The 115343-nt window shown below is 39.5% G+C and carries 108 protein-coding genes and 1 pseudogene (2 of these 109 only partly in view); 68 read left to right on the top strand and 41 right to left on the bottom strand.

Features of this window, described 5'->3' with window-relative positions; translation table 11 throughout:
• The 3 genes from mfd to ACVWYN_RS01860 form a co-directional block, all read left to right on the top strand.
• A protein-coding gene (gene mfd, locus ACVWYN_RS01870; protein ID WP_457287118.1) for a transcription-repair coupling factor crosses the window boundary here: on the top strand, positions 1-2953 show its 3' portion. Its footprint begins 389 nt before the window's first position; 2953 of the gene's 3342 nt are visible here — the last part of the coding sequence; the start codon falls outside the window, past its left edge; it ends in the stop codon at positions 2951-2953.
• A 5-nt stretch (positions 2954-2958) separates the two neighbouring features.
• Entirely contained in the window at positions 2959-3165 is a 207-nt protein-coding gene (locus tag ACVWYN_RS01865; protein ID WP_457287117.1) for a DUF3820 family protein, read from the top strand.
• 71 nt (positions 3166-3236) lie between these two features.
• Entirely contained in the window at positions 3237-3473 is a 237-nt protein-coding gene (locus tag ACVWYN_RS01860; protein WP_457287116.1) for an RNA recognition motif domain-containing protein, read from the top strand.
• 74 nt (positions 3474-3547) lie between these two features.
• On the opposite strand, the gene ACVWYN_RS01855 is transcribed toward ACVWYN_RS01860, so the two are convergent.
• Both ACVWYN_RS01855 and ACVWYN_RS01850 read right to left on the bottom strand, forming a co-directional pair.
• Positions 3548-4354, bottom strand: a complete 807-nt coding sequence (locus ACVWYN_RS01855; RefSeq protein ID WP_457287115.1) for a phosphatidate cytidylyltransferase — start codon at positions 4352-4354, stop codon at positions 3548-3550.
• 25 nt (positions 4355-4379) lie between these two features.
• Positions 4380-5321: a CPBP family intramembrane glutamic endopeptidase gene (locus ACVWYN_RS01850; RefSeq protein WP_457287114.1), complete on the bottom strand. Its 942-nt coding sequence runs from the start codon at positions 5319-5321 to the stop codon at positions 4380-4382.
• Positions 5322-5374: 53 nt separating this feature from the next.
• Between ACVWYN_RS01850 and dusB the strand changes: the two genes are divergently transcribed.
• Together dusB and apaG are read left to right on the top strand one after the other, a co-directional pair.
• On the top strand, positions 5375-6373 hold the full coding sequence (gene dusB / locus ACVWYN_RS01845; protein WP_457287652.1) for a tRNA dihydrouridine synthase DusB: 999 nt from the start codon (positions 5375-5377) through the stop codon (positions 6371-6373).
• Positions 6358-6744: a Co2+/Mg2+ efflux protein ApaG gene (gene apaG / locus ACVWYN_RS01840; protein WP_457287113.1), complete on the top strand. Its 387-nt coding sequence runs from the start codon at positions 6358-6360 to the stop codon at positions 6742-6744. Before dusB ends, apaG begins: the two co-directional genes overlap by 16 nt.
• On the opposite strand, the gene ACVWYN_RS01835 is transcribed toward apaG, so the two are convergent.
• Entirely contained in the window at positions 6741-7436 is a 696-nt protein-coding gene (locus ACVWYN_RS01835; RefSeq protein WP_457287112.1) for a zinc metallopeptidase, read from the bottom strand. The two genes, apaG and ACVWYN_RS01835, sit on opposite strands and share 4 nt — an antisense overlap.
• Positions 7437-7577: 141 nt before the next feature.
• On the opposite strand from ACVWYN_RS01835, the gene ACVWYN_RS01830 reads away from it, so the two are divergent.
• Entirely contained in the window at positions 7578-8804 is a 1227-nt protein-coding gene (locus ACVWYN_RS01830; protein WP_457287111.1) for a DNA recombination protein RmuC, read from the top strand.
• Here the strand turns inward: ACVWYN_RS01830 and thiL are convergent.
• Positions 8801-9835: a thiamine-phosphate kinase gene (thiL, locus tag ACVWYN_RS01825; protein WP_457287110.1), complete on the bottom strand. Its 1035-nt coding sequence runs from the start codon at positions 9833-9835 to the stop codon at positions 8801-8803. The genes ACVWYN_RS01830 and thiL overlap by 4 nt on opposite strands.
• On the bottom strand, positions 9835-10833 hold the full coding sequence (gene nadA, locus ACVWYN_RS01820) for a quinolinate synthase NadA (protein ID WP_457287109.1): 999 nt from the start codon (positions 10831-10833) through the stop codon (positions 9835-9837). The genes thiL and nadA overlap by 1 nt, the downstream gene beginning before the upstream one ends.
• 450 nt (positions 10834-11283) lie before the next feature.
• On the opposite strand from nadA, the gene nadB reads away from it, so the two are divergent.
• Both nadB and ACVWYN_RS01810 read left to right on the top strand, forming a co-directional pair.
• Complete coding sequence (nadB, locus tag ACVWYN_RS01815) at positions 11284-12870, top strand: L-aspartate oxidase (RefSeq protein WP_457287108.1); 1587 nt, start codon at positions 11284-11286, stop codon at positions 12868-12870.
• 3 nt (positions 12871-12873) lie between these two features.
• Complete coding sequence (locus ACVWYN_RS01810) at positions 12874-13383, top strand: gamma carbonic anhydrase family protein (RefSeq protein ID WP_457287107.1); 510 nt, start codon at positions 12874-12876, stop codon at positions 13381-13383.
• 13 nt (positions 13384-13396) lie between these two features.
• Here the strand turns inward: ACVWYN_RS01810 and ACVWYN_RS01805 are convergent, their stop codons facing one another.
• The 9 genes from ACVWYN_RS01805 to ACVWYN_RS01765 all read right to left on the bottom strand — a co-directional run bounded on the left by ACVWYN_RS01805 (position 13397) and on the right by ACVWYN_RS01765 (position 25987).
• The gene (locus tag ACVWYN_RS01805) at positions 13397-15028 is read right to left on the bottom strand and encodes an Ig-like domain-containing protein (protein ID WP_457287106.1); all 1632 of its coding nucleotides are present in this window, start codon (positions 15026-15028) and stop codon (positions 13397-13399) included.
• Between the two features lie 143 nt (positions 15029-15171).
• A complete protein-coding gene (mnmG, locus tag ACVWYN_RS01800) occupies positions 15172-17034 on the bottom strand; it encodes a tRNA uridine-5-carboxymethylaminomethyl(34) synthesis enzyme MnmG (RefSeq protein WP_457287105.1) in 1863 nt (620 codons plus the stop codon).
• 73 nt (positions 17035-17107) lie between these two features.
• The gene (locus ACVWYN_RS01795; RefSeq protein ID WP_457287104.1) at positions 17108-18964 is read right to left on the bottom strand and encodes an ABC-F family ATP-binding cassette domain-containing protein; all 1857 of its coding nucleotides are present in this window, start codon (positions 18962-18964) and stop codon (positions 17108-17110) included.
• Positions 18965-19034: 70 nt separating this feature from the next.
• A complete protein-coding gene (gene ybeY / locus ACVWYN_RS01790) occupies positions 19035-19481 on the bottom strand; it encodes an rRNA maturation RNase YbeY (RefSeq protein WP_457287103.1) in 447 nt (148 codons plus the stop codon).
• A 5-nt stretch (positions 19482-19486) separates the two neighbouring features.
• The gene (locus tag ACVWYN_RS01785; RefSeq protein WP_457287102.1) at positions 19487-22798 is read right to left on the bottom strand and encodes a DUF4175 family protein; all 3312 of its coding nucleotides are present in this window, start codon (positions 22796-22798) and stop codon (positions 19487-19489) included.
• A gap of 358 nt (positions 22799-23156) precedes the next feature.
• Positions 23157-23348 carry a cold-shock protein gene (locus ACVWYN_RS01780; protein WP_410882657.1) on the bottom strand — a complete coding sequence of 64 codons (192 nt, stop codon included), beginning with the start codon at positions 23346-23348 and terminating at the stop codon, positions 23157-23159.
• A gap of 105 nt (positions 23349-23453) precedes the next feature.
• The gene (locus ACVWYN_RS01775; protein ID WP_457287101.1) at positions 23454-24383 is read right to left on the bottom strand and encodes a hypothetical protein; all 930 of its coding nucleotides are present in this window, start codon (positions 24381-24383) and stop codon (positions 23454-23456) included.
• 20 nt (positions 24384-24403) lie between these two features.
• On the bottom strand, positions 24404-24631 hold the full coding sequence (locus ACVWYN_RS01770; RefSeq protein ID WP_457287100.1) for a hypothetical protein: 228 nt from the start codon (positions 24629-24631) through the stop codon (positions 24404-24406).
• A gap of 105 nt (positions 24632-24736) precedes the next feature.
• Positions 24737-25987, bottom strand: coding sequence for an aspartyl protease family protein (locus ACVWYN_RS01765; protein WP_457287099.1), 1251 nt, complete (start codon positions 25985-25987; stop codon positions 24737-24739).
• 122 nt (positions 25988-26109) lie between these two features.
• On the opposite strand from ACVWYN_RS01765, the gene ACVWYN_RS01760 reads away from it, so the two are divergent.
• Positions 26110-27348, top strand: coding sequence for a D-alanyl-D-alanine carboxypeptidase/D-alanyl-D-alanine-endopeptidase (locus ACVWYN_RS01760; protein ID WP_457287098.1), 1239 nt, complete (start codon positions 26110-26112; stop codon positions 27346-27348).
• A 15-nt stretch (positions 27349-27363) separates the two neighbouring features.
• Here ACVWYN_RS01760 and ACVWYN_RS01755 read toward each other — a convergent pair whose 3' ends face one another.
• The 3 genes from ACVWYN_RS01755 to porX are packed head-to-tail and all read right to left on the bottom strand — an operon-like array spanning position 27364 to position 30622.
• Entirely contained in the window at positions 27364-28590 is a 1227-nt protein-coding gene (locus ACVWYN_RS01755; RefSeq protein ID WP_457287097.1) for an alanine dehydrogenase, read from the bottom strand.
• A gap of 56 nt (positions 28591-28646) precedes the next feature.
• Positions 28647-29066 (bottom strand): tRNA (adenosine(37)-N6)-threonylcarbamoyltransferase complex ATPase subunit type 1 TsaE, encoded by a 420-nt coding sequence (tsaE, locus tag ACVWYN_RS01750; RefSeq protein ID WP_457287096.1) that lies wholly within the window; start codon positions 29064-29066, stop codon positions 28647-28649.
• A 2-nt stretch (positions 29067-29068) separates the two neighbouring features.
• Positions 29069-30622, bottom strand: coding sequence for a T9SS response regulator signal transducer PorX (gene porX / locus ACVWYN_RS01745; protein ID WP_457287095.1), 1554 nt, complete (start codon positions 30620-30622; stop codon positions 29069-29071).
• A 103-nt stretch (positions 30623-30725) separates the two neighbouring features.
• Here porX and ACVWYN_RS01740 point away from each other — a divergent pair, with 103 nt between their 5' ends.
• From ACVWYN_RS01740 to ACVWYN_RS01710, 7 genes and pseudogenes are all read left to right on the top strand, one after another.
• On the top strand, positions 30726-31949 hold the full coding sequence (locus tag ACVWYN_RS01740; protein ID WP_457287094.1) for an HD domain-containing protein: 1224 nt from the start codon (positions 30726-30728) through the stop codon (positions 31947-31949).
• A 119-nt stretch (positions 31950-32068) separates the two neighbouring features.
• Entirely contained in the window at positions 32069-33145 is a 1077-nt protein-coding gene (gene lpxD / locus ACVWYN_RS01735) for a UDP-3-O-(3-hydroxymyristoyl)glucosamine N-acyltransferase (RefSeq protein WP_457287093.1), read from the top strand.
• Positions 33145-34557 carry a bifunctional UDP-3-O-[3-hydroxymyristoyl] N-acetylglucosamine deacetylase/3-hydroxyacyl-ACP dehydratase gene (locus tag ACVWYN_RS01730; protein WP_457287092.1) on the top strand — a complete coding sequence of 471 codons (1413 nt, stop codon included), beginning with the start codon at positions 33145-33147 and terminating at the stop codon, positions 34555-34557. The genes lpxD and ACVWYN_RS01730 overlap by 1 nt, the downstream gene beginning before the upstream one ends.
• Positions 34554-35339: an acyl-ACP--UDP-N-acetylglucosamine O-acyltransferase gene (gene lpxA / locus ACVWYN_RS01725; RefSeq protein ID WP_457287091.1), complete on the top strand. Its 786-nt coding sequence runs from the start codon at positions 34554-34556 to the stop codon at positions 35337-35339. The genes ACVWYN_RS01730 and lpxA overlap by 4 nt, the downstream gene beginning before the upstream one ends.
• An 8-nt stretch (positions 35340-35347) precedes the next feature.
• Entirely contained in the window at positions 35348-35962 is a 615-nt protein-coding gene (locus tag ACVWYN_RS01720; protein WP_457287090.1) for an ABC transporter ATP-binding protein, read from the top strand.
• A gap of 201 nt (positions 35963-36163) precedes the next feature.
• Positions 36164-36241, top strand: a pseudogene (locus ACVWYN_RS01715) (elongation factor P); the annotation flags it as partial.
• A gap of 139 nt (positions 36242-36380) precedes the next feature.
• Entirely contained in the window at positions 36381-36947 is a 567-nt protein-coding gene (locus tag ACVWYN_RS01710; RefSeq protein WP_457287089.1) for a 5-formyltetrahydrofolate cyclo-ligase, read from the top strand.
• Here the strand turns inward: ACVWYN_RS01710 and ACVWYN_RS01705 are convergent.
• Positions 36937-37707 (bottom strand): exodeoxyribonuclease III, encoded by a 771-nt coding sequence (locus ACVWYN_RS01705; RefSeq protein WP_457287088.1) that lies wholly within the window; start codon positions 37705-37707, stop codon positions 36937-36939. The two genes, ACVWYN_RS01710 and ACVWYN_RS01705, sit on opposite strands and share 11 nt — an antisense overlap.
• Positions 37704-38399 carry a peptidylprolyl isomerase gene (locus tag ACVWYN_RS01700; RefSeq protein ID WP_457287087.1) on the bottom strand — a complete coding sequence of 232 codons (696 nt, stop codon included), beginning with the start codon at positions 38397-38399 and terminating at the stop codon, positions 37704-37706. The genes ACVWYN_RS01705 and ACVWYN_RS01700 overlap by 4 nt, the downstream gene beginning before the upstream one ends.
• A gap of 148 nt (positions 38400-38547) precedes the next feature.
• Here ACVWYN_RS01700 and ACVWYN_RS01695 point away from each other — a divergent pair, with 148 nt between their 5' ends.
• The 9 genes from ACVWYN_RS01695 (at position 38548) to ACVWYN_RS01655 (ending at position 44597) form a co-directional block, all read left to right on the top strand.
• A complete protein-coding gene (locus tag ACVWYN_RS01695) occupies positions 38548-38946 on the top strand; it encodes an HYC_CC_PP family protein (RefSeq protein WP_457287086.1) in 399 nt (132 codons plus the stop codon).
• Positions 38947-39022: 76 nt separating this feature from the next.
• Entirely contained in the window at positions 39023-39559 is a 537-nt protein-coding gene (locus tag ACVWYN_RS01690; RefSeq protein ID WP_457287085.1) for a heavy-metal-associated domain-containing protein, read from the top strand.
• 9 nt (positions 39560-39568) lie between these two features.
• Positions 39569-40375 (top strand): hypothetical protein, encoded by an 807-nt coding sequence (locus tag ACVWYN_RS01685; RefSeq protein WP_457287084.1) that lies wholly within the window; start codon positions 39569-39571, stop codon positions 40373-40375.
• A gap of 76 nt (positions 40376-40451) precedes the next feature.
• Positions 40452-41027 (top strand): YceI family protein, encoded by a 576-nt coding sequence (locus ACVWYN_RS01680; protein ID WP_457287083.1) that lies wholly within the window; start codon positions 40452-40454, stop codon positions 41025-41027.
• A 53-nt stretch (positions 41028-41080) separates the two neighbouring features.
• Entirely contained in the window at positions 41081-41908 is an 828-nt protein-coding gene (ygiD, locus tag ACVWYN_RS01675) for a 4,5-DOPA-extradiol-dioxygenase (protein WP_457287082.1), read from the top strand.
• A 152-nt stretch (positions 41909-42060) separates the two neighbouring features.
• On the top strand, positions 42061-43230 hold the full coding sequence (locus ACVWYN_RS01670) for a hypothetical protein (protein WP_457287081.1): 1170 nt from the start codon (positions 42061-42063) through the stop codon (positions 43228-43230).
• 165 nt (positions 43231-43395) lie between these two features.
• Positions 43396-44028, top strand: a complete 633-nt coding sequence (locus tag ACVWYN_RS01665) for a redoxin domain-containing protein (RefSeq protein WP_457287080.1) — start codon at positions 43396-43398, stop codon at positions 44026-44028.
• 12 nt (positions 44029-44040) lie between these two features.
• Entirely contained in the window at positions 44041-44349 is a 309-nt protein-coding gene (locus ACVWYN_RS01660) for a thioredoxin family protein (RefSeq protein ID WP_457287079.1), read from the top strand.
• A complete protein-coding gene (locus tag ACVWYN_RS01655) occupies positions 44349-44597 on the top strand; it encodes a DUF6952 family protein (RefSeq protein ID WP_457287078.1) in 249 nt (82 codons plus the stop codon). Before ACVWYN_RS01660 ends, ACVWYN_RS01655 begins: the two co-directional genes overlap by 1 nt.
• A gap of 47 nt (positions 44598-44644) precedes the next feature.
• On the opposite strand, the gene ACVWYN_RS01650 is transcribed toward ACVWYN_RS01655, so the two are convergent.
• From ACVWYN_RS01650 to ACVWYN_RS01630, 5 genes are all read right to left on the bottom strand, one after another.
• A complete protein-coding gene (locus tag ACVWYN_RS01650) occupies positions 44645-47233 on the bottom strand; it encodes a phosphoenolpyruvate carboxylase (RefSeq protein WP_457287077.1) in 2589 nt (862 codons plus the stop codon).
• 241 nt (positions 47234-47474) lie between these two features.
• On the bottom strand, positions 47475-49022 hold the full coding sequence (locus ACVWYN_RS01645; protein ID WP_457287076.1) for a DHA2 family efflux MFS transporter permease subunit: 1548 nt from the start codon (positions 49020-49022) through the stop codon (positions 47475-47477).
• Between the two features lie 3 nt (positions 49023-49025).
• Positions 49026-50069 carry an HlyD family secretion protein gene (locus ACVWYN_RS01640; protein ID WP_457287075.1) on the bottom strand — a complete coding sequence of 348 codons (1044 nt, stop codon included), beginning with the start codon at positions 50067-50069 and terminating at the stop codon, positions 49026-49028.
• Between the two features lie 19 nt (positions 50070-50088).
• The gene (locus ACVWYN_RS01635; protein ID WP_457287074.1) at positions 50089-51405 is read right to left on the bottom strand and encodes a TolC family protein; all 1317 of its coding nucleotides are present in this window, start codon (positions 51403-51405) and stop codon (positions 50089-50091) included.
• Positions 51402-52028: a TetR/AcrR family transcriptional regulator gene (locus ACVWYN_RS01630; RefSeq protein WP_457287073.1), complete on the bottom strand. Its 627-nt coding sequence runs from the start codon at positions 52026-52028 to the stop codon at positions 51402-51404. The genes ACVWYN_RS01635 and ACVWYN_RS01630 overlap by 4 nt, the downstream gene beginning before the upstream one ends.
• Positions 52029-52212: 184 nt before the next feature.
• Between ACVWYN_RS01630 and ACVWYN_RS01625 the strand changes: the two genes are divergently transcribed.
• Positions 52213-52536 (top strand): DMT family transporter, encoded by a 324-nt coding sequence (locus ACVWYN_RS01625; RefSeq protein WP_457287072.1) that lies wholly within the window; start codon positions 52213-52215, stop codon positions 52534-52536.
• 71 nt (positions 52537-52607) lie between these two features.
• Here ACVWYN_RS01625 and ACVWYN_RS01620 read toward each other — a convergent pair whose 3' ends face one another.
• On the bottom strand, positions 52608-53156 hold the full coding sequence (locus ACVWYN_RS01620) for a DUF2911 domain-containing protein (RefSeq protein WP_457287071.1): 549 nt from the start codon (positions 53154-53156) through the stop codon (positions 52608-52610).
• 22 nt (positions 53157-53178) lie between these two features.
• A complete protein-coding gene (locus ACVWYN_RS01615; RefSeq protein ID WP_457287070.1) occupies positions 53179-53361 on the bottom strand; it encodes a hypothetical protein in 183 nt (60 codons plus the stop codon).
• Between the two features lie 123 nt (positions 53362-53484).
• Between ACVWYN_RS01615 and ACVWYN_RS01610 the strand changes: the two genes are divergently transcribed.
• Entirely contained in the window at positions 53485-55641 is a 2157-nt protein-coding gene (locus ACVWYN_RS01610) for a TIM-barrel domain-containing protein (RefSeq protein WP_457287069.1), read from the top strand.
• A 255-nt stretch (positions 55642-55896) separates the two neighbouring features.
• Entirely contained in the window at positions 55897-56292 is a 396-nt protein-coding gene (locus ACVWYN_RS01605) for a VOC family protein (RefSeq protein ID WP_457287068.1), read from the top strand.
• Positions 56293-56296: 4 nt separating this feature from the next.
• On the opposite strand, the gene ACVWYN_RS01600 is transcribed toward ACVWYN_RS01605, so the two are convergent.
• Positions 56297-56803, bottom strand: a complete 507-nt coding sequence (locus tag ACVWYN_RS01600; RefSeq protein ID WP_457287067.1) for a DinB family protein — start codon at positions 56801-56803, stop codon at positions 56297-56299.
• Positions 56784-58004, bottom strand: a complete 1221-nt coding sequence (locus ACVWYN_RS01595; protein ID WP_457287066.1) for a sensor histidine kinase — start codon at positions 58002-58004, stop codon at positions 56784-56786. The genes ACVWYN_RS01600 and ACVWYN_RS01595 overlap by 20 nt, the downstream gene beginning before the upstream one ends.
• A gap of 46 nt (positions 58005-58050) precedes the next feature.
• Between ACVWYN_RS01595 and gltX the strand changes: the two genes are divergently transcribed.
• The 8 genes from gltX (at position 58051) to ACVWYN_RS01555 (ending at position 67440) form a co-directional block, all read left to right on the top strand.
• The gene (gltX, locus tag ACVWYN_RS01590) at positions 58051-59562 is read left to right on the top strand and encodes a glutamate--tRNA ligase (protein ID WP_457287065.1); all 1512 of its coding nucleotides are present in this window, start codon (positions 58051-58053) and stop codon (positions 59560-59562) included.
• A 67-nt stretch (positions 59563-59629) separates the two neighbouring features.
• Positions 59630-60469 carry a KPN_02809 family neutral zinc metallopeptidase gene (gene ypfJ / locus ACVWYN_RS01585; RefSeq protein WP_457287064.1) on the top strand — a complete coding sequence of 280 codons (840 nt, stop codon included), beginning with the start codon at positions 59630-59632 and terminating at the stop codon, positions 60467-60469.
• A gap of 95 nt (positions 60470-60564) precedes the next feature.
• Positions 60565-61689 carry a hybrid sensor histidine kinase/response regulator gene (locus ACVWYN_RS01580; RefSeq protein WP_457287063.1) on the top strand — a complete coding sequence of 375 codons (1125 nt, stop codon included), beginning with the start codon at positions 60565-60567 and terminating at the stop codon, positions 61687-61689.
• Positions 61690-61701: 12 nt separating this feature from the next.
• A complete protein-coding gene (locus ACVWYN_RS01575) occupies positions 61702-65286 on the top strand; it encodes a response regulator (protein ID WP_457287062.1) in 3585 nt (1194 codons plus the stop codon).
• A 1-nt stretch (position 65287) separates the two neighbouring features.
• Positions 65288-65656, top strand: a complete 369-nt coding sequence (locus tag ACVWYN_RS01570) for a response regulator (RefSeq protein WP_457287061.1) — start codon at positions 65288-65290, stop codon at positions 65654-65656.
• On the top strand, positions 65656-66480 hold the full coding sequence (locus ACVWYN_RS01565) for a CheR family methyltransferase (protein WP_457287651.1): 825 nt from the start codon (positions 65656-65658) through the stop codon (positions 66478-66480). The genes ACVWYN_RS01570 and ACVWYN_RS01565 overlap by 1 nt, the downstream gene beginning before the upstream one ends.
• Entirely contained in the window at positions 66477-67043 is a 567-nt protein-coding gene (locus ACVWYN_RS01560) for a chemotaxis protein CheB (RefSeq protein ID WP_457287060.1), read from the top strand. Before ACVWYN_RS01565 ends, ACVWYN_RS01560 begins: the two co-directional genes overlap by 4 nt.
• A gap of 34 nt (positions 67044-67077) precedes the next feature.
• Positions 67078-67440: a response regulator gene (locus ACVWYN_RS01555; protein ID WP_457287059.1), complete on the top strand. Its 363-nt coding sequence runs from the start codon at positions 67078-67080 to the stop codon at positions 67438-67440.
• A 5-nt stretch (positions 67441-67445) separates the two neighbouring features.
• Here ACVWYN_RS01555 and ACVWYN_RS01550 read toward each other — a convergent pair whose 3' ends face one another.
• Positions 67446-69128: a dipeptidyl-peptidase 3 family protein gene (locus ACVWYN_RS01550; protein WP_457287058.1), complete on the bottom strand. Its 1683-nt coding sequence runs from the start codon at positions 69126-69128 to the stop codon at positions 67446-67448.
• Between the two features lie 104 nt (positions 69129-69232).
• On the opposite strand from ACVWYN_RS01550, the gene ACVWYN_RS01545 reads away from it, so the two are divergent.
• Complete coding sequence (locus ACVWYN_RS01545; protein WP_457287057.1) at positions 69233-70066, top strand: N-acetylmuramoyl-L-alanine amidase; 834 nt, start codon at positions 69233-69235, stop codon at positions 70064-70066.
• 8 nt (positions 70067-70074) lie between these two features.
• Here ACVWYN_RS01545 and ACVWYN_RS01540 read toward each other — a convergent pair whose 3' ends face one another.
• Positions 70075-71736, bottom strand: coding sequence for a glutamine--tRNA ligase/YqeY domain fusion protein (locus tag ACVWYN_RS01540; protein ID WP_457287056.1), 1662 nt, complete (start codon positions 71734-71736; stop codon positions 70075-70077).
• A 186-nt stretch (positions 71737-71922) separates the two neighbouring features.
• On the opposite strand from ACVWYN_RS01540, the gene ACVWYN_RS01535 reads away from it, so the two are divergent.
• The 6 genes from ACVWYN_RS01535 (at position 71923) to ACVWYN_RS01510 (ending at position 76620) form a co-directional block, all read left to right on the top strand.
• A complete protein-coding gene (locus ACVWYN_RS01535) occupies positions 71923-72702 on the top strand; it encodes an enoyl-CoA hydratase/isomerase family protein (RefSeq protein WP_457287055.1) in 780 nt (259 codons plus the stop codon).
• Positions 72703-72847: 145 nt separating this feature from the next.
• The gene (locus ACVWYN_RS01530; protein ID WP_457287054.1) at positions 72848-74248 is read left to right on the top strand and encodes a sigma-54-dependent transcriptional regulator; all 1401 of its coding nucleotides are present in this window, start codon (positions 72848-72850) and stop codon (positions 74246-74248) included.
• 162 nt (positions 74249-74410) lie between these two features.
• On the top strand, positions 74411-75466 hold the full coding sequence (locus ACVWYN_RS01525; RefSeq protein WP_457287053.1) for an AI-2E family transporter: 1056 nt from the start codon (positions 74411-74413) through the stop codon (positions 75464-75466).
• Between the two features lie 51 nt (positions 75467-75517).
• On the top strand, positions 75518-75784 hold the full coding sequence (locus tag ACVWYN_RS01520; protein ID WP_457287052.1) for a YtxH domain-containing protein: 267 nt from the start codon (positions 75518-75520) through the stop codon (positions 75782-75784).
• Positions 75785-75806: 22 nt separating this feature from the next.
• Entirely contained in the window at positions 75807-76190 is a 384-nt protein-coding gene (locus ACVWYN_RS01515) for a phage holin family protein (RefSeq protein WP_457287051.1), read from the top strand.
• Positions 76165-76620 carry a hypothetical protein gene (locus ACVWYN_RS01510; protein WP_457287050.1) on the top strand — a complete coding sequence of 152 codons (456 nt, stop codon included), beginning with the start codon at positions 76165-76167 and terminating at the stop codon, positions 76618-76620. The genes ACVWYN_RS01515 and ACVWYN_RS01510 overlap by 26 nt, the downstream gene beginning before the upstream one ends.
• A gap of 39 nt (positions 76621-76659) precedes the next feature.
• Here the strand turns inward: ACVWYN_RS01510 and aspS are convergent, their stop codons facing one another.
• Positions 76660-78405 (bottom strand): aspartate--tRNA ligase, encoded by a 1746-nt coding sequence (aspS, locus tag ACVWYN_RS01505; protein ID WP_457287049.1) that lies wholly within the window; start codon positions 78403-78405, stop codon positions 76660-76662.
• 236 nt (positions 78406-78641) lie between these two features.
• On the opposite strand from aspS, the gene ACVWYN_RS01500 reads away from it, so the two are divergent.
• Genes ACVWYN_RS01500 through ACVWYN_RS01485 form a run of 4 tightly spaced genes read left to right on the top strand, consistent with a single transcriptional unit; the run spans position 78642 to position 82334 of the window.
• The gene (locus ACVWYN_RS01500; protein ID WP_457287048.1) at positions 78642-79430 is read left to right on the top strand and encodes a TerC family protein; all 789 of its coding nucleotides are present in this window, start codon (positions 78642-78644) and stop codon (positions 79428-79430) included.
• A gap of 8 nt (positions 79431-79438) precedes the next feature.
• Positions 79439-80494, top strand: a complete 1056-nt coding sequence (locus tag ACVWYN_RS01495) for a nucleoid-associated protein (RefSeq protein ID WP_457287047.1) — start codon at positions 79439-79441, stop codon at positions 80492-80494.
• A 52-nt stretch (positions 80495-80546) separates the two neighbouring features.
• Positions 80547-82082 (top strand): MFS transporter, encoded by a 1536-nt coding sequence (locus ACVWYN_RS01490; protein WP_457287046.1) that lies wholly within the window; start codon positions 80547-80549, stop codon positions 82080-82082.
• 12 nt (positions 82083-82094) lie between these two features.
• Complete coding sequence (locus ACVWYN_RS01485; RefSeq protein ID WP_457287045.1) at positions 82095-82334, top strand: DUF6814 family protein; 240 nt, start codon at positions 82095-82097, stop codon at positions 82332-82334.
• Between the two features lie 2 nt (positions 82335-82336).
• Here the strand turns inward: ACVWYN_RS01485 and ACVWYN_RS01480 are convergent, their stop codons facing one another.
• Positions 82337-83521 (bottom strand): class I SAM-dependent rRNA methyltransferase, encoded by a 1185-nt coding sequence (locus tag ACVWYN_RS01480; protein WP_457287044.1) that lies wholly within the window; start codon positions 83519-83521, stop codon positions 82337-82339.
• Between the two features lie 241 nt (positions 83522-83762).
• On the opposite strand from ACVWYN_RS01480, the gene ACVWYN_RS01475 reads away from it, so the two are divergent.
• The 3 genes from ACVWYN_RS01475 (at position 83763) to ACVWYN_RS01465 (ending at position 85314) form a co-directional block, all read left to right on the top strand.
• On the top strand, positions 83763-84098 hold the full coding sequence (locus ACVWYN_RS01475) for a tRNA-binding protein (protein ID WP_457287043.1): 336 nt from the start codon (positions 83763-83765) through the stop codon (positions 84096-84098).
• Positions 84099-84113: 15 nt separating this feature from the next.
• A complete protein-coding gene (locus ACVWYN_RS01470; protein WP_457287042.1) occupies positions 84114-84593 on the top strand; it encodes a nucleoside deaminase in 480 nt (159 codons plus the stop codon).
• Positions 84594-84705: 112 nt separating this feature from the next.
• On the top strand, positions 84706-85314 hold the full coding sequence (locus ACVWYN_RS01465) for a superoxide dismutase (protein WP_457287041.1): 609 nt from the start codon (positions 84706-84708) through the stop codon (positions 85312-85314).
• A gap of 83 nt (positions 85315-85397) precedes the next feature.
• Here the strand turns inward: ACVWYN_RS01465 and ACVWYN_RS01460 are convergent, their stop codons facing one another.
• Positions 85398-87083 (bottom strand): arylsulfatase, encoded by a 1686-nt coding sequence (locus ACVWYN_RS01460; protein ID WP_457287040.1) that lies wholly within the window; start codon positions 87081-87083, stop codon positions 85398-85400.
• Between the two features lie 138 nt (positions 87084-87221).
• Positions 87222-88154 (bottom strand): LysR substrate-binding domain-containing protein, encoded by a 933-nt coding sequence (locus ACVWYN_RS01455; RefSeq protein ID WP_457287039.1) that lies wholly within the window; start codon positions 88152-88154, stop codon positions 87222-87224.
• 147 nt (positions 88155-88301) lie between these two features.
• On the opposite strand from ACVWYN_RS01455, the gene trmB reads away from it, so the two are divergent.
• From trmB to ACVWYN_RS01440, 3 genes are read left to right on the top strand one after another with little or no spacing between them, the layout of a single operon-like run.
• Complete coding sequence (gene trmB, locus ACVWYN_RS01450) at positions 88302-88958, top strand: tRNA (guanosine(46)-N7)-methyltransferase TrmB (protein WP_457287038.1); 657 nt, start codon at positions 88302-88304, stop codon at positions 88956-88958.
• Between the two features lie 6 nt (positions 88959-88964).
• Positions 88965-89291 (top strand): MGMT family protein, encoded by a 327-nt coding sequence (locus ACVWYN_RS01445; RefSeq protein ID WP_457287037.1) that lies wholly within the window; start codon positions 88965-88967, stop codon positions 89289-89291.
• A gap of 12 nt (positions 89292-89303) precedes the next feature.
• The gene (locus ACVWYN_RS01440; RefSeq protein WP_457287036.1) at positions 89304-89864 is read left to right on the top strand and encodes a DNA-3-methyladenine glycosylase I; all 561 of its coding nucleotides are present in this window, start codon (positions 89304-89306) and stop codon (positions 89862-89864) included.
• Here ACVWYN_RS01440 and ACVWYN_RS01435 read toward each other — a convergent pair whose 3' ends face one another.
• Positions 89865-90545 (bottom strand): hypothetical protein, encoded by a 681-nt coding sequence (locus tag ACVWYN_RS01435; protein ID WP_457287035.1) that lies wholly within the window; start codon positions 90543-90545, stop codon positions 89865-89867.
• Positions 90546-90610: 65 nt separating this feature from the next.
• On the opposite strand from ACVWYN_RS01435, the gene polA reads away from it, so the two are divergent.
• Positions 90611-93424 (top strand): DNA polymerase I, encoded by a 2814-nt coding sequence (gene polA, locus ACVWYN_RS01430; RefSeq protein WP_457287034.1) that lies wholly within the window; start codon positions 90611-90613, stop codon positions 93422-93424.
• On the opposite strand, the gene ACVWYN_RS01425 is transcribed toward polA, so the two are convergent.
• The gene (locus tag ACVWYN_RS01425) at positions 93421-93726 is read right to left on the bottom strand and encodes a YbaB/EbfC family nucleoid-associated protein (RefSeq protein WP_457287033.1); all 306 of its coding nucleotides are present in this window, start codon (positions 93724-93726) and stop codon (positions 93421-93423) included. The genes polA and ACVWYN_RS01425 overlap by 4 nt on opposite strands.
• Positions 93727-94189: 463 nt before the next feature.
• Here ACVWYN_RS01425 and ACVWYN_RS01420 point away from each other — a divergent pair, with 463 nt between their 5' ends.
• Together ACVWYN_RS01420 and ACVWYN_RS01415 are read left to right on the top strand one after the other, a co-directional pair.
• On the top strand, positions 94190-94438 hold the full coding sequence (locus tag ACVWYN_RS01420) for a hypothetical protein (protein ID WP_457287032.1): 249 nt from the start codon (positions 94190-94192) through the stop codon (positions 94436-94438).
• Position 94439: 1 nt separating this feature from the next.
• Positions 94440-94736 carry a type II toxin-antitoxin system RelE/ParE family toxin gene (locus ACVWYN_RS01415; RefSeq protein WP_457287031.1) on the top strand — a complete coding sequence of 99 codons (297 nt, stop codon included), beginning with the start codon at positions 94440-94442 and terminating at the stop codon, positions 94734-94736.
• 189 nt (positions 94737-94925) lie between these two features.
• On the opposite strand, the gene ACVWYN_RS01410 is transcribed toward ACVWYN_RS01415, so the two are convergent.
• Positions 94926-95675 carry a cupin domain-containing protein gene (locus tag ACVWYN_RS01410; protein WP_457287030.1) on the bottom strand — a complete coding sequence of 250 codons (750 nt, stop codon included), beginning with the start codon at positions 95673-95675 and terminating at the stop codon, positions 94926-94928.
• 210 nt (positions 95676-95885) lie between these two features.
• Here ACVWYN_RS01410 and ACVWYN_RS01405 point away from each other — a divergent pair, with 210 nt between their 5' ends.
• Positions 95886-99446 (top strand): glycoside hydrolase family 2 TIM barrel-domain containing protein, encoded by a 3561-nt coding sequence (locus tag ACVWYN_RS01405; RefSeq protein ID WP_457287029.1) that lies wholly within the window; start codon positions 95886-95888, stop codon positions 99444-99446.
• Positions 99447-99449: 3 nt separating this feature from the next.
• Here ACVWYN_RS01405 and ACVWYN_RS01400 read toward each other — a convergent pair whose 3' ends face one another.
• On the bottom strand, positions 99450-99995 hold the full coding sequence (locus ACVWYN_RS01400; protein ID WP_457287028.1) for a hypothetical protein: 546 nt from the start codon (positions 99993-99995) through the stop codon (positions 99450-99452).
• Positions 99996-100295: 300 nt separating this feature from the next.
• Positions 100296-101369 (bottom strand): NADPH dehydrogenase NamA, encoded by a 1074-nt coding sequence (gene namA, locus ACVWYN_RS01395; RefSeq protein WP_457287027.1) that lies wholly within the window; start codon positions 101367-101369, stop codon positions 100296-100298.
• A 435-nt stretch (positions 101370-101804) separates the two neighbouring features.
• Between namA and ACVWYN_RS01390 the strand changes: the two genes are divergently transcribed.
• The 11 genes from ACVWYN_RS01390 to ACVWYN_RS01340 all read left to right on the top strand — a co-directional run bounded on the left by ACVWYN_RS01390 (position 101805) and on the right by ACVWYN_RS01340 (position 112986).
• A complete protein-coding gene (locus ACVWYN_RS01390) occupies positions 101805-102506 on the top strand; it encodes a GNAT family N-acetyltransferase (RefSeq protein ID WP_457287026.1) in 702 nt (233 codons plus the stop codon).
• A 13-nt stretch (positions 102507-102519) separates the two neighbouring features.
• A complete protein-coding gene (gene argG, locus ACVWYN_RS01385; protein WP_457287025.1) occupies positions 102520-103713 on the top strand; it encodes an argininosuccinate synthase in 1194 nt (397 codons plus the stop codon).
• Positions 103703-104674: an N-acetyl-gamma-glutamyl-phosphate reductase gene (gene argC, locus ACVWYN_RS01380; protein ID WP_457287024.1), complete on the top strand. Its 972-nt coding sequence runs from the start codon at positions 103703-103705 to the stop codon at positions 104672-104674. The genes argG and argC overlap by 11 nt, the downstream gene beginning before the upstream one ends.
• Before the next feature lie 71 nt (positions 104675-104745).
• Positions 104746-105879: an aspartate aminotransferase family protein gene (locus tag ACVWYN_RS01375; RefSeq protein WP_457287023.1), complete on the top strand. Its 1134-nt coding sequence runs from the start codon at positions 104746-104748 to the stop codon at positions 105877-105879.
• A complete protein-coding gene (locus ACVWYN_RS01370; RefSeq protein ID WP_457287022.1) occupies positions 105876-106841 on the top strand; it encodes an acetylornithine carbamoyltransferase in 966 nt (321 codons plus the stop codon). The genes ACVWYN_RS01375 and ACVWYN_RS01370 overlap by 4 nt, the downstream gene beginning before the upstream one ends.
• A gap of 16 nt (positions 106842-106857) precedes the next feature.
• Entirely contained in the window at positions 106858-107571 is a 714-nt protein-coding gene (locus ACVWYN_RS01365; protein WP_457287021.1) for a hypothetical protein, read from the top strand.
• Between the two features lie 8 nt (positions 107572-107579).
• A complete protein-coding gene (argB, locus tag ACVWYN_RS01360) occupies positions 107580-108374 on the top strand; it encodes an acetylglutamate kinase (protein WP_457287020.1) in 795 nt (264 codons plus the stop codon).
• A gap of 2 nt (positions 108375-108376) precedes the next feature.
• Positions 108377-109195, top strand: coding sequence for a pyrroline-5-carboxylate reductase (gene proC / locus ACVWYN_RS01355; protein WP_457287019.1), 819 nt, complete (start codon positions 108377-108379; stop codon positions 109193-109195).
• A gap of 20 nt (positions 109196-109215) precedes the next feature.
• Complete coding sequence (locus ACVWYN_RS01350; RefSeq protein WP_457287018.1) at positions 109216-110283, top strand: M20 family metallo-hydrolase; 1068 nt, start codon at positions 109216-109218, stop codon at positions 110281-110283.
• A gap of 86 nt (positions 110284-110369) precedes the next feature.
• Positions 110370-111701 (top strand): argininosuccinate lyase, encoded by a 1332-nt coding sequence (gene argH / locus ACVWYN_RS01345; protein WP_457287017.1) that lies wholly within the window; start codon positions 110370-110372, stop codon positions 111699-111701.
• 31 nt (positions 111702-111732) lie between these two features.
• Positions 111733-112986, top strand: coding sequence for a pyridoxal phosphate-dependent aminotransferase (locus ACVWYN_RS01340; RefSeq protein WP_457287016.1), 1254 nt, complete (start codon positions 111733-111735; stop codon positions 112984-112986).
• A gap of 46 nt (positions 112987-113032) precedes the next feature.
• Here ACVWYN_RS01340 and ACVWYN_RS01335 read toward each other — a convergent pair whose 3' ends face one another.
• Together ACVWYN_RS01335 and ACVWYN_RS01330 are read right to left on the bottom strand one after the other, a co-directional pair.
• Positions 113033-114613, bottom strand: coding sequence for a peptide chain release factor 3 (locus ACVWYN_RS01335; RefSeq protein WP_457287015.1), 1581 nt, complete (start codon positions 114611-114613; stop codon positions 113033-113035).
• An 87-nt stretch (positions 114614-114700) separates the two neighbouring features.
• A protein-coding gene (locus ACVWYN_RS01330; protein ID WP_457287014.1) for a DUF6600 domain-containing protein crosses the window boundary here: on the bottom strand, positions 114701-115343 show its 3' end. 650 nt of this gene lie beyond the right edge of the window; 643 of the gene's 1293 nt are visible here — the last part of the coding sequence; its start codon lies off the right edge, out of view; it ends in the stop codon at positions 114701-114703.

Genomic DNA, 115343 nt, shown 5'->3' with positions numbered 1-115343 from the left:
CGAAAAAGTGATAGACCGTACTGTTCTTGAAAAAAACACACTGGAAATTCGCCTCAATATGAAGTTGAGTATTGATTTTATCAACGAGTTCCTGATAGACTACGATTTTAACCGTACTGATTTTGTGTACGAACCGGGACAGTTTTCTATCCGCGGGGGTATTGTTGATATCTTTTCTTTCTCCCACGATCTCCCTTACCGGGTAGAATTCTTTGGAGATATCGTCGAAAGCATCCGTACATTTGAAATTGAAAGCCAGCTTTCTGTAGAAGATGTAAAAACGCTTGTCGTGATCCCCAACGTTCAATCAAAATACCTCACGGAAAACAACATCAGCATCCTCGATTATATTGACAACGACACCCAACTCTGGTTTAAAGATGTAGAGTTTACCTTAGATATTGTTAAAACAGGTTATAAAAAAGCGGTTGAATTGTGGAAAGCCCTATCGGCAAAAGAAAAGCAGGAAAATCAGGATTGGATAGATCCTAAATTTGCTTTTACAGATGAGAAAATGATGGCAGATATGTTTCAGGAGTTTGTCGTTACCGAATTCGGAAAGCAATTTTTTTATAAAACAGACCACGTTTTTCATTTTGATACAAAGCCACAGCCTTCCTTCAATAAGGACTTTAGCCTGCTTATTCATAACCTCAAAGAAAACGAAAAAGAAAGAACACACAATTTCATATTCAGCTCTTCTCCAAAGCAAACAGAACGCCTTTATGCAATTCTGGACGATATCGACAAAACTGCAAAGTTTACGCCAATCAATATCCCGCTAAGGGAAGGCTTTATCGATCGTCAGCAACACGTTGCTTTTTATACAGATCACCAAATTTTTGACCGTTTCTACAAGTACAAGCTCAAAAGAGGTTATCAGCGTAGCCAAGCCATTACTCTAAAAGAACTTCGTGATTTAAAACCAGGAGATTTTGTAACCCATATAGACCATGGTATTGGTAAATATGCCGGCCTTGAAAAAGTTGAGGTTAATGGAAAAACTCAGGAAATGATCCGCCTTGTATACGCGGATAATGATTTGCTATATGTCAACATCAATTCTTTAAATAGAATTGCCAAGTACAGCGGCAAAGACGGCACTCCACCAAAAATGAATAAACTGGGCACCGAGGCTTGGGACAAACTCAAGAAAACAACAAAAAAAAAAGTTAAAGACATTGCCCGCGATTTAATCAAGCTTTACGCATTGCGAAAAGCGCAGGTAGGAACAGCGTTTGACCCTGATGGTTATCTGGAAACAGAACTCGAAGCTTCGTTTATTTATGAGGATACCCCAGACCAGGTAAAAGCTACCAACGACGTTAAAAGGGACATGGAAGCACCCCACCCAATGGACAGGCTAGTATGTGGTGATGTGGGCTTTGGCAAAACAGAGATCGCTATCCGCGCCGCATTCAAAGCAGTAGCAAACGGTAAACAGGCCGCGATTCTTGTACCCACTACAATTCTAGCGCTTCAGCATTTCAAAACCTTTACAGGCCGCTTGAAAGATTTTCCCTGCACGGTAGATTATATCAACAGGTTTAAAACTGCAAAGCAAATAAAAGAAACCCTGGGTAAGGTGGCCGAAGGAAAAGTAGACATCATCATTGGAACTCACCGATTGTTAAGTAAAGATGTTAAGTTCAAGGACCTTGGCATCATGATTATAGACGAGGAGCAAAAATTTGGCGTAACTTCAAAAGAAAAATTGAGGGCACTTCGGGTAAATGTAGATACCCTTACCTTAACTGCAACGCCAATTCCACGTACACTGCATTTTTCTTTGATGGGCGCTAGAGATCTTTCCATCATGAGCACTCCACCTCCAAACAGGCAGGCAGTAAACACAGAACTGCATGTTTTTAATGATAAACTGATACAAGAATCTGTGCAGTTTGAACTGGATAGAGGAGGCCAGGTATTCTTCATTCACAATCGTGTAAGCGATCTTCCTCAACTAGGTGGATTGATCCAAACCCTGGTGCCACGGGCGAGGATTGGGATCGCTCACGGACAACTTGATGGCGACCAGCTAGAAGATGTCATGCTAGACTTCATTAATGGCGAGAAGGATGTTTTAGTGGCTACTACAATTATTGAGGCCGGTCTAGATATTCCAAATGCCAATACCATCATCATTAACCATGCACATATGTTTGGGTTGAGCGATCTACACCAAATGAGGGGTAGGGTAGGTCGCTCCAATAAAAAAGCATTCTGTTACCTGCTTAGTCCGCCATTGTCAACACTCACATCAGAAGCCAGGAAGCGATTAAGCGCCATTGAAGAGTTTTCAGATCTTGGCAGTGGTTTTAATATTGCCATGAGAGATCTGGATATCCGCGGCAGCGGTAACTTACTGGGGGCTGAACAAAGTGGTTTTATTGCAGAAATAGGCTTTGAAATGTACCACAAAATCTTAGATGAGGCTATACAGGAACTAAAATCAGACGAGTTTAAAGAGCTGTTTAAGGATGAGAAAGAGCGCCCCTTTGTTGCCTTTACCCAAGTAGATACTGATCTTGAATTATATATCCCTGATGATTATGTGACGAATATTACAGAACGCTATAACCTGTATACTGAAGTCTCAAAAATAGAGAATGAGCTCCAGCTAAAAGCTTTTGAAATAAGTTTAAAAGACCGCTTCGGGCCAATACCAGACCCAATTAAAACCATGTTAAATGTCCTGCGTTTGCAATGGGTAGCTAAACAATTGGCCTTTGAAAAGCTAAGCTTTAAAAAAGGAGTGCTTAGGGGCTATTTCATTACAGATAAGCAATCTCCCTTTTTTGATTCCACCATGTTTAATAAAATATTACTGTTTGCTCAAATACATCCTCGTCTTTGCAATTTGAAAGAAGTTAAAGATAGCTTACGGATTGCATTTGACAACCTAAACTCGGTAGATGAAGCCGTTGAAATGCTCGAAATGGTTATTAAATAAGTAAGATGAATCCACAAATTTTAAAAGACCTGGTAACTATAAAAATGCCTTTTGGCAAATATAAGGGGCGTATCATGTGCGATCTCCCTGAACCATACCTGGTGTGGTTTCATCAGGAAGGATTCCCGCCGGGGAAACTGGGCGAAATGATTGCTACCCTCTATGAGATCAAACTAAATGGTCTTGAATACCTTTTAAAACCATTACGATAGAAATCATCACTAAGACAATATTTCCAAACAACAACCGTTACTAAAGCAGGCTCTAATCTGCCCACCACCAAATGACTAAAATTTTCGTCGGAGGATTAAGCTCCGAAATCTCTGAACTTGAGCTAGTTGGCTTTATAAGCGCTTACGCTTCCGTTAGCACAATAAAAGTAGTACGTGATCGAGTCACAAAAAAGTGCAAAGGTTATGCTTTTCTGGAAATGGAGAGTAAATCTGAGGCAGAAAAGGCCATTGAACTTGTAGACGGGCTTCAATATAAAGGAAATCGCCTTACGGTAAAAGTAGCATAGCGTTATACAATCTAAAACGATTGTAAAACACATCTGCAACAGCTAATTTGTGATAAATCCTGCTTCTTAAAGAATTAATTTAATATGAGGTAGATATAAGCGTATACCACTGGAGCGGCTAGTAGTAAGCCATCAAAACGATCCAGAAAACCCCCATGTCCAGGCAATATATTTCCGGAGTCTTTAGCATTCAGACTACGCTTCAACATAGATTCAACCAAGTCGCCAAGTGTGCCGAAAGAAGCAATCAAGATAGCCATTCCAGCCCATAGCAGCGACCCCATATCCTTAAAGAAATAGGAGAGGATATACGACACAAGTACGCTGGTGAGCATGCCGCCAAAAAAGCCTTCCCAGGATTTCTTTGGAGAATGGCGCTCAAATAGCCTGGTTTTACCCCACTTTGATCCAAATAAATAAGCGCCCGTATCATTAGCCCATAACATGAGTAAGAAAGACAATGGAAGGTGAAAATTATAAGTCTCGTTTACCATGAACCCCAAAGAATAAAAGAAACAGAATGGTGCTGTTACATAAATAAACCCTACAAAAGTGTAGGATATATTAGCAAAAGGAATTTTCTCTTTCTTATACAATTCGCTAATAAATACTGAAAATATTAAGGGAACGAGTAATAGAAGATACTTACTTTCCAATTTTAAATAATGGAATCCTGCCGTCACTAGAAATATAAGTGCTGCTGCTGCAATTGCTATATTTCTGTGTGGTCTGATGCCAGCAGTCTTTATCAGGGTAAAAAACTCATAAAGGGTGGCCAAACTTAAAATGAGATAAAAAACAGAATAGGTATAACTCCCCAAAAAGATGGAGCCAAGCATGACTATCGTAAAAAAGAATGCGGTTATGGCGCGTGTTTTCATCTCGTTTTATTTAAGCTTATTTGTATTATAAAAGGGTAGTAGTAGGTTGTTTTACGGTAGGCTTACTCTGATTCTTAAATAGTTGAAATAGTGCAATCGTTATCATAAAACTAATCAGGTAACCATACCAATGGAAATGTGCGGTGTTGTCCACCTCATCTAACGGCATATTATGTTTTTGCATGTAATAGGCCTGGCAAACCGCAATCGCATTGTTTAAAAAGTGCGCCAGAATGCTGCACCATAAACTTCCGCTCCAAACATACAAGTAACCGAAACCTGCTCCCAGTAAAAATCTAGGCAGAAAGCCATAGAACTGCAAATGTATAGCACTGAAAATAAACGCTGAAACCCAAATTGCAATGTGAGTATTATTAAACATCCTAATTAACGTGCGTTGAACGGCGCCCCTAAACATAAATTCTTCCGAAATTGCAGCTACAAACGCCACTAAAAATATATTGATCAGGAAATCTTTTAAACTGTCCATTTTAAGCAGGAGTAGGGTGGTTTGCTTCAATGATTCCTCACTTTGTTTCATCCAGTTCTCCAGTCCGCTTAAATAGCCGGGTAAACTCATTTGCTGGTTTATTAATGCAGTCCACTCCATTACCGGCATGCTTACTAACATGATCAATAAAACAAGACCTCCTAGCTTTACGCCTGGTTGTTTTATATTGTAAAATACACTCAATTTCTGTCCCTCCGTTAGCGAAAGCAGAAAGGGGGGAATTAAAAATAGTCCTGCCGATTGTGCAAATAACAATATTTGTAATGCGGGTCTGTACTTGATATCTCCACCTGTTAATATCAATGGATTTCTAAACAGCTCCATTCCGTAAATCGCAAAAAGAACCCCAAAAGCCAATATAATGCATATTACCATCCCCAATATAGCATAAGCTACCAGCATTAGTAACTGCAAATAAGGACTATTTTCTTGTCTTGACTTTTGTATGGAATTCATTATTTTTAAAGTTTGTACCTTTGTACCTTGAAATTTGGTTTGAAGATAGAGAAATGTCTGTAAAGATAGGAAATATTGATCTTGGTGAGTTCCCTTTGTTGCTTGCTCCTATGGAAGATGTAAGCGACCCGCCATTCCGTTTTGTTTGTAAGCAAAACGGGGTAGATATGATGTATACTGAATTTATTTCATCTGAAGGGCTAATTAGAGATGCCGCTAAGAGTAGGGCTAAACTTGATATTTTTGAATATGAACGCCCGATAGGTATTCAGATTTTTGGTAGTGAGATTGATCATATGCGCGAAGCTACAGAAATAGCAACAGCCGCTGGTCCTGATTTGATGGACATCAATTACGGCTGCCCTGTAAAACAAGTGGCTTGCCGCGGTGCGGGGTCTGCTTTGTTGCAAGACGTCGATAAAATGGTTAAAATGACCGAAGCTGTAGTTAAAGCAACACATCTTCCTGTCACAGTAAAAACCAGACTTGGCTGGGATGATACAACAAAAAATGTAGAAGAGGTTGCAGAAAGACTTCAGGATATCGGGATTCAAGCGCTCACCATACATGGCAGAACAAGGGCACAACTTTATAAAGGAGAGGCAGATTGGTCATTGATCAGGCAGATAAAGCGTAATCCAAGAGTTAAAATCCCTATTTTTGGAAATGGTGATGTAACCAGTATACAGAAAGCAGCCGATTGGCGATTGGAGTTTGAAGTAGACGGAATCATGATTGGTAGGGCAGCAATAGGCTACCCATGGATATTCAGAGAAATTAAACACTTCTTTAAAACAGGTGAGCTGTTGCCGGGCCCAACAATTGAAGAGCGCGTATCTGTTTGCCGAACACACTTTGAAAGATCAATTGACTGGAAGGGTCCAAGGGTTGGAATATTTGAAATGAGACGTCATTACGCCAATTATTTTAAAGGAATACCTGATTTTAAAAACTACCGGATGAAACTGGTAAAAGAAGAAAATATTGAAATAATTCATAGTATATTGGACGAAATAGCAGACAAATATCAAGAACTATGGTTACAGCTATAACTCAAGGAGTAAAGATTTCCGTGGAAACAAGTTATCAGGAAGATCAATCCAATCCGGCAAACGATTATTTTATGTTTGCCTATCGCATAACAATTGAAAATTTAACAGATTATGCTATACAGCTCAAAAGAAGACAATGGTTTATCTTTGATTCTAGTGGCGCACAGCGCGAAGTAGAAGGAGAGGGGGTAGTTGGTTTACAGCCAATACTAAATCCTGGAGAAACCCATTCTTACGTATCAGGTTGTCAGCTATCTACCGAAATGGGAACCATGAGTGGTAATTATTTGATGCAACGACTGGCAGATAATGATACTTTTACTGTTAATATTCCTGAATTTGAACTGATTGTTCCATATCGTTTAAACTAGTTTTTGTTCTTTCCAAACAATATAGATAGGTAGTATATCAGGTTGGTCATTGCTCCTAATGTCGAAATAACATAAGTCATAGCAGCCCACCATAATGCGTCCTTAGCTTGCTCATGTTCTTCTGCAGTATATAAAACTACGCTATTATTCTTTAGCCATATTAATGCCCTTCTGCTTGCGTCAAATTCTACAGGAAGGGTAATCACACTGAACAAAGTAATCAATGCTAGTCCCGCAACTCCAATAGTCAAAACAAACGGATTAAAAGTAAAGGCAATAATTAACAAGCCTATAATCAATACCCATTGTAATAGGTTAGAGGTAAGGCTTACCAAGGGTACCATATTTGTCCGTAAATTCAACCAGCTATAAGATTTAGTCTGTTGCACGGCATGGCCACACTCATGTGCAGCAACTGCTGCTGCCGCAACACTTCGTCCATAATAAACGTCAGTACTTAAATTAATCGTTTTCTCTTCCGGGTTATAATGATCAGACAACTGGCCTTCTGTACTCATCACCTTAACGTCGAATATGCCGTAATCATGCAACATTTTTTCTGCAACTTCTTTTCCTGAAAATCCTGAGTTTAATTGCATTTCTGCATACTTTGAAAATTTACTTCTAAATCGCCATTGCACAAACATGCTTAAAATCAGAACTGGAATTATTAACAGCAAATAAATTCCCATTATCGTAAGTGTATGTTTTTCAGATGGAGTAAATCAAAAAGTGTTCCCTTTTCTCAACATAAAGAAAAATCTTTGGAAAGGCTATACTATTACCTGTTGACAATTAGTTTTTTATTGTCGTTTTTTGTTAAAAATATTAGCATGGAAATTACTGTTATAGGTGTATTGATCACAATTTTAGTATTCTTATTTTTTTATAGATTACTAAATTCAGTAAATAAAGAAAAAAAGGTTCTTCAGGAAGAGGTTATGGAACTTCGTTTGAACTATATGAACGAACGGGATAAAGTGATTAAGGCTGAGCAGCAACTTTTATCCCAGTCCGAAAAGCAGACTCAACAAGAAAAATATATAAATGACCTCCAATACCGATTTAAATTGGAGTTTGAACATATAGCCAATAAGATATTAGACGAAAAATCTGCAAAGTTTACAGAAACAAACAGGACTAATCTTGATAGTATACTAAGTCCGTTAAAGGAAAACATTAGAGCTTTTGAAGAAAAGGTAGAGAAGGTATACAAGTCAGAATCAGACGAACGAAATATTCTTAAAGGCGTAATCAGCCAATTGATGGATCAAAGTAAATTGATTAGTGAAGAGGCAGGAAATTTAACAAGGGCACTAAAAGGCGACAATAAAAAGCAAGGCAACTGGGGTGAAATTATTTTAGAAAGGATACTGGAACGTTCAGGCCTGGTGCGTGATCGGGAATACAGGATTCAAACCAGTCTCTATCACCCAGATGGAAACCGGCTTCAACCTGATGTTATCTTAGACTTACCTGATGATAAGCATGTAATTATTGATGCAAAAGTTTCACTTATTGCCTACGAACGTATGCTTTCTGCAGAAACTGATGATCAAAGGGATAATCACCTAAAACAGCACATCCTTTCTATTAAGACACACATACAAGGTTTATCCAACAAAAATTATCACGATCTGTATCAGATCAATTCACCAGATTTTGTATTGCTTTTCATTCCAATTGAATCTTCTTTTGGTATAGCCGTTCAACAAGATGCAGAACTTTTTAACTATGCATGGGATAGGAAAGTCGTTATTGTAAGTCCGTCAACGCTTTTAGCTACGCTGAGAACAATTTCCAGCATATGGAAACAGGAAAGGCAAAATAGGAATGTATTGGAAATTGCCCGTTTAAGCGGAAGTATGTATGACAAGTTTGTCGGCTTTTTAGTCGATATGGAAGGTATAGGTAAAAATATAAGACTTAGTCAGGATGCTTATGATAAAGCCATTAAAAAATTAAGTAAAGGCTCTGGTAACCTAGCTAGTACTTCAGAAAAGATTAAAAAATTAGGTGCCAAAGCTACCAAGCAAATTGACACCAAATTTTTAGACTAAAATGCCTTCCAACCCTGGGCTTTAATATCATGTACTACATTGGATTTAGATATCATTTTACATCCTGAATTTTTATCTGTAATGTGTCCAATAATAGTGATATCCACATCATTTTTCAACTTGCTATAATCACTCTGTTTAATGGTAAAAAGCAACTCATAATCTTCGCCACCACTTAGCGCGCAAATGGTTGGATCCAACCCTAGTTCTCTAGCTGTATCATAAGTCACCGGATCTATAGGAATCTTCTCTTCATAAAGATTACAACCTTTATCAGACTGCTCACAGATATGTAGTATTTCTGAGGCTAACCCATCAGACACATCAATCATTGAGGTTGGCTTAATATCCATTTGCGCTAAAAGATCAACAATATCACGTCTTCCTTCAGGTTTCAACTGTCTTTCAATGATATAGTCTTTTCCTTCAAGGTCGGGCTGGATATTTGGATTTTCCAGATATACCAACTTCTCTCTTTCTAATATTTGTAAGCCTACATAAGCACCACCCAAATCACCTGAAACGCACAATAGATCACCTTCTCCAGCACCATTTCTATAAGTAACGTCTTTCTTTTCTGCAAAACCAATGCTGGTTACACTAATAACCAGTCCTTGTTTACTGGTAGAGGTATCACCACCAATCAAATCAATATTAAATTTATTGCAGGCCAGTTCTATTCCTTTATAAATTTCTTCTACAGCCTCTAGCGGAAACTTGCTCGATAAGCCTATGCTAACAGTAATCTGAGTAGCAACACCATTCATTGCATAAATATCGCTTAGATTGACTTGTACTGCTTTGTAACCCAAATGCATGAGCGGTACGTAGGATAGATCAAAATGTATCCCTTCCAGTAAAAGATCTGTTGAAATTAGTACCTGCTTGTCCTCAAAACTCAATACAGCTGCATCATCCCCTATTCCTTTTATACTGCTATCGTGTCTAATTTTAAAATTAGTAGTCAGGTGTTTGATCAAACCAAATTCACCCAATTCTGCTATATCCGTAGTTTCTTTATTTTCAAACATTATAATCCTAATTTTGCTGATATCTCCAGCATTCTTTCTATTGGTTTTCTTGCTGCTTCAATAATATGTGCAGGTACTGTAACTTCCGGCGTACCATTTTTAAGACATAAATAAAGCTTTTCAAGTGTATTTCTTTTCATGTATGGGCAATCATTACAAGCACAATTATTGTTAGGTGGGGCAGGTATAAATGTCTTATCCGGATTGGCTTTCTCCATTTGATGGATTATACCACTCTCAGTTGCTACAATAAATTCCTTAGCCTCGCTATTCGTGGTATATTTCAATAAACCTGTGGTGGAGCCAATATAATCTGCCATGCTCAAAACTGCTTCTTCACATTCCGGATGGGCAATAAACTTAGCATTTGGATGGCGCTCTTTCAATTTGGTAATCTTCTCTCTGGAAAATATCTCATGTACCATGCAGGCACCATTCCATAAAACAAGATCGCGACCAGTCTTCTTTGCCACCCAGGCGCCCAGATTCTTATCTGGACCAAAAATGATTTTTGTATCTTTTGGCAAACTCTCTACAATCTGAACTGCGTTTGTAGAAGTGCAAACAATATCACTCAACGCTTTCAATTCCGCAGTACAGTTTACATAAGTAATCACCACATGGTCAGGGTACTTTTCTTTAAATTTCCTGAACAAATGAGGGGGACAGCTATCGGCTAAAGAACAGCCTGCCTTTACATCCGGCAGTAAAACCTTTTTATTTGGTGATAAAATCTTAGCTGTTTCGGCCATGAAGTGAACGCCTGCAAAAACTATTACCTCTGCTTCTGTTTTTGCTGCTTCTTGAGAAAGTCCTAAACTATCTCCAATATAATCTGCAATATCTTGTATATCAGGTTCTTGATAGTAATGTGCAAGTATAATTGCATTCTTTTGCTTTTTTAGTTTTTCAATCTCATCAAACAGATCAAGGGTCGGATCAATTTTTTCATCAATAAATCCTTTCCTGCTTAATTCTTTTAATGTGTCCATTTCCATCTCTCTTTATTTTGCTTTTAAGTTCTGTTTGGCATTTGTAAAGGTAAGTTCTTTCAACAGATCAATAAATAATAATTATTTAATATAAATAGATTTCTATTGTTTATTAGTGTGTTGGTATTGTTTGTAAGTAATGGATTTTAATGGTATAATTTGACTTACTCTAAACTTACCAACAATTAAAGTGTTATTCTTTTTTGAATTTTAGCTGATTTACAACGTAATGTTATTTGATACAAAAACTTATCAATAGGGATATGTTCATTCTTAACAGCTGTGCAAAAAGTTAATAAAGTCCACAAAGTTGCTTAAAAATAACTTAAATAATTGTGTCAGATTATCATTTTAGAGTAGCTTTAAACATTCAACAATACTTGCTCTATTTGTTTAGACATTAAGTTAACACTTATTGTGGAGTTGTTAACAAAGTACTTATAACTGTAATATTTAATGAGAAAAGTCGATTTTTTAGTGATAGGGTCCGGTATAGCTGGATTAAGCTTCGCACTCAAAGCAGCTAAGCACGGTAAAGTTCTGATAGTTACAAAGTCTAATGAGGATGAATCTAATACGAAATACGCTCAGGGTGGGGTTGCTGTTGTAGTTGATAAAGATGATTCTTTTGAAAAGCATATTGAAGATACACTAATTGCTGGCGATGGTTTATGTAATGAACATATAGTAGAAATAGTTGTTAAAGAGGGACCACAGCGCATACAGGAGATCATTGATTACGGAATTAACTTTGATAAAAACCAAACTGGTGTATATGATTTAGCGAAGGAAGGGGGTCATTCTGAACATCGTGTTTTACATTATAAAGACGTTACCGGTTACGAGATTGAGAGTGTGCTGCTAAAGCAGATTCATCAGAATGTGAACATAGAGATATTAACACATTACTTTTGTTTGGAGTTGATCACACAGCATCACCTTGGTAAACATGTTGATAAGAGTACTACAGATATTGAATGTTATGGTATATATGCCTTTAATACAGAGCTTAACGATGTGGAAAAGATTTTGGCCAATGTGACTATCCTTGCCTCTGGTGGTGCAGGTCACATCTATTCGAGTACCACAAACCCAGTTATTGCTACAGGTGATGGAATGGCAATGGTATATCGTGCGAAAGGCAAATTGAGGAATATGGAATTTATTCAGTTCCATCCAACTGCTTTGTATAACCCGGGAGAATATCCATCCTTTCTTATTTCTGAAGCGGTGAGGGGATTTGGTGGTGTGCTCAGAAGAAAAAATGGGGAGGAGTTCATGTATGAATATGATAAGAGAGGCTCTTTGGCTCCTCGTGATATTGTTGCCCGGGCAATAGATTCTGAAATGAAAAAGTCGGGAGAAGATTTTGTTTATCTTGATATAAGAAACAGGAGCAAGGCTGATATTTTGAATCATTTCCCTAATATATATGCAAAGTGCTTATCTATTGGAATAGACATGACTAAAGACCTCATTCCTGTAACGCCCGCTGCGCATTACATGTGTGGTGGTATTTTGGTAGATGAGAATGGCAGGTCTTCTATCAATAATTTGTATGCATGTGGGGAATGTTCTTCAACTGGTTTGCATGGTGCAAATAGATTGGCTTCTAATTCTTTATTAGAAGCGCCTGTTTTTGCACATAGAATATTCCTTGACGCCGTTGCTACTTTTAGAAATAATGTGATTCCTGATCATATTCCTGAGTGGAACGCCCATGGCGTAACACAGTCAAATGAAGATATTTTGGTGACTCATAATTTAAGGGAAACTCAAAAATTGATGAGCGATTATGTTGGAATAGTACGGTCTGACTTTCGTTTGGAGCGTGCCATGCGAAGGTTATTTCTCTTGCACCAGGAAACGGAGGATTTTTATAAAGAGAACAAGGTCTCCGTTAAATTGTGCGAACTTCGCAATGTGATCCAAGTAGCCTTTATCGTAATAAAGTCCGCTATGGCAAGAAAGGAAAGTAGGGGCTTGCATTTTACGACAGATTATCCCAGTCACATGGACCACCTAACAGATACCGTTTTTTAAGTTATGGCTATACTATTACCAGTTAAAGGAGTTCATCCTGTTATAGGCGAGAATAATTTTATTGCGCCAAATGCCACTATTGTCGGTGATGTTACTTTAGGCAAGAATTGTTCGGTATGGTTTAATGCAGTCATTCGCGGTGATGTAAATTTTATTCGTATTGGTAACGACACCAATATCCAGGATGGTGCAGTTATACACGCCACTTACTTAAAGGCAGGAACGACTATTGGCAATTGGGTATCTGTAGGGCACAATGCCATCGTACATGGCTGTATTCTTGAAGATCATGTTCTGGTAGGAATGGGTGCAATTGTGATGGATAATGCAGTGGTAGAAGAATATGTAATCATTGCTGCAGGAGCTGTCGTATTAGAAAATACACATTGCGAAAGCGGATTTATATATGCAGGGACTCCCGCAAGGAAAGTTAAAGCCATTAGTGATGCGCAACGCGAATTGTTAAACAAGTTGCCCGACAATTATATTATGTATTCAGACTGGTTTAGATAAGCTACAGGCATTGTTATTGCTCTTTTGGAATAACAATGGTTTCATTGCGTTCCCAATTTGGCCTGATGGACATTTCTTTAGGCTCGTTCCATACCCTTTCTGGTTGTAATTTCAGCAAAACGTTACCTGTATCCCAAATTCCGTTTTTGTTCGTATCGTATGTAATCCTTAGAAAGTATTTACCAGATTTATAGTTTTTGAACGTAACAGTTGTGTCTTGCCTGACAACCAGGGTATTTACTGGAACGTTCGTTTCATTCAACACCTCTAGAATATAGCTCTTATTGTTTTCTGGTACGGTAATCTTCGTAATAAGTGATCCATAATCTTCCCTGCTTCCTAACTTAAAAGACTGATTAAATTCCTTGTTCTTAACACTGAATATACCGGTGAATGCTCCCGCACCATACTTAATGTCATAAGATTTCTTTGTCTTCCAGGGATATCTTAGATAGTATGTTAAGAAGTCTATGCTGTCTTTTGTTATACTAAAGTTAGTCATGGGCACAGAGTCTTCCAGCAACGTAATTTTTGTTGTGTCAATTTGGTCTACCGGAAAATTAAAGGTTAGTCTCAATGCCCTATTTGGATTTAATATTGATCCCTCCAGGTTCCCTGCGGCAGTAAGCACCCTGGTATATGTTTCTTTTTTTCCCCTGGTAAGTGTGGTTGTCTGCAGCAGCTTGTTCTGGTCCTTAATACTTATTTTGACAGAATCGAACCCCAAACCGGTCAGCCATAATTTAAGTGAATCGTTATGTTTACTGAACTTATATTTTTTAGAAACATCAAGATCTGTTGGCTCCAATACAATTACTTCTGGCTTCTTTAGCTTCTGGTTAAAGGTAAAGTTGATGCTGCCATCTTTGTCTAATTTTCTGTCAAGTATCCTGAAAACTGTTGCATCTTCTTTAAATAATTTCATATTCATACTATCCACATTTTTAGTCAAAACGAGGGAATCTTTGATAAATCCGATTTCATCAGTAGGCTGTTGATATATTTTATCACCGTTGGTTTCTTTCAGTGCGTAAATTCTATAGGTATCTTTCCTAAGATTGCTGAGCTTGAAATTTCCGTTGCTATCAGTTCTGGTGTAGATGGGGGGCTTACCCTTTCCAAATAAGGTATCCCTGTTAAGTGGTAAAATAAATGCTATAGCATCAAGTTCGGGCTTTCCGGTTTTAGAATTGGTTACTCTGCCGCCTATGCTTAGTGAATCAAGTTCCGGGCCTGTTGCAAAAACATAAGTGAAGTTTTTAATCGCATTGTTCTCATTGATGTCAACAATAGCTTTCCCAAAGTTCAAAGTGTAAGTAGTGTTTTTTTCCAGCGTATCTGTAAAAGTTATCTCCAAATGCTTTTGCTTTACTTTTAAAGTAGGAGCAATATTCAACTCTGGAGATATTGAGAATTCTTTGACTTCGTTTGCAATTTTAAAGTACTCATCAAACTCAATTATAATTTTCTTTTGAGCAAAATTGGTAGTTAGGTTTTTTGGGCTCATTTTTAACGCCACCGGTGGCGTGATGTCTCTTGGCCCTCCCTGTGGTTGTTGTATGCTAGCGCAGCCATATATAAAAAGACAAATGCCAATTATTGATGCAAATGTTAGCTTTAAGCTATAGATGTTGTTTTTTCGCATTTAAATGAGCCCTGTTAGGTTTTTATGTGGTTTAAATATAACTAATCAAATAATAATTATAGCGGCTTAAACGCGCTTAAAACAAGCGAGTTGTTTTTGCTTTGAATTATTTTATAAGTTGTTCTTTGTCAGTACTTTAAGTATTATTTTGCAATATGTACCATTAAAACTGAAATATCTGATGGTGATACTCCTGAGATTCTTGATGCTTGACCCAGTGTTCTTGGTTTTATCTTCAAAAGTTTCTCACGAGCTTCTTTGGATAGCGACCCTAATTTGGAATAATCGAATTCTGGATTGATATCCTTGTCTTCCATCTTTTGCATTTTGTTTACAATCTCTTGTTCTTTCTCAAAATAGCTTTCGTACTTAATTTTTATTTCAGCTTGTTCTATTGTTTCTTTGTCAAAATCATTAAGTATCTCATTTAACGGATTGCTAACTTTCCTAATGTCATTAATGCCAACCTGAGGCCTGGTCAACAAGCTAATTATTTTAACGTTTTGACTCAGCTCGCTTGTGCCAAGCTCTGCTAGAAGCGAATTTGCTGAAGTCATTTCTATTCCTTGCTTTCTGGTAAAGTCTACGATGGCATCAGAGTTGGCAACTTTAGCTTTTACTATCGCTAAGCGCTCGTCATTAATCAAACCTAGTTTATGACCAATAGGAGAGAGGCGAATATCAGCATTGTCTTGTCTTAATAGTAAACGATGTTCTGCTCGTGATGTAAACATCCGATACGGTTCTTCAGTTCCTTTGGTAACAAGATCGTCAATTAATACGCCAATATAGGACTCTGATCTTTTCATGATCAGTTCTTCTTTATTCCAAACCTTTTGGTGGGCATTAATTCCTGCAATGAATCCTTGACTGGCCGCTTCCTCATAACCTGTAGTTCCGTTAATTTGACCTGCAAAATAGAGGTTTTGTACTAATTTAGTTTCTAATGTAAGCGATAGTTGTGTAGGTGGAAAGTAGTCATACTCTATGGCATAACCAGGCCTAAACATTTTGGCATTTTCAAATCCAGGTATTTGTACGAGTGCTTTATATTGAACATCCTCGGGTAGAGAGGTTGAGAAACCATTTACATAGATCTCACAGGTATCCCATCCCTCTGGTTCAACAAATATTTGATGTCTTTCTCTTTCCGCAAAGCGATTAATTTTATCTTCTATAGAGGGGCAGTACCTCGGCCCTAAGCCTTTTATTCTGCCCGTAAACATAGGGGATTTTTCAAAACCTTCCTTTAAAGTTTCGTGTACATTCGCATTGGTATAGGTAATCCAGCAGCAGCGTTGTTGTTTAGGAAGGTCAACGTTAGTGTAAGAGAACCTTCCTGGGTTTTCATCTCCCCATTGCTCTTCCATCAAAGAGTAATTTAAAGAACGACCATCCACTCTTGGTGGAGTGCCTGTTTTCATTCTGCCCGCTTCAAAGCCATAGCTGGTCAATTGCTCAGTTATTCCTGTTGCAGCTTTTTCTCCTGTTCGGCCACCACCAAATTTTTTTTCTCCGATGTGTATTAGACCATTTAGAAAGGTGCCATTGGTTAAGACAACACTCTTCGCTTTAATCTCTACGCCAATGGATGTTTTAACCCCTTTAACCGCGCCATTTTCTATGATAAGGCTGCTTACCATGTCTTGCCAAAAGTCTACGTTAGGCGTACGCTCTAGCGCTAATCTCCATTCTTCAGCAAATCTCTTTCTGTCGTTCTGACTTCTAGGACTCCACATTGCGGGACCTTTAGAAAGGTTAAGCATTCTGAATTGTAGGGTTGTTTTGTCGGCGATGATTCCTGAGTATCCACCCATCGCATCAATTTCTCTGATGATTTGTCCCTTTGCTACACCTCCCATGGCAGGATTACAGCTCATTTGGGCAATAGTCTCCATGTTCATTGTTACCAGAAGCACCGAGGAGCCAAGATTAGCGGCCGCAGCAGCAGCCTCACAACCTGCATGACCAGCACCTACAACTATCACATCGTATTCTTTAAACATATCCTATATTCTAGTATGTTTCACGTGAAACCCATTCGGTAACGTTTCACGTGAAACATAGATGTTAATCAATTTATATTTCTGAAAGTTCAACCCATCTGCTGGTAAAAGCATCCAGTTCGGCATTCTTCTTTTCAATCAGATCACTCAGTTCTTTCAGTTTTTTGTAATCGGCAGTATCAATTTCATCAATTGATTTGGTAAGCCCAGCCACTTCTTCTTCCAGAAGTTGAATCTTCTTTTCAGAGTCTTCCAATTCTTTTTGCTCCTTATAGCTCAACTTCTTTCCAGCAGGTTTTTCTATAACTTCTTGTTTTACGGCCTTTGCAACAGGAACTTCTTTAGGGCTGCTCAAGCTCAATCTGTACTCAGAATAGTTTCCATTGTATATGGTCACTTCGCCATTGCCTTCCATAATGAACAATTGTTCGCTCATTTTGTCTAGCAAGTACCTATCATGAGAAACCAATATCAATACACCTGGAAAGTTTTCTAAGAACTCTTCTAACACGTTCAAAGTATCAATATCAAGATCGTTGGTCGGCTCATCCAAGATCAGGAAATTTGGATTTTGCATTAATACTTTCATTAAATGCAATCTCTTTTTCTCTCCGCCACTTAGCTTTTCTACCATTCCGTGTTGCTTCTTTGGCGGGAATAAGAATAACGTTAATAATTGCGACGCAGAGATAGTCGAGCCATCTGCCATCTTGATGTATTCTGCGTCTGATTTAACGATATCTATTACGCGCTCTTTCTCGTTAAATGATAAGCCTCCTTGTTTATAGTAACCATAAACAGTCGTCTCTCCAGTACTTACCTTTCCCTTTTCAGGTATTAGTAAACTGGTCATTATATTTAAAAGCGTTGATTTTCCTGTACCATTCTTTCCGGCAAGACCGATTCTATCGGCCCTTTTGAAAGTATAACTAAAATCATTGATAATCGCCTTATCGTCAAAAGACTGACCGATGTGATCCAGTTCAAGGATTTTGTTCCCTTGTCTAGCCATCTTAACTTTAAGTGTAATGCTTTGATTGTCAGTTCTTTGTTTAGTTTTATTGTCTAAATCATAAAATGCATCTATTCTAGCTTGAGATTTAGTCCCCCTCGCTTGTGGCATACGCCTCATCCATTCCAGCTCCTTTTTCAAGAGGTTCTTGTTTTTATGGAATGTACTTTCATCTGACGCTTCCCTTTCCGATTTTTTTTCAAGAAAATAGGCGTAATTACCATTGTAATTATAAATCTTACCCCTATCCAATTCTACTATGGTGTTGCAAACATTATCCAGGAAATACCTGTCATGCGTAACCAGTAAAATGGTCTTATTGTCAGAAGTGAGTAATTTTTCTAACCACTCAATGGTGTCAATATCCAAGTGATTGGTCGGCTCATCCAAAACATAAATCTCCGGGTCTTCAATCAAAAGCTTGGCCAGGGCCAAACGTTTCTTCTGTCCCCCAGATAAGGTGTCGATTTTTTGCTGCAGTCGGGTGATACCCATTCTGCTCAAGATCGTCTTGATCTCATGCTCATATTCCCAGGCATTGTGCTCGCTCAGCTCTTCGTAAAGCCTGTTCAAAGTCTTCTCGTCTGGGTTCGGGTCTTCTATCAGTTCCTCATATTCCTTAATAAGTTGCTGTTGTTTATTCTCTAAAGAAAAGATGAAATCGCTTATAGAATATCCGTCAGGGAAGGAGGGTTCCTGATCCAGGAAGCCAATCTTGGTAGATTTGTTTTTTACAATTTTTCCTTCCAAAGGAGAAAAACGTTCCGCAAGTAATTTTAATAAGGTGCTTTTGCCGGCACCATTAATCCCTACAAGCGCAACACGCTGACCTGTTTGTATTCCTAAAGTTAGGTTCTTGAATAACCATTCGTCATGATAGGCATGACCAAGGCTTTCGGCTGCAATTAATGTGCTCAAAGTGTTTTATTAACGATTTTATTTATAAGAAATTACTACAAAAGTAAACAATAAAAGGCAAACATAAATTCTATACCGTCTGCTGAGTATCAGAAAGCTTGCTCAGGTAGAAGTCTTCCTTTTCTGTCATCAATGCCTTCGCTGGTTTGGACTTGTCTTTATAGCCCAACAAATGCAAAGTCCCGTGTATCATTACGCGGCTTAACTCTTCAGTAACAGCCACACTTATCATACCCGCGTTTTCTTTAACACGATCCATACTAATAAAGATATCGCCACAAATCGATTTTAAGACCTCAGAGTTGTCAAATGTGATGACATCGGTATAAGTGTCATGTTTAAGGTAATCTTGGTTCATGCGCAGCAAATAAGCGTCTGAGCATAAAATAAAGTTCAATTCATCTAGTTGATAAGCCTCAGCAGTTATTGCAGTGCGAATCCATGCTTTCAATACCCGTTTTTGTTTCAGCTTGTAATTCGTTTCTTCAGTAAAGAAATTGATAGTCCCTTTTGACATGACGCTTATTTTTTCGGCGAATTTAACAATTTAAAATATTCTGTTACTTTGTTCTTGTAATAGTAATTAAGATCTGGAGGTAGTTTTTGAAGCCATTCCTGCTCAGTATGTTTGGAATTGTTAAATTGCTCCAGCATCTTTTTGTAGGATGGAGGGAACGCTTTCCCTGCTTTTGCTTCCCGCTTGTCATCTTCGTCTTCTTCTCTTTCTGCCTTTTCCGCATCCAGCATGTTATCCAATATCTTCTTTTGCCTGTCTAAAGTCTGCTGCACAATCTTTTTGTTGACCAGGTCCGTTTCCGTGGCCTTCATATCCTCTATAGATTTACTAAGATCACTAGCGCCCGGTTTACCATTTTTACTTTGCTCGCGGTTCAGCTTTTGCATGGCTTCTCTAATCATTTGCTGTTGCTGGGCCATTTTAGCAAACTCCTGACTCATTTGCCCTTTCTGCGGCTTTCCACTATTCCCTTCGCGTTGCATCTGCTCACGTGCCTTTTGCATGCTGTTGTTGAGTTGTTGCTGCATCTCTTGCAACTGTTTCATGCTCCCTTTGCCTCCTTTTCCGCCCTTTGCATTTTTCTTTGCTTTTTGAAGTTGATCTAAAGCTTCGCTCAGCATAAGCGCTAAATTATTAATAGAAGTCATGGCATATTGCTGATTGCGGTTCGCGGCAGGAGTATTTCGTTCGCCAAGATTTTCTAATCCTTTATCCACGTTCAAATTGATCTTCTGCATCTCTTCGTTAACCACACTTTCAATCTGCGGTACCCTTTTGCTGAGTGTAAATAAACTGTCGGCAATGGTCTTAAGGTTATCCTTAATACCCCGCTGTTTCTGCACATTGGCGGTATATAATGGATCACTGGTGTTCATGTTTTTTAGGGCAAGCATTACTTTTTCCTGATCGAAAGAAGTTTTTAGTAGATTTTCCAGCAACTGCCTAAGCGCTTCAGCATTAACAGAACTCTGAGTTTCTGATGATTCTTTTTGCATCTCCTCCATCTTTTGAGCCATCTTTTCTAACTCTTCCCCAGCCTTTTGCTGACTTTTTGCGGCTTCTTTCTTATCTTCTTTCTCTAGTTTGTTGGTGCTATTTTGTTGTTGTTTTGCAACCTCTTTGGCTTCTTCTTCGGGCTTCTTGAAATCATTGGGATGTTCCAATTGCTCATTTTTTTGCCCTATTTTATCCAGCTCTTCTTTTAAGTTTTTAAAATCCTGAGCCAGCTTATTCTGCTGTGCTTTTAAATCGGAAGGCTTGCTATCCTTAGCTTCCGTTTTTTTGGCCAAATCCTTTTGTTCTTTGGCAAGCGCTTTTAATTGGTCAATGTTGTTCTGAAGGTTCTGCTCAAACTCCAATTGTTTATAGAGCTCTAGAATCCTGTCAAGCTCATTCTTGAGCGACTTATTATCCATCTGCATTTTAGAAAGCTCATTCTGTGTCTGATCTTTATTCTCTTCATCCATCAGTTCCTGAAGCTTTTTAAGCAGTGTTTTAGTCTTTTCGTCTAGTACATTGTTAAACAGCTCATCGATCTTCTTCTGTTTTTCAGCCAGCTCTTCTTTTAATGCATTGTTCTCTTCCTTTTGGAAAGTATTCTTCTCGTTTTGTTCTTTAATCTCTTTAACGGCCTCATCTAGCTGCTTTTGTTTGTCCAGCAATTGCTCAACCAGCTTTTTATCGTCAAAACTCAACTGATTCTTATCCAAAAGGGTTTCGCTCAGTTTCTTTGTCTCCTTTTCTACATCACCTGCAAGTTTAATGGCCTTTTCCATTTGCTGTTTAAGGTTTTTACTGCCCTCATTCAGCTTATTGTTGATCTGCTGGACAGACGGAACTTCAAAAACCTTAATGTCCGATTTGCTGGTCTTGGCCCCGTTAACCCCATCGTTATCCCACACCTGGAAGTAATACTCCAGCGATTGTCCGGCCTTGAGCGTATCATTTTTCATGTTCCACACATAGAAGAAGGAGTTTTCCCGCTGATCTTTTTTAACTGGGATATACTTTTTAGTTACTCCCTTTAAAACGCCATTTTCTTTGATATTTACAATAAATGCCAACGCACTAAAACCATGATCGTCGGCAATATTTCCTGAAAAATAAAGCACCTTACTGCTCAGCGAATCGGCCTTTTCAGTGGCATTTACAGATGGGAACTCATCCCTGATCACGTTAATACGATGGTTAATGGAATCTTTGCCAGATACAAATTGATTTTTCGGACTAATCGTATAGCCGATGTCCCCCCTTATCATCCGGCTAAAGGTATAAAGGTGATCAACCGGGTTAAGTCCTGATTTCTCCTTTCCTAAAATAAATGTTAATGAGGAGCTATTTTCAGTACTGATGTTCCACGTCACTGTTGTGCCCTCTGGAATCAGCAGATCTCCGACATTTTGAATCGTTTCTGATCTTTTATGGAGATAGGCAGGGTATTTTAAATCGGCAGTCATGCTTAATATTGCCGGCTTTGCTTTCACTTCTACAGTATAAGAAACGGAATTAAAACCGCCTGCAAAGAACTGGATCTTCCTGCTCTTTTGAATGTTTTTAAACGTGTAACTAAAGTTTACTTTGCCCTGTTTATCCAGCTTATAGCTATTCACACCTTCAGAGATGTAAACCTCCTGAGGGATCTGATCGCCCGTCAGTTTTAAATTAACCACTGCATCATCGCCCTGCGCAAATTGTAACGACTTATTTAAAAGGCGGAAGTTAAAAGGGGCTACTGGTAGAATCTCTTTGTCATATTGTACAAACCTGTTGGACCCCTCTTTCAGGATAGCGGGGGCAATCAGCCCGATTAGTACAATGATGGATAATGGAATAAGGACAAACCGCACATATTTTTTATTGTCTGCAAGGCGAATGGCACTGGCAAAGGGAATGGGCTTTAATTCGTTAATCTTTTGGTCTATACCGGCAAGGATCAGGCTACTGTTGTGCGGATTTTGATCTGCCAGGGCTTTAAGCTGCAGAGTGTTCAACAGCTTGTCCTGTACGCTAAAAAAGTGGCCACCAATAAGCCTGGCGGATTCCTCTATGGTCAGACTTTTTCTTAAGTTGAAATACAGCAGGGAAGGCTTAATGATCCATATAAAAATCATGACCACATCTGCGATTATAAAGGCAAAGAAGAGAACGGTTTTGGTACCAATGCCCGGATTGAGGTAATAGGTAAGCACAAAAAGGAAAAGGAACAACGCCAACATCGTTGCTGCAGCATAAATACTTCCCCTTAAAAGCTTATTGAGATAAAACTTTTTGGTGAACTCATTTATTTTGGCAACAAGATGTGAGTAATTACTGTCCATAGGCTTGGATGATTGCTAAAGTTAATTAATAAGCACAACTTTATTGATAATTCAACTGCATTTTTGCATATACCAAGTTAGGTTATGGGTCGGGACAAGTAAAGGGAAAGTACCTATTTGGTAGTATGCAAATTCTCACCTCAGGCACACCTTATTCACGCTTTGTTCACAAAAAAGTACCTGAATGTGGCTTTGCTGTGAACAAGGTGTGAATAAGGTCTGAACAAACACATAACCTCTGAAGAACTTGACCCGATTTAAACCAGAGGCAGGGTAGTTAATAATAGGCTGAAATTAGGGCAAAAAAAAAGAGGATGACCGTTAAGTCATCCTCTGTACAATTTATGTTTTTAATAATCTAGATTACTTTAACATTAATCGCATTCAACCCTTTTTTACCGCTTTCAACTTCGTATTCAACTTTGTCGTTTTCACGAATTTCATCGATAAGGCCTGTTGAATGTACAAAGATTTCGCTATCTCCGTTTGCAGGGATAATGAATCCGAAACCTTTAGTTACATTGAAAAATTTTACTGTTCCTTCTTGCATTGTATTATTTATTAAAATATTAAGTGTGCAATGTACATATTATTTTTCTATTAAAATGCAAAAATATCTTTTATTAATTTTTATAAGAGTTTGTCTAAGAGCATATTATTGCTTTTTTCCTACCAAAACCAGTTTGACTTCGGTAGAGTGCGGCATTCCTAGCGTTTTGCCTGGCGTTACTTTAAAAAGGTTCTTTACATAAACATCAAGGATTCCTTGCACCGTTTTTTTTCTGGCTTCCAGAAATTCAGGCTCAATATAATAGAGATCGATTAAGTGTACCCCTCCCTTTTGATCAATTACTGCAGATATTTCATAGGCGAATTCCTGATAGGCCTTATTAATTTCGAGCCGGTATTTTGGGAATAAGTAATCGTAAGCTTCAGTTCTGCCGATGAGTCTGTTTACCGTAGAAATCTTTTTAGCATGTACAATTGAGCTAAGTGGGGTAAAAACGACCGGCTCTCTCCCTGCGAAAGCCATCTTTGGGTTGAAAGGGTCTGTATTTGATTTTGCAATGAGCCCTTTGATATAGGAGGTGTCTGCAGCAGTAGGTCTCTGCAACAAGGCTGGGGTGGTTTTAAGCGTGTTTTTAATATAGTCATCACTGTAATAAACAATGTTAACATCAGAACTGATGTCGCTCATTATTTCTTTTCCTTTTAGGTGTAGTCGCTGAAACAGCAGACTATCCTTAGTTATTTTCTTGATGCGGAAGTATTCTTTAGCAAAATTATACACGTTCCCGTGATCAAATAATAGGAAAAAGGGCTGCATGCGCAGCTTTTGCGGACTCCATGCCATTACTGTATCGTTGGATTTGAACTGAATGATCCAGGTTGGTTCCTGTTCAAAGCCCATTTCATTAAACGAAAGCCCTGTACTAAACCTTCGTTTTACTTCGTGGTATTTTATTCCCAGAATTGGGGTAAAATCCAGCTTTTTACCGATCTTTTTTTCTTTAATTTTAATTTGCTCCTTTTCTTTTTGAGCATCGCTCTGGCAACTGCTGAAAGAAATGAAAAAGGAAAGCATACAAAAAATTAAGCCTCTTGTTAATTGGGACACTTGCATAACCTCAAATTTAAAGCTTCTTCTTCAAAAGGATCACATTTGAAACACTTCTTTCTCCATAATGGTCTATTTTTATTGTCGATAGGATAATTGATCACTCCGTTGTCTGGAAAACCGTCAACCCATAGCATGGTAGAACCCCCTCCATCAAGGTATATGGAAGAAATATAACCTTGACTTGTAGGTTTAAGTGTTTTGATTGCTGCCAAAAAGATCCTTGTTATGAAAATGATGGGTAATTGTTGAATCTATATTTTGACCATAACTGAAATGGAATAAAAAGGGGAGTATAAAAGCTAATCTAAAGGATAAAATCATATTCTGCGTTTCAGTTTTATGGGCTTAAAAATAACCTCGCCATTTCTGTTTAGGGTAAAGAAAATTGTCTTGCCATCTTGAGATCGGAGCAATTTGGTGATTTCATCCAGGTTCATTTTCTCTGTATTGACAAAGTTTATGGCAAGTATTTCATCGTCTGTTTTAATCCCAGCCTGTTCTCCCGGCGATCCCGGCTCTATCCTAACAACAAATACACGCTGCTTTGCTGTATTGTCGGCAAATATTTCCAGACCAGACATGTCGTGGTCAAATGGCAGTTTAAAGTTATGGTTTTTGATGATGTAAATCGCATCGTTCTCATAGTCGAATGTGATATTAAACCGGCTTAAAAGCTCGGCACCTAAATTCCCATTTCTATTGGAAAAGAATGCCTTTGCTGCCGCTTCTTCATATACAGGAAAGGAGGAGATTACATTTTTGAAGGTATAACTACCAATCTTTAAAGATTCAATTCTACCAATTTTACCACTGATGGGGCCACTAAGACCGTTTCCAAGGTTGGCATCAAAAGATTGCACTGGAACAGGAAAAGGTTTGTCTTTATAAGTTTCTAAAGAAATGGCATGTCCAGCTCCATTGTCTACAATAACTTTAGCCTGCAGCATTCCCAACCCATCGATTTCAGTTTCTATAGTGGTGTAGGGTTTATTGTTAATGAGTTCAATGGGTATTTTTTCTCCTTTAATTTTTGGCTTTCTGGAGCTGAGTTGAAACAATAGTGTTTTTGTGGAGTAGTTTATGTTTACGATAAAGCTTTTAAAAAAATAGTAGCCAATAAGGCCTTGTATTTTAATGCCCAGGTAGTTGGAAAGACCCAGAATATCTTCTTCTAAAATGGCTGTGGGGATATTCACGATTGTCGACTTACCAATCCTGGCGGAAAGCTCACTGGTAATCAAAGCATCAATTTCAGGCCCCTTCCCTAAGCCATTTATTTTGGTATGGCGTAAATTCTTTAAGGTCATTCCCACTATTATTTTTGGATCTGTGATGATCATTGGCGAAACGCCGGAATCTAAAATGAAATTGAATGGACCGGCATCGTTTATATACAGCGGTACGATAACAAGGTTTTTTATGAGATTGAAACTGATGCGGTTTTTAGTCCGCTTACCTTTAAACTCAAATTGCTGTCCTGATGCAGTGGTAATGGCAAAACAGCACGAGACAAAAAATAAGCACAAGCCAATCAAATGCAACTTATTAACACGCTGAGGCAGAATCATTGAACTAATTTAATAAATTAGTGCTGGGTAAAGATTTTTGTATGGTAAAAAAGAGTTTCCACATTTTGTTGTCATTATGTGTTCTTTGTTTATTTCTGTATTCATGCGCTGCAGATCGGCAGATGGGGAATAAGTTAGGAAATATTTTTAAAAAATCTGATGTACTTAAACAATATTATTCAGGATTCGCCTTGTATGACCTTGCTACTGGAAATATGGTTTTTGAAAGGAATGCTGAAAAATATTTTACACCCGCATCTAATACCAAACTGTTTACATTTTATGCAGGACTGAAGATGGTACCAGATTCCATCCCTTCCTTAAGGTATGTTGAAAAAGGCGACTCTTTGATTTTTTGGGGTACAGGCGACCCATCCTTTTTGCAGAGCCAACTTAAAGCGGTAAAAACATTTAATTTCTTAAAATACAGCAATAAGAAATTATTCTTTGCCCCGGGAAGATATACCGGAAGTTTTTATGGAAAGGGCTGGCAATGGGATGACTATAATGATTATTACCAGGCTGAAATTAATGAATTCCCAATTGCCGACAACCTGGTAGACTTGAAAAGTGTAAATGGAAAGCTTGCGGTCTCGCCCGGCTATTTTAGAGATAAAATGGTTATAGATGCTACAGTTAAGGCACCTTCTTTTTCCGTTACCAGGGCATTTACAGAAAACATTTTTACTACCCCAGCAGTTGCTTTGCCTGCAAACTACAATCAAAAGGTGCCTTATAAGGTAAGTTTGCCTACAACAATAAAGCTCCTGTCAGATACACTCGGCAGGCCAGTAGAGACCATCGCTATGCAGATGCCTCGGGAGGCAAAAACTTTTTATGGGATTAAATCAGACGAGGTATTTAAAGAGATGTTGCTGCCAAGTGATAATTTTATTGCAGAGCAACTGCTGCTTGTTTATTCCAATCAGCTTGGTCAGGAATTAAGCTCAGAAAAGGCAATAACCCATATCCAACAAGAATACCTGTCATCCCTACCAGATCGATTTATATGGGCAGATGGTTCTGGATTATCAAGGTATGACCTGGTTACGCCCAGAAGTATGATAAAACTACTGGAGCTCATCTATAAGGAGGTTAATAACCCTAAAAAATTGTACTCCATGCTACCTGCAGGAGGAATGACAGGCACATTAAAGAATGCTTATCCTAAAACCGATCAGCCTTTTGTATTTGGCAAAACCGGAACAATGGCTTACGTACATAACCAGAGTGGGTACGTGGTGACCAAAAGCGGAAAGACTTATCTTTTCTCTTTTTTAAATAACAATTTTGTAATGCCAACTGCTACGGTTAGAAAAGAGATGGCAAGAATTATGACTTACATCCACGAGAATTATTGATCGTTAAGCATACTCTTACTGGTTTGATACAACGAGCAGTTCAATGTCTTTATACGGGATATTAAAGCGGGTGGCCAAGTCTTTATTGGTAAGATGACCCTGGTAAATATACAACGCGTCTCTAATTCCGGGTTTGCTCCAAACCACGCCCATTAAACCACCCATTTCACCGATGTCTACCAATATTGGGGTGAAGATATTGGTAAGCGCGTAAGATGCGGTTCTTGGAACTCTCGATGCTATATTAGGAACGCAATAATGTATAACATCATGTTTTCTAAATACAGGGTCTTTATGATTGGTGACTTCAGAGGTTTCAAAACATCCTCCCTGGTCAATACTTACATCGATAACAACTGAGTTTGGTTTCATCCTGCTTACGGTTTCTTCTGTTACAAGACAAGGACTTCTGCCGTGAGAAGCCCTGATGGCACCAATCACTACATCGCAAGTAGTGATCGCCTTTTCTAAAACGATGGGCTGCATTACAGACGTAAAAACACGACTACCAAGGTTATTTTGCAGTCGCCTTAACCGGTAAATAGAGCTGTCGAAAACTTTAACCTCAGCACCAAGGGATAGCGCAGTTCTTGCCGCATATTCGCTTACGGTTCCTGCGCCTAAGATGACAATTTCTGTTGGAGGTACTCCTGTAAAACCGCCCAGCATTAAACCCTTTCCACCGGTAACATTGCTTAAATATTCTGCTGCTATAAAAATGGAAGTGGCGCCTACAATTTCGCTCATTGCACGTACAACACTTAAGATATTTCCCTCGTCGCGCAGGTTTTCGAAGCACAGGGCATTGATCTTTTTATTCATTAATGCTTTGAGGCTGGTTTCTTTTAAACCGCCCATTTGCAATGCTGAAATCAATGTTTGCCCTTTATGCATAAGCGCAATCTCTTCAAGCGTAGGTGGCGCAATTTTAACAAGGATATCTGCGTTAAAGATTTCCTTTTTATCAAAGGAGATTAAGGCACCCTGCTCACTGTAATCGTTATCAGAAAAATTTGCACCATTGCCGGCACCCGATTCAATAACAACCTGATGGCCGTTATTAACAAGTAAAGCAACGGATAGCGGAGTTAATGCAATTCTGTTTTCCTGGAATGAGATTTCCTTTGGAATGCCAATATGGAGACTGCCGCTTTTCTTATTTAATTCTGACAAGGTTTCCTGAGGCTGTAGTAAACCTTTTTGAGCGATCTGCGCCATGCCTTCACGTAATCCTGTTGCCATTGTTATAGAATAATTTTGGTTTTAAATTACTAAAAATAACTGGATATGACTAGTTATCAATTGTAGATTTTGACGTTAAGCTTTCGTTTCTCCTGGTCAATTACTGTAATTTCTATATCGACTCTTTCCTCAGGAATAAGTTCTTGAATTTTTTCAGGCCACTCAATTAAACAGATATCCCCTGAGTAAAAGTAATCCTCGTACCCAATATCAAATGCTTCCTGTACCGATTTAATTCTGTAAAAATCAAAGTGATAAATGACCAGATCAATGGTATGATATTCTTTAACCAGCGCAAAAGTAGGACTGCTTACTGTTTCAGTAACGCCAAGCTCTGTGCAAATGGATTTAATGAGGGTAGTTTTACCAGCCCCCATATCACCATAAAAAAGGCAAATCTTGTTTTTCCTGATTAAAGGAGCCAGCTCCTCTGCAGCATTTTTTATATCGGCAATGCTATTTACTTCAATGACCATATTTACCTGCTACTGTATATTGCTATTGGGATAATCATTTCTTCCAAAGAGATACCCCCATGTTGGAAAGTTTCATTATAATAGTTAACAAACTGGTTATAGTTGTTCTGGTAGACGAAATAGCGGTCTTCTTTTGCAAAAATGTAATTAGAACTGATATTGATTTTTGGCAATTGGGCCTCGTGTGGATTTTTAATAAGGAAAACCTCCTTTGCATTAAAGTTAAGATTCCTACCCTGTTTGTATCTAAGATTTGTATTGGTATTGCGGTCGCCAATTACTTTGCTTGGATGTTTTACCCTGATGGTTCCATGATCTGTAGTAATGACCACCCTTACTTTCTTTTGCGATAATTTTTTAAGCAGCTCCATTAAGGGCGAATGTTCAAACCAGGAAAGGGTTAAGGAGCGATATGCGGCATCATCATTTGCAAGTTCACGGATCATTTGCATCTCAGTTCTTGCATGAGAAAGCATATCTACAAAGTTGTAAACTATAGCGTTAAACTCATTCTGCATTAAATTATTGAGTTGCTCATTTAGCGCTTTACCATCATCGTAGGTTAAGATTTTATGGTAACTAAACTTACAATCCTTTCTTACACTTCTTTTGATTTGGTCTGCTAAGAATGCTTCTTCGTGCATGTTTTTGCCACCTTCATCATCGTCATTTTGCCAAAGTGTTGGAAAACGTTTTTCCATTTCCAAAGGCATTAATCCGGAAAAAATAGAATTACGGGCATATTGTGTTGCCGTTGGTAAAATACTGGAATAGGTATCTTCTTCATCCAAACGGAAGTGCTCAGTAATTAATGGATTAATAATTTTCCATTGATCATACCTCAGGTTGTCTATCAAAATAAAAAACACAGGTGTGTTGCTTCCAACTAGCGGAAACACCTTCTTTTTTAACAACTCATTTGAAAGAAGTGGTGCTTTTTCTTTTCCATTAAACCAACCTAAATAGTTATCCTCAATAAACTTGCAAAATTGAAGGTTGGCTTCTGACTTTTGCATGGTTAGAATCTCATGCATTTGTGGGTCGTCCAGTTTTTCCAGCTCGAGTTCCCAAAACACTAGTTTTTTGTAAACATCCACCCACTCTTCATAACTCAGTTTATCATTCAGGGTCATTCCCAGCCTTCTGAAGTCTTGCTGGTAGGCCATGGATGTCTTTTCATTGACCAGTCGCTTATTGTCTATGATTTTTTTAATGGTAAGCAAAACTTGTTTAGGGTTAACCGGCTTAATGAGGTAGTCGTCTATCTTAGAGCCTATAGCGTCTTCCATTAAGTTTTCCTCTTCACTCTTTGTGATCAACACCACTGGGACATCATTTCGGATGTTTTTGATGGCAGTAAGCGTTTCAAGACCAGTCAGCCCAGGCATATTTTCATCAAGAAAGACAAGGTCGAAGTGTTCTTTTCCGAAGGCTTCCAATGCATCATTACCATTGGTAAATGTGGTAACGTGATAACCCTTCTCATTTAGGAGTAAAATATGTGGTTTTAATAAATTGATTTCATCATCTGCCCATAGGATCTTTATTTCCTGCATTCTATGTTTTTATAATTTAAATTAAATCTTCAAAGTAACTAGATACTTTCCTAGTATCGATAAAAATAGCAATTTTTGTACCGTATAATTTATTTTGCAAGGATTGAATAAAAAGAAAATAATTAATGATCCAGTATACGGATTCATTACTATCCCCTCAGAACTGATTTTTGACCTTATTGCACACCCATACTTTCAACGCTTAAGATACATAAAGCAGTTGGGTATGACGCACTTGGTATATCCAGGAGCGCTGCATACCAGATTTCATCATGCACTGGGTGCGATGCACCTGATGGGTCTGGCTATTGATGTACTGCGTGGAAAGGGACATGAGATAGACAAAGAAGAAGAAGAATCTGCAAAAATTGCAATTCTGTTGCATGACATTGGTCATGGTCCTTTTTCTCATGCTCTCGAGAATTCGTTGGTCAATGGCATAAGGCATGAGGATATTTCCAAGCTGTTGATGCAAAAGTTAAATGAAGAACATAACGGAAAGTTAACCAAAGCCATTACCATATTTGAAGGTAAATATCATAAGAGCTTCCTGACACAGCTAGTTTCCGGACAGCTGGATTTAGATAGAATGGATTATCTGAATCGGGATAGTTTTTTTACTGGGGTTAGCGAAGGCGTAATCAGTTTCGATAGGATCATCAAAATGATAAATGTGCTGGATGATAACCTGGTTATTGAAGAAAAGGGGATTTACTCCATTGAAAACTTTTTGATTTCAAGACGATTGATGTACTGGCAGGTTTATTTGCATAAGACGGTAATTGCAGGCGAACAGGTTTTGGTGAAAATTTTGAAAAGGGCAAAACAACTTACCATGAACCAAGAACAACTATTTGCTACGCCGGCATTAAATCATTTTCTTTTAAATGATATATCTGAACAAGAGTTTTTCAATTCAGAGGATCATATTGTACAATTTGCCCAGCTTGATGATCAGGACATCTTTACTTCCATTAAAGTTTGGCGGTTACATACCGATAAAATACTTTCTACCCTTTGCAAAATGCTGACAGACAGAAACCTCTATAAAGTGGAGATCACAACGGCACCTCCTGATCAATCGAGGGTAATTCGCCTAAAAGAAAATGCAGCGACATCTTTAGGACTAACAGCAGAAGAGACAGAGTTCTTCGTATTTACGGATGTGATTAGCAATAGGGCATACAATGCAGGAGATAGTAATATCAATATTTTATTAAAGAATAACACCACAATAGATATTGCAAAAGCATCAGATTTATCTAACTTAGAATCTTTGGACAGGACCGTTAAAAAGTATATTTTATGTTATCCTAGAATCATTTAGCACTTTTTAACAAAATAATTAGATTTTAATCCCGTTTTTAGAGTTCTTAACACAACACCATATAGACAGACCTGTTTAGGTTTATTTGTTCATATCAATTTAACATATAACTTTGTAAAATGCAATTTACTGCCAAGCAGATAAGCGAGTTTATAAACGGGACCGTAGATGGGGACGAAAATGCTAAGGTTGAAGAGCTTTCAAAAATAGAAAGTGGACAGGCTGGCTCATTGTGTTTTCTGTCCAATCCAAAATACGAAAGCTATTTATATACCAGTAATGCCTCAATTGTTATTGTTCGGCAGGATTTTGTTCCCGCTCAACAAATATCAAGCACGCTAATTAGAGTCGCAGACCCCTATAGTGCTTTTTCTATATTGCTTGAAAAATATAATGAAGCCGTTAATCAACTGAACGTACAATCTGGAATTGAGCAACCAAGCTTTGTCCATACCACTGCGAAAATTGGGAAGAACGTATTCATAGCCGCATTCTCCTACATCTCTGAAAATGTAGAAATAGGAGATAATACCAAGATCATGTCTCAGGTAAGTATTGGACAAGATGCTGTGATTGGTAATGATTGTACCATTTATCCGGGGGTAAAGATTTATAATAAATCTGTCCTGGGAAACCGGATTATGATTCATGCCAATACCGTAATAGGTAGTGATGGGTTTGGATTTGCACCACAACCGGATGGCACTTATTCTAAAATTCCACAGATTGGAAATGTGGTGATAGAAGACGATGTGGAAATTGGAGCCAATACCACAATTGACAGGGCTACAATGGGATCTACTTTTATCCGCAAAGGTGTAAAGTTGGATAACCTGATACAAATTGCCCATAATGTTGATGTTGGGGAGCACAGTGTAGTGGCCGCTCAAACTGGAATTTCAGGAAGCACTAAGCTAGGAGAAAGGTCTGTAATAGGTGGCCAGGTTGGCATAGCCGGACACCTTTCGTTGGCTAAGGGCACACAAATAGGTGCTCAGGCAGGAATAAATTTCAACACTACAGAAGAAAATAAACAATGGCACGGTAGCCCCGCCCAACCGTTACGTGATTGGATGAGGGCCTCAGTGATCTTTAAGCAATTGCCTGCAATTGTAAAAAGAGTGGCCGCACTTGAAGCCACGACCGAGGAGTTAAATAACATAATTGAGAAAGAGAATAGTACATCAAAGCAATAATGAACGTTAAGCAAAAAACTATAAAATCTGAGGTTTCAGTACAAGGTGTAGGACTGCATACAGGAGCAAATGTTACCCTTACATTTTGCCCTGCGCCCGATAACCATGGATTTAAATTTCAAAGAATAGATTTGCCGGGCAGCCCGATAGTTGATGCGGACTGCGATAATGTAACAGATACAGCAAGAGGAACGACGATTTCTCAAAATGGAGCGAGTGTGAGTACCGTTGAGCATGTAATGGCTTCGCTGGTTGGTATGGATCTGGATAACGTGTTGATCAAGCTTGATGGCCCTGAAACTCCAATCATGGATGGAAGTGCTATTTTATTTCTGGAAGCACTTGAAAATGCTGGAGTGCAAGTACAAGATTTGGATAGAGAATACTTTCAAATTCCACATAACATTACTTATACTGAGCCTGATAGAAAGGTTGAGATTGTAGCAATGCCTCTTGACGATTACAGGTTTACCTGTATGATCGATTATAATTCACCTGTATTGGGTAGTCAGCATGCCGGAATTTCGAGTATTGGAGAGTTTAAAAAAGAAATCGCGTCTTGTCGCACTTTCTGTTTTTTACATGAGCTGGAATACCAGCTTCAAAATAACCTGATTAAAGGCGGAGACCTGAATAATGCCATTGTTATAGTAGATAAGGAGGTAACAAAAGAGGAGCTGGAACATCTTGCTAAGATATTTAACAGGACAGCCATTGAGGTTGCTCCACAGGGTATACTTAACAACATGGAATTAAGGTATCAAAATGAGCCGGCGAGACACAAACTGCTTGATATGATTGGAGACCTTGCACTGGTTGGCGTACACCTGAAAGGCCATATTATGGCAGCAAGACCTGGTCACGCCGCTAATGTTGCTTTTGCTAAAAAGATAAAAGCAGCTATTAAAAAAGAAAAGAACAAAAAAACGCAACATGTTTATGACCCATCTGTAAAACCACTTTATGATGTGGTTCAGATTATGGAAATATTGCCGCACAGACAGCCGTTTTTGTTTATTGATAAAATACTGGAACTTTCAAAAACACATGTTGTTGGCGTGAAGAACGTAACGATGAATGAAGAGTTTTTTAAAGGACATTTTCCTGGAGCTCCTGTTTTTCCAGGGGTGATACAGATAGAGGCAATGGCACAAACAGGAGGTATCCTTGTTCTAAGTACAGTTTCTGATCCAAGAAATTATCTTACCTTGTTCTTAAAAATAGATAATGTAAGATTTCGGGCACAAGTTTCTCCGGGAGATACCATAGTATTTAGGTGTGATTTGATGGAGCCAATAAGAAGAGGAATTGCCCAGATGAAAGGCGTTGGAATGGTAGCCGGAAAGGTTGTTGTTGAAGCCGAAATGATGGCACAAATAGTAAAAGTAAAAGATAGCGAACCCGCAGCATGATACAACCATTAGCGTATATACATCCACAGGCAAAAATTGCAGATAACGTTGTTATTGAACCATTTGCAGTTATACATAAAGACGTTGAGATTGGCGAAGGAACGTGGATCGGATCAAATGTAGTGATCATGGACGGTGCCCGGATCGGTAAAAATTGCCGGATTTTTCCTGGGTCTGTTATTTCAGGTATTCCACAGGATTTAAAGTTTGCCGGTGAGGTTACTACAGCGGAAATTGGCGATAACACAACTATCAGAGAGTGCGTAACTATTAACAGGGGCACTAAGGATAAATGGAAAACGGTAATTGGGAGCAATTGTTTAATTCAAGCATATTCTCATATTGCGCATGATTGTGAAGTTGGTGACTACTGTATATTTTCTAATAGCACAACACTGGCAGGTCACATTACGATAGGAAACTATGTAGTATTGGCAGGCCTTGTGGCAATACATCAGTTTGTAAAAGTTGGTGCACATGCCTTTGTTACCGGAGGTTCGCTGGTGCGAAAAGATGTTCCTCCTTATGTTAAAGCAGCAAGAGAACCATTGTCTTACGCGGGTATAAATTCTGTGGGGCTTAGAAGAAGAGGCTTTTCTTCAGAAAAAATAAATGAGATACAAGAGATTTATCGCGTATTGTTTGTAAAGCATAATAATGTAACCAAAGCATTGGATATGATTGAGGCGGAGTTTAAGCCTACGGAAATACGTGATGAGATTGTAGATTTCATCAGAAACTCCAATAGAGGAGTAATGAAAGGCTTTGGCTCTGGAAGCTAGCCAAATCAATGGAAATCACACTTCAAGGAATAGGACGCAGATTTAATCAGGAGTGGATTTTTAGAGGTATAGATTATTCCTTTAATCCCCATGGAAAGTACGCAATACTCGGGCCGAATGGATCAGGTAAATCAACCTTATTGAGTGTGCTGATGGGCAGTTTGTCGCCCTCTGAAGGCAAAATTAATTACACTGATAAGGAAATAGTACCAGTACAGCTTATTTATAAGCACATCAGCCTTGCCGCGCCCTACTTGGATCTTATTGAAGAATTCACGCTATCAGAAACAATAGATTTCCATTTCAAGTTTAAGGAGGTACACCCTGCTATTGAACGGAAAGACCTACTTTCATTGCTGGGACTGGCACGCTCGCAGGATAAGGCCTTAAAATACTTCTCTTCAGGAATGAAACAAAGAACCAAGTTGTTGCTTGCCTGTTGTTCAGCCACACCAATCCTTATTTTAGATGAGCCAACATCTAATTTGGATACTCAGGGTGCTGCCTGGTACCACGACTTAATAAAAGAATTTACTGCTAACCGCTTGGTGATTATTGGTTCTAACCAAGAGACAGAATATTCTTTTTGTGATCAATTCCTTCAAATCACGGATTATAAATAACAAATTTATTGCATGTAACTATCTTTCAAGATGCTTAAAGCGCAATTTTAAGAAGGGGCAACTTATTTTTAGATTTTTCTTGTGTAATTAATAAATAGTTTATACCTTTGCGGCACGAAAAAAAGGCAATATTGTTTGACATTTTTCAATTATAATGGCAAAAGTATCGGAAGAACAAAACGGTAATATGCCAGGGCTGAAACAGGAATAGAAATAAAAGAGCCTATGCTTATTAATCAAGGAGATAAAATTCGCTTTGACAACCGCAAAGGTGATTAGATAGAAAGAGTAAAATAAGAGTTTTCATAGTTAAGTTTTAGGTTTAGGTTGATTGTGGCTTCGGAGTGGTTCCCGAAGCCATCTTTTTTTTATAGGTTTATTGTATAAAAGGTCTTACTGTAAAAACTAAGCTGGAAGGATGAATAAGCATGAAATTAGAGTTATCATAAAGGAGAAGCGGAGGCAACTATTGCCCACTCAGATCGAAACCTATAGTTTGAAAATGCTTGAGCAATTTAGCTTACTTGATTTATCGGACATTTCTACCTTGCATATATTTCTCCCAATTGTCGAAAAGAAAGAACCAGACACATTTCTTTTCATACAATGGATCAATAACAACTATCCCGCAATAAAGATTGTTGTTCCAAGGGCAGATTTCGAGAATTCGTCAATGACAAATATTGTTTATGAAGGACAAGGGATGCTAAAGAAAAATCATTTCCATATACCGGAACCTCAACAGGGTAAAGAGTACCAGGGTGAAGTTGACCTGGTGATTGTACCATTGCTGGCGTTTGACAAGAAAGGGTACCGAGTAGGGTATGGAAAAGGCTTTTACGACCGCTACCTTCAAAATATAGCTACCTTAAAAGTTGGCTTATGTTTCTTTGAGCCAGTTTCGGATATTGAAGATACAGATCAATATGATATACGGCTTAATGTGTGCATTACGCCAACAGCAACTTATAGATTTAAGGATTAAGCTCTAACAATACTGGACAATGATCTGAATGAATGGCATCCGGCAAGATTTTAACACTCTTTAACTTATCCAGCATCGGACTTGTTGCCAGGTGGTAATCAATCCGCCAACCAAGATTCTTAGCCCTGGAATTTGCTCTAAAACTCCACCAGGTATATTGGTGAGGATCTTTATTAAAATATCTAAACGTATCTATAAAACCATTTTTAAGAAACAAGTCCATCCATTCCCTTTCTTCAGGCAAAAAACCAGATGAGTTGGCATTTGATTTTGGATTGTGAATGTCCAGTGCCGTGTGGCAGATATTATAGTCGCCAGAGATGATTAGTGTTGGGAAAGATGCTCTTAATTCGGCTATATACACATCAAAAAAGCGCATAAACTCATATTTTTTTACTTGCCTTTCTTCGCCGCTTGAACCAGATGGCATGTAAAGGCTCATCAGTGAGAAATCATCAAAATCAGCCCTTAAAATGCGACCTTCTTTATCAATCCATTCTTCGCCGCAACCATATTCAACATGATTTGGTTTAATTCGGGTGAGTATTGCCACCCCGCTATATCCTTTTTTTTCTGCAGGAAACCAATAATGATGGTATCCTAGCTGTTCTATTAAAGCTAATATTTCTGGGATTTGGATCGGTAATGCCTTAACTTCTTGTAAGCATACCATGTCTGCATCTGTAGCTTGCAACCACCCAAAGAAATTTTTAGTTGATGCAGAGCGGATTCCATTTACATTATAGGAGATGATTTTCATAATGGTTTTACTAATTGTTTTTCAATTTTTTTTGCTTGGTGGCGACTAAGAAGACTAACTTTCATTTGAACATTGGAGATAGGTCTGTCGTTGGTATCTGTCTTTACGGCTGCTATATTTTCAACCATTTCATAGCCAATCACTACTTCTCCAAATACGGTGTAATTACCATCAAGAGTAGGAGTTCCACCAAGAGTTTTATACACTGTCCTTTTCCATTCTGGTATCTTGGATTTAAGCCTGTCGCGTTCAATGACGTTCAATTTTTCATCGTCAAGAACTTTTCCCTGAACAATATAAAATTGACAACTGCTCGACGCCTTTTCGGGATTATCGTCTCTCGCAGCTGCGATTACCCCCCTTTTATGAAAGAGGCTATCTCTGAATTCAGCGGGAATGGTGTATCCCAATGAACCCTCGCCAAGTGGCATTCCGCTTTTTGCATTCTTAGAATCGGGATCACCTCCCTGTATCATAAAGCTCTTAATAACACGATGAAATAGAACACCATCATAGATACGTTTTTTTGTTAGTTTAATAAAATTATCGCGATGCAACGGTGTCTCATTGTACAACATAACTACACATTCTCCCAGATCAGTTTTTATCCTCACGTATTTATGCTTGGGTGGTTTGGCTGTTAAACCGGTAGAGAAGAGGAAGCAGAAAATAAAAATTGCCAAAGATTTCATGAATACAATTGTAAGAATGGCTAAGATAATATTTTACTTGCTATCAACCCGTACACCTAATAACTAACAATAATTTTTCCGTAGTTTTGTTAAATCGATTAACTAGTTGTGCTTTAATTGATAGAAATAGTTTAATTGCAAGGATAAATTGAAATTTCAACAAAAGATAGCTGCGGCATTGTGTGCCTTTTATCTGATCTCCATGATCGGGGTGGCTGTCAATATGCATTTTTGCAGCGGGAAATTGTCTTCCATAAAGATTGTTGAGGAAGCTATTTGTCCGGCTTGCAAAGAAGACCAGCAAGTAAAGAAGGAACACAACTGTTGTAAAACCACATCAATAGAGGCGAAGATAAAAGATAGTCATCAGCTTGGGTTTAAAGTGAAGTTGCCGACTGATTATAGCATTCAATTATTCTTGGGACAGCAATTCTCTGTTTTGATCTCTAAAACATTTTTTGGGTTGCCTTTGAGGGCTTTTAATAAAGCCCCTCCGCTATCATCCATTATATCTCTCCACCTTTTCAATTGCATTTTCAGGAATTAGACCTGTCCTAAATCTTTTTTACGGATAACCTTTGGGTTACTGTTATTACTTAAAAATTATTTAGACAGAATTTATCATGAAAACTATAAAATATTTGCTGCTATTTTTATTGGCAGCCCCCTTTAATCATTTATTTGCACAACAGATTTCTACAGCAGACCTTCAAGTTAACGGACTTACCTGTTCCATGTGCTCACAGGCTACTGAAAAATCTCTTAAAACATTAAGTTTTGTGGAGTCTATAAAGCCTGATCTGAATACCAATGTATTTACGATCAAGTTTAAAAAGGACCTGGCGGTAAATATAGACCTGATCAAAAAGAAAGTTCAGGATGCAGGATTTTCTGTAGGGAATCTTACCGCAACGTTCAATCTTAACGATGTAAAAGCAGACGAAAGTGGACAATTACAGATAGGTCAGGATACCTATAAATTTCTAAACGGTAAAAATAAAATGCTAACTGGTGAGGTTAAAGTGACGATAGTTGACAAGAACTTTGTTCCATCTGCTACATTCAAACAAAAGGCGACCCAATTTAAGGAAGGGAGCTATCAAAGTGGCTATGGAATGGTTAAAGGCATAAAGACCAGGATTTATCACGTTGTTATTTAACAGCGCGTTATGAAGTATTTATCTTTACTGCTGATGTTGCTCTTAGGGAGCAACATCAGCAAATCACAAGAACTGTTTGTGTTCTCTGAGCCGGCAAGTAACATGCCATCAAAATCTATTGGAATTAGGCTAACAAATGAGGGTATGACTAATAAAACCTTCGTTTCGAGAACTATTCCTGAGGTAATGATCGGGTTTAACAAAAACCTGATGACACACGCTCAAGTTTTTTTCTCCGATATGGATGGTGGTTATAAATTTGAGGGAGGGAGTGTTTATGCAAAATACAGATTTCTGACTAACGATAATTTAAAGAGACATTTTAGGGCATCGGCTTTTGCAAGGATAAGCAAAAGCAATAGGTCAACCTATACGCAGGATATTAATCTGGAAGGAGACAATAGTGGAATTCAGGGCGGGTTGGTATTTACACAACTCCTTCATAAACTTGCGCTTTCTTCATCTTTGGGCTATGCGAAATCCTTCGGCAATGGGGATAAGCAATTGTTAAATCAGGATCATCCTGATCAGATGTTGTCATATAGCTTGTCTTCAGGATATCTTTTATTCCCTTTTGTGTATAAAGATTATCACCAGCCCAACTTTAATGTTTACTTTGAACTTTTGGGGAAAACAAACCCTTTAAATGGCAGGTCTTATATAGACTTTGCGCCTGCAGTGCAGATGGTGCTGAATAGCAAAACAAGAATTGATATAGGATATCGTTTTGAAATTGCCGGCGATCTGGAAAATAGATACACGCGTAATATGTACCTAGCTCGTGTTGAGTTTAATTTATTCAATGTTTTAAAGTAGACCGTTTATTTCTTACCATACATCAACTCTGGAGCATAGCATTCATTTTAACTTTGTAATAAATCAATTCATAAGCATGAAAAAAATATTCTTATTCTTTGTTGCTGTTTCAATCAGCACAGCCGCTTTTTCTCAAACCAAGTGGACAATAGATCCAGCACATTCATTTGTAAATTTCTCTGTAAAACATTTAGGGATTTCTTTTGTAGATGGATCTTTTAAAAAGTTTGACGGCACCGTTGTAGCGGCAAAACCAGATCTTACTGATGCTAAAATTAGCTTTACAGTTGATGTAAACAGTATCAGTACCAATGTGGAACAAAGAGACAACCACTTAAAATCTAACGATTTTTTCAATGCAGAAACCTATCCTAACATGACTTTTGAAAGCACAGCTTTTAAAAAGTTAAGTGGAAATAATTATGAGCTAAGCGGTAAACTGACCATTCGTGACGTAACTAAAGACGTAAAGTTCGCGGTTGTTTTCGGTGGAACGAAAGATGCCATGGGCACTACAAAAGCCGGTTTTTCGGCCGTTACAACCATTAATCGCTTTGATTACAATATAAATTACGATTTGGCTGCAGGTGGAGCAAGCGTCGGTAAAGACGTTAAGATTTCCCTAAATCTTGAATTTGCAAAAGCAAAATAATAACCATTAGGCTTCGTGGTTATCCCACTCACGAAGCCTTTTTATCTGATGTAATGTCAAGTCTATCCCAGTTCAAAGCAATTACTTCCAATTTCCCCACTCGGGAAAGTCTAATGCCGGTTTTATTTATTGGTCACGGATCTCCTATGAACGGGATAGAGGACAATGAGTTTAGTTTGCAATGGGCTGGCATGGCTAAAGATATTCCTAAGCCAAATGCGGTATTGGTGGTTTCTGCGCACTGGTTTACAAAAGGAACTCACATTACTGCAATGGATTTTCCTCAAACAATTCATGATTTTGGCGGATTCCCTCAGGAATTATTTGATGTTTCCTACCCTGCACCTGGATCTCCAAATTTGGCGATGGAGACTAAAAAAATATTAACTGGAGTGGAGCTTGGTTTGGACCACGACTGGGGTCTTGACCATGGGGCCTGGACGGTGGTTAGGCATATGTATCCTAATGCCGATATACCCGTTTTACAGTTAAGTATTGATTATACAAAAGATGCCAGATACCATTACGATCTCGCTAAAGAACTTTATCAGCTGAGAAGAAGAGGGGTTTTGATTATTGGCAGTGGCAATATGGTTCATAATTTAAGGATTATGAGCTGGGAGATGATCAATGGAGGTGGTTACGACTGGGCTTTAGAAATCAATGATAAATTTAAGCGCTTAATTTTAAGCAATTCACATCAGCCGCTTATCGCCTATCAGTCTCTCGGTAAAGAAGCCATGTTGGCAATCCCCACACCAGAGCACTATTTGCCACTTATGTATACACTTGGCTTAAAAAGTGAAGAGGATTCAGTTATTCTTTTTAACGACAAAGTAGTTGGAGGCTCATTAACAATGACATCTGTTAAAATCGGCTAATACTATTCACCCAAAAGCAAATTCACTATAAAGCCCTATAACTGCTATTATTAGGCGAACTGTTAAATTAGGTTAAAATAAAAAATCTAAACTATTAAAAGTCGTAAATAACTTGAAATTAGAGGATATTGCGCTTATAAACAGAACAAGAAATGAAACGGGGATTTTTTAGCGCTTTGGTGGCTGTCATGTGTTTTGCATCAGCAAAGGCACAAACATTAAAGACAGGAGTGTTGGTGGTCGGAAATGGAATTAATGCCATAGGAGCTGGTGTTCAATCTGCAAAATCTGGTGTAAGCACTACCATATTATTAACAGAAGCTGGGTTTAATTTGGCGGCAATTGATACAAATGCCTCTTCCGGAATGGAGCGAGACTTTTTGAAAGCGACTAAGAAAAATAGTTTGCAGAGCAATGTAAACGATTTGTTGAAATTGTGGACGGACACAATAAAGAACCTCACAATTACAAAAAATGCATCCTGGACTAAATTTAAAAGATCTGGGGGTGGATGGGTTGTTGAGTTAAAGGACGGCAAGGCCATAAAAGCAAAAATCCTTGTTGATGCAGATCAATCTGGAAAACTGAAGGAAGCATTGCAATTCCAATACCCTGCCGCCAAATGGCAACCATTAAATTATACAGATAATTTGTATAGAACCAGCATTTCCTCCTGCTACAATGGAGATCAGGACGCCTCCATACTTTCGCTCTATCAACTTATGATACCCGAGCAAGACAACCTAATTGCTCTAGATTGCACAAACCAGCACTTTTCTGCAGGGCAGGCCGCGGGTGCAACAGCAGCTTACGCAGCTTTTTTTAATAGAAAGACATCAGAATCTGGCTTGAAGAACATACAAGGCGAGCTGATCAATTTTAAATTGTCATTAATCCCTTTTACCGATGTTACAGATCTCGATAGCAATTGGAAAGCAATCCAGTTTGTTGGCTTAAGCGGAATATTAAAGGCAGAGTTTAAAGGTGGGAAGGCCTTTTTTAATCCTGAAAGTAAGGTCTCATCGCAAGAAATCCGACAGCCGTTTAAAGACTACTTTTATAAAGCCCAGATTTGGTTTGATGATTATAAAAGCGAACAAATGACGATTGGCTCTACCCTTGATTTGATTTGCTATACCGGCAGTAAAAAACCAGAAACCACTAAGGCCGAGGTTGTGAAAAATTGGAAAAAGCTTTATGGGTTTAAATCTTCATTTGATGAAAAGAGAGTGATTACAAGAAGAGAGTTCTCCGCCCTCCTTAATAGTTACAATAACCCATTTAACGTTATCGTAGACAAGACGGGTAGAATTACCAGGTAACCGCGCAGTTATCAATAGAAGGTGGGCCTTATAGTTTTTCAAATGTTAATAGATTTTCTCTATATAGGCATCAACATTAAGTATCTTGTTTTACTCAAATATCGTTGCCAGTGAAGATCAATAGCCTTACCTTTGTCCAAATTAAATATTAAAAGAAATATAATTATGGCAATAGTTGGTAAAAAATTTCCTAGCGTTAGCATTGATGCAATGTCTGAAATGGGTGATGATTTGAAAATTAATATATTTGAAGAAGCAGTAAATAAGCAAAGCAAAATTTTGTTATTCTGGTACCCTAAAGACTTCACATTTGTTTGTCCTACAGAGCTTCATGCTTTCCAGGAAGCATTGCCTGAATTTGAAAAAAGAAATACAATTGTTATTGGTGCATCATGTGATACAAACGAAGTTCATTTTGCATGGTTAAATACACCTAAAGATAATGGTGGTATCGAGGGCGTAACATATCCTATCATTGCTGATACACACAGACATTTGTCTAACATTTTAGGTATAGTGGAGCAAGAGATCGAATACGATGAAGAAGGAAACGAAACTTTCTCTGGTTCTAATGTTACTTACAGGGCTACGTATTTAGTTGATGAAACTGGTAAAGTATTCCATGAAAGCATCAACGACATGCCGCTTGGTAGAAACGTTAAAGAATATCTTCGTTTGATCGATGCCTACAGTCATGTTCAAACACATGGTGAAGTTTGCCCGGCTAACTGGGAAGAAGGTAAAGATGCAATGAACGCCAACAGAAATGGTGTTGCAGAATATTTAAGTGCCCACTAATAAAAGAAGAAGATGTTTTTAGAATTAACAGAAGACAATCTGCAATCACATGTTGCCGATAATAAAAAGGTAATGGTTCAGTACGCCGCATCATGGTGCGGGAATTGCAGGATCATGAAGCCGAAATTTAAAAAGCTGGCTACCGAGAATGATGACGTTGCTTTTTTGATAGTTGATGCAGAGAAGCTTCCGGATTCAAGAAAACTGGCAAACGTAGATAATCTGCCAACATTTGCTGCTTTTGAAAATGGCATACTTGTAGGTCAGGTGCAAACCAATAAGGCAGAATTGTTAAACGAATTATTTGATAAAATAAAGTAATGAAGATTCCCGTAATCAGACAGTTATTTCAAAACAATACTGCAGAGGAGCTTGAAGTTACATTAGGCGTCCTTGAAGGCTTTTGTGAGTTCAGAGGGGTGCACGATCAGGAAATCGATGTAGTTGGAGAAATCATCACCAATATATGTGGAGCGCTTGAAGTCCACGCTAACGTAAATGCGGGTGCTGTTGAAAAGGATGCACTCAACGCATTCGCCCAAAAGGTAATGGGTTCAATAGATAAATAATAAACAAACAAGAAAGGCGCCCATTACGAGCGCCTTTCTTGTTTATATTATGCCAGGTTCCTTCCGGCATTTACTATACCGTAAACTGTGCGTATCGCCAGTTTTTCCAACGATTGTTTTTCCTGTTCTGAAAGCTCCTCTTGGAGGCGTTCTAAAGCATAATGCTGGATAAGTACCAGCGGCAATACAATCTTCTCTCTAACGGCAATTGAGCGCTTCTCAGCAGGGTAATTTTCCATTAAGCTCTCTTGGCCTGCCAATTTAAGTAACATGCGTTTAGAGCGCTCAAATTCATCGAATAAAACCTTCCAGAAAGCACCATACTCTTTATCATTGGCAAAGTGTGCAGTAATTGCAAAGTCAGATTTGCTCATAGACATCATACAGTTCTCCACAATTGTTTTAAAGTAGCCAGATTCATTGTAGGTCTCCACCAACTTATCCCAGTTTCCTTTCTTTTCCTGATTTTCCAGCGCTGTTCCCACACCGTAAAAGCCCGGTATATTTTGTTTCAACTGGCTCCATGAGGTAACAAAGCTAATGGCACGTAGATCCTCCAGCTTTAGGGCTTCGCCCGAATTTCTTTTAACCGGTCTGCTGCTAATCGTTATTTTGGACAGTAATGTTAGCGGAGAGAATTTTTCCAGATAACTTAAAAACAGTGGATGTTTTCTCAAGGCAACAAATGCTTCAAAACTATCGTTGGCCATTTCATCCAGCAGGCACTTGTGTATCGGATCGAGAAGAATGTTATGTTTTTCCCTGATGCCTGCAGAAATACCGGCATTAATCAACTGCTCTATATTAAATTCGGCACTATTTATAGAGCCATATTGAGAGCTGATGGTTTGTCCCTGTACGGTAAGCTGGATGTTTTTATTGGCAATTTCCTTGCCCATGGACGCATAGAAACGATGGGTTTTGCCACCACCTCTTGAAGGAGGTCCACCGCGACCATCAAAGAATGCCAGTTGTATGTTGTGATTGTTTGCAGTTTCTGTCAAGGCAACCTTGGCATTAAAGATAGACCAGTTCGCCATCAGGTAACCACCATCTTTGGTGCTATCAGAGAAACCCAGCATGATGTCCTGTTTGTTGCCTCTCGATTCCAAATGCTTCTTATAGAACGGATGCGCGTATAATGTTTCCATGATCTCGGCAGCATCTGATAAATCGTGTACAGTTTCAAACAGCGGTACAAAGTCTATAGTCAGGTTATTTTCCTGCCAGCCGTTCCATAAAAACAACTCTATCAGCTGTAATATGTCGCTTGCCTGCTGGCAGTTGCTGATGATGAAACGGTGGCATGCAAGCTCTCCGTTACTGTCCTGTATTTGTTTTACCTCAGCAATGGTTTGCAGGGTATCTTCAATTAGCGAATCCCCTTTTTCTGCATAAATCACTTTGGCACTTTTAAAAGAAAGGACCTTTATTTTTTCAGCTTCTTCGAGGTCTTCATAGTTTTCAGGGAAGAGTGAAATGATAGGTTTGCTTTGTCTGCAGTACGCATGCACATCCCTTAAAACGCGACTGTCCTGTCTAATATCAAGAGAGGCGAAATGGCAACCGTATAATTCAACTTTACGGATCAAACCAGAAACAAGATCAGCAAAAAGGCCATCGTGGTCTGTATCAAGTATAGATTTAATATCGGTTAAATGCTTAATTACATCGTCTGAAATATTTTCATGAACAATATTTGGATCAAATGCATTCTTATAAAGTATATCTTGTACTATAGCGATAGAATCTTCTACTCCTCTAAAAGTAATCCTTCTTTTCAGACTTCTAAAATCGCGGTAGTAACAGCGAAACAAAATCTGCCTCAACATTTTAGAAACCTGTATCGTAGAGTCTGTATGTACATTAGGATTGCCATCCCTGTCGCCGCCCGGCCAAAAGCCAAGTTCTATAATTTTCTTTGGCGCCAGGTTATATTCATTCAATGTTTTGTCTATTCCAGATTGTATGTTGGCTGCGGCAAAATAGAATACGTTTTCCAGGTACCATGCCAAACTTAAGGCCTCGTCAACAGGAGTTGGCGATTTTTTATTGAAGAATGGAGTTTTACCCAATTGCTGTAGCAGCAGGTGTATGGTAGAGATTTCATTGGTTTTAATGGCAGTAGTAAGATCTGTAATGATAGACAATACACTGCCTGGGTAAAACTGTGTAGGGTGAGCCGTAAGCACAAGACGTAAAGAGAAATCTTCAATCAGTGCAGCTATTTTTTCACTTAAAGGATGATTGTCGACCCCCTTCTTCAGGTAAGATAGTAGGGCGTTTTCTTCATCATCAGCATTTAACTTATTAAATGAAGCATCTTCTACGGCATCAAATAAGACCACTTGCCTCTCAATGTACTGTATAAAACGAAACAGAAGGTCAATGATGTCCTTATTGGTATTGTGTTGCGTATACTTCTTAAAGAAAGCAGTAATGATGTTTTGAGGTGTTTCGTGGTTTACCACACCTTCTTCACAAAACTTAATAAATAATGGAAGTAGGGTTCCCGTGTCTTTAATCTTATAGAAAGGAAGCGTAAGAAATAGGCTGTTATAGAGTTCGAATCTAGACACAACCTCATTGTTAAATACGGCTTCTCTCTGTCCTTTTGCGCGTTGTTTCTGCATCATAATTGAAGGTAATTTTTCGCGCTTAAGCTACCAAAAATGCAGGAGAAAAAAGACCATTAAGGCATACTAAATTAAATTTGATTTTTTAGGAAAAAGCAATTAACTTAGTCACATAGAGGTTTAACAAATCCTTTTAGAATGCTTCGCTATTTTAAGAGTTAAAATGCAGAGTGAAAGCAAGTTAATTGTAAATTTTTTTTGGGTATAAAAAGGCGTTAAGTGATCTTAACGCCTTTTTTATTTAGTGGGAATCTATAGGTAGCTGTACATTCTTCTTAAACTTTTGAAGAAACAATAGCGGAATAGAGCACAACATAACCAAACCAGCAACCCAGTACGCGTCACTGTAGGTCAATAAAAGCGATTGCTTCGTAACTGCACCCTCAATGGCTTTTAGTGCCAACACCTTGGCATCTAGAAATGCATAGCCTTTTGACATAAAGTTCTTAACAAGGCCATTTAACCGGTCTGTAAAAGCAGGATTGTATTCGTTTACATTCACCAACAAGTTGCTTCTATGGAAACCCTGACGGATGTGAATCAGCGTTGTCAGCGCAGCTATACCAAAAGATCCACCCAGCTGTCTCATCATATTGTTTAGTCCTGAACCCTGACCAATCTCCGCACCTTTAAGGTCCTGAATCGCCAGCGTTGTTAACGGAACAAACAATAGCGCCATACCAATACCTCTAATAATAAGGGGAAGGAAGAAGTCGCTCGTGCCAGATTGTAAGGTAGAATTACTAAGCATAGAACAGAATACAAAGAACAGGAACATACCAATAGTTGCCATAAACTGCGCTGGTATATTCTTTTTAAGCAGAATACCAATAAAAGGCATCATAACTATGGTACAAAGTCCGCCTGGAAACAAAAGTTCTCCTGTCTGCAAAGCCGAAAAGCCAAGCAAATTCTGACAAAATATAGGAAACACAAATACAGACCCATACAAACCGAAACCAAGCACAAAGGAGGTAAACATACCAACAGAAAAACTCCTGTGCCTCATAATCTTGAAGTTAACGATAGGGTGATCGGTAGTCATTTCTCTCCAGATAAACAACAACAAACCAAGTACAGAAGCCACCGCAAGCGCAGTGATGTATGGCGTTGAAAACCAATCTTCACTTTCGCCCTTTTCAAGTAGGGTTTGTAAACTTCCAACCGCTATAGCCAATAAAGCAATACCCCACCAATCTACCGGCATGCCTTTTCCTTCTTTTGGGGTTTCCCTCACAAAGGTCCAGGTACAATAGGCCGCCAAAATTCCGACGGGAATGTTTACATAGAATATCAATGGCCAGGAGCTGATCTCTAATAAATAGCCACCAATAGTTGGGCCTACTGTTGGGCCTACTACGGCACCCAAACCAAATAGCGCAGTGGCAATACCCACATCCTCTCTTGGCCAGGTTTCAATCAAAATTGCCTGTGCGGTTGATATTAAACCACCACCTGCAAGTCCTTGCAGAATACGGAAAGCAATTAATTCTTCCAGGTTTGTGGCGTTTCCACATAGAAATGATGCTATGGTGAAAAGGATAATGGAGAACATAAAATAATTCTTTCGGCCAAATCTGCTGCCCAGCCATCCAGACATGGGCAATATAATTACGTTGGCCACGGCATAACCGGTAGATAGCCATGCAACATCCTCGAGTGTTGCACCAAGGTTACCTTGTATCTGGGGAATGGCAACGTTTACAATGGTGGTATCTATCAGCTCCAGTAAAGAAGCCGTGATCACCGTAAACGTGATTACCCACTTTTTTAAACCTTTTTCGGCCATTATTTAGTCTTTTATAGAAACAGAAACCTTAACACTCATTCCAGGACGCAGCTTAGCCATCATCTCTTTGGATGCCTTGGTAATTTTAATCTTTACAGGAACTCTTTGCACAACTTTTACAAAGTTACCTGTAGCATTATCAGGGGGTAGCAAAGATCCTTTTGCGCCTGTTATTGGGGCAAAATTGTAAACCTCTCCTTGTATATCCTCTTTAGGATAGGCATCTACTTCCACTTTTACCTTTAAACCAGGAGTGATCTTTTCCAGTTGCGTTTCTTTGAAGTTGGCCGTAACATAGATGCTATTTTCATTTACTATAGAAAACAAAGCCTGTCCTGCCTGTACCAATTGTCCTTTTTGAACATTTCTTTTTGAAACAATACCCGAAGCCGGAGCTTTGATGTCGGTATAAGAAAGCTGCAATTTAGCGAAATCCACTTCTGTCTGGCGCTGTGAAACTCCAGAATTGCTTACCGCTAATTGTGATTGGGTAGTACCTACCTGTTTTACCGCAGCAACATATTGATCTTTAGCTGCGGTAAAAGCAGCCTGAGCAGATTCTTTTTGTGCTTTTGCCTGGTCAAATTGCTGTTGAGTAATGGAACCATCTTTTACCAGGTTCGCATAGCGATCAAAATCCTTTTGAGCCAGCATCAAATGAACCCTTGCAGCCTCAATGTTTGATTTTGCAGTACTGGTATTGGCAGAAGTAGCCGCAATTTGTGATTGAGAAACACCAACGCTTGCACTGGCGCCTTTTTGTCCGGCCGCGGCCTGCTCTACTTTAATTTTATAGTCGCTGTCATCCAGCTTAACTAAAACATCGCCTTCTTTAACGATCGTGTTTTCTTCAAATTTTATTTCCTGCACAAAACCACCAACACGGGCAACAACAGGACTGATGTCTCCATCAATTTGTGCATCGTCAGTATCCACATGCTTGGTATAATACATGTACTCTTTGGTTCCAAATATGGCGCCTATTATAATAAGTACCCCTAATATGATAGGTACAACTTTGTTTTTCTTTTTCTTTTCAGTGGTCATTACGGTATGTTTTTGAGAATTAGTTAGCTATTTTTCCTGTTGATTTTAATAAAGTATAGTACGCAAGTCCGGCATCTGCTTTAGCCAGTTCCAGGTTAATTTTGGCCTGGTATAAGAGGGTTTCTGCATCAATCCTGTCAATTGCAGAGGCCACATTATTTTTGTATTTAGAGGCCAATAGGTTATCGTTTTCTGTAGCCTGGGCAATTGAGGTTTCTAAAACTTTAATCTTGTTTACCGAAAACTGATAATTCTGATAGTTCTTATTAATTTCAGTTTTAAGCTGATCAGATAAAATGTCTTTCTGGATCACTACATTTTGCTGCTGTATTCTTGCCTCCGAAATCTTGTTCTTATTGGTCCATAGGTTTCCAATATTCCAAGATACATTAGCGCCCAAAGTGACAGGCAGTAGATACTGATTGCCCGGGGGGATAAAGCTGCCACTTGGGTTAATGTAATAAAGGTTAGCGCCAACACCTACAGTAGGCAAGGTATTCGCTTTTATAGATTTAATATTTACTCCTGCAACTTTGTTCTGTAATTCCAGTTGCTGAAGCTCCTGTCTGTTGCTCATTGCAAGATCAGTATAGCTGCTTAGCGATCCCGCAACTTTAAGCCCATTATCAGGCTCAGAGATATCTATAGTTGTTGTTTCGCTCAATCCCAGCAGTATGTCAAGGTTATAGTTTAAAATCTTGCGGTTATTCTCTATTTCCATATCCGTCAAAGACACATTGGCCTGCTGAAGCTGAAATCTCAACACATCATTTTTGGTGACGATACCCTGATCAAAGAAACGTTGTGATTGTTTAAGCTGACTTGCTATTGCTTCCAGATTTTGTGCAACAACTTTTTTGCTCTGCAACAATTTATACAGCGCGTAATAGGTATTTATTACCACATAGCTTACCTCTTCTTTGTTTTTATCTGCATCCAGTTGGGCAACCTCAGTTAATAACCTAGTGGATTCTTCAGCATACTTTAGCTTCCCTCCGTTGTAGATCAGTTCCTTAATGTCGGCTGTCCCTATAAAAGCATCGGCTCGTTTAGGTATATGGATGGGATTACCACCACCAATAATTAAAGTATTGGTAGGTATTTCTGCATGGTTATATAAAAAGGAAGCAGCAGCACTAGGTAGCGCATTGTCCTTAACAATAGCCAATCTTGAAACCGCCTCATCAATTTTACTTTGCGATAATTTTAGGTTTTTACTATTGGCAATTCCCAGGTCAATGGCCTCTGGTAAGCTTAATTTCTTAACATCCTGGGCATATAAAAGCCCAGGGAGCAGAAGTGTGGGAACAATTAATTTTAATGTATTGCGTATCATTTTTGGGGTGTTAAGTAAATTATAACTAGTTCTTTTAAGTGAGCAATTAGGCGCGCAGTAATTATCTTACGGTCTTTGGTTGTATTAATGTCCAGGTCTGTGCCCAATGTAATTTTGTAAGAAGCGGTGGCCACAGTGTTTATTGTTCCCATAATTGTTGCTATTAACATGCGTACGTCTATCTTCCTAAAGCTTCCATCAAAAATGCCATCTTCTATTATGCTTTCAATTACAAGCATATTGTCTTTCATTGCTTCTTTAATGTTGGTAAACATTTCTGGGCGCTGGGGTAAACTTAATTCCCGCTGCATCATTTTATGAAAGGTGTGGTTGCAAAGTATTCTTGAAGCATACCTATCTATTACCTGTACAAGCTTTTCCATTACAGGTAAATTAGTTTTGCTGATGATGTGGAGCTGTTCTTTGAAATCCTGAATCCGTTGACTCATGATCTCCATGAAAACACCTTCTTTAGAACCGAAGTAGTAATTAATCATGGCCATATTGGCCCCTGCTTCCTTTGCAATTTGGCGGGTTGAAGCGCCCTCATAGCCAAGTTCTGAGAACAACTTTTCTGCTGCTTCCAAAATGCTCACCCTTTTATCTGCTTTTTCCATCTTCATTTGTGGTACAAAATTAATCAATCGATTGATTAATCATAATAAATTTTATTAATCGTTTGATTAATGACAAAAGGCTGACCAAAGCGTATTTTATACACTAAGGGTGCCATTCTATCTGTTTACCTTTTTGGATGACCATTACTATCCAAAAATTGGATACTTTTGTGTTAAACTACAGAGAAATATGAGTTGGATCATTCTAGTAATTGCTGGGCTATTTGAGGTTGGTTTTACAACATGCCTTAAGCTGTCGAACAATTTTTCTAACCTGAAATGGACAATAGGGTTTGCAATTTGTATAGGCTTGAGTTTTTTCTTTCTTAACAAAGCAACTCAGGTATTACCAATGGGTACTGCTTATGCCGTGTGGACAGGAATAGGTGCCGTAGGTACTGTAATTGTCGGTATTTTCTATTTTCAGGAGCCTGCTAATTTCTGGAGGGTCTTTTTTATTACCACACTAATCGGCTCTATATTGGGATTAAAGTTTTTTGCCGAAGGGAATTAAACAACAAAGCCGGATAATTACTTACCCGGCTTCGCTATTTCTGATAAAATCAGAAACTATAGATTTTTAACTTATTTTATAGTGATAGGCAACGATACACAAGTAGAATCCCATCCTACAACAAGGTTAGCACCACCAGTCGCATCAGTAAACATGATAGACAGTGCCTCAACCGGTGCAGCTAATGTTTTAACAGGAACATCTGCTCTCACTACATCTTTTGTCATGTCATATGAGTAAGCACCCCAGCTATGAATTTTGCTGTTGATGATCATGGTCCACTTATCTTTATTAGGGATAGCAAATAAGCTGTAAGAACCTGCTGCAATTGCTTTTCCGCCAATTACTACTGGTTTGTAAAAAGTGATTTCGTTAGATTCATTGGCTCCTAAACGGTAAACAGCACCAAATTTCTCCAACTCACCAAATACAACACGGCCTTTTTTAGAAGGTCTGGAGTAAATGATTCTAATTGATGGAGGTGTATTTTTTTGAGTAGTACTTGCAGGAAAATAAGAAAGATCTGCAGGGCTTGTATCCAATGCAGGGAATTTTGGGTCTTGCGCATTAGCCGCAATTGTAAATAGGGCAAATAACGCCAGTAAAGTTAATTTTTTCATGTTTATATTGGGTTAAGTTAAACTAGTAATGACGACCTTTTACGATGGAATTTAAGAAAATGGCTCCAAATAAAAATCCAAGAATGCCACCTAAAAGCAACCAGCCTATACTTAAAGTAACAGCTGCAGTAGTTAATATTCCAAAAAATAGGCCTAAAACGTAATAAAGCCAATCAAAACTGTTGTTATTTTCTTGTTCAGTCATTTTATATATACTTAAAGGTCAAAGATATTGATTTATTTTATTTGCGTATAATTTATATCATGTATTATGCATGCTGTTTATATTTGTTACTTACCGCTCGCCTAAACGCGTAAAAGTTCTAATATGTCAGCAACAAAAAGGGCCTTAAGAGCCATCCTCCTCTGTATTGTAATGCAAAGCGCAATTTTTAATGCTTATTCTCAGAATATAGAAACAACAGTGGCTCCTGGAGTTAAAAAGATAATAGTAGGAAAAGCGGAGCAATTTTCTCCGTATAGCTTCTGCAATGAAAAACCGCTGCTTGCAGCAATGACTCAACTACCGGCCGGCACGCTTCCATTCCAATTGAAGGACATTAAAATAAGCGTTAACAACAGGGGTGTTTTAGTGGAAGTTCCTCTTGGTAAAGACGAACAATTATATGGATTCGGACTTCAGATTGGGTCTTTTAATCAGCGCGGGTTAAGAAAAAAGCCAATTGTTAATGACAATCCATCAGGTGATTTAGGCTACACTCACGCACCAACGCCATTTTATGTTTCCAACAAAGGCTATGGTATTCTAGTCAATACCTCGCGCTATACTACTTTCTATTGTGGCAGTACCGCTAAGAATTCGGCCGCAATTAAGCCCGCGTCTGGTAAAACAGCCAATTCAGTAGAAGAACTTTACAAGACTGAGCAGCTATCCTATGAAGTGGTTGAGGCAGACATACCAGGAGCAGAGGGAATAGAAGTGTATATTTTTGAAGGCCCCGACTTAATGACTGTTTTACAACGTTACAATTTGTTTTCGGGTGGCGGTGCCCTGCCTGCGATGTGGGGCTTAGGAGTTAAGTACCGTGTTAAAGCAGATTTTAAACAACAACAAGTAGAAAAAATGGCCAGCTATTTCAGGGAGAATAATATTCCATGTGATGTGCTCGGTCTGGAGCCCAGGTGGCAAACCACTGCCTATTCTTGTTCTTATGTTTGGAATCCAGAATTCTTCCCTAAGCCAGATGAATTGATTGCCAACATGAAACAAAAAGGCTTCCATATCAATTTATGGGAACATGCATTTGTTAATCCGAAGTCGCCGTTATACGAACCATTAAAAAATAGATCAGGTAATTATTTGGTTTGGAATGGCTTAGTTCCTGATTTTGCAGATCAGGCTACCAGCAAAATATTTGCTGATTACCACAAGGAGACTTTTGTAAAGCAAGGCATTTCAGGCTTTAAAATGGACGAATGTGACAACTCGAATTTGCTAACCGGAAATTCTACCTGGAGCTTTCCTGAGCATAGCCGCTTTCCCTCCGGCATTGATGGAGAACAAATGCACCAGGTATTTGGTGTAGTGTATCAGAAGGCCATTTATACTATTTATAAAGACCTTAATATCCGTACTTTTTTAGATGTACGTGCATCAAACGCATTTGCTTCATCCTATCCTGCTGCCTTATATAGCGATACTTACGATCATGATGAATATATTCGTATGATATCCAATTCTGGCTTTTCAGGATTAATATGGTCGCCAGAGGTTAGAGAATCTTCTTCTATAAAAGAGTTTATGAGAAGAAGTCAGACTGCGGTCCTTTCTGCTCAAACGCTTTACAATTCCTGGTATCTGCAAAATCCACCATGGCTGCAAATTAACCGCGACCAAAACAACAAAAATGAGTTAATGAACAATGCAAAAGAAATCGAATCTGACGTACGTAAATTGCTCAACTTTAGGATGAGCCTGGTACCCTACCTATATCAGGCTTTTGCCGACTATAAAATGAAAGGGATACCTCCGTTTAGGGCATTGGTTGTTGATTATCCACAGGATGAGAAAGTATTTAATATTTCTGATGAGTACCTTATTGGGAAAAATATTTTGGCAGCGCCGTTGACAGACAAATCTGACGAACGTAAAGTTTATTTGCCTGCAGGCAATTGGTATGATTTTAATACCAATCAAAAATATGAAGGCGGTAAAAGCTACACCATAAAAACGGCCTATACAGAGCTTCCTATTTTTATAAAGGAGGGTACCATACTTCCTTTGGCTAAACCAGTTCAGTACATTGGTCCACAGACAAAATTTGATATTACCTGTTATGTTTATGGTGCAGTGGCAGAACCTGCACAATTATTTGAAGATGATGGGGTAACATTTGGTTATGATAACGGAGTTTATAATACTGTAAATCTAAGATGGGTTAAAGGGAAGGGCTCAATAAAGCGGGCCGGAGCTTACAAAGTATCCAGGTATTCAATTGATAAATGGGAGCAGGTTGGGAAGTAATTTAAGAAGGTGCTAAAGCGGTGCTGGCTTTACTCTTGTTCTAGGCTTAGTTGGGCTTAGATAAGGCTTTGGTTGGGCTTTGCTTGGGAAAAGGTACCTTTTACCCAACCAAACCCAACCAATACCCAAGCAAAGTATAAGCAAGTCTAGAACAAGATCCAACTTTGTCCGGACTTAGGCCCGTCTTTAATTCAGATTTAAATGGTATTTTTCAGTATGAATTTTTAGTTTTGGGCAACAAATTGAACTTCCCTGATGAGATCACAGATTAATGCCGTAACCATTGCCGCTAAAGACCTTTTAAAGTTAAAAGATTTCTATTCCAATTCTTTTGGCTGGGAAATCCACTCAGAGAATACTGAAATTGTCATGTTTAGACTTAAGCACGGATTGATCTTTAGCATTTATAAACAGCAAGATCATGCCCTTTATATTGGCAACCCTAATGTTGCCGGAGAAGCTTTCCCTAAGTACTACTTGACGATCAATACCAATTCATTAAAAGAAACAGATGAGCTGTTTATGGAACTGGAAATAAAGTCTGTGAATATTGTTAAAAAGCCTGAAAAGGTTTTCTGGGGCGGCTATTCTGGAATAATAACAGATCCAGAGGGCAATTATTGGGAAATCGGTTTCAATCCAATGGAATAAGCATTTAGCTCAAATATTTATCTTTTATTACAGCGCTGTGGTGCATAATATGCCCTGCAAGAATGTATACAATAGCTTTTACTGTAATTTTTCTTTCTGATGCGGTACCACTGCGACTCAAATCTTCCTCTGTCAGCGATTTGATCAGATATAAATTCGCCTTTCTTAATAGCGAAAACTCTTCTGCAAAACTGGTTAGGCTGCGGTCGGCGAAATGGGCATTTGCAACATAACTTTCCTCATCAAATCCTGGAATGGGCTGTAGTTCATTTCTTGCAAAGGAAGTGACCCTGTAAACCAGAATCCTTTCTGTATCTATAATATGACCTATCAATTCCTTTATGGTCCATTTACCAGGCGCATAGGCATAGTCGGCCTTTTCTTCCAGACTGTTTATAAAATCTGCAAATTCAGTAACTTGTCTTTCCAGCATGTCAATAACGTCGCCATCAACAAGTTTGATGTACGTTTCTCCCCAGATGGGATATTCATTAGTTTGCGGTCGGTTCATAAGTAATGCTGCTTTTTAATATAATTCTGAAGGTAGTTCCTTTGCCCAATTCGGAATCTTTAACAAATATTTCTCCGCTGTGGTAGTTGTTTATTATTCTTTTGGTGAGGGAGAGGCCAAGGCCCCAGCCCCGTTTTCTAGTGGTATACCCGGGTTGAAAAACGGCGTCAAATTTAGAGCGTGCAATGCCTTTACCGGTGTCGGTTACATCTATAAAAACTTCTTCTTTGGTGAGGTTTTCAATAATATTGATGGTTATTTTACCTTCATTTTCTATGGCATTTGCTGCATTTTTCAATAGGTTTTCGGTTACCCAGTCAAACAGCGGAACATTTAGCATGGCGCGTACCTGTTCATCTCCCGTTATGGTAAAAACAACTTTATCTGATGTTCTTAATTTGAAGTATTCTACAAAATTATGGATTACAGCAAAAACCACGTGATCTTCCAGAATGGGCTTAGAACCAATTTTAGAGAAACGATCTGTAATTACCTCTAACCGTTTAATGTCATTCTCCATTTCGGCAATGAGTGGATCATCTTCGGCGTTAAAGCGCGATTTCATGAGCTCAACCCAGGCCATAAGGGAGGATATCGGGGTACCTAACTGGTGTGCTGTTTCTTTAGCCATACCTACCCATACCTGGTCTTGCTCTGCTTTTCTGGCAGAACTGAAGGCCACATAAGCCGTTAATAAAAACAAGGCAATTACGCCTAACTGTATGTATGGAAAGTAGCGAAGTTGAGTTAAAGTGGGCGAATCTTTATGGTAGATATACCAGCTGGAGCCATCTAAACCCATCGTATTTATAGGTATGGGTGGATATTGGGCTTTCATTTTTCTGAGCTCGCGTTTAAAATAGCCAGGATCAAAAGAAACGCCCGCCTTATTCTCTACATCGTAATTGGTTTTTGTAGAGTCCAGTCCTTGATAACCGCGTATTTCTCCCTTTGAATCTATCATGATAACGGGTAGCTTATTATTGGCCCTGATCAGGTCAATCAGGCCAGTGTAACGGTCGTCATCATACATCATAATGGCCTGTTCCGTTACTTTAACATACAGTTGGAACTGCAGCCGCTCTTCGCGCTCCATCTTTTTTACAAAAAAATCACTGTAAAAAACAGAAGCAGCACCAATTATAATGGCGAATATCAATAGAAAGAATTTCCAGCGCCGCTTTTTCTCGTAGGGGTTCATAGATTATGTAGGCAAATTACAAAAATATATCTTTGCTGGCAGTAATATGGAAAAGAAAGTAAGAGTAAGATTTGCGCCGAGCCCTACCGGCGGATTACACCTGGGTGGTGTACGGACAGCGCTGTTCAATTATTTGTTTGCTAAACAGCACAATGGTACGTTTGTGCTGCGGGTGGAAGACACCGATCAAACCCGGTTTGTGGAAGGCGCAGAAGAATATATTGTATCCTGCCTGGAATGGTGCGGGATGACACCAGATGAAAGTCCGCAGGTAGGCGGCCCATTTGGTCCGTACCGCCAGAGCGAAAGAAAAGCGACTTACAAACAATATGCGGACCAGTTGATTGCCGACGGATACGCTTACTATGCTTTTGACACCCCGGAGGAGTTGGATGCAAAGCGCAAAGAAGTGAACAATTTTACCTACGGACTGGCAACAAGAGGCGAGATGCGCAATTCTCTTGCCTTGACTGAGGAAGAGGTGGCTAAACTGTTATCAGATCAGGTACCCCATGTTGTGCGTATAAAAATGCCGGCAGATAAGTTGGTTTCTTTTACAGATTTGATTAGGGGCCATGTAAGTTTTGAAACCAATCTAGTAGATGATAAAGTCCTTTTAAAGGCAGACGGAATGCCTACCTATCACCTGGCTGTTGTGGCAGATGATAAAGCGATGGAGATAACCCATGTTTTTAGGGGCGAAGAATGGCTGCCCTCTGCGCCAATCCATATACTATTGTGGCGTTACCTGGGCTGGGAAGATGAGATGCCGGAATGGGTACATTTGCCATTGATTTTGAAACCAGATGGAAACGGTAAGTTGAGCAAGCGTGATGGCGATAGACTGGGCTTTCCTGTCTTTGCGCAAAACTGGACAGATCCTAAAACAGGCGATATCACCGCAGGATTTAAAGAACTTGGTTTTATGCCAGAGGCTTTTGTAAACCTGCTGGCTATGCTGGGCTGGAATGACGGTACGGATCAGGAATTATTTAGTATGCAGGAACTGATTGCGAAGTTTTCGTTAGATAGGATCAGCAAGGCTGGAGCAAAGTTTGATTTTGAAAAAGCGAAATGGTATAACCATGAGTGGATTAAAAACGCAGATGCAAAAACATTGGCTCCTGCAGTAACAACTGCACTTCGAGCGGCTGGTATTTCAATTACTAATGAAAATTATTTATGGAAAGTAATTGATTTGATTAAAGACAGGTGTAACCTGATGACAGATTTTGTACAGCAATCAGGCTACTTTTTTGTCGGACCAGAAAGCTACGATGAAGCAGCGGTAAAGCCTAAATGGACGGCAGAAAAAGCCATTTTCTTTGAAGCGTTTGCTGCGGGGTTAACAGATAGTTTAACTGCATTAGAACAAGAAGAGCAATTCAAAGAACTAGCCACAGCACACAGTTTTAAGCCGGGAGAATTGATGCTTCCTTTTAGGGTTATGCTGGTAGGCGGTAAATTTGGTCCGGGTGTTTTTGATATTTCCCTTGCATTGGGTTGTGTTGAAGTTCAAAAGAGAATTCGCGCAGCGATAACTAAATTTAATCAATAGCTAAAAAATTGGAGTTTGGTATGACAATTGAAGTTAATCATTGTTATATCAAATAAACAATTTTTATATGCAGTGGTTCGGTAAAGGAAGTGGCAATATAGACGATAGAAGAGGAATGAGTGGCGGTGCCATTGGTGGTGGCATAGGAGTTATTGTCGTCATTATTGGATTAATTTTTGGACAGGACCTGACCGGTCTTGTTAGTCAGCTGCCTGCCGGGCAGGGTCAGGTTACAGAAGGAAAAACCGGCGATCCAACCGATGCGGAAGGTAAATTTGTTGATGGGGTATTTGAATCTACCAATCAGGTATGGGAGATTCAGTTCAAGAAAATGGGATCTACTTATCAGGAACCAGAAAAGCTGACCTTATTTACAGATTATGTTCAGTCTGCCTGCGGAGGCGCCAGCTCGGCCGTTGGACCATTCTACTGTCCGGGTGATAGAAAAATATACATTGACCTTTCGTTTTACGAAGAATTGAAGAACCGCTTTGGTGCGGCTGGTGATTTTGCGCAGGCTTATGTGATCGCCCATGAGGTTGGTCACCATGTACAGAACTTGCTTGGCATCTCTGCCAAGCTAGATGCGGCCCGCGGTAAAGTAAGTGAAAAGGAATACAATAAACTTTCTGTGAAACTGGAGTTACAAGCTGATTTTCTTGCTGGCATGTGGGCGCACCATGCACAAAATTTGAAAGACTTTAAGCTGGAGGATGGTGATATTGAAGAAGCACTGAATGCAGCGAACGCCATAGGTGACGATAAGCTGCAAAAGCAGGCACAAGGCGAAGTGGTTCCTGATGCTTTTACCCATGGTACATCTGCGCAGCGCATGTATTGGTTTAAAAAGGGGTTTGAAACAGGAGACATTAAGCAAGGTGATACCTTTAACTCCGCTGAATTATAATTAGTTTAACTGCAAGTTTTTTGATATGATATGAATTTATATCCAAAATATTCTTGCGAGTTGTATAACTTTAAAATTTCCATATAACCTCCAGAATGATATTAATAGTTGATGATACCCCCGAGAACCTTATTTCATTGAAAAAGGTTCTGGAGCGGAATAATTTTGAAGTTGATACTGCTCTCTCTGGGGAGGATGCCCTTAAAAAGGTGCTGAAGAATGAATATGTGCTCATTATTCTGGATGTTCAAATGCCTGGTATGGATGGTTTTGAAGTAGCTGAAGCCATTTCTGGCTATAGTAAAGCAAAGGAAACCGCCATTATTTTCCTATCGGCAGTGAATACCGATAATAGGTTTATAACTAAAGGTTATTCATCAGGCGGACTCGATTACATTACCAAGCCGGTAGATATGGATATTTTACTGCTTAAAGTGAAAACGTTTTATCGAATTTACGAGCAGAATAGAAAACTGATAGAAATCCAGAATGCGCTGATAGAGGAAATTGAGTATAGAAAGAAGGCAGAAAGGAAAAAGGATGAGTTTATTAGTATTGCCAGTCACGAACTTAAAACCCCTCTAACCAGTGTAAAGGGCTATATGCAACTGTTAGAGCGTAACCTGGAACGTGGTGATATAGAGACCGTAAAGAGCCATCTTGGTAAGGCGCAGGCGCAGTTGGAAAAGTTGAGCGATCTGATTGCTGATTTGCTTGATATTTCCAAAATTGAAAGTGGGAAGCTTAAGTTTAACAAAAAATTCTTTGATTTAAATGTATTACTGGATAGTGTGATGGAGATCATTAACCAGTCTAACCCAGATTTCAAACTGATTCGTAAAGGAACGGCTTCTAAGGAGATTTATGCAGATGAAACACGCATAGAGCAGGTGATTATTAATTTTTTAACCAATGCCATTAAATATTCTCCTGGGACTACAGAAGTACATATCAATTTGGAATCGATGGGCGATAAGATTTATCTTGGTGTGCGTGATTTTGGTATTGGGATAGCCCCGGAACTGCAAAAGCATGTATTTGATAAGTTTTACAGGGTGGAAGAGACCGCAATACATTTTCAGGGATTAGGTATAGGATTGTACATTTCCCAGGAGATCATCAGGCGGCATATGGGGGAAATTGGCGTTAAAAGCAAGGTGGGCGAGGGCTCCGAATTTTATTTTATATTACCAGTTAATGTGGGACCAGAAAAAGATTAACAATAGATTTTTATGAATTCATCGTTAAGAAACAACCTGAGAATTGGCTTAGGCCTTTCGTTATTAATACTATTTATTACATCACTAGCATCATTTACCAGCATCAATAACCTGATAAAAAGTGCAGACCTGGTAGCCCATAGCAATAGCGTTATGAATAACCTGGATGGGGTGATCTCTACACTTAAAGATGCAGAGACCGGACAGCGCGGCTATTTATTGACCGGAGATAAGGCTTTTTTGACGCCATATATTGGTGCGAAAGCACATGCCGATGATCTTTTAAGTCAAATTGCAATAGAAAGTAAAGACAATCCTTATCAGCAAGAAAATTTGAAGCGGCTACGGGTTATAGTAGATAACAGGCTTTCCATACTTGAGCAGACTATTGATATAAAGAGCAGGGGTGGGAGCGTGAGCATAAGTGAGCTGCTTAAGGGTAAGGTTATTATGGATGATGCCCGTAACGTAATAAGGAAAATGCAGGCAGAGGCAATACGTTTATTGAACCTGAGAACTGAAGAATTAAATAAAGTATCTAGCTACACGCCTGCATTGATCCTGATTGCCGGTACACTTGCTGTATTGATTACCGTCTTTTTTTACAGGAAGGTATCGGGTGATTTCACCATAAGAATGAAATTGCAAAAGGAGCTTGAAGATAAAAATGAGGAGACAAATAAAAGGATAGAGGTCATCCAAAATATTGCAGGCAGAATTTCTAATGGTGATTACCAGATCAGGTTAGATGAAATGGATAAAGATGGGCTTGGAAGTTTGGCCGGGTCATTAAATGCGATGGCAGAATCCTTGCAATATTCATTTACATTGCTGGCAGATAAAGAATGGCTGCAAGCTGGGATAGCCAGTTTGAATGATAAAATGGTTGGTGGGAAAAATCTGAATGTGCTGACTACAGACATCATAGAGAATATTGTAGAACATACCAACAGTAATGTAGCTGCTTTCTATTTGCTTGCTGAAGATCAGAAGTTACATCTGGAAGGGAGCTACTCAATAATAGAAGCAGAGAAAAAAAGGGTATTGAAAGTTGGCGAAGGTATACTTGGGCAGGTAATCAAATCTGGTAAACCAATAATCATCAAAGAAATACCGGCGGGTGAAATGACCATCAGCTATGCTTCTGGTGCTACCCAACCAAAAAGTATTGTTGCCGTGCCCGTTTTAAGAAATGGTATTTTGGCAGGAGTAATGGAGTTTGGATCTTTAACCACCTATACGCCACTTCACCTCGAATTTTTAAACAATGTTTCTGAGAATATCGGCATTGCTATTCATGTGGCCCAAAATCGTATGCGTATGCAAGAGCTTTTGGAAGAAACACAGGCACAGGCAGAAGAACTACAGGCACAGCACAATGAACTGGAAGGCCTGAATGCGGAACTAGAGGCGCAGACACAAAAGATACAGACGTCTGAAGAAGAACTTAGGGTGCAACAAGAAGAATTGTTGCAAAGCAATCAGGAATTGGAAGAGCGAACTAGTTTGCTGGAAGAAAAGAATCAGTTGATACTAGAAAGAAATCTGGACATACAACAGAAATCGGAACAGCTGGAGCTCAGCACCAAGTATAAGTCGGAATTCCTGGCCAATATGTCACATGAGCTGCGTACACCACTAAACTCGATTCTATTATTGTCCAAACTCATGTCTGACAATAAAGAACTGGATGCCGAATATATTGAATATGCAGAGGTTATACAAAGCTCCGGACAAGGGTTACTTGGCTTGATAGATGAGATTCTTGATCTTTCAAAAATTGAGGCAGGAAAGATGAAACTAGAGTTTGCTGAAGTGAATGTTACAGAGGTAGCAACAGATATGCGCTCTTTGTTTAACCCGATAGCTAAGCATAAAAATCTGGAATTGATTATAGACCTGGAAGATCAGGTTGCAAGTTTGGTAACAGATAAGATGAGGCTGGAGCAAATCCTTAAAAATTTACTTTCTAATGCAATCAAGTTCACGGCCCATGGAAAAGTAGTGCTTACCATTAAAAAAGCCGCTACAAATAACGCTGTTGTATTCCAGGTATCAGATACCGGAATAGGTATCCCAGTAGATAAACAAGGGTTGATTTTTGAAGCCTTCCAGCAAGCAGATGGCTCTACACGGAGAAAGTTTGGAGGAACAGGCTTAGGTCTTTCCATAAGCAGGGAGCTGGCCAAGCTGCTTGGAGGAGAAATAGAGCTGACCAGTAAGGAACATGTTGGCAGTGAATTCTCTTTCACCTTACCAGCCGATGGCACTGTATTAACAGTTGAAGACGCCACTCAAAACGTTGTAAGTGCGCCAGCTTACTTTGAAAGAAAAGAAGAACAGACAGAACAAAGATTTACAGTAGACCACATTCCGCAAGAGTTGGAAGATGACAGGTTTAACATTGTTGCAGGTGATAAAGTTATTTTGATTGTTGAAGACGATACCCCTTTTGCTAAGATACTGCTAAACTTTACACGTAAGCGGAATTATAAAGGAATTGTTGCCGTTAGGGGTGATCAGGGAATAGAGATGGCTAATTTTTATAAACCTGTAGCCATTCTGCTGGATATACAGTTGCCCATAAAGGATGGATGGCAAGTAATGGAAGAGCTCAAATCAAACCCTGATACTAAGCCTATTCCTGTGCACATCATGTCATCGCTGGAGGTAAAAAAGGAAAGTTTGCTAAAAGGGGCTGTAGATTTTATTAACAAACCTTTTGCCATAGAGCAAATGCAACAGATCTTTCAAAAATTAGAGCATGCATTAAGCAGGCACCCTAAAAAGGTGCTTATAGTAGAAGAAAATAAGCAACATGCAGAGGCATTGAGCTATTTTCTTAGTAACTATAATATTACAACTGAGGTAGCAGGAAATGTAAATCAAGGGATTGATGCTTTGCACAGGAAGGAAGTAGATTGTGTAATACTGGACATGGGAATTCCTGATAAGGGTGCCTATGAAACGCTGGAGACCATCAAGAAAAGTGAAGGTCTTGAAAATCTGCCGATCATTATTTTTACAGGTAAAAACCTTTCTAAAGGTGAAGAGAGCAGGATAAAGCAGTATGCGGATTCTATTGTGGTAAAAACGGCACATTCTTATCAGCGGATACTGGATGAAGCAGGTTTATTCTTACACTTGGTTGAAGAAAAGGCGGTAGACAATAAGAGTAAACCGGCATCTGAGCGATTGGGCGGATTGTATGAGGTGCTGAATAATAAAACGGTATTGATAGCTGATGATGATGTGCGTAACATTTTCTCCCTTACCAAGGCACTAGAACAGCATAAAATGAAAGTGCTGGCAGCAACAGATGGTAAAGAAGCGCTTCAGTTACTGAAAGAAAACCCGATTGTAGATATTGTATTAATGGATATGATGATGCCTGAGATGGACGGATATGAAAGCACAAGAGAGATCAGGAAGATGCCTGCATACAAACAATTGCCTGTTTTGGCTGTTACTGCCAAAGCAATGATGGGAGACCGGGAGAAATGTATCGCCGCAGGTGCGTCTGACTATATCTCAAAACCTGTTGATATAGATCAACTGATCTCATTACTCCGCGTTTGGCTCTACGATAAAGTTTAATATGGCAAGCAAAGTATTAATTATAGACGATGATAACAGGAATATCTTTGCCTTAACAGCAGTTTTAAAAGCGAGAGGGTATAAGTGTCTCTCTGCAATTGGCGGTGAAGAGGGAATTGAGATTCTTAAGAATGACAATGAGGTAGCTGTAGTGCTGATGGATATGATGATGCCGGGTATGGATGGCTACCAGGCTATTGCTGAAATAAACAGCTTACCCGAGCTGAAGAATATTCCAGTAATAGCAGTTACTGCACAGGCAATGGTGGGCGATAAGGAACGGTGTCTTCAGGCAGGAGCGGTAGGTTATGTATCAAAGCCAATCAATGTGGATGAATTAACCGGGTTACTAACGCGATATATACTTTGATTTTGGAGGGTGTACTGATAAATGATGAACAAGTAGAAGTACTGCTTTCCGATCTTCTGGAGAACTACGGCTATGATTTTACAGGTTATTCCCGCGCATCGTTAAAACGAAGAATCAATAGGTTGTATGGTCTAGACAAAGCCCTTAGTTTTGCAGAATTTAGGTATAGGATTAAAAACGATGGTGGGTATTTTAAAAGGTTTGTAGAGCAGATTACAGTTAATGTAACGGAGATGTTTAGAGATCCGTTTTTCTTTAAGAACCTTCGTGATGCTGTACTTCCTGCCATGGGAACCTATCCATTTATAAGAATATGGCTTGCCGGATGCTCTACTGGTGAGGAAGCGTATTCTGTGTCTATTGTTTTAAAAGAGCTTAATCTGCTGCATAAGGCGCTTATTTATGCAACAGACCTCAATCCAGCTGTGCTGGAAAAGGCAGGACAAGGTATGTTTGCAATGAGCCAGATGAAGCAGTATTCAGAAAACTATATTGCATCTGGAGGAACTAAGGATTTCTCCAGTTATTATACTGCAAATTACTCCTTAGCTAAATTTAACGACGCCTTAAAAAGTAAGATTATCTTTTCTACACATAACCTTGTATCTGATCACTCCTTTAACGAGTTTCAGTTGATCCTTTGCAGAAACGTGTTGATTTACTTTGACAGGGATTTACAACATAAAGTGCTGGATCTTTTTGATGACAGTTTGGAAGAATTGGGATATTTGGCGTTGGGAACAAAAGAAACGGTAGACTTTTCTGGAATTTCAAAGAAGTATAAGAGGCTACCAGGACAAAAGATTTGGAGGAAAATTAAATGATGGGAGGATGTGAAGCAGTGATTATAGGCGGCTCTGCTGGAAGTTTGGAAGTACTGCTTAAGGCATTGCCTGTTCTTGATGTTGATCTTACTTTTCCTATAATTATTGTGATACACCGCAAGCACGGCACAGACTCATTACTTCCAGATCTGCTTTCCAGCAGAACAAAGCTAAGGGTAAAAGAAGTAGATGAAAAGGAGCCGATTTCTGCAGGAACAATTTATATTGCACCATCAGATTACCATTTATTGATTGAACGCGACAGGACTTTCTCTCTTGACTATTCTGAAAAGATTAATTATTCCAGACCATCAATAGATGTAACCTTTCAAACAGGAGCAGAGGTTTATAAAGATAAATTGACCTGTATTTTATTGTCGGGCTCCAATTCTGATGGAGTAAATGGTCTAAAAAGTGTTAAAATATGGGGTGGAACGGCAGTAATACAAAGCCTTGAATCTGCTCAGGTAGCCTATATGCCCGCACAGGCGAAGTTACATGTGGATATAGATGAGGAGCTAAGTATTGAAAAGATTGGAGATTTCATAAATTCACTTAAATAATCGATAAGTTTGTTGATTATAGCTAGTACAATAAATGAAGAATAAGAAAGTATTTGTATTTGATGATAACACTGATATCCTGGAATTATGTACCATTATATTAGAGGATGCTGGATATGAGATAAAAACCTCATCAACATCTAATAATATAATTGATCAGGTGCTTAGCTATACTCCTGATATTATATTTATGGACAACTGGTTGCCTGATGTAGGTGGTATTGAAGCAACACGTGAATTAAAAAAACACGAGACGCTAAAAACTATTCCTGTTATCTATTTCTCTGCAAATAACGATGTGAAATCTCTTGCCCAGGAAGCTGGTGCAGACGGCTACTTATCCAAACCTTTTGATATACAGGAACTGGAAGATATCATTACCCGTCATCTTTCTTAGCCTTTTTATTTACCACCTAGCACGTCTACACCCTGTTCAAATATGATGTCCACAGGGATCCCCTTTTTTGTTAGTCGATCTAGGTCAGACTGCAAGTCGGAAGGAATCATGGCGTTTTCTTTTTGAGCCTTTTCTACCGCAGCTTTATCTCCATTTCCTTGTAAGGTTATGATCATGTTGCCCAGCTTGTTCATTGCATCTTGAAACTTTACAAAGTCTACCTTATATGTTCCATTGGGATTTCTGATAAACGCACCATTTTCTTTGAAGAAGTTAAAGCATTGCATGTTTGCCATGCCGTGCGCACTAGAGGCACCAAACCTTACAGATCTAAGGATACCTGCCATGTATGTGGTATAAAACTGTTTAAGATCGCCTTTAAGCTCGCCTTTTTTTAATAATCCTGTAACCATGTATAACCCGAGAACATCAGCTTTCCCTTCTTCAAGCCAGGAGAACTGTTCTTGGAGCGCCTCCTTAACAAAACCCTTCCCGGTTATGGTTTTTTTGATACCCAGTCCATGAGCAACTTCATGGAACATGACATTGTCAAAGAAAGCATCAAAATTAATGTATTGCTGTTGGTCTGCATCGATTAATTCCATAGCAATTGGCATAAGAATCTTGTCAAATTTAGCTTTCATTGCATTTTTTAATTGGGAGCGACGGGTTCCTTTTTTCTGCTGGATAATCTCGTCGTTCGGCAGGTTAACTGCTATCGTTTTGGAGCCGGCATTACAGTCTCCTGCGTAGTAAATTACGTCGTAGGCATTCAATTCTGAATCTGTTCCTGGCTTTTCCTTTTTATATTTTGCATCAACAGGCAGGCCGCGCTGAAGTTCTGGTAACATGCTTACATATTTGGCAAGCCGCTTACTCCATACTTTATCTTTAACCAATACATACGCCTCAAAAGAAGCACGGGCATTCAAAAGTTTATCCTCATAGTTTTCTATAGGACCTAATATGATGTCTAGCGTATTGGTTTTCATGTCAAGCCAGGCATAGTCGCTGGCCGTATAGTTGTCAGAAATCAGGGCATCGGCCCTTAGGTTAAGGTATTTTTTAAAACCTGGGTTCTCGGCAATTAATGCAGCCTGTTTTAATAAGGAAGATGCTTTTTGTAGTTCTGTTGCGTAGATGATATGATAAGGTACAGACATATATTTGCCTGGCTGCTCTTCCCTGATTACTGAATACAACCCATACTTATCTTTCACATCGGATTTAGTAAGCGCTTCCTTAGTCATCCCGGCAGGATAAAAATTAAGGGCATTGGGTTTTGGACCTACGCCTGCAACAAATGGCTTGTCGCCATTTAACCGGTCCCAGGGGCCATAGTTAATCATGACAAAAGATTTGGTTTTTTCGTCTTTGATGGTGTTTAATAAACTATCGCGCTGTGGGTATACCTGCTTCCAATAAATGTCATCCATAATTTGCGCGGCCTGAATTAACAAAGGCAATATTTCGCGCTCGCTTGGGCTCAGTTGATTTACATTGGTTGAAAGCTTTACTTTTTCGTAAATGTCCAGTCTTTCGTCGACATATCTTACTAAACTGTCTTTTCCTGTGACAGTCTTTATATCACTTGTTGTGGTTTTGTTTTTAGGTTGATTACAGGAAACCAATGCTGCTGTAAAGGTTAATCCTGTTATAAATAAGCGAGCGGGAGAAAAAAAATTCATAGTGTTGGTTTATGTAGGCACGTTAACATGCGAGTATTGTTTCGATTATTTTTGGGCTAAAAGTAGTAAAAAATAGTAATTTCACAGTTTCAAAACCGTCTGTCATGATTACTCAAAATAAATTTATTGCTGGTTTTTTTATTATTTCGCTACTAATGGTTTCGTCTTGTTCCACAAACAAATATGCTGCCACTAATAAAATCTATAAAACGCAGGCTAAAGGGTATGCAAAAATCATTGAGATGACACCTCCTCTAAGTCAGGGAGTTGATTCAATGGCTATTGATTCTCAAGCCTGGGTTGGCTCTGTAAACTTCGGTATCCGGAAGCCTAATTTTGTAATTCTGCACCATACCGCACAGAAGTCTACCGATCAAACCATTAAAACCTTTACTGTTAAAGGGCAGAGTGAAGTTAGTGCGCATTATGTAGTGGGAAGAGATGGAAAGGTAGTTCATATGGTTAATGATTATCTGCGTGCGCATCATGCAGGTATTGGGAAATGGGGTAATGATACGGATATTAATTCTTCCTCTATTGGAATTGAGATAGATAACGACGGGTTTGAGCCATATAGCCCATCACAGATCCAAGGTGTGCTAAAGTTACTTGCCACATTAAAGAGGCATTACAAAATACCTACTGCTAACTTTATAGGTCACTCTGATATCGCTCCTAGCAGGAAGCCAGACCCTCATGATTTCCCTTGGAAATTACTTGCAGAAAAAGGGTTTGGCCTTTGGTATGACGAGCTATTAATTATGCCAACGGAAGATTTTGATACAAAAGTGGCTTTGAGAATTATGGGTTATGATGTAAGTAACTTACCTGCAGCGATTGTTGCTTTTAAGCGTCATTTTGTGCAAACGGATATTACTCCGGTGCTAACCCCTGCAGATAAGTCGATATTGTTTAACCTGTACAAAAAATATTTGTAGCAGATTATCTATTTGTTTGATTTTGCCCAGGCATCCTTAAGGGAAACTGTGCGGTTAAAGATTAAGTTTTCTGCGGAAGAAGCTTTGTCGAGCGTATAATATCCTTTTCTTATAAATTGATAGCGACCATCCTGATCAGCATTTTGGAGGTAAGGCTCAATATATGCTTTGCTGATTACTTCAATGCTGTTTGGGTTTAAATAATCTTTAAAATCACCTTCTTCAGCATCGGGAGACTCCACTGTAAATAGACGATCGTACATTCTTATTTCGGCAGTTTTAGCATGCTTGCTGCTTACCCAGTGGATGGTTCCCTTAACGTTAATGCCACTGGTATCCTGTCCGCTTTTTGACTCTGGAATGTAAGAACAGTTAATCTGTGTTACATGGCCATCGCTGTCTTTTTCAAAACCTTCACATTTAACAATGTATGCGTGTTTTAATCTTACTACAGCTCCCGGCGCCAGGCGGAACCATTTTTTTGCAGGCTCTTCCATAAAGTCTTCGCGCTCAATCCACAGCTCATTGCTGAATGGAATTTCTCTCGAACCACCTTTATCTTCAGCTTCTGGGTTGTTTTCACCAATAAGAATTTCTTCCTGTCCATCTGGATAATTGGTGATCACCAATTTAATTGGGTCGAGTACAGCCATAACCCTGGTGGCTATTTTGTTCAGGTGTTCCCTTACGCAAAACTCCAGCAAACTAAGTTCTATTATGTTTTCACGTTTTGCTATTCCAATCCTTTCACAAAACTCCCTGATGCTTTCTGGAGTATAACCCCTTCTGCGAAGGCCGCTAATTGTTGGCATTCTTGGGTCATCCCAACCAATAACCACCCCATCGTTAACGAGGTGTAGCAGCTTACGCTTACTCATTACTGTATAGGAAAGATTAAGTCGGGCAAATTCATATTGCTTTGATGGAAAAATTCCTAGCTTCTCAATAAACCAGTCGTATAATTCGCGATGCGAGACATATTCTAAAGTACAAATGGAATGGGTGATGGATTCTATGCTGTCACTTTGTCCGTGGGCAAAATCGTACATTGGGTATATACACCACTTATCTCCGGTTCTATGGTGAGCGGCATGTTTAATACGGTAGATGATGGGATCTCTCATCAGCATATTGGTGCTTGACATATCTATTTTTGCACGCAAAATACAGGCGCCATCCGCTAAAGAACCACTTTTCATCTGGGCAAAAAGTTCCAGGTTTTGTTCGATGCTTCTGTCCCTGAAAGGACTGTCTTTGCCAGGTTCTGTTGGTGTTCCTTTTAAAAGAGCAATCTCCTCTGCAGTACCATTATCTACATAAGCCAACCCATCAGTAATCAGCTTTACGGCATAATCATAAAGCGTATCAAAGTAATCTGAAGTATACAATTCGTTTTTCCATTGAAAGCCCAGCCATTTGATGTCTTCCTGCTGACTGTCTACATATTCAGTTTTTTCTGTAACAGGGTTGGTATCATCAAACCTAAGGTTTGTGTAGCCACCATATTTCTTGGTTAGCCCAAAGTTTAGGCAGATGGCCTTTGCGTGCCCAATGTGTAAATATCCATTTGGTTCTGGTGGAAAACGTGTAATCAGGGTATTGTATTTGCCGGTATTTAGATCGTTTTCAATAATCTCCTCAATAAAGTTCAACGACTTTTCTTCGCTCATATATCAATAAAATAGGTCGGTAAAGTTAACATAAAACTGCTAATTTACTTACCTTTAGCATGTACATATATAAATTATAGACAATACTTTAAACAGACCAACTCGGTTTTTTGTGACAAAAGTAGGTTTGGTTGTCGTTGTGAAAAATAGAACAGAATGGTTAAAGCTTAATAGAAATTTCTAATTATGGAATATCAGAACATTCTTTCCGAGTTGAAGGATCAAATTCTTTACCTTACTATCAATCGGGAAAATAAGTTAAATGCTTTAAATAAGGCAACGCTAACGGAACTGGCAGATGCAATAAAGTTTGCAGAGCGTGACGAGGTGCAGGGCGTTCTTATTACTGGATCTGGTCTAAAAGCATTTGTTGCAGGAGCCGATATTTCTGAGTTTTCAAGTTTTGATACACAACAAGGAGAAGCACTGGCAAGAGCGGGACAGGAAAATGTTTTTAATGCCATTGAGCGTAGCGCTAAGCCAGTGATTGCTGCTGTAAATGGCTGGGCGCTGGGCGGCGGATTAGAGCTTGCAATGGCTTGCCATATTAGGATTGCTTCAGATAATGCAAAACTTGGTTTGCCGGAAGTTACGCTTGGGTTGATTCCGGGATATGGAGGTACTCAGCGACTTACAGCGCTAGTTGGTAAGGGTAGAGCAATTGAGATGATTGTAACAGCCGAGCCCATCACTGCGACAAGAGCAGAGCAGATTGGCCTTGTAAATTATGTAGTGCCTCAGACAGAACTTTTGCAAAAGGCAGAAGAACTTTTTAATAAAATAAGACAAAGAGCACCACTGGCCTTAGCCGCTGCTATAAGATCGGTCAATGCAGCAGGAACATCGGGTATTAATGGGTATGAAATAGAGATCAACGAATTTGGCAAGTGTTTCAGTACTGAGGATTTTAAAGAAGGGATTTCTGCCTTTTTAGATAAGAGGACTCCATTGTTCTCTGGTAAATAGATAGTTATGTATCAATTCATTTTGATTGTTCGTGCTATATTAATAGCATCGCGAGAATTATAGCGGAAAAGTGTAGAAAATATTGCCCATTATAAAATAACTTTTATTATATTTATTTCTTAAATGAGCTCAGCCTATTTATTTTATGAGAAAAATATTAATAGTAGACGATGAAATAAATATAGGCATATTGTTGTCTAAGTTTTTAATAAGAAATTCCTTTATTGTGTCTACCGCAACAAGCGGGTTAAGTGCGCTGGATTACCTTGCTAAAGACACGTATGATCTGGTACTTTGCGACTATCGTCTGGAAGATACTGATGGTAAAGAGATGCTTATAAAGATTAAAGAGCGATCTCCGGGTACAGGTGTTATTATCATAACTGGTTATTCAGATATTAAACTTGCTGTTGAGTTGATTAAATTAGGTGCTTATGACTACATCACCAAGCCACTTTATCCAGATGAAATATTAAATACCATAAATAAAGCGATAGAGACGCAGATTGCGCTTAACGCCAATGTTTCTGATAATTCAAACCAGGCGCCAAAACAAAAGACAGCTAAACAAAGCTATGTGCAGGCAGATAATTTTGTTGCCGGACAAAGTCCTGCTTCTAAAGAGTTATTAAAGCAGATCCAGCTTGTAGCCCCAACCTCTTATAGCGTAATCCTAACAGGGGAAAGCGGAACAGGTAAAGAATCTGTTGCCAAGGCAATACACTTAAATAGCCCTAGAAAAGACAATCCTTTTATTGCAATGGACTGCGGCTCCCTTACAAAGGAACTTGCGGGAAGCGAGTTTTTTGGTCACGAAAAAGGCTCATTTACAGGGGCACTTTATACTAAAATAGGCCATTTTGAGATGGCAAACGGTGGAACTCTTTTTCTTGATGAGGTGGGTAATCTTTCTTATGAGATCCAAGCAGCTCTTTTACGGACGGTACAGGAGCGCAAAATCAAAAGAATAGGCAGTACTAAAGAGATTAATCTCGACGTTCGCATTATCGTGGCGACTAATGAAAATTTAGGTCATGCCATTCAAAAAGGTAAGTTTAGAGAGGATCTTTACCATAGGTTTAATGAATTTTCTATTGATCTTCCACCACTTAGTTACCGTGGTAAAGATATTATGGTTTTTGCCCACACCTTCTTAAATTTTGCAAATCAAGAGCTAAATAGAAATGTGCAGGGTTTTTCAGATGAAGTTGTAGAATGTTTTCTTACCTATAATTGGCCTGGAAATGTAAGAGAGCTTAAAAATGTGGTTAGAAGGGCAACCTTGCTCACAGAATCTCAGGAAATACAGTTAAAAGCATTACCACTTGAAATCTCTACATACGCTAAGGCATCAGCAATAGAAAACTCTATGGTAAGAGTTGAAAAGCCAAGGGACTTAAAAAACGCAGCCTTAGAAGCAGAATACGATACAATTTTAACAGTACTAAGAGAAGTTAATTTCAATAAAACTAAAGCGGCTAAAATTCTTAACATTGACCGTAAAACGTTGTACAATAAGATGAGAGCCATTAATTTGGATACCTAGTGTTATTTGCCGTTGTTATCTTTTTTATTTCATCAATGGTATTGGGATATTGTATCTTAATGAAAATAACAGCAATTTAAAAGCGCGGTCCAAAGGAAGTTTATTTTTACTTCAGTTGCCCGTAATAAAACACGATTAAATACCAGGCGTTTAATATATTCAATGATGTCAATATTTAGCTATAAACAACGAAACAACATTACACTGCTAATTATTGTAGTTTTAGGCTGTTTAATTTTATACTCTTTACAGGGCATTTTTGGGTCGATTCTCAGTACGCTTGTGCTTTATACAATATTGAGACCTGGTTATGTTTATCTCGTTGATGTAAAGCGGATGAATAGGAGCCTCGCTGCCATATTATTGCTATTCATATCTGTAGTTGTTCTTATTCTTCCATTCTATGCTTTAAGCAGTATGGTAATTGAAAAGATTGCCGAGTTACAGAACAATCCCGCATATTTTAAAGATATACTTTTTAAATTGAAGCACCTGATGCCTATAGGTGGAGATTTGCAAAATCTGGTTGAAGATGGAATTAAAAAAGCGGGAACGTGGGCAACTGAACTCTTTCCATCCATAATTACCGGAGCCTTCAACATCATATTAGGGCTAATGCTCATGTACTTCTTACTCTATTTCATGTTGGTACAGATGGATTCATTTGAAAGCGCCCTAATTAAATACGCGCCATTTAGAGAGCAAAATGTACAGCGTTTTGCAGAAGAGATGCGCAACACAACTTATGCAAATGTTTTGGGGCAGGGTTTTATTGCATTGGTGCAGGGTACGTTAGTGGGCATTTCGTTTTATGTGCTGGGTTATACCGATCCTGTATTTTGGGGAGTAATAACAACTTTCATATCATTTGTCCCAGTACTTGGTCCACCTGTGATCTTTGTTCCTGCTGCCTTATTGCAAATCGCAAATGGTAATAGTTTTGCTGGTTGGGCAATGCTTATTTTTGGGTTTGTCGTCATCATCAATATAGATAATGTACTGCGGTTTATGATTGCCAAGAGGGTAGGGAACATACATCCCGTTATTACTGTAATTGGGGTAGTTATCGGAATTCCGCTATTCGGTATTTTAGGACTCGTATTTGGCCCACTCCTGATCTCATGGTTTATCCTATTGCTGAAAATATATGAAACAAGTGCCATGGCTTCAGAGAGATTAGAAAGAATTAAAACAATTTCCGAACAGGATTCGTTATAAAGGCATAAATTCCCGTATCAAATTAATGTTAACTATTTAAATTTAAATGTGATGAATGATAATTCAAAAGTATTAATAGGCCTTTTGGCTGGTTTAGCAGCAGGTGCTGCATTAGGATTGTTGTTTGCTCCAGAGAAGGGCAGCGAAACAAGAGACAAATTGAGTCAGTCTTTGAAAGACTTAGGAGACTCTATTAAAGATATGGCTGCAGATGAGATCAACAATCTTTCTAGTCTGAAAGACAAAGTTGTAAGCTCTGTAAAAAGCAAGATTAAAGAAACTGAAGATGAGTTTGTAGATGATATTGAGCACGCTTAAATAACCTATACAGAATTAAATAATGGAAGATAATAAACAAAAAAGCATAGAAGATCTTTACGAAGACGCGAAGGCTTATTTAGACACCAGGGTAGAGTATACGCGATTATACCTTGTAGAAAAACTAGCCAAGATTTTTGCGGATCTTGTAACTAATGCTGCGGTTATTATCTGTTTCTTACTGGCGTTCCTCTTCGGAACTATTACCCTTGCTTTATTTTTATCTGATGTGTTGGGAAGCCATACGCAAGGTTTTGGCTGTGTTGCTATCATCTATATTCTTCTTGCCTTAATCGTGTATTATACAAAGGAAAAGTATATAGAGAAGGCAATAATTAACTTTACCATCAGAAATTACTTTAACAAACTGGCAGATAAAGATGAAGATCAAGAACAAAAAGTATAACATCAATAATCTTGATGAGCTTCATGAAACAGTATGCAGCTTAAAAGCCCAAAATGATATTCAGGGAGAAGCACTTATTAAGAATGCTAAAGATTACATACATCAGTTTACCCTAGGCAATATTATTAGGAAATATGCTACTCCATCGGCATTTCTTAAGGCTGATGAGAAACTAAATATCAGTAGTAGTGTAATGTCACTTTTGCTGCCTCTTGTAATGAACAGTACGATTTTTAGGGGATCTGGGTTAATTACTAAGGCGCTTGTAGGTCTGGCATCCGGCAAAGTAGGTAAATCACTTGATGCAGAACATTTATCAGGTATGTTTAATGTAGTGAAATCGTGGTTTGGGGGTTCAAAGAAAAAGAAAGTTGTTCCAACTTCAGGATATGTAGATTATGGAATTCCACCTGATAGCGAATCATATTAAATAAAAAAGGCGCCGATTAAGTTAAATCGGCGCCTTTTTTTATAGGGTAGTTTGTATTTTTAACTCTTTAAGTTGTTTATCATCTATGGTAGACGGACTATCAATCATTACATCCCTGCCTGAGTTGTTTTTAGGAAAGGCAATCACGTCTCTTATACTGTCTAACCCAGCAAATATAGAGCATAATCGGTCAAAACCAAATGCTATCCCACCATGCGGAGGCGCACCAAATTCAAAAGCGTCCATTAAAAAGCCAAATTGCTTTTGAGCTTCTTCAGCCGAAAAGCCAAGGTGTTTAAACATCAGCGCCTGAAGCGTCCTGTCGTGGATTCTTATTGACCCCCCACCAATTTCAGTTCCGTTAACCACCATATCATACGCATTTGCCCTTACTTCTCCAGGGTGGGTATCTAACATGGCAATATCTTCTGGTTTTGGAGAAGTAAAAGGGTGGTGCATCGCATGGTATCTTTCTGTCTCCTCATCCCATTCCAATAAAGGGAAATCCAATACCCATAAGGCACTGAATTTGTTCTTATCGCGCAAGCCCAGTCTGTTACCCATTTCCAAACGCAACTCACTTAGCTGTTTTCTAACCTTATCTGTAGCTCCAGCCATAATCAAAATAAGGTCACCTGGTTGAGAATTCAGCGCGGCCGACCATCCTTTAAGTTCTTCTTCATTGTAGAATTTGTCTACTGAAGACTTCAGTGACCCATCCTCGTTGTGTCTCAAATAAATCAGACCGGTTGCTCCAATCTGTGGGCGCTTTATAAAATCAGTCAGTTCATCAACCTGCTTACGTGTATATCCTGCACAACCTTTTGCATTAATTCCAATTACCAGCTCTGCATTATCAAAAACAGGAAAATTCTTTCCTTTTACAAGATCCGTCAGCTTAATAAACTGCATTTCAAATCGTGTATCTGGCTTGTCAGAGCCATACAAACGCATCGCATCGGCATATTGCATCCTTGGAACTTCGGGCAATTCAATATCTTTAATTTCTTTAAATAGCGTTCTTATTAGCCCTTCAAAAGTATTCAGTATGTCTTCCTGCTCAATGAAAGACATTTCGCAATCGATCTGTGTAAACTCAGGCTGCCTATCTGCGCGCAGATCCTCATCTCTAAAACATTTAACAATCTGGAAATACCTGTCAAATCCAGAAACCATTAGCAGTTGCTTAAACGTTTGAGGAGATTGAGGCAGGGCATAGAATTCGCCCGCATTCATTCTGCTTGGTACTACAAAGTCCCTCGCACCCTCTGGAGTTGATTTAATAAGCACCGGTGTTTCCACCTCTATGAAGTCAAGCCCATCTAAATAACGGCGCACAGATTGAGCCATCCGGTGTCTCAAGACCATGTTGTTACGGATGGGATTTCTTCTAAGGTCCAGGTAGCGGTACTTCATTCTCAAATCATCACCGCCATCTGTTTCATCATCTATAAGGAAGGGGGGTAGCTTGGCCGCATTTAAAATCTCCAACGCAGTTATTTTAATTTCTACTTCGCCCGTTGGCATTTTTAAATTCTTATTGGATCGCTCAACTACCAAACCACTTGCTTTGATCACAAACTCACGGCCAAGGCTACGAGCAGCTTCACAAAGGGCAATATTATCATCCATGTTAAAAACCAGTTGCGTAATTCCATAACGGTCCCTTATATCAATAAAGGTCATTCCTCCCAAGTCTCTCGATTTCTGTACCCATCCGCACAAGATTACATTTTCCCCTAAATTCTTTGTGGTTAAAGCTCCGCAAGTAATTGTTCTTAACATTTTTAATTTTTTATTAAGCGGCAAAAATATTGATTTTGAACCACATATTTCAACAGGTCTTGATTTTACTGGTATATTAAAAATAATTGCGTCCCCATTCAACGTTTAAACATCAATTGTGTCTTATATACAGCAAAACAATAACAATGAAAAGAACATATATAGCTAATACAATCATAGCTTGTTGAGTAATCAGCAAGCTTTTTTTTATCTTAGCCGGCAGCAAAACTTATGATATGGAATTTTTAAGCACCCCTGAGGCCTGGATCTCTCTTTTAACCCTTACGCTTCTGGAAATTGTTTTAGGGATAGATAATATTATCTTCATCTCTATACTTTCTGGAAAATTGCCTGCCAATCAGCAAAAGAAAGGCAGACAGGTGGGGCTGGGACTTGCTATGATCACTCGGGTAATGCTCTTGTTATCGCTTACTTGGGTAATGACATTAACATCTCCTTTGTTCAGTGTGGGTCCTTGGTTAAGTATAACAGATACTGAATGGTTGCATAAATTAGAAATTTCAGGACGAGATCTAATCCTAATCGTGGGCGGACTGTTCCTTATTTATAAAAGTACACATGAGATTCACGATAAACTAGAAAGCGAAGAAGAAAAGGAGACGAAAGGCAAAGTTTATTCTTTCTCCGGGGTCATCGTTCAGATACTATTGCTTGATATCGTTTTTTCGCTAGACTCTGTAATTACGGCTGTAGGCATGGCCGATCACGTGGAGATTATGATTGCAGCCGTTGTAATTGCCGTAATTATCATGATGTTCTCTGCAAGTGCCATCAGTAATTTTGTAAATAACCACCCTACAGTTAAGATGCTGGCTTTGTCATTTTTATTGCTAATTGGCGTTTCTTTGCTGGCAGAAGGTTTTGAGCAACATATTCCAAAGGGTTACATCTATTTTGCAATGGCATTCTCTATCCTTGTAGAAATGTTAAATCTAAAGATGAAAAAGAATTCCCAAAAACCAATTAGCCTCAGGAATTCTCCTAAGGATAGTCACGCAAAATAAACGCTGTTATGATCTCTTTTTTTGAAGCCAGCCTGGCCGAACTCTCTATTCATCGTATTGGAAATAAGGCACAGGACGAGCACTATGTCTTGTCAGAGCAGTCAATCGCCTTAAATGACAACATGTTGAGCAATTTGCTGCAACAATATTTTCTTAAACCCTTTGAAAAAACCAATGAAATCTATCATTTTTTTCATCCCAATAATGACCTTAATCTGAACGAAGTTTATCATTTCGCTAAAGGTATATTTGATGATAGCACCCTTTTTCATGAGAACAGCAAGGAACTGGCAAAGCACCTTTATGAGGTATCTGGCCATCCAAAAATAAAATCGGGAGAACTCTACCTGGTTTTTTTTGAAAATGTACAGATCGAAGGTGAACTGCTTGATGCAATTGGTATTTTTAAATCAGAAACCAAAGAAACGTATTTAAAGGTTTACCCGCAAATCGACGGCTTCGGACTAAGTTATGAGCAGGACGCCATCAATATCAACAAGCTAGATAAAGGATGTCTTATCTTCAATACCGATAAGGAGGAGGGTTTCCGGGTGGCAGTTATTGATCAAACCAATAGAAGTGGAGAAGCGATTTACTGGAAAGACGAGTTTTTAAAACTTAAGACCCGTAATGATAGCTTTAATCAAACCAATAACGTTCTGGGTGTTTACAAGAATTTTGTAACCGAGCAACTGGATCATAATTTTGAAATATCCAAAGCAGATAAGATTGATTTGCTCAACAAGTCCATGAAGTACTTCAAAGAGAAAGAAAGTTTCGATCTCGATGAGTTTTCTAATGAAGTGATCGGCAATAAGGAAGGTATCGAATCATTTAAGAGCTATAAAAAAAGCTACGAAGATGAATTTGATGCAGCGATACCAGACAGCTTTGATATTTCAGGCGCAGCCGTTAAAAAGCAGCAGCGGGTATTCAAAAGCGTACTTAAATTAGACAAGAACTTCCATATCTACATTCATGGCGACAAAGATCTCATTGAAAAGGGTTTTGATGATGATAAGTCAATGAATTATTATAAAGTTTATTTTAGGGAAGAAGAGTAGCTTTTTCATAATAAATTGTAGATTTATTATTTAGCCAAATTTACAAACCTGAATGAGCACTGAACTTCAAAAAAACAGTATTTTCAAAGTCATTGGTGCGTCCTCTCTGGGCACACTTATCGAATGGTACGATTTCTACATCTTTGGTAGTCTTGCTACCATCATAGGGAGTCAGCTTTTTCCTGCAGATGCAGGAGCCTCTGCACTAATTAACACACTTGCCATCTTTGCAGCAGGATTTATAGTGCGGCCTTTTGGCGCATTAGTCTTTGGCCGTCTTGGCGATCTTATTGGCAGAAAGTACACTTTTTTACTTACGCTGGTCTTAATGGGAGGATCAACCTTTCTCATTGGCCTAATCCCTTCTTATTCAAGCATTGGATATGCTGCACCTATTTTGGTGCTCATCTTAAGGCTTGTTCAAGGCCTTGCGCTGGGTGGTGAATATGGCGGTGCGGCAACTTATGTTGCAGAGCATGCACCGGCAAACAGAAGAGGCTTTTTTACCAGCTGGATCCAAACTACTGCAACAGGCGGACTATTCCTTTCTCTCGGCATAATTGTGGTAACAAAGAATATGCTGGGTGCCGAGGCATTTGCAGATTGGGGCTGGAGGATTCCATTTTTACTATCTAGTCTTCTAGTTGGCGTATCCATCTACATCAGGATGAAGATGCACGAGTCGCCCATGTTTACTAAGTTAAAGTCGGAAGGCAAAGTATCAAAAAATCCACTAAAGGAAAGCTTCAGTAATAAAGCCAATTTTAAAATGGTATTGCTTGCGCTTTTCGGTGCTACAATGGGACAGGGGGTAATTTGGTATACCGGACAATTTTATGCGCAATCGTTTATTGAAAATACCTGTAAGGTAGATTTTAATGATTCCCGCTATATCCTGTTGTGGGCAATCGTGTTTGCAACTCCGTTCTTTGTTATTTTTGGCTCCTGGAGCGATAAGGTTGGGCGCAAATGGATTATGCTCACTGGGATGTTGTTGGGTATTATTTTCTACCGACCCATTTACCAAGAGTTTTTAGATAGTACAGACGTCACTAAAATCGAATTCAGTGAGATCAAAAGTATCTCAGACCCTACAGTAAAGAAAACTCCTGTACCAAATACAGCCGATACTTTAATCATCACTACATCTATTGTGAGCTTAAAAAGTGGCGGCTCTTATGCTAAAACTGAATCTTTTACCAAGTTTGCAGATCCAAACAAGATTTCATTAATCTCTCCAGAAGTTTATAAGGATAAAAAACTTTCCACTCCGGTATTCTGGAAATTTGTAGGACTGGTCTTCTTCCAAATCTTATTAGTAACGATGGTTTACGGTCCTATCGCAGCTTTTCTTGTGGAACTTTTTCCAACAAAAATCAGGTACACTTCCATGTCGCTGCCATACCACGTGGGCAATGGTGTATTCGGCGGACTGGTACCATTCATTGCAACACTAATTGCCAGTTTCTCGGGTTCCACGCCATTATCTGGTCTATGGTACCCAATTGGAATTGCAATGCTTAGCTTTATAATTGGCGCTATTTATTTATCTAACAAAAAGCCAGACCATGGCGAGGGTGGTAATTAATTTATTAAGATCATGAACTCAATCAAAAAAATACTAGGCTTATTTTGGATCATCTTAGGCCCCGCATCTATCATATTTCTTTTTATTCACGCAATGGATAAGATCGGGCTCGCGGCAGAAGGCGTGGCTAAAACCAACACAACACTCCAATGGGGTATTATCCTATTTATATTCATTCCCATAAGTGCAGGCCTTGTCATATTTGGATATTACGCCTTTAAAGGAGAGTATGATCAATTGCCAGAGGAGTAATGTTAAAGTACCCTCAGCAATAAGCCCTTTAGGTATTCACCTTCCGGAAAGGACAACCGCACAGGGTGATCTTCGGGTTGGTTAAACTGCTTAAGTATCTGTACTTCTCTTCCTGCATCAAGGGCAGCCCAGGCAATAATCTGTTTGAATGTTTCCATATCAACCGCTCCAGAGCAGGAGAATGTAGCCAGTATGCCGCCGCTTTCCAGCAATAGCATTCCTAGTCGGTTTAGGTCTTTGTAAGCTCTTGCCGCACGATCTAACGCTGATCTTGAAGGTGCATATTTAGGCGGATCCAGTACAATTACATCAAACTTCTTTCCTTCTTCCTTAAAAATACGCAGTTGCTTGTTCACGTCAGATTGTATGCTGGTCTGTTTGGTTTCTTTAAATCCGTTCAGTTTCAAGTTGTGTGCTAGCGTTTCCAGTGCCAGGGCAGAGCTATCTACGCTGGTCACGTTTGCTGCCTCCTGTTGCAGGCAGTTTAATGTGAATCCGCCGCTGTAGCTAAAGCAGTCAAGGACATTTTTTCCTTTAGCATAGGCCGATAGGATTTTTCTGTTGTCACGCTGGTCACAATAAAATCCTGATTTCTGCCCATCTGCTATGTTAATGTGGTACACAATTCCAGATTCTCTCACCTCAATAAATTCAGGCGGATTTTCTCCCCACAACAAGCCTTGCTCTCCTTCCAGATGCTCATGCTTGCGTGCAGATGCATCGCTTTTATCAAATATTCCTTTTGGATTCAGTAATGTTATTAAGGAATCAATGATATCTGCCTTTATTGTTTCCATTCCTGCACTTAGTATTTGTAAAGAAAGAAAATCAGCATATTTATCTACAATTAGACCAGGCAGGAAGTCGGCCTCACTAAAAACCAGTCGGCAGGTATTGGTGTCCGCGTTCAAGATTCTTTCTCTTGAAGCAATTGCTATCTTCAGTTTTTCCTGGTACCAATTTTTATCTATGGTTGTATCTTCATTCCATTCTAGCAGGCGCAGCGCTATTCTTGATGTGGAGTGATAATAGCCATAGGCGAGGAATTCCTTGGTGGCCGACCATACTTTTACCACTTCACCATTTGCTGGTGTGCCCTTTACTTTTTCTATAGCTCCTGAAAAGATCCATGGATGGCGCAATACCGCAGCTTTTTCTTTGCCTTTTTTGAGAATAATGTCGATCATAAGGGACAAAATTAAGCATTCTCTTCGAAGACTGCATTCCCGATGAAAAATCGGGACGCTAAGGTCTTCTCTGAGAAGCTAAATTTTGCTGGGAAAGTAGTGGGAAAGTTTACTTGAGGGGTATGATTTTGTTGGGGAAAGTATTGGGATAGCGAGCTTGAGGGGGGATGGTTTTGCTGGAGAAGTAGCTTTTTTTGCTTTGATCGTGACAAACTGATATTTTTAGCAGGAATTAGATGTTATGGAAGAGATCAATTGGAATGATTTTGAAAAGGTAGAGTTAAGGGCGGGGACTATATTGGAAGTGTTTGATTTTCCAGAGGTCCGGAAGCCTGCGTATAAACTGCGAGTTGATTTTGGGGAACTTGGTATAAAAATGAGTAGCGCACAAATCACCTTTCATTATACTAAAGAGGAGCTAGTGGGTAAGCAGATACTTGGAGTCATTAATTTTCCAAAGAAGCAAGTCGGTAAATTCATGTCTGAGTTTCTGGTAACAGGATTTGCCGATGGGCAAGGAGATATCATTTTAACAACGCTGGATAAGCAGGTACCCAATGGAAGTAAAATGATATAATGCTATCTTTGAAGTATGAGTTTTTACAATTTTTCAGAGGGAGAGGATCCGGCAGCAGAGGATGAGCATTACATGCGCTTGGCACTACAAGAGGCACAAAAAGCATATGATGCAGATGAGATTCCTATAGGCGCAATTGTCGTATGCAAAGGGAGGATTGTTGGTCGCGGTTACAACCTTACAGAACAACTAAATGACGTGACTGCCCATGCAGAAATGCAGGCATTTACGGCTGCAGCGCAAACACTCGGAGGCAAGTATTTGAGAGATTGTACGATATATGTTACTATTGAGCCTTGCGTTATGTGTGCCGGTGCAAGCTACTGGACGCAGATCGGTAAAATTGTATATGGTGCAAACGAACCTAAAAGAGGTTTCCTGAGTAAAGGGGCAGAACTGCTGCATCCTAAGACCATTTTAAAATCCAATGTGCTGGCAGGTCCCTGCGCAGCACTCATGACTAAGTTCTTTCAAAATAAAAGAGGGCAAAGTTGACATATAATTGAACAAAACTTAACCCCCGATTGTTATATTTGCTAAAAGCAATGCACCAGGGGTTTATTCCTGATTGCATAATAACTTAATTTTTAAACTAAAAACAAATAATATGGCTTTTGAATTACCTGCGTTACCGTACGCAACAGACGCATTAGAACCACATATCGACAAGCTTACTATGGAAATCCACCATGGTAAACATCATCAGGCTTATGTTACCAACCTTAATAAAGCTTTAGAAGGTAAGCCGGAAGCTACGCAATCTATTGAAGAGGTGATAAAAAACATTTCTAAGTTCCCACCTGCAGTTAGGAACAACGGCGGCGGTCATTATAACCACTCTCTATTCTGGGAAATTATCGGCCCAAATAAAGGTGGCGAGCCTACTGGTGCTTTAGCTGAAGCAATTACAGCTGCATTTGGTTCATTTGCTGATTTCAAAACTAAGTTTGCTGAAGCAGGAACTACCCGTTTCGGATCAGGATGGGCATGGCTAAGTGTTGGTGCTGATGGAAAATTAATTGTTTCTTCCACTCCAAACCAAGACAATCCACTTATGGACAATGCAGAGGTTAAAGGAGCGCCAATCCTTGGAATGGACGTTTGGGAACACGCTTACTATTTAAAATATCAAAACAAAAGACCAGATTATATCGCGGCCTTCTGGAATGTAGTAAACTGGGATGCTGTAGCAGACCGTTTCAAAAAAGCAAAATAAGTAAAACTACTATACTAAATAAAAGCCCCGCAAGTGATCTACTTATGGGGCTTTTATTTTATCTGGCATCAAGCTGCCTTCTGTTATGGCTTAGGTAATACATGATGCTTGGCGGCCCAATCATCCCATAACTTGCTTAGCATGGCCACCTTATCAGGGTATTGCGCAGCAAGGTTATTGGTCTCGGATTTGTCATTGTTCATATTAAACAGGCGCCAGTTCTTGTCGGCCCCGGCTACCACCAATTTCCAGTTCTGGAAACGCACATATTTACTGCCTTCATGCTCGTTAAACAAAGGCCTATCCACAGCCAATTCCTTTCCTTTAAAAATAGGGGCAAGGCTTTGCCCTTCTAACGGAGTGATTTTGTTTCCATGATATTCCTTAGGGTATTTTGCGCCAGCGACTTCTATAAAAGTAGCCATAAAGTCCATTACGTGACCTATTTGATCCGTCTTGCTTCCCTTGTTTTTAATTCCTTTTGGCCATGATACAATCATGGGAGTATGAATGCCGCCTTCAAAACTCTGGTACTTCCATAACCTGAAAGGGGTATTGGCTACGTTAGCCCAGTTCTGACCGATAGAGAAAAAGGAGGTCTCCGGACCAGGCATTACATCTTTCTTTCTGGAGTAAGATATAGGTCTGCCATCCCGGGTTTCTCCTGGTCTATCGAAACCCGGCCCATAGCCTTCGCTAGATTCTGCACTTGCGCCATTGTCACTTAGAAATACAATAATGGTATTGTCAATCTCACCAGTCTGCTCAAGCGTCTTTAATATTCTGCCTATTCCCTGGTCCATGCGGTCAATCATCGCTGCATGGACAGCCATCGCCCTTGCGTCATACTCTTTATTTGGGTTGTCTGCCCAGGTTATATTTGCCGGATTCCTGTCGGATAATTTGGTTTTAGTAGAGTCAATAATACCCAGCATTGCCATTTTCTTATACCGGGCTTTTCTAATGGCTTCCCAACCTACTTTATAGGTGTCCTTATACTTTTCAATATCTTCTGGCAACGCCTGGATAGGCCAGTGGGGTGCATTTTCTGCTACATATAAAAAGAACGGCTTATCGGCTTTGCTAAATTCACGAATGTATCCAGCCGCTTTGTCGTTAATGGCATCCGTATGGTAATAACCTTTTGGTACTGAGGCGACTGGAGTAGTCCCTTCAACAAGACTAAATGGGTCAAAGTAATCCACTACTCCCCATATTGTACCATAAAACTTCTCAAATCCCCTATTGGTAGGGTATTGTTCCAATGGAGAAAAGAGTGGGTGTGAGCTCTGGTGATGTAACCATTTCAATTGTTCCTCACTGTTTTTCTGAACAATGGTGTTAGATACGTGCCACTTGCCGGCCATTGCGGTACGGTAACCAGCATCCTTTAAAACTTCGGCAATCGTCACAGTATTTTTGCCCAGGTAACCTTTGTAGCCCTCATCATTTTGAGGTGTTGTCATATCGCCTATTCCAGCATCGTGGTTATACAAACCGGTAAGTAAAGACGCCCGTGTTGGGCAGCACCTGGATATGTTATAGAACTGCTTAAATTGTATTCCTTGTTTGGCAATACGATCTAGATTGGGGGTGTGGATTTCGCCACCATAACATCCCAAATCAGAAAAGCCCAAGTCATCAGCCAGGATTACAATAATATTCGGTCTATTGTCGGGTTTAGGCTTCATGCCTAAAAAGGTAAGCGGTATTGCGGCAGCTAAAAAGAGATTACGCACAATAGGGCTGGCAGAAAAAGATAACTTCATTCCATTCAATATTTAAAAATGAAGATACAAGAAATTACTTAACGTACCTAAATCTGGGATATTCAAAGCCTGTATCTCAAGAGCTAGTCGTTTTATTTCGTATGCGATACCTGCTCAGTAAGTGGAGTTGTCTTCCTGCTAAATACCTATAATATCTTTTTTCTTCTTTTGCTTCATGGCTTTAGGGATCAAATTTAAGATCTCCTCTTTCAGGGCATTCAATGTTCTTTTTTTGATGAAGTTTTTATGTGTAACCAGGCTAACCTCCCTAACTGGTTCCGGCGATTTGAAGTAACGCACCTTACTTAGCTGTTTATTGCTAAGCTCTTCCAATGCCAATTCAGGCAATAAAGTCGCGCCATTATTCATGTCTACCATTCGTATCAGCGTTTCTACGCTACCAGTATTATAAGTAAGCCCCTGTATCCTGTTCTGTTTTGTAGAACGACAAATATTGAGCACTTGCGACCGCATACAGTGGCCTTCATTCAATAGCCAGATATTCTCGTCTTCCAGATCATCTGCATCAATGGTTTTCTTCTTATAAAGCCTGCTGTTTTTGCTAATATAAGTTACAAAGTTTTCGTAGTAAAGGGGGAACTCCTCAATATTGGTATCCGCTAGTGGGGTAGCCAATATGCCACAATCCAATACGCCGGTTTTTAGGTGATGTATGATGTCTTCAGTAGTATATTCCCAGATCATTAATTTTAGCTGCGGATATTTCTCCATCATTGCAGCAATCACTTTAGGCAAAAGATAAGGAGCTATAGTAGGGATGATGCCCACTTTCAATTCGCCAACAACATCCTGCTGCTGACTGCTGATCAGTTCTTTGATTTTTAGGCTTTCTTGTAAGATGATGCGCGCTTGCTCGATAACCTGTGTACCAATCTCTGTAGGGGTAACCGGCTGCTTGCTCCGGTCAAATATCTTAACGTCCAGCATCTCTTCCAGCTTTTGTACCTGCATACTCAGGGTAGGCTGGGTAACAAAACACTTCTCTGCAGCGCCAACAAAACTTCGGTAGGTATCAACGGCAACTATGTATTCAAGCTGGACTAACGTCATATAGTTAAATGTTATTTACTTTAACAAATATATAAATTTTGATTATTTACCCGCATCTAAACGTTTTTAGCTGGGTCATCTTTACTTTACCATGGCAATGAATTTTATGTTACAAGATTTCTTAAGTTTGTACTAAATACAATTATAGTGGGTAAAGATAAGTTACGAAAATTTGCAGAGATAGATACCTTTTCCAATGTTTATCAAATGGAAGAGGGTAAAGTATTGAAGGGAAAATGGGCTTCAGAACATTTTAAAAATGACAACCCTATAGTACTTGAACTTGCTTGCGGGAAGGGAGAGTATGCCCTTAACCTGGCAAGGATGTTTCCGCAGAAGAATTTTATTGGTATAGATTTGAAGGGCAATAGGATTTGGCGTGGTGCCAGGACAGGTATCGACGAGGGTATTACTAATCTGGCTTTCCTTAGGATACAGATTGAGGATATTGTAGACTATTTCGCACAAAACGAGGTAGATGAAATCTGGATCACTTTTCCTGACCCACAGCCACAGGAAAGTCGCGAAAAGAAAAGGCTTACCTACCCTGGCTTTTTAAATAAGTACAAACAGTTTTTAAAGTCGGATGGCAGGATCAACCTGAAAACGGATAACGATGGCCTTTTCCAATATACAGTAGAAAAAGTAGAGGAATTGGGTTTGTCCTGCTTTAAGAAGACAGATCAATTGTATAAATCTGTGTTTTACGATGACCTGCTTTCCATTAAAACGCACTACGAACGGATTTACCTTAAGCACGACAAAAGCATCAATTACATCCAGTTTTCATTAGATAAGCTATAACAGAATATGGAACAATCCTTTTACGATCAGGTTTTTGAACTGGTAAGGTTGATCCCAAAGGGAAGGGTTTGCTCCTACGGTTCGATAGCGAAAAGTCTGGGTTCGGGCGGTTCGGCAAGAATGGTGGGCTACGCGATGAGTAATGCCGGCCTGGCGCATCCTCCTGTACCGGCGCATCGGGTTGTTAACAGTGCAGGATTGCTTACCGGCAAGTTCCATTTTTCGCCTCCAGAGCTGATGCAGGAGTTGCTTGAAAATGAAGGAATAGTAGTGGAGGATAATAAGATCAAGAACTTTAAACAAGTATTCTGGGATCCGCTTCAAGAATTATAGATGAGCAAAAACATGGAAAATATAATCAGATGTGGTTGGTGCGGTACCGATCCATTGTATGTAAAATACCACGATGAAGAATGGGGCAAACCTGTTTACGATGATAAAACTTTGTTTGAATTCCTCATTTTAGAAGGTGCACAGGCAGGCTTGAGCTGGATTACCATTTTAAAAAGAAGGGAAGGCTACAGAAAAGCATTTGCAGATTTTGAAGTGGAGAAAGTAGCCGCTTTTGACGAGCAAGATGTAACGCGATTAATGAACGATGCAGGTATAATCAGGAACAGGCTAAAAGTAAATGCAGCAATCAGCAATGCAAAGCTTTTTATACAAGTCCAGAAAGAGTACGGTACTTTTTCTGATTTCATGTGGGGTTTCCTTCCAAACAAACATCCCATTCAAAATGAAATACATTCCATGGCTGATGTACAAGCCAGAACAGAGATTTCAGATGCAATTAGCAAAGACATGAAAAAGCGAGGGTTTAAGTTTTTCGGTACCACCATCTGCTACGCACACATGCAGGCAACCGGTATGGTAAACGACCACCGGGTGGATTGCATCAGTCGGTAATTACTTTTTAGCAGCAGCGTTATAATCAACCACAATTGCGGTTAACAGCTTGGCATCAAAGAGGCTGGTCGCCTTAATACGTTCCGCTATGGCATCATTGCTGGTCAGTTTTTGCAAAAGAATAGACTTCACTACCGGAGTTCTGGCCGCTGCGGTTCCGTTCTCTGCAAAAAGTTCCTGCATGGGCCCAGTTCCAAACTTCTCAATAAAATAAGTAGCTGGCATGATCTGTTTTGGTGCAACAGGACCGCTGCCCCTACCGCCGCCAATAGAAATACCACCGCCCATACCCACACCACCAAAACCACCACTGCCGGCACCAATACCTATTGAAGGTCTAAATTTCACCTTTTTTTGCACAGGCTCTTCTACCAGCAAGTTCCCCCCTATCGAATACAAATTAACAGCACCCAGCTCAATCACCTTAAAAAAACGTTGTTCCAGGTCTTTTTTAATCAGAATAGGCTTGCTCACATAAGTTTCCCCATTCCAGACAAACTCTTTAATGTCCTTAGCGCTATACTCCACCAAAGCTTCCGCATCGTTTTTTAAAACTACGGTAGAGAAATTTGTGGCCTTTATCGTTCCCCTGATAAAATTCCCATCAGAAATAACAATAATATCCTGGGCATAGGCCCCAGAAGCAAAAAAAAAACAGCACAATAGAAAAATAGATCTCATAGCATTCAAATAACGGAAATTATTGGAGTATTAGTACCTTTATCCTGGTAAGATTATTTTAAATTATGAAGAAGCTTTTTCTATTAGACGGTATGGCGCTTATATATAGGGCGCATTTTGCACTCAGTAAAAACCCACGTTTCACCTCAACAGGAATCAATACCTCGGCAGTGATGGGCTTTGCCAATACGTTGATGGAAGTGCTTAAAAAAGAGAAGCCAAGCCATATTGCGGTGGTTTTTGATACAGCAGCACCAACCGAGCGGCATATAGAATTTGAGGCTTATAAGGCCCACCGACAAGCCATGCCAGAGGACCTATCTGCTGCGCTTCCCTACATTTTTAAACTAATTGAAGGCTTTCGCATACCGGTAATCACCAAAGATGGATTTGAAGCAGATGATATCATTGGCACCATGGCCAAAGAAGCAGAAAAGCATGGTTTCCAGGTATTTTGTATGACACCAGATAAGGACTTTGCGCAACTGGTTTCAGAAAATATCTTTATATACAAACCCGCAAGGATGGGTAATGACATGGAGATCATGGGCGTTCCGGAAATTTTAGCCAAATGGGAAATAGAAAACCCACTTCAAGTGATCGATATCCTGGGACTGTGGGGAGATGCTGTAGATAACATCCCGGGAATTCCCGGAATAGGAGAGAAAACAGCCAAATCATTAATTAAACTTTATGGATCAGTAGAAAACATCATTGCCAACTCGCACGAGTTAAAAGGAAAACAGCGGGAAAATGTAGAAATGTACGCCCAGCAGGGCATGGTATCCAAAAAACTGGCCACCATTATCCTCAATGTACCGGTTGAATTTGATGAAAAATCTCTTGAACTAGAGGAGCCTAGCAGGGAGCTATTGGAACCACTATTTGCAGAACTGGAATTTAGAACAATAGGCAGGCGTGTATTTGGGGAAGAATTTTCTGTTACCGACTCAAAAGGGCAAGCTTCCCAGCAGTTTGATCTTTTCGGAAATGAGCAGGAACAGCCACAAAGCACAACAAAGATTTTTGTAGCAACCCCCGAAATGTTTGAAGAGGCAAGGGAGGCTAAGACCATAGAAAATACCGCACACGATTATAAGCTGGTAGATACCGCAGCATCCCGTAAGGCATTAATCGATTTGTTGTTACAACAGGAAAGCATTTCTTTTGATACCGAAACGACAGGTACAGATGCAAACCTTGCAGATCTGGTAGGCCTCTCTTTTAGTATAAAACCCGGTGAAGGCTATTATATACCTTTATCAGAAGTAAGAGAAGAGGCACAAATGATCCTGGACGAGTTTAGGATAGTGCTGGAAAATGAGAGCATTACAAAAATAGGCCAAAATATAAAGTATGATATGCTGGTGCTAAAATGGTATGATGTATCCATAAAGGGTAAACTATTTGACACCATGCTGGCCCATTATCTAATAGATCCAGATACCCGCCATAACATGGATTTGCTATCAGAAAACTACCTCTGCTATTCGCCCATAAGCATAACAACACTTATTGGTGCGAAAGGAAAAGGGCAGGGCACGATGAGAGACGTTCCGGTTGAAAAGGTAGTGGATTACGCGGCTGAAGATGCCGACGTAACCTTGCAGCTTTCCAATATTTTTGCACCAATGCTTAAAGAATTGAATGCAGAGGATCTGGCAACAAATGTAGAGAACCCATTGATCTATGTATTGGCCGATATTGAGAAGGAAGGCGTAAGGATTGACATGGATACTTTGATTAATTATTCAAAGGAACTGGAAATAGATATCCGCAAGTTTGAACAGAGTGTGTATGAAAAATGCGGCATAAAGTTTAATCTGGCTTCGCCAAAGCAGCTGGGAGAAGTATTGTTCGACAAACTTTGTCTGGATCCAAAGGCTAAGAAAACAAAAACCGGGCAATACCAAACGGGTGAAGATGTGTTGCTGGCCCTGGCTAGTAAAAGCGATGTCGTACAGGACATCCTGGATTTCCGCCAGCTACAAAAATTAAAATCTACCTATGTGGATGCATTGCCGCTGATGGTTAACCCCAAAACCGGCCGTGTCCATACCAGCTACAACCAGGCTGTTGCTGCAACAGGAAGGCTAAGCTCAAACAACCCAAACCTGCAAAATATACCAATCCGTACAGAGCGGGGTAGGGAGGTGAGAAAAGCATTTATCCCGAGAGATGAGGATCATGTATTGTTATCGGCAGATTATTCGCAGATAGAGTTGCGCATTATTGCCGACATCAGTAAAGAAGAAAACATGTTAGATGCTTTTAACAAGGGCATCGATATCCATACCGCCACTGCTGCGCGGGTTTACGGAATCACTATTGAGGAAGTTACCCCCAACCAGCGCAGAAATGCCAAGGCAGTAAACTTTGGCATCATCTACGGACAATCGGCATTCGGACTGTCTCAAAACCTGGGCATTCCCCGTAAAGAGGCTGCAGAAATAATTGAGCAGTATTTTGCACAATATCCGGGTATAAAAAGATACATGGCAGATACGATGAACTTTGCGCGGGAGAATGGATTTGTAGAAACCATACTTGGTCGCAGGCGTTACCTGAGGGACATAAATTCTGCCAACCAAACCGTACGGGGTTTTGCAGAGCGAAATGCCATCAACGCGCCCATACAAGGTTCAGCAGCCGACATGATCAAAGTAGCCATGATCAATATCCATAAAGACATTATAGATAAAGGATTACAGTCTAAAATGACCATGCAGGTACATGATGAGTTGGTATTTGACGTGTTAAAATCTGAAGTTGCCGTAATGAAAGAGATCATTATGCACCGGATGAAAACAGCGATCAAAACTGATGTGCCAATAGAAGTAGAGATTGGCGAGGGAAATAACTGGCTAGCGGCGCACTAGTTTCCGAACATTCCGCCAAGACCGCCAAGCATATCTTTGGTCATTGCCGACATTTCCGTTTCGCTTACTTGTTCTGCCTGAGCCATAGCTTTGTTTATTGCTGTTAACAGCAGTTCTTCAAGCTCTTCCCTGTCTGCACCTTTAAAAAACTCGTCGTTGATGTCAATGCCGGTAATGGCTTTATTTGCTGTAGCGGTTACGCGTATTGCACCACCTTCTACCTCACCATAAACTGAAATGGTATCTAATCTGGCTTTTATTTCACCGGCCTTCTGTTGGGCCGCCATTAATTGATCTAACATGTGCTATCTATTTATTGTAAAACGAAAATAGGGCAAATTGGTTTAAACTACTGCTATTAAAAATAAAAAACGGCCTTCTGGTAGGAAGGCCGCTCTATATCATTAGGTAGATGATATGATTTTCATAGGTAGATATCCATAACTACGAAATATCGTGCCGAATGGTTGTTTGCCGGAATATTTTTTTTAATCTCGGTTATGATAGCGTTGAACCTGGTTCTACACTAAAACCATACAAAGACCATACTTCTACCATAATTGTACACAAAACAAGTACTTTTAGTGTAGAAGTATGGTCTTTGTATCGAAGAAGTATCGAACGAGTTCCTAAGCAGGTGTGTGGGTGTGTGGCCCTTTTTAGGAAGGCATGGAAGTAATTGGTTAAATCCGATGAACTAAAGAAGCGTTGAACAAACACCAGCCTTTGAAATAAATTAGAATAAAAACAAAAATTGTTATCTTTATGAAAAATCAAATAATGGATATTGCGCTAAAATATAAAATAGTGGAGAAGATCATCCAAAGTAATGATGATGGCCTGCTGAACGAAATAAAAGCCCTAATAGGGCTCTCAGAAACGGATTTTTGGGCAGATGTTCCTACGGATGTAAAACTGGCCATTCATAAAGCCAAGAAAGAACTTGACGGTGGCGAGGGCACTCCCCATATACAGGTCATGAGTGAAGTAAAGAGCCGCTTTCTAAGTAAGTAATATGGCGGATTATTCCATTATTTGGTCTCCTACGGCCAAAATCAGTTATTATCAAATAATGGAATACCTGGATGATAAATGGACATTGAAGGAATTGAAATCTTTTGTAAACCGTACAGAAGAAGTCATTGACCATATCTATGAAAATCCATTGCTCTATCCTTATTCAAAAAAAAGCGACACCCATAAATGTGTGGTGGTAAAGCAAGTAAGTTTATTCTATAGGTTAAAAAATGATTGTATAGAACTTTTAGTTTTTTGGGATACCCGTCAAGACCCTGCTAAACTACTCCTGTAGGTTCCGCACCGCCGCGCCGAATGATTCAACTGCCACACGTCGTGATGGATCTGCCGGTAATCCCAAAAATAATTAGCATGTATGGCTTAATACCAATAAAAGCACGCCTATCTGTTGGATAATGGACGGCCTTTTCTGCTTCATTAAAATGAGTAATCATAAGGAGCGTAATTCTAAGCGAAGCATGAATTACTTCTCCTTATTTACGGCCAATTGTGTAGATAGGGTAAGTAAGAAAATGGATTCCTCCACAGCATGTACGCTGTGTGAGATTCCAGCATGCAGGGCCAACATTTGTCCTTCTTTTAATTCAGCAGACTGATTTTCGGTATGGAATGAAATTTTCCCTTCAAGTACTTGTACGCTGATGATGCACGGTGCGGTATGGGCTTTCATCTCAGCTCCTTTATGTAGCGCAATCATCACGATGCGCATGCCCTCTGATTTGAAAATGGTGATGGAATTGCGCTCGCCTTCCTTCCAGGCTTTTTCCTGTTTAATCTGTTCCTTAAACAACGCCATGTCCATGGTTACCATTTTCGCGTCTAATAGGCGGTCGCCTTCAGGGCGCTGTGGTGTGGCTTGATTAGACTTCTCCATAATGGCGGGTTCTTTTTGCTCAGGAATCTTTAAAGCAGTGTTTTCCTTCAATGCATTGATTAGGCTATCAGTCATTTCATCACTATAAATACCATAGCCGTTTACCAAAGTTCCTTTGATGTTATGCTTGGTAGAAGAAATTGCATACACGATTGCCTCATCTGCAGGATCTGAAAAACCTTCAAATCGATAATGCTTGTCTACTATAAACTCATCTGGGTGTACCTTTAAAGAATTTTCGGAACATACCAGGCAATTGTCGCTAAGATTGAAATCTACGGTATAGCCGTCTTTTTTAAGCTTATTTAAAACTTCAGAAACGGTGGTCATTGTGTCCATATGCGATAGGGTATACGGCTAAGTTAATTATTATATATCATGTTGAGATTTATACCGCTTAACTATTTGTGTTACAGATGAAGTAAATAACCCGTTTCAGTCTGTAGCGCAAAAAAAATGTATGATTTGTCAAACATTAGGGACGATTTGCCTCCTTCTGAATAATAATTTTACCCATCTTTATTCTTTTAGAAACCTATCCTTTTAACAATGAAGTATTTTAAATTTTCGAGTTCCACTTTCTTATTTTTATTGGTTAGTCTAATCTCTTTTGGGCAGAATTTCCAGACTGGGGTAAATTATAAAATTACAAATGTAAATGGCTTTGCTATAGACAGTAAAGGTTCGGTGCAAAATGATGGACATTTGTTTGTGGCTAAAGCGGTAGCGACAAACGCAGATCAGGTATGGGCATTTTCCACCTTGGGTAATGGTTATTATACCTTATCGAATCCGGTAAGTTTCAAAGCGATAGACAATGCAAATAAGAATGCTGGGCCTGGAAATCCAGTTGTTTTATGGGATAAGGATGAAAATAATACTAATCAGCAGTGGAAAATTATAAATAATGCGGATGGAAGTGTTGCTATTGCTTCCCGGACGAGTGGCTACCAACTGGGAAGCAAGGATGGCGAATTGTTCCAGCTTAAAGCCGACGTAAATGATAAAAGTCAGCAATGGCATATAGAAGAATCAAAGGCAAAAATTGTAATTGTAAAAAGGGTAGGCAAAACGGAATGGGAGAATGAAGAGATCTTTGGTGTTAACAAAGAAGCAGGGCACGTGCCTTATATTCCTTTTGCTTCTGTAAATGAGGCAAAAAAAGATTCTACATTTAATAAACCCTGGACGACCACAAAATCTACGCTTTATCAATCATTAAATGGAGCATGGAAGTTTAATTGGGTAAAACAGCCAAGTGAGCGCCCGGTTGATTTCTACAAACCAACTTATGATGTTTCTGGTTGGAAGGAAATTCCAGTACCCTCAAATTGGGAAATGAGAGGCTATGGCACCCCTATATACACCAATATTACTTATCCTTTTGAGAATGACCCTCCCTTTATTAAAGCAAAGGCTGGTTATACCAACGAAAAGGAGCTTAATCCTGTAGGTTCTTATAGAAGGAATTTTACCATTCCTGCAAACTGGGACAAAAAATCTATTTTTCTGCGATTTGATGGGGTTTACAGTGCGATGTATGTTTGGGTAAATGGCAAGAAGATAGGCTTTAGCCAGGGCGCAAATAATATTGCCGAGTTTGATGTTACAAAAGCAGTTAAGCCTGGGAAAAATATATTAGCAGTTGAAGTTTATCGCTGGTCTGACGGAAGTTATCTGGAAGACCAGGATATGTTTAGGTTAAGTGGCATACATAGAAATGTAGCGGTGTATGCAGTTCCGAAAACCCACATCAGAGATTACAGCATTCTAACTGATTTTGATGGGAACGATTTTTCGAAAACTAAATTGAATCTAAATGTTAGTGTCAAAAATAAAGCAGGCAATGCATCTGGTGCAGGAAATTTGATGGTTTCCATTCTTGATCCAAAAGGTAGAGAGGTATTGAAGTTAAATCAAAAACTCTCTTCAATGAAAGTAAATGAAGAAAGGCTGCAAAAAATATCCGGTACAATTAGTAACCCCATCTTATGGTCTGCAGAATCCCCAAGTCTTTATTCGGCAGTTTTTAGCTTGAATGATGCCAATGGAAAAGTACAGGAAGTAATCGTATCCAAGTTTGGTGTAAGAAAAATAGAAATTAAGGATAAGAGGGTATACATTAATAACAAAGCTGTTTTTTTTAAAGGGGTGAACAGGCATGATACACATCCTCTTTATGGAAAAGCAGTTCCGGTGGAGACGATGCTTCAGGATATTTTGATGATGAAACAGAATAATATCAACACCATCCGGACGAGTCACTATCCAAACGACCCAAGGATGTATGCCATGTTTGATTATTACGGACTATATACAATGGCGGAGGCCGATTTAGAGTGTCATGGAAACCAGTCTTTGAGTAGTATGAAAAGTTGGTTGCCTGCTTATCTGGATCGTAATCTGCGAAACGTGGAGGAGCATAAAAACCATCCCTCAGTAATATTTTGGTCTATGGGTAATGAATCTGGGAAAGGAGATAATTTCGGTGATGTTTACAAAGCGATTAAAAAAATGGATCCGACCAGGCCTGTTCATTATGAAGGAAATAGTAGTGTAGCAGACCTATACTCCAGAATGTACCCCTCAGTGGAAAGCATGGCCGTTACAGATCACGACCAAACGGATCAACCATTTTTTATCTGTGAATATGCGCATTCGATGGGTAACGCTATTGGAAACCTTCCGGAGTATTGGGACTATATTGAAAATAAGTCGATAAAAACTATTGGTGGTTGTATTTGGGATTGGGTAGATCAGGGATTGGTTAAATTTGGCGGACCAAAGGATCAATATTACTATGGTGGCGATTTTGGCGACAAACCCAACGATGAAGATTTTTGTCTTAATGGTATTGTTACTTCAGACAGAAGGGTTACACCAAAACTACTTGAAGTAAAGCATGCTTATCAATATATAAAAATTCTTTCCAGTGACCCGAAAATGGGAGTTTTTAAAATAAAAAACAGTTATGACTTTACCAATTTAAAAGAGTTTGGTATACATTGGATCCTGTTGAAAGATGGAAATGCGATCGAAGAAGGTAACCTAGATCCTTTGCATATGGAGCCAGGAGCGACACGTGAATTGAAAGTTCCGTTTAGAGAAATTTTAACAGCTGGGCATGAATATTTTGTAACCATCAAATTCAATTTATTGGAGGATAAACTTTGGGGAGAAAAGGGATTAACTATGGCTTCGGGACAGTTTGCCTTGTCAGAAAAAGTGGGACTTCCATTAATTGCAACAGGTGTTGGAAAATTAAAGCTTGAAAAATCTACCACCGGTATTTTGATTGAAGGTCAAGATATTTCTGCCCAATTCAATCCTTCAACAGGGATGTTAACTTCCTTAAAGTTATTTGGTAAGGAAATGGTTTTCGAGAAAAAGGGCCTAACGCTAAATTGGTATAGAAGCATCAGTAATGATCGCCAGGATGCAACGGAACTACAAACCAATCTGGTAAGCCTAACTTCAGCATTGATTAATGGTGGTGAGCAGATAAAAATTAGCACTTCCATGGTAGGCACCCTGAATGGTAAACAGAAAAGTGTAATCCCCTTTAATATAAATTATGTTTTTTATAATTCTGGTGTTGTGGATGTTGACGTAAATATTGACAATACAAAGGATGACAATCATGTTCCCCGTCTGGGACTGCAAATGTCATTAGTGCCAGGAATGGAGAATCTGGAATGGTATGGTCGCGGACCACAAGAAAATTATGTAGACAGGAAGGCGTCTGCTTATTTTGGCATCTATAAAAATACCGTAAAAGGAATGGAAGAATATTACGCCAGAACGCAAAGTATGGGCAACCGCGAGGATACCAGGTGGTTAACGGTAAGTGATGGGAATACAGGATTTAAGGTATTGTCAAAAAACAAACTAAACTTTACCGCATTGCATTTTTACGATCAGGAGCTCTGGAGCATGAAACACCATTTTAAGTTTGATGAAAATCGAAGACCTGAGACTATTTTGAGCTTGGATTATATGCAACGAGGATTAGGAAACGCAAGTTGCGGACCAGGCCCCCTTAAAGAGTATGAACTTCCAATTGCAGATAATAATAATTATAGTTTTAGAATTGAACCTTACAAAAAATAAGGTTTAAAATCTTTTGCCAATGGTTATTCCTGCTCTTGGATAGGCATCTGAGTTGGATTGGAAAAGGCGGCCAGCACCTAAATAGACTTCTCCTACAAAACCATTTTTTGTAAGAAATTTGGCCCCTGCCGCCGCGCCTAAGCCAAAGCTGGTCTGTGTCTTGTCGCTAAAATAATTGTTCATATTTGTGCTGTAGTCGTATGCATAATAACCCCCGCTTGTAGAAGAAATAACGGCAGCATTACCCTCAATAAAAAAGCCGTTTGCCTTTTTATTGCCAAAGTAAACTCTATAATTAGGAATGATGCCAAATTTGTACTCACTACTTTTTTCTAATCCAATTATTACAGCGACACCAACACTCATATCATCTTTAAGAATTCTTTCATAATTGATCTCTGGAAAACCGGCGATGGCATAGATTAAGTTTAATTTCAACTCATTGTTGCCGTTTAGACTAGCACTTTTTAGGGAAGTTGAATCTTGTTTTTGCGCGCTGGCAAATAAAGCTGAGGCTACGATGAGGGCGGAAAGGAATAATTTTTTCATTTAGTTTGGTTGTGTTTTAGACCACCTAAGCTATGAAATATTTGGCGTTTATTAAAGCATTGGTATACTGCCTGTTTCCTATAACAAGCAGCCTATTGTACCATTTTCTTGTCATGTGACGTACTAAAACCGGTCAAAAGATGTACCAATGTCGGTCATTTGACCTTTTTTAGCACATCGATATTGCTTAAATTTATATCATTAACTGAACTACTGTTAGTTCAACAAAGCAGCTGGGGAAGCTGCTTTAGAAGTTCATTGACGTATTGTATTTAAGACCAGGTAAAGCTGTAAAGTGAGTTAAACATGTTTGCGTTTTGCGCGTTCATATTGAACTGGCCATTGCACATCTGTATTCAGTTCTTTGGCTGCGTGTAATGGAAAATAAGGATCTCGTAAAAATTCTCTTGCCAGGAATATTAGGTCTGCTTTTGAGGACTGTAGAATGTCTTCTGCCTGCTGCGGTTCTGTAATGAGGCCTACTGCTCCGGTTAAGATACCTGTTTCCGTTTTGATCTGCTCAGAAAATTGTACCTGATAACCTGCAGAAATTGGGATTTGTTGTTGTACTGTCAATCCTCCGGATGAACAGTCTATAAGGTCTATACCTTTTTCTTTTAATAGGAAAGATAGCTGGACAGACTCTTCTAGAGTCCAACCACTCTCCGCCCAGTCTGACGCAGAGATCCTCACAAATAATGGATTTTCTACCGGCCAAACCTCTTTAACTTCTTCAATTACTTCAAGCAATAGGCGGGTTCTGTTTTCGAAGCTACCTCCATATTTATCGGTTCTTTGATTGCTAAGTGGAGACAGGAATTGGTGCATTAAATAGCCATGCGCTGCGTGAATCTCGATGAGCCGATAACCTGCTTCGAGTGATCTCTTTGCTGCGGCTTTAAAATCGGCCTTTACTTTTTCAATCCCTTCAAGGGTAAGTTCAAAAGGAATTTCATCGCCTTCATGAAAAGGTATGGCACTTGGCGCAACAGGTTTCCAGCCACCTTCAATTTCTGTAATACATTTGCCTCCGTTCCATGGCAGATCAAAGCTTGCTTTTCTGCCGGCATGCGCAAGTTGGATGCCAGCAGTGGCGCCATTCTGGTGAATAAAATCTGTAATCCGCTTGAGCATTGGAATATGATCATCACTCCAGAGGCCTAAATCGCCGGTAGAGATCCGACCTTCAGGGGATACCGATGTAGCTTCCTGAATGATTAGGGCCGCGCCGCCAATTGCCCGGCTACCCAGGTGGACAAGGTGCCAGTCGGTCGCAAATCCTTTATCTGCCGAGTATTGGCACATTGGAGAAACGACGATGCGGTTTTTTAACAGCACATTTTTTATTTGCAAGGGGGAGAATAGTAGCGACATGATTAGGTAGTTAAATGACTAGAAGTGCAGTCAAATTTAAATAAAAGATAGGTTAAGGGATTGTCATAAATGGAGGGTCGGCAAATAAATTCAATGTTATTTTAATATTGCTAAAATGTAAAAAAATTAAAAACGTATTGCACAACTCAATTTTTATTTAAACCTTTGCGCCTCAACTCATTTAAAGAATTATTATAAACAGAAAATGACTCATCACCAAACACATAAACTTTGCGCCGTGCAAGCAAGTAATTTTGCTTCAGGGGATATGTTTATTGAGCGTTTGCAGCCCATATTTTTTGTGATCACAAACCGGCAAAATTATACGCCGCGCATTTGAGTAAATCTTCTGGAAATATACCATTAGATTCCACAGAGGATTGCCTCTCAAAAAACAATTAATCAGAACATTTATTTTTTTTCGTTAACCAATTAATGAATACAAACGATTTTATAGTGCAGGTTGCACTTCCTGAACATCGTGTCTTTGCAGAACAAATTTGTGAAGAAATGGCAGAATCAGCTAAAGCTCGTGGTACGGGTATAGCAAAGCGTTCGCCAGAGTATGTTGCAGGGAAGATGGTCGATGGAAAAGCGGTAATCGCATTTCATAAGGACGGCACCTGGGCTGGATTCTGTTATATAGAAACCTGGTCTCACGGGCAATTTGTTGCCAACTCGGGCTTGATTGTTAGTCCGCAATATAGAAAAGCGGGACTTGCGCATGCAATCAAGGAGAAAATATTTGAGCTTTCCAGACAGAAATATCCCAAAGCAAAGATATTTGGTTTAACAACCGGCCTTGCGGTAATGAAGATCAATTCTGATTTGGGTTACGAGCCCGTAACCTATTCTGAACTTACACAGGATGAAGAATTTTGGAAAGGATGCCAGAGTTGCGTTAACTTCGATATATTGAAAATGAAGGAGCGCAAAAACTGCATGTGTACTGCGATGCTGTACGATCCGGTAGTTCAGAAACATGATGCTGCAAAGAAATTTGCAGAAGAACTACATAAGAACCCGAGTTTGTACGAGCGCTTTATGAGCATTAAGCAGAAGCTGATTGTAAAATCAAAACCTCAAAGTAAAGGATTGAAGTCCTTATTTTTATTACTTACCATATTTTTTAAATAGCCGTTATATTAAGATGAAGAAGAAAGTTGTTTTAGCGTTTAGCGGGGGTTTAGATACCTCATTCTGTTGCATTTATCTGGCTCAGGACCGCGGTCTTGAAGTTCATTCTGTGGTTGTAAATACGGGTGGTTTTTCTGACGAAGAATTACAAGAAATAGAAAAACGTGCCTACTCACTTGGTGTAGTCTCGCATGCGGTGGTTGATGAAACTGAAAACTATTACGATAGCTGCGTAAAATATCTGATCTATGGCAATGTGCTTAAAAATGCGACATACCCGCTTTCGGTAAGTGCTGAGCGTGTTAGTCAGGCTACGGCTATTGCAAATTATGTAAAGAAAATTGGTGCTGATTATGTGGCGCACGGTAGTACCGGAGCGGGTAACGATCAGGTGCGTTTTGATATGATCTTTAACATCATCATCCCGAATGTAGAAATCATCACGCCAATTAGAGATTTAAAATTATCCCGCGAAGCTGAAATTGAATACCTGGCAGAACGTGGGGTAGTATATAGCGCTGAAAAGGCAAGGTATTCTATCAACAAAGGTTTGTGGGGAACTTCTGTAGGGGGTAAGGAAACGCTTACTTCTAACGAAACACTACCGGAAGAGGCATGGCCTACCCAGATTACTGAAACAACTCCCCGTAAGTTAGAATTAACGTTTGAAAAAGGGGAGCTGGTAGCGATAGATGGAGAAACATTTGAGCCGGTAAGAGCGATACAGAAATTACAAGCTATTGCACAACCTTACGGTATTGGCAGGGATATCCATGTTGGTGACACGATTATTGGTATAAAAGGCCGTGTTGGTTTTGAGGCAGCAGCTCCGATGGTTATCATTAAAGCGCACCATACTTTAGAGAAGCATACGCTTACCAAATGGCAGCTTTCCTGGAAAGAGCAACTGTCTTCTTTTTACGGCAACTGGTTGCATGAAGGACAGTTCCATGATCCAATTATGCGCAACATTGAGGCTTTTTTAACAGACACCCAAAAAGTGGTGAGCGGAAAGGTTTTTGTAGAGTTATTGCCGTATCGTTTTAACATTATAGGTATCGAATCTAACCACGACCTGATGAGCAATAAGTTTGGCAGCTATGGCGAGATGAATAATGCCTGGAGTGGTGAGGATGTAAAAGGTTTTTCTAAGATTTTTGGCAACCAGGTAATGATCTGGCATAAGGTGAACGGCGATGAAGGTTAGAGCTGGTATAGTTGGCGGAGCCGGATACACAGGCGGAGAAATGCTTCGTTTATTGGTAAATCATCCTTCTGTTGAGATTGCTTTTGTAAACAGCAGCAGCAATGCGGGCAACATGGTTTCTGATGTTCATGCAGATTTATTAGGTGATACTGAGCTTCGTTTTACCTCAGATTTATCTAATGATATTGATGTGTTGTTTTTATGTGTAGGCCATGGCGATGCAAAGAAATTTCTGGATGCCAATAAGATTGCAGATGGCATTAAGATCATCGATTTGAGTCAGGATTTTAGGCTAAAAGCAAATGCAGACAACGAATGGGTGTATGGTTTGCCTGAACTAAACCGTGAGCGAATTAAAAAGGCCAATTACATAGCCAATCCAGGTTGTTTTGCTACTTGTATTCAACTGGCCTTGCTACCGCTTGCAGCTAAAAGTTTATTGAGTACTGAAGTGCATATCAATGCTACTACAGGATCTACTGGAGCAGGGCAAAGCCTTGGCGCAACCTCTCATTTCAGTTGGAGAAACAATAACCTTTCTGTATACAAAGCTTTTGGTCACCAACATTTAAATGAAATTGGCGAAAGCTTAAAGCAACTGTCGCCAACTTTTGACAGTCCTATAAACTTTATTCCGCAGCGAGGAGATTTTACAAGAGGCATACTTGCGGCCATTTATCTGGATAGTGATTTAACAGAGGAAGAAGCCCAGCAGTTGTTTGAAGACTATTATGCTGAACATCCGTTTACGCATGTAAGCAAGAAAAATGTAGACCTTAAACAGGTAGTAAACACCAATAAGGGTTTAGTGCATGTGGAAAAGCACGACGGTAAACTTTTTATAGTTAGTATAATTGATAATTTGTTAAAAGGTGCCAGCGGACAGGCGGTACAGAATATGAACCTCATATTTGGATTGCCTGAAAGCGAAGGACTACGGCTTAAGGCTCAGGCATTTTAAGCCGGGCCAGATGCTATTGCCAAATTCACCTTATCTATTAACAATGCCTTAGGGCAACAAATTATAAAACAATGAATTTATTTGACGTTTATCCACTCAATAATATAGAAATAACTAAAGCGCTGGGCAGCATTGTCTGGGATGCAGAAGGACAAGAATACTTAGACTTATATGGCGGTCATGCTGTGATATCCATTGGTCATACCCATCCACATTATGTAAAGCGCATAACAGATCAACTGAACAAAGTTGGTTTTTACTCCAATTCGGTTTTGATTCCACTTCAGAACGAACTTGCAACAAAGTTAGGGCAGGTTTCTGGTAAGGTTGATTACCAATTGTTTTTGTGCAATTCTGGAGCTGAGGCTAACGAAAATGCGTTAAAACTGGCTTCTTTTTACAATGGAAGAAAAAAAGTGATTGCATTTAAAGGCGCATTCCATGGTCGTACTTCATTGGCCGTATCTGCTACGGACAACCCGAAAATTATTGCGCCGGTAAATGAAACAGACAATGTGGTTTTCCTTCCGCATAATGATGAAGGAGCTTTAAAACAGGCTTTTGATGCATACGGGAATGAGATCTGCGCAGTAATTATAGAAGGTATACAAGGCGTTGGTGGGATCAAAGAAGCATCTATTGAATTTTTGAAATTGATACGTTCGCTTTGCGATCAATACAATGCGGTATACATTGCCGATAGCGTTCAGTGTGGCTATGGCAGAACAGGTTTGTTCTATTCTCATGATTACGCAGGAGTAGAAGCCGATGTTTACACCATGGCAAAAGGTATGGGCAACGGCTTCCCGGTAGCGGGCATCATCATTGCACCTAAATTTAAGCCTTGGCATGGCATGCTGGGTACAACCTTTGGCGGTAACCATTTGGCTTGTGCGGCCGCGCTTGCTGTATTGGAGATTATTGAACAGGATAACCTCCTTGCAAATGCAGCAGAAGTTGGTGATTACCTGATTACTGAATTAAAAAAGATTGAAGGGATTAAGGAAGTGCGTGGAAGAGGTTTGATGATAGGGATAGAATTGCCAGAATCTTTACCCAATGTTAAAAAAGACTTGTTGTTTAAACATAAAATTTTTACGGGAGAGGCAAAGCCTAATGTGATCAGGTTATTACCTGCATTGAATTTGACCATAGCCCATGCTGATCAGTTTCTTAATGAATTTAAAATTGCTTTAAAAGGATGAACCAGTTTACCTCAGTACACGACGTAAAAGACATTAAACAGTTATTAAAAGATGCCTTAACTTTAAAGGAAAACCCTTATAGTTTGCAGGACCTGGGTAAGAACAAAACCCTGGGTCTGGTTTTTCTTAATCCCAGTTTGCGCACCCGTTTAAGCACCCAAAAAGCGGCGCTTAATTTGGGGATGAACGTGATGGTCATGAACATGGACAAAGAGGGTTGGGCATTAGAAACTCAGGATGGTGTGGTGATGAACGGCAGTACTGTAGAACATATTCGGGAGGCTGCCGCTGTAATGGGACAATATTGCGATATTTTGGGGCTGCGTTCGTTTCCTAAGCTGATAAACAGGGATGAGGATTATAATGAAGATTTCTTTACCAAATTTATTAAATATTGTGGCGTTCCGGTTGTAAGTTTGGAAAGTGCAACAAGGCACCCTTTGCAAAGTTTGGCTGATCTGGTTACTATTAAGGAAACCTGGAAAGGTGAAGGGAAGCCTAAAGTTATTCTTGCCTGGGCCCCACATATAAAGGCGTTGCCGCAGGCAGTACCAAATTCTTTTGCAGAATGGATGTGTAAGGCACAGCAGGATGGAATGATAGATTTTACCATTGCACAACCAAAAGGCTACGAGCTTAATGAAGATTTTACTCCTGGAGCAACAATTACTCATAACCTTGATGAGGCACTTTCCGGTGCGGATTATATCTATGTTAAAAACTGGTCAAGCTACAAAGAGTATGGAAAAGTGCTGACCTATCCTGAAGGCTGGATGTTGAATAACAGTAAATTGGAAGGAACAAATAATGCGAGAGTAATGCATTGTTTGCCGGTAAGGAGAGATTTAGAACTTTCATCGGAAATACTTGATGGTCCGAATTCTCTGGTGATTCATGAAGCAGGAAACAGGCTTTGGGCAGCACAGGCAGTATTGAAACAAATGCTGGAAAGCTTATCTTAGTAAATAAATGCGCTTTATGATCAAACAGACAATTGCACTTTTTATTGGTTTGAGCATTTATGCTTCCGCATTCTCTCAAAGAGTTGATGGAAAAGTTACGCTCGTAAGTAATACACAGGCAGTTGAAGGCCGCCTGAATAAAATGAGCTTTGATTTATACAAAGGAGCGGTTGTTCATTTAAGGAGCTTAAAAGGGGGTATTGCCCACATTCAATTGGAAGGTTATATTAAAAATTCGAAAAAGCTGCCGGCTGTAATTTATAGCGACATGGCATATAATCATGTTTCAGGGAAATTATTCTCGGCAAAAAAGCTGCATCTATTTGGCGAGCGAACCTACTTTTTAGAAGGAGATATAAAATCGGCGAACATTAATATCAAAGACTTGCCTGAATGGCGGATTTCTGAGTTGATTGGAAAGGGAATGTTATCAGAGAAGGCCGTCAAAGCAACATTGTCTAAATATAAATTTCACACAGATGATTTTTTTGGATACAGCAGCTATTTTTATTATCAGAATGATCTGGACGACCCGTCGCCTGGCGATCGGATCAGGATTTTATTTAAAAAGGGGAAGTTGAAAGGAGTGATTCATCAGTTTTGTGTTGGTTATTTAAAGCCTGAAAATAAGCTTGATTACGCTTATCTATGGATAGATCCCTCTGTTGACGCGGCTGAAAAAAAGCAAATGATGAGTGATTATACCAAGTTTAGGCGCAGCGTAGATTAATGTTAAACATGAGCAAGAATAAACTTAGTGTAATAAAGATCGGTGGAAACGTAATTGACAACTCTGAAAAGTTGCATCAGTTTCTGTTAGATTTTACTGCCCTGCCTGGGGATAAGATCCTGGTGCATGGAGGAGGTAAGATTGCGACGGAGCTGGGTGATTCTTTAGGGGTAACGGCTAAAATGGTTGAAGGTAGGCGAATTACGGATATCGAGACTTTAAGGATAGTGACGATGGTATATGCCGGACTCATTAATAAAAATATAGTAGCGCAGTTACAGGCAAGGGGCAGCAATGCCATTGGGTTGACGGGTGCCGATGGAAATATTATAAAAGCAGTAAAGCGCCCGGTTAAAGAAATTGATTATGGATTTGTTGGAGATCTGGATGAGCATTCAGTTTCGGCAGATGCATTGGAAAGCCTGCTTAAGGCAGGAATGGTACCTGTGCTTTGTGCGATTACCCATGATGGCGATTCTCAATTGCTAAATACCAATGCAGATACTATTGCCTCTGCTGTGGCGGTAGCCATGGCTAAGCATTACGAAACCGCTTTAATCTATTGTTTTGAAAAAAGTGGCGTAATGCGTGATATTGACGACGACAGTTCTTTAGTCCGGGAGATCAGGATGGATGAATTGGATACCCTAAAAGCAGAAGGAGTAGTATCTGGAGGGATGATCCCAAAGTTACATAATGCATTTGAAGCAATAAAGAGCGGGGTAGAAGTCGTGTACATAGGCAAAGCTGATGAGCTATCACAAATAGATCAGCAAAATTTCGGAACAAGATTAATCAGATAAAGATGAACCAGTTTAAAGGCAATATTGCCATATTAGGAAGCGGAAACATAGGTATTTCACTAGCGAAAGGGCTGGTAAAAGCAAATTATGCAGAAGCTGGACAAATTAGCCTGACCAGACGCAATATTGCCAACTTAAGCGCAATGGCTGAACAGGGGTTTATAACCGATAACGATAATGCTGCCGTAGTAGCAGGAGCTGATCTGGTAGTGCTTGCCGTTTTGCCACAGCAGCTAAATCAGTTGCTTGACCAGATTGCACCCTCAGTAAATATAGAAAAGCAGGTTTTCATTTCTGTGGCATCAGGTGTAAGCTGCGCCGATATTAGAAATAAATTGGGCGACAAGGTGCAGGTGATACGCGCCATGCCCAATACAGCGATTGCAATTGGGCAGTCTATGACCTGCGTAGCTACAGACAATGCTACAGCGGAAAATGTAGCGGAGGTAACGCGGATGTTTGAAACTGTAGGATCGGTAGTGAAGATCAATGAAGACCTGATGACTTCTGCAACGGCCTTATGTGCCTGTGGTATCGCATTCTTTTTAAGAGCGATCAGGGCTGCTTCTCAAGGAGGTGTTGAAATTGGTTTCCATGCAGATGAAGCCCTTAAAATGGCTGTACAAACAGCAAAGGGAGCGGCCGATTTATTGTTGCAAATGCAATCTCACCCTGAACAGGAAATAGATAAAGTAACATCGCCAAAAGGCTGTACAATTGCTGGACTGAATGAGATGGAGCACAATGGCTTTAGCTCATCATTAATTAAAGGTATTAAGCTGTCTGCTGTAAAAGCAGGGGCGCTGTATACCAAAGAGTAAAACGGAATAATTAATAATACATGATAGAACAACTGCAAAAGGATAGCCTGGAATTGTTAAAGCAGCTAATCCGGATACAATCATTCAGTAAAGAAGAAGATAAGACCGGTGATGTGATTGAACAATTTTTGCAGCAACGTGATATAAAAACCCATCGTAAGCTTAACAATATATGGGCTTACAATAAGCATTTTGATGCTGCTAAGCCTACAGTTTTGCTGAATTCGCATCACGATACAGTTAAACCAAATTCTGGCTACACCCGCGACCCTTATGATGCGCTGGTAGAAGAGGATAAGCTTTTTGGATTGGGAAGTAATGATGCTGGTGGTTGTCTGGTATCCCTTATTGGGACCTTCCTGTATTTTTACGAACAAGAAGGTTTGAATTACAACATTTGCCTGGCTGCAACAGCTGAAGAAGAAATATCTGGTAATGATGGTTTAGAATGTGTATTGCCAGATCTTGGAGAACTGGAATTTGCAATTGTTGGAGAACCTACACAGATGAACCTGGCCATAGCAGAACGTGGACTATTGGTTTTGGATTGTATTGCAACAGGTAGGGCGGGCCATGCTGCACGGGAAGAAGGGGATAATGCGATTTATAAAGCACTTAAAGATATTGAATGGTTTAGGAACTATAAATTCTCTAAAATATCAGAGGTTTTTGGTCCGCTGAAGATGACAGTAACCATTATTAATGCAGGCTCGCAACACAACGTGGTACCGGCCACATGTTCTTTTACTGTAGATGTGCGCGTAACTGACTCTTACACCAATGAGGAAGTGCTTAAGATTATCCGCACGAATGTAGATTGTGAGGTAAAGCCACGTTCTATAAGACTTAAGCCTTCTTCTATTGACAAAGCACACCCATTGGTACAGGCTGGTATTGCATTAGGGCGGACAACTTATGGATCGCCGACTACATCAGATCAGGCGTTGTTGAGCATCCCTTCTGTAAAGGTTGGTCCGGGTGATTCTGGACGGTCTCATATGGCAGACGAGTTTATCTTTGTTGACGAGGTTGCAGAGGGGATAGCACTTTATATCGCTATGCTGAAACCAGTTATAGGAGGTAAATAGTCTACCACCAGAGTGGTCTTATCTCCATATTTTTATGATATTTGCACATAGTTTGCCGCGGCTAGCGGATTGATAATCGAATTTAAATGAAGATCTGGCAGAAGAACGTAACCGTTAATAAAGATATAGAAACATTTACCGTTGGAAAGGACAGAGAACTGGACTTGCAAATGGCAGCTTTTGATGTACTTGGATCTCTTGCACATGTACAAATGCTGGAGAGCATAGGACTACTTACCGCAACTGATCTGGCATCTATCCAGAAAGAGCTTAAGCACATTTATACTGAAATTGAAGCCGGTACCTTTACTATTGATGACACCGTGGAGGACGTACACTCGCAAGTGGAATGGTTGCTTACGCAACGAATAGGAGAAGCGGGCAAAAAAATTCATAGTGGGCGCTCTCGTAACGACCAGGTACTGGTTGATCTTAAGCTTTTTTTTAGAAATTGCATTGAGGAAATGGTGGGTAATACCTCTGTTTTATTTGGACAGTTAATAGCATTGAGCAATACCCATAAAGATAAATTACTGCCAGGATATACCCATTTGCAAATAGCAATGCCTTCCTCTTTTGGCTTGTGGTTTGGCGCATATGCAGAAAGCCTGGTTGATGATATGGAACTGATGCTTGCTGCCTGGAAGATCTGTAATAAAAACCCTTTAGGATCAGCCGCAGGTTATGGTTCTTCTTTCCCGCTTAACCGTACTATGACTACAGAGCTGCTCGGCTTTGAACGTTTAAATTATAACGTTGTTTACGCGCAGATGGGTAGAGGTAAGACGGAGAGAATACTTGCGCAGGCCATGTCTTCGGTTGCAGCTACACTTGCAAAAATGGCAATGGATGTTTGTCTTTTTATTAGTCAGAATTTTAGCTTTATTGGTTTTCCTGACGAATTGACTACAGGATCCAGCATTATGCCTCACAAAAAGAATCCTGATGTATTTGAGCTGATCAGATCGCGTTGCAACAAGATCCAGGCATTACCTAATGAGATTGCTATGATGATTACCAATTTGCCATCGGGCTATCATCGCGACCTTCAATTACTCAAAGAAAATCTTTTCCCTGCCATAACGTCTTTAAACGAATGTTTAGAGATAACAACATTTATGCTGCAGAATATTACGGTAAAGGATAATATTCTTGATGATAAAAAGTACGCTTACCTATTTAGTGTGGAAGTTGTCAATGAGCTTGCCTTAAAGGGAACACCTTTTAGAGAAGCGTACAAGATTGTTGGTGAAAGTATAGAGAATGGAACATTTGCGCCTACAAAGACCGTAAACCATACCCACGAAGGGAGTATAGGCAATCTATGCAATACTGAAATAGAAGGCATGATGATGGAGATCCTTGAGCAATTCAAATTTGAGAAAACGAAAGAAGCCATAAAGCAATTGCTTGCTTAAGTGGAATATTAATTTTAATAAATATTAAGAAATGAAAGTATCAGTATTGGCCAGCTCCCTTATCGGATCGGAAATCATTAAAATAGGTAACGAAGTTAATGAGATGAAGCGCAAGGGTGCGCAAATTGCCAACCTGACTATTGGTGATTTTGATCCTGAAATATTTCCTATACCAGAAGAGCTGAAAGATGGAATAATTAGTGCCTATAATGCGCATCAAACCAACTACCCGCCCGCTGATGGTATTTTACCACTACGTGAAACCGTATCTGAAATGCTGAAAGATAGGTTTGGATTGGAATACAGCACTTCTGAAATCTTAATATCTGGAGGATCCCGACCGCTTATTTATGCCACTTATCTGGCATTGATAGATCCGGGTGATAAAGTAGTTTTTCCGGCCCCTTCCTGGAACAATAACCACTATTGCCATTTAACGGGAGCAACCGCCGTTGCAGTAGAGACGGATACAGAAAATAATTTTATGCCTACTGCTGCACAGCTAAAGCCACATCTTAAAGGTGCAACTTTACTGGCTTTATGTTCTCCGCTTAATCCTACAGGTACCATGTTTACTGCAGAACAGCTTGCTGAAATCTGCGATGTGGTGATTGAAGAGAACCATTCCAGAGGTTTGAATGAGAAGCCGCTATACATGATGTATGATCAGATCTATTCGCTGCTTACATTTGAAGTTGATCATGTGAATCCGGTTAGTTTAAGGCCTGAAATAAGAGATTACGTTATATTTGTAGACGGCAGTTCTAAATGCCTTGCCGCAACCGGCGTTAGGGTAGGTTGGGGTTTTGGTCCTGCAGACATTATAAACAGGATGAAGGCCCTTATAGGGCATATGGGCGCCTGGGCACCCAAAGCAGAGCAAGTTGCTATGGCCAATTATTTTGGAAATAAAGAAATACTGGATGGATTCCTTAGTTCTTTTAAAGCTAAGATTCAGGATAGCTTAAATGCATTATATAACGGGTTTATTGAATTGAAGAAAGCAGGCTTTGACGTTGATGCTGTTAAGCCGATGGGAGCCATATACCTAACCATTAGGATAAATTATATCGGCAAATCAACTCCCGAAGGAGAAGTTTTGAAAAATAGTGCTGATGTTAATTTTTATCTGATTAAGGAAGCAATGGTTGCATTAGTGCCTTTTTCCGCATTTGGTAATGAAGAAGACATGCCTTGGTACAGGGCGTCTGTAGGCGCCTCCACTTTGCAAGATATAAAAGACATGCTGCCGCGGATTAAGACAGCACTGAGCAAGCTAAAATAGATTTTGAGACATTAAAAAGGCGACGGTTGATAGTCGCCTTTTGGTATTACTTGAATTCTGATGTTTTATGGAATTCAATATCAGGATAATCACGCATGGTCATATTGATCATAAAGTCGTTGTCTGCCAAGAAAACGGGATTTCCATCTTTGTCTTCACCTATGTGGTGTTGCTTTCTTTTTAAGAATTCTTCCAGCTTTTTCTTATCCTTGGAAGTAACCCAGTTTGACCTGCCATAGCTAAGCGTTCTAAAATGGGCTTTAGCACCATACTCATGCTCTAACCTAAATGCAATTACCTCAAACTGAAGTTCTCCAACTGCGCCTATGATTTTTCTGTTTCCGGGTTGTTGTGTGAAGAGTTGAGCTACACCTTCTTCAGTTAGCTGTTGTATTCCTTTTTCCAATTGCTTTGTTCTAAGAGGATCTCTGTTCTCCACCTCTTTAAAAATCTCTGGAGAAAAGCTTGGGATACCTTTGAATTGAAGTTTTTCCCCTTCAGTTAACGTATCGCCAATTTTAAAATTGCCACTGTCGTACAAGCCAACAACATCACCTGGCCAGGCCTCTTCAACAATGCTTTTCTCATTGGCCATGAAATCCATTGGATTAGAGAATTTTAGCTTTTTATCTTGTCTGGTGTGATAATAGAACTTATTACGTTCAAATTTTCCGGAGCATACTCTTAAAAATGCAATCCTGTCACGGTGCTTCGGATCAAGGTTGGCATGGATCTTAAATACAAAACCAGAAAAATTCTTCTCATCAACCATTACTTCCCTTTGTTCCGCTTCCCTGCTTTTGGGGCTGGGGGCTATGTTGATAAAGGTGTCTAGCAATTCTTTTATACCGAAGTTGTTAATGGCGCTTCCAAAAAATACTGGGGCTAACAAGCCTTCAATGTACATGCTCTTATCGAGCGAGCCGTATACCCCTTCTACCAATTCCAGGCCTTCCTTTAACCCGTTAAGTTCTTTTGGCTTCAGAAAATTAGAAAGATTTGGATCGTTTAAGTCGCCCACCTCAATTACCGGCTCACTGATTTTGGTTTTATCGGGTTCAAAAAGGTTCAGGTGTTTGTTATAGATGCTATAAACACCTTTGAAAGTATGGCCTTGTCCAATTGGCCATGACAGCGGACAAAGGCTGATGTTTAATTTATTTTCTATTTCGTCAAGCAGATCGAATGCATCTTTACCCTCGCGGTCCATCTTATTGATAAAGATAATTACCGGTGTGTTCCGCATCCGGCAAACTGCCATTAGCTTTTCGGTTTGCTCTTCCACACCTTTAACACAGTCCACTACCAGAATAACACTGTCTACCGCCGATAACGTGCGATAGGTATCTTCAGCAAAGTCTTTATGGCCTGGTGTATCTAGAATATTTATGCGCTTGCCGCTGTATTCAAAGCCCATTACGGAAGTAGCAACAGAAATTCCACGTTGCTTCTCTATCTCCATAAAATCTGAGGTGCTGCTTTGGTTGGCTTTATTTCGTTTTACCGCACCTGCCGTATTGATGGCACCTCCAAAAAGCAGAAATTTCTCTGTAAGGGTTGTTTTACCAGCATCAGGGTGACTAATAATGGCGAATGTTTTTCGTTTTTCTATTTCCGGGTGAATCATAAAGAATTAAGCCTGTGCGCTTTTGCAAAGCTGCAAAGATAATAAAAAAGCCGGCTGTGTGCCGGCTTTCTTAATCGCTTTAAAATGTTATCCTCTACCGCTTCTGGATGGCCTGCCAGCAGAGCTGCTTCCACGCCCCTCATTTCCAGAGGATCTGCTTGGCTCAGAACGCTCTATTCTTTGAGGTGCCTGTTGTTGTACTTCAGGCCTTCTTTCCATACGCTGTGGCTGTTCCTGTCTAGGCTGTTCCTGTCTGGGTTGTTCCTGCCTTGCAGGTGGGGCTTGCTCTTGTCTAGGTTGCCTATCAGGTTGTGCTTGTCTTTCAGGTTGTGATTGGCGCTCAGTCAGGATTGGTCTTTGATTTTGTTCTTGTCTAATTTGTGGCTGGGCCTGATCTTGTCTGCCAACACGGTCTGGTCTTGTCGATGTTGCTATTTCTGCTCTTTGCTGTTGATCACGTTGTGGTGCCGCTTGCTGTGTATTTCTATCAGACCTATTGTCTATAGACGCTCTGCTTGAGGCCACATCGTTACTTCTTGATGGGCGATCATAGTTGTTTCCTTGTCTTCCATCTTGGGTTGAGCGGTCAGGCCTTGCTGTTGCATACCCTTCGCCCTTAACGGATTCCCTTGGTCCAACAACATTTGTATTTCCTGATCTGCTGCGACTTGGTGAATACATGTTGATCCTGTTGCCGTCGAAAGTGCTTCTACTTGGTCTGGCAGTTCTG

The sequence above is a fragment of the Pedobacter sp. UYP24 genome, assembly GCF_054057295.1.
Note: the sequence above shows the minus strand (reverse complement) of the source record. Positions and strands in the feature narration are given on the sequence as shown.

Excerpts from the sequence above, each read along its gene's own strand:
- ACVWYN_RS01865 (WP_457287117.1), top strand. The coding sequence starts at position 2,959 with ATGAATCCACAAATTTTAAAAGACCTGGTAACTATAAAAATGCCTTTT.
- ACVWYN_RS01860 (WP_457287116.1), top strand. The coding sequence starts at position 3,237 with ATGACTAAAATTTTCGTCGGAGGATTAAGCTCCGAAATCTCTGAACTT.
- ACVWYN_RS01855 (WP_457287115.1), bottom strand. The coding sequence starts at position 4,354 with ATGAAAACACGCGCCATAACCGCATTCTTTTTTACGATAGTCATGCTT.
- ACVWYN_RS01850 (WP_457287114.1), bottom strand. The coding sequence starts at position 5,321 with ATGAATTCCATACAAAAGTCAAGACAAGAAAATAGTCCTTATTTGCAG.
- dusB (WP_457287652.1), top strand. The coding sequence starts at position 5,375 with ATGTCTGTAAAGATAGGAAATATTGATCTTGGTGAGTTCCCTTTGTTG.
- apaG (WP_457287113.1), top strand. The coding sequence starts at position 6,358 with ATGGTTACAGCTATAACTCAAGGAGTAAAGATTTCCGTGGAAACAAGT.
- ACVWYN_RS01835 (WP_457287112.1), bottom strand. The coding sequence starts at position 7,436 with ATGGGAATTTATTTGCTGTTAATAATTCCAGTTCTGATTTTAAGCATG.
- ACVWYN_RS01830 (WP_457287111.1), top strand. The coding sequence starts at position 7,578 with ATGGAAATTACTGTTATAGGTGTATTGATCACAATTTTAGTATTCTTA.
- thiL (WP_457287110.1), bottom strand. The coding sequence starts at position 9,835 with ATGTTTGAAAATAAAGAAACTACGGATATAGCAGAATTGGGTGAATTT.
- nadA (WP_457287109.1), bottom strand. The coding sequence starts at position 10,833 with ATGGAAATGGACACATTAAAAGAATTAAGCAGGAAAGGATTTATTGAT.
- nadB (WP_457287108.1), top strand. The coding sequence starts at position 11,284 with ATGAGAAAAGTCGATTTTTTAGTGATAGGGTCCGGTATAGCTGGATTA.
- ACVWYN_RS01810 (WP_457287107.1), top strand. The coding sequence starts at position 12,874 with ATGGCTATACTATTACCAGTTAAAGGAGTTCATCCTGTTATAGGCGAG.
- ACVWYN_RS01805 (WP_457287106.1), bottom strand. The coding sequence starts at position 15,028 with ATGCGAAAAAACAACATCTATAGCTTAAAGCTAACATTTGCATCAATA.
- mnmG (WP_457287105.1), bottom strand. The coding sequence starts at position 17,034 with ATGTTTAAAGAATACGATGTGATAGTTGTAGGTGCTGGTCATGCAGGT.
- ybeY (WP_457287103.1), bottom strand. The coding sequence starts at position 19,481 with ATGTCAAAAGGGACTATCAATTTCTTTACTGAAGAAACGAATTACAAG.
- ACVWYN_RS01785 (WP_457287102.1), bottom strand. The coding sequence starts at position 22,798 with ATGGACAGTAATTACTCACATCTTGTTGCCAAAATAAATGAGTTCACC.
- ACVWYN_RS01780 (WP_410882657.1), bottom strand. The coding sequence starts at position 23,348 with ATGCAAGAAGGAACAGTAAAATTTTTCAATGTAACTAAAGGTTTCGGA.
- ACVWYN_RS01775 (WP_457287101.1), bottom strand. The coding sequence starts at position 24,383 with ATGCTTTCCTTTTTCATTTCTTTCAGCAGTTGCCAGAGCGATGCTCAA.
- ACVWYN_RS01765 (WP_457287099.1), bottom strand. The coding sequence starts at position 25,987 with ATGATTCTGCCTCAGCGTGTTAATAAGTTGCATTTGATTGGCTTGTGC.
- ACVWYN_RS01760 (WP_457287098.1), top strand. The coding sequence starts at position 26,110 with ATGGGGAATAAGTTAGGAAATATTTTTAAAAAATCTGATGTACTTAAA.
- ACVWYN_RS01755 (WP_457287097.1), bottom strand. The coding sequence starts at position 28,590 with ATGGCAACAGGATTACGTGAAGGCATGGCGCAGATCGCTCAAAAAGGT.
- tsaE (WP_457287096.1), bottom strand. The coding sequence starts at position 29,066 with ATGGTCATTGAAGTAAATAGCATTGCCGATATAAAAAATGCTGCAGAG.
- porX (WP_457287095.1), bottom strand. The coding sequence starts at position 30,622 with ATGCAGGAAATAAAGATCCTATGGGCAGATGATGAAATCAATTTATTA.
- lpxD (WP_457287093.1), top strand. The coding sequence starts at position 32,069 with ATGCAATTTACTGCCAAGCAGATAAGCGAGTTTATAAACGGGACCGTA.
- ACVWYN_RS01730 (WP_457287092.1), top strand. The coding sequence starts at position 33,145 with ATGAACGTTAAGCAAAAAACTATAAAATCTGAGGTTTCAGTACAAGGT.
- lpxA (WP_457287091.1), top strand. The coding sequence starts at position 34,554 with ATGATACAACCATTAGCGTATATACATCCACAGGCAAAAATTGCAGAT.
- ACVWYN_RS01720 (WP_457287090.1), top strand. The coding sequence starts at position 35,348 with ATGGAAATCACACTTCAAGGAATAGGACGCAGATTTAATCAGGAGTGG.
- ACVWYN_RS01710 (WP_457287089.1), top strand. The coding sequence starts at position 36,381 with ATGAATAAGCATGAAATTAGAGTTATCATAAAGGAGAAGCGGAGGCAA.
- ACVWYN_RS01705 (WP_457287088.1), bottom strand. The coding sequence starts at position 37,707 with ATGAAAATCATCTCCTATAATGTAAATGGAATCCGCTCTGCATCAACT.
- ACVWYN_RS01700 (WP_457287087.1), bottom strand. The coding sequence starts at position 38,399 with ATGAAATCTTTGGCAATTTTTATTTTCTGCTTCCTCTTCTCTACCGGT.
- ACVWYN_RS01690 (WP_457287085.1), top strand. The coding sequence starts at position 39,023 with ATGAAAACTATAAAATATTTGCTGCTATTTTTATTGGCAGCCCCCTTT.
- ACVWYN_RS01685 (WP_457287084.1), top strand. The coding sequence starts at position 39,569 with ATGAAGTATTTATCTTTACTGCTGATGTTGCTCTTAGGGAGCAACATC.
- ACVWYN_RS01680 (WP_457287083.1), top strand. The coding sequence starts at position 40,452 with ATGAAAAAAATATTCTTATTCTTTGTTGCTGTTTCAATCAGCACAGCC.
- ygiD (WP_457287082.1), top strand. The coding sequence starts at position 41,081 with ATGTCAAGTCTATCCCAGTTCAAAGCAATTACTTCCAATTTCCCCACT.
- ACVWYN_RS01670 (WP_457287081.1), top strand. The coding sequence starts at position 42,061 with ATGAAACGGGGATTTTTTAGCGCTTTGGTGGCTGTCATGTGTTTTGCA.
- ACVWYN_RS01665 (WP_457287080.1), top strand. The coding sequence starts at position 43,396 with ATGGCAATAGTTGGTAAAAAATTTCCTAGCGTTAGCATTGATGCAATG.
- ACVWYN_RS01660 (WP_457287079.1), top strand. The coding sequence starts at position 44,041 with ATGTTTTTAGAATTAACAGAAGACAATCTGCAATCACATGTTGCCGAT.
- ACVWYN_RS01655 (WP_457287078.1), top strand. The coding sequence starts at position 44,349 with ATGAAGATTCCCGTAATCAGACAGTTATTTCAAAACAATACTGCAGAG.
- ACVWYN_RS01650 (WP_457287077.1), bottom strand. The coding sequence starts at position 47,233 with ATGATGCAGAAACAACGCGCAAAAGGACAGAGAGAAGCCGTATTTAAC.
- ACVWYN_RS01645 (WP_457287076.1), bottom strand. The coding sequence starts at position 49,022 with ATGGCCGAAAAAGGTTTAAAAAAGTGGGTAATCACGTTTACGGTGATC.
- ACVWYN_RS01640 (WP_457287075.1), bottom strand. The coding sequence starts at position 50,069 with ATGACCACTGAAAAGAAAAAGAAAAACAAAGTTGTACCTATCATATTA.
- ACVWYN_RS01635 (WP_457287074.1), bottom strand. The coding sequence starts at position 51,405 with ATGATACGCAATACATTAAAATTAATTGTTCCCACACTTCTGCTCCCT.
- ACVWYN_RS01630 (WP_457287073.1), bottom strand. The coding sequence starts at position 52,028 with ATGAAGATGGAAAAAGCAGATAAAAGGGTGAGCATTTTGGAAGCAGCA.
- ACVWYN_RS01625 (WP_457287072.1), top strand. The coding sequence starts at position 52,213 with ATGAGTTGGATCATTCTAGTAATTGCTGGGCTATTTGAGGTTGGTTTT.
- ACVWYN_RS01620 (WP_457287071.1), bottom strand. The coding sequence starts at position 53,156 with ATGAAAAAATTAACTTTACTGGCGTTATTTGCCCTATTTACAATTGCG.
- ACVWYN_RS01615 (WP_457287070.1), bottom strand. The coding sequence starts at position 53,361 with ATGACTGAACAAGAAAATAACAACAGTTTTGATTGGCTTTATTACGTT.
- ACVWYN_RS01610 (WP_457287069.1), top strand. The coding sequence starts at position 53,485 with ATGTCAGCAACAAAAAGGGCCTTAAGAGCCATCCTCCTCTGTATTGTA.
- ACVWYN_RS01605 (WP_457287068.1), top strand. The coding sequence starts at position 55,897 with ATGAGATCACAGATTAATGCCGTAACCATTGCCGCTAAAGACCTTTTA.
- ACVWYN_RS01600 (WP_457287067.1), bottom strand. The coding sequence starts at position 56,803 with ATGAACCGACCGCAAACTAATGAATATCCCATCTGGGGAGAAACGTAC.
- ACVWYN_RS01595 (WP_457287066.1), bottom strand. The coding sequence starts at position 58,004 with ATGAACCCCTACGAGAAAAAGCGGCGCTGGAAATTCTTTCTATTGATA.
- gltX (WP_457287065.1), top strand. The coding sequence starts at position 58,051 with ATGGAAAAGAAAGTAAGAGTAAGATTTGCGCCGAGCCCTACCGGCGGA.
- ypfJ (WP_457287064.1), top strand. The coding sequence starts at position 59,630 with ATGCAGTGGTTCGGTAAAGGAAGTGGCAATATAGACGATAGAAGAGGA.
- ACVWYN_RS01580 (WP_457287063.1), top strand. The coding sequence starts at position 60,565 with ATGATATTAATAGTTGATGATACCCCCGAGAACCTTATTTCATTGAAA.
- ACVWYN_RS01575 (WP_457287062.1), top strand. The coding sequence starts at position 61,702 with ATGAATTCATCGTTAAGAAACAACCTGAGAATTGGCTTAGGCCTTTCG.
- ACVWYN_RS01570 (WP_457287061.1), top strand. The coding sequence starts at position 65,288 with ATGGCAAGCAAAGTATTAATTATAGACGATGATAACAGGAATATCTTT.
- ACVWYN_RS01560 (WP_457287060.1), top strand. The coding sequence starts at position 66,477 with ATGATGGGAGGATGTGAAGCAGTGATTATAGGCGGCTCTGCTGGAAGT.
- ACVWYN_RS01555 (WP_457287059.1), top strand. The coding sequence starts at position 67,078 with ATGAAGAATAAGAAAGTATTTGTATTTGATGATAACACTGATATCCTG.
- ACVWYN_RS01550 (WP_457287058.1), bottom strand. The coding sequence starts at position 69,128 with ATGAATTTTTTTTCTCCCGCTCGCTTATTTATAACAGGATTAACCTTT.
- ACVWYN_RS01545 (WP_457287057.1), top strand. The coding sequence starts at position 69,233 with ATGATTACTCAAAATAAATTTATTGCTGGTTTTTTTATTATTTCGCTA.
- ACVWYN_RS01540 (WP_457287056.1), bottom strand. The coding sequence starts at position 71,736 with ATGAGCGAAGAAAAGTCGTTGAACTTTATTGAGGAGATTATTGAAAAC.
- ACVWYN_RS01535 (WP_457287055.1), top strand. The coding sequence starts at position 71,923 with ATGGAATATCAGAACATTCTTTCCGAGTTGAAGGATCAAATTCTTTAC.
- ACVWYN_RS01530 (WP_457287054.1), top strand. The coding sequence starts at position 72,848 with ATGAGAAAAATATTAATAGTAGACGATGAAATAAATATAGGCATATTG.
- ACVWYN_RS01525 (WP_457287053.1), top strand. The coding sequence starts at position 74,411 with ATGATGTCAATATTTAGCTATAAACAACGAAACAACATTACACTGCTA.
- ACVWYN_RS01520 (WP_457287052.1), top strand. The coding sequence starts at position 75,518 with ATGAATGATAATTCAAAAGTATTAATAGGCCTTTTGGCTGGTTTAGCA.
- ACVWYN_RS01515 (WP_457287051.1), top strand. The coding sequence starts at position 75,807 with ATGGAAGATAATAAACAAAAAAGCATAGAAGATCTTTACGAAGACGCG.
- ACVWYN_RS01510 (WP_457287050.1), top strand. The coding sequence starts at position 76,165 with ATGAAGATCAAGAACAAAAAGTATAACATCAATAATCTTGATGAGCTT.
- aspS (WP_457287049.1), bottom strand. The coding sequence starts at position 78,405 with ATGTTAAGAACAATTACTTGCGGAGCTTTAACCACAAAGAATTTAGGG.
- ACVWYN_RS01500 (WP_457287048.1), top strand. The coding sequence starts at position 78,642 with ATGGAATTTTTAAGCACCCCTGAGGCCTGGATCTCTCTTTTAACCCTT.
- ACVWYN_RS01495 (WP_457287047.1), top strand. The coding sequence starts at position 79,439 with ATGATCTCTTTTTTTGAAGCCAGCCTGGCCGAACTCTCTATTCATCGT.
- ACVWYN_RS01490 (WP_457287046.1), top strand. The coding sequence starts at position 80,547 with ATGAGCACTGAACTTCAAAAAAACAGTATTTTCAAAGTCATTGGTGCG.
- ACVWYN_RS01485 (WP_457287045.1), top strand. The coding sequence starts at position 82,095 with ATGAACTCAATCAAAAAAATACTAGGCTTATTTTGGATCATCTTAGGC.
- ACVWYN_RS01480 (WP_457287044.1), bottom strand. The coding sequence starts at position 83,521 with ATGATCGACATTATTCTCAAAAAAGGCAAAGAAAAAGCTGCGGTATTG.
- ACVWYN_RS01475 (WP_457287043.1), top strand. The coding sequence starts at position 83,763 with ATGGAAGAGATCAATTGGAATGATTTTGAAAAGGTAGAGTTAAGGGCG.
- ACVWYN_RS01470 (WP_457287042.1), top strand. The coding sequence starts at position 84,114 with ATGAGTTTTTACAATTTTTCAGAGGGAGAGGATCCGGCAGCAGAGGAT.
- ACVWYN_RS01465 (WP_457287041.1), top strand. The coding sequence starts at position 84,706 with ATGGCTTTTGAATTACCTGCGTTACCGTACGCAACAGACGCATTAGAA.
- ACVWYN_RS01460 (WP_457287040.1), bottom strand. The coding sequence starts at position 87,083 with ATGAAGTTATCTTTTTCTGCCAGCCCTATTGTGCGTAATCTCTTTTTA.
- ACVWYN_RS01455 (WP_457287039.1), bottom strand. The coding sequence starts at position 88,154 with ATGACGTTAGTCCAGCTTGAATACATAGTTGCCGTTGATACCTACCGA.
- ACVWYN_RS01445 (WP_457287037.1), top strand. The coding sequence starts at position 88,965 with ATGGAACAATCCTTTTACGATCAGGTTTTTGAACTGGTAAGGTTGATC.
- ACVWYN_RS01440 (WP_457287036.1), top strand. The coding sequence starts at position 89,304 with ATGGAAAATATAATCAGATGTGGTTGGTGCGGTACCGATCCATTGTAT.
- ACVWYN_RS01435 (WP_457287035.1), bottom strand. The coding sequence starts at position 90,545 with ATGAGATCTATTTTTCTATTGTGCTGTTTTTTTTTTGCTTCTGGGGCC.
- polA (WP_457287034.1), top strand. The coding sequence starts at position 90,611 with ATGAAGAAGCTTTTTCTATTAGACGGTATGGCGCTTATATATAGGGCG.
- ACVWYN_RS01425 (WP_457287033.1), bottom strand. The coding sequence starts at position 93,726 with ATGTTAGATCAATTAATGGCGGCCCAACAGAAGGCCGGTGAAATAAAA.
- ACVWYN_RS01420 (WP_457287032.1), top strand. The coding sequence starts at position 94,190 with ATGAAAAATCAAATAATGGATATTGCGCTAAAATATAAAATAGTGGAG.
- ACVWYN_RS01415 (WP_457287031.1), top strand. The coding sequence starts at position 94,440 with ATGGCGGATTATTCCATTATTTGGTCTCCTACGGCCAAAATCAGTTAT.
- ACVWYN_RS01410 (WP_457287030.1), bottom strand. The coding sequence starts at position 95,675 with ATGGACACAATGACCACCGTTTCTGAAGTTTTAAATAAGCTTAAAAAA.
- ACVWYN_RS01405 (WP_457287029.1), top strand. The coding sequence starts at position 95,886 with ATGAAGTATTTTAAATTTTCGAGTTCCACTTTCTTATTTTTATTGGTT.
- ACVWYN_RS01400 (WP_457287028.1), bottom strand. The coding sequence starts at position 99,995 with ATGAAAAAATTATTCCTTTCCGCCCTCATCGTAGCCTCAGCTTTATTT.
- namA (WP_457287027.1), bottom strand. The coding sequence starts at position 101,369 with ATGTCGCTACTATTCTCCCCCTTGCAAATAAAAAATGTGCTGTTAAAA.
- ACVWYN_RS01390 (WP_457287026.1), top strand. The coding sequence starts at position 101,805 with ATGAATACAAACGATTTTATAGTGCAGGTTGCACTTCCTGAACATCGT.
- argG (WP_457287025.1), top strand. The coding sequence starts at position 102,520 with ATGAAGAAGAAAGTTGTTTTAGCGTTTAGCGGGGGTTTAGATACCTCA.
- argC (WP_457287024.1), top strand. The coding sequence starts at position 103,703 with ATGAAGGTTAGAGCTGGTATAGTTGGCGGAGCCGGATACACAGGCGGA.
- ACVWYN_RS01375 (WP_457287023.1), top strand. The coding sequence starts at position 104,746 with ATGAATTTATTTGACGTTTATCCACTCAATAATATAGAAATAACTAAA.
- ACVWYN_RS01370 (WP_457287022.1), top strand. The coding sequence starts at position 105,876 with ATGAACCAGTTTACCTCAGTACACGACGTAAAAGACATTAAACAGTTA.
- ACVWYN_RS01365 (WP_457287021.1), top strand. The coding sequence starts at position 106,858 with ATGATCAAACAGACAATTGCACTTTTTATTGGTTTGAGCATTTATGCT.
- argB (WP_457287020.1), top strand. The coding sequence starts at position 107,580 with ATGAGCAAGAATAAACTTAGTGTAATAAAGATCGGTGGAAACGTAATT.
- proC (WP_457287019.1), top strand. The coding sequence starts at position 108,377 with ATGAACCAGTTTAAAGGCAATATTGCCATATTAGGAAGCGGAAACATA.
- ACVWYN_RS01350 (WP_457287018.1), top strand. The coding sequence starts at position 109,216 with ATGATAGAACAACTGCAAAAGGATAGCCTGGAATTGTTAAAGCAGCTA.
- argH (WP_457287017.1), top strand. The coding sequence starts at position 110,370 with ATGAAGATCTGGCAGAAGAACGTAACCGTTAATAAAGATATAGAAACA.
- ACVWYN_RS01340 (WP_457287016.1), top strand. The coding sequence starts at position 111,733 with ATGAAAGTATCAGTATTGGCCAGCTCCCTTATCGGATCGGAAATCATT.
- ACVWYN_RS01335 (WP_457287015.1), bottom strand. The coding sequence starts at position 114,613 with ATGATTCACCCGGAAATAGAAAAACGAAAAACATTCGCCATTATTAGT.